The 115,343-nt window shown below is 72.1% G+C and carries 71 protein-coding genes and 2 pseudogenes (1 of these 73 running past the window's edge); 41 read left to right on the top strand and 32 right to left on the bottom strand.

All coding sequences use genetic code 11. From position 1 onward, the window contains the following. Window positions 1-54, bottom strand: the 5' portion of a protein-coding gene (locus ACIBQZ_RS33090) for a cupin domain-containing protein (protein WP_396092765.1). It extends 480 nt beyond the left edge of the window; 54 of the gene's 534 nt are visible here — the first part of the coding sequence; its start codon is at window positions 52-54; its stop codon lies beyond the left edge, outside the window. Window positions 55-202: 148 nt separating this feature from the next. Beyond that, window positions 203-3,004, bottom strand: a complete 2,802-nt coding sequence (locus ACIBQZ_RS33085) for a helix-turn-helix transcriptional regulator (RefSeq protein ID WP_396092785.1) — start codon at window positions 3,002-3,004, stop codon at window positions 203-205. Between the two features lie 459 nt (window positions 3,005-3,463). On the opposite strand from ACIBQZ_RS33085, the gene ACIBQZ_RS33080 reads away from it, so the two are divergent. The 12 genes from ACIBQZ_RS33080 (at window position 3,464) to ACIBQZ_RS33025 (ending at window position 30,822) form a co-directional block, all read left to right on the top strand. Then, window positions 3,464-4,387, top strand: coding sequence for an NAD-dependent epimerase/dehydratase family protein (locus ACIBQZ_RS33080; RefSeq protein ID WP_396092764.1), 924 nt, complete (start codon window positions 3,464-3,466; stop codon window positions 4,385-4,387). Between the two features lie 38 nt (window positions 4,388-4,425). Continuing rightward, the gene (locus tag ACIBQZ_RS33075) at window positions 4,426-4,857 is read left to right on the top strand and encodes a nuclear transport factor 2 family protein (protein ID WP_396092763.1); all 432 of its coding nucleotides are present in this window, start codon (window positions 4,426-4,428) and stop codon (window positions 4,855-4,857) included. A gap of 232 nt (window positions 4,858-5,089) precedes the next feature. Beyond that, window positions 5,090-6,373: an NAD(P)/FAD-dependent oxidoreductase gene (locus ACIBQZ_RS33070; protein ID WP_396092762.1), complete on the top strand. Its 1,284-nt coding sequence runs from the start codon at window positions 5,090-5,092 to the stop codon at window positions 6,371-6,373. A gap of 34 nt (window positions 6,374-6,407) precedes the next feature. Next, a complete protein-coding gene (locus tag ACIBQZ_RS33065; RefSeq protein ID WP_396092761.1) occupies window positions 6,408-7,667 on the top strand; it encodes a cation:proton antiporter in 1,260 nt (419 codons plus the stop codon). 22 nt (window positions 7,668-7,689) lie between these two features. Continuing rightward, window positions 7,690-9,351, top strand: coding sequence for an NAD(P)/FAD-dependent oxidoreductase (locus ACIBQZ_RS33060; RefSeq protein ID WP_396092760.1), 1,662 nt, complete (start codon window positions 7,690-7,692; stop codon window positions 9,349-9,351). A gap of 3 nt (window positions 9,352-9,354) precedes the next feature. Beyond that, window positions 9,355-15,621: an SDR family NAD(P)-dependent oxidoreductase gene (locus ACIBQZ_RS33055; RefSeq protein ID WP_396092759.1), complete on the top strand. Its 6,267-nt coding sequence runs from the start codon at window positions 9,355-9,357 to the stop codon at window positions 15,619-15,621. A 59-nt stretch (window positions 15,622-15,680) separates the two neighbouring features. Continuing rightward, window positions 15,681-24,713, top strand: coding sequence for an SDR family NAD(P)-dependent oxidoreductase (locus tag ACIBQZ_RS33050; protein ID WP_396092758.1), 9,033 nt, complete (start codon window positions 15,681-15,683; stop codon window positions 24,711-24,713). An 8-nt stretch (window positions 24,714-24,721) separates the two neighbouring features. Beyond that, complete coding sequence (locus ACIBQZ_RS33045) at window positions 24,722-27,166, top strand: beta-ketoacyl synthase N-terminal-like domain-containing protein (RefSeq protein WP_396092757.1); 2,445 nt, start codon at window positions 24,722-24,724, stop codon at window positions 27,164-27,166. Further along, a complete protein-coding gene (locus ACIBQZ_RS33040; protein ID WP_396092756.1) occupies window positions 27,163-27,960 on the top strand; it encodes a thioesterase II family protein in 798 nt (265 codons plus the stop codon). Before ACIBQZ_RS33045 ends, ACIBQZ_RS33040 begins: the two co-directional genes overlap by 4 nt. A 1-nt stretch (window position 27,961) precedes the next feature. Next, on the top strand, window positions 27,962-28,501 hold the full coding sequence (locus ACIBQZ_RS33035) for a flavin reductase family protein (RefSeq protein ID WP_396092755.1): 540 nt from the start codon (window positions 27,962-27,964) through the stop codon (window positions 28,499-28,501). 31 nt (window positions 28,502-28,532) lie between these two features. Continuing rightward, window positions 28,533-29,963, top strand: coding sequence for an NAD(P)/FAD-dependent oxidoreductase (locus tag ACIBQZ_RS33030; protein WP_396092754.1), 1,431 nt, complete (start codon window positions 28,533-28,535; stop codon window positions 29,961-29,963). Between the two features lie 97 nt (window positions 29,964-30,060). Continuing rightward, the gene (locus ACIBQZ_RS33025) at window positions 30,061-30,822 is read left to right on the top strand and encodes a DsbA family protein (protein WP_396092753.1); all 762 of its coding nucleotides are present in this window, start codon (window positions 30,061-30,063) and stop codon (window positions 30,820-30,822) included. Between the two features lie 97 nt (window positions 30,823-30,919). Here the strand turns inward: ACIBQZ_RS33025 and ACIBQZ_RS33020 are convergent, their stop codons facing one another. After that, window positions 30,920-31,786: a hypothetical protein gene (locus ACIBQZ_RS33020; RefSeq protein ID WP_396092752.1), complete on the bottom strand. Its 867-nt coding sequence runs from the start codon at window positions 31,784-31,786 to the stop codon at window positions 30,920-30,922. 120 nt (window positions 31,787-31,906) lie between these two features. Continuing rightward, window positions 31,907-33,061 carry a serine hydrolase domain-containing protein gene (locus tag ACIBQZ_RS33015; protein WP_396092751.1) on the bottom strand — a complete coding sequence of 385 codons (1,155 nt, stop codon included), beginning with the start codon at window positions 33,059-33,061 and terminating at the stop codon, window positions 31,907-31,909. Between the two features lie 112 nt (window positions 33,062-33,173). Here ACIBQZ_RS33015 and ACIBQZ_RS33010 point away from each other — a divergent pair, with 112 nt between their 5' ends. The 3 genes from ACIBQZ_RS33010 to ACIBQZ_RS33000 all read left to right on the top strand — a co-directional run bounded on the left by ACIBQZ_RS33010 (window position 33,174) and on the right by ACIBQZ_RS33000 (window position 35,884). Beyond that, the gene (locus ACIBQZ_RS33010) at window positions 33,174-34,280 is read left to right on the top strand and encodes a histidine kinase (RefSeq protein ID WP_396092750.1); all 1,107 of its coding nucleotides are present in this window, start codon (window positions 33,174-33,176) and stop codon (window positions 34,278-34,280) included. A 41-nt stretch (window positions 34,281-34,321) separates the two neighbouring features. Further along, a complete protein-coding gene (locus tag ACIBQZ_RS33005; RefSeq protein WP_396092784.1) occupies window positions 34,322-34,930 on the top strand; it encodes a LuxR C-terminal-related transcriptional regulator in 609 nt (202 codons plus the stop codon). 105 nt (window positions 34,931-35,035) lie between these two features. After that, on the top strand, window positions 35,036-35,884 hold the full coding sequence (locus tag ACIBQZ_RS33000; protein ID WP_396092749.1) for an RCC1 domain-containing protein: 849 nt from the start codon (window positions 35,036-35,038) through the stop codon (window positions 35,882-35,884). 430 nt (window positions 35,885-36,314) lie between these two features. On the opposite strand, the gene ACIBQZ_RS32995 is transcribed toward ACIBQZ_RS33000, so the two are convergent. Then, window positions 36,315-36,632 carry a hypothetical protein gene (locus ACIBQZ_RS32995; RefSeq protein WP_396092748.1) on the bottom strand — a complete coding sequence of 106 codons (318 nt, stop codon included), beginning with the start codon at window positions 36,630-36,632 and terminating at the stop codon, window positions 36,315-36,317. A gap of 461 nt (window positions 36,633-37,093) precedes the next feature. On the opposite strand from ACIBQZ_RS32995, the gene ACIBQZ_RS32990 reads away from it, so the two are divergent. Further along, complete coding sequence (locus ACIBQZ_RS32990) at window positions 37,094-37,228, top strand: hypothetical protein (RefSeq protein WP_393046494.1); 135 nt, start codon at window positions 37,094-37,096, stop codon at window positions 37,226-37,228. A 105-nt stretch (window positions 37,229-37,333) separates the two neighbouring features. On the opposite strand, the gene ACIBQZ_RS32985 is transcribed toward ACIBQZ_RS32990, so the two are convergent. Beyond that, a complete protein-coding gene (locus ACIBQZ_RS32985; protein ID WP_396092747.1) occupies window positions 37,334-38,269 on the bottom strand; it encodes a helix-turn-helix domain-containing protein in 936 nt (311 codons plus the stop codon). A 364-nt stretch (window positions 38,270-38,633) separates the two neighbouring features. Here ACIBQZ_RS32985 and ACIBQZ_RS32980 point away from each other — a divergent pair, with 364 nt between their 5' ends. Beyond that, entirely contained in the window at window positions 38,634-41,345 is a 2,712-nt protein-coding gene (locus ACIBQZ_RS32980; protein ID WP_396092746.1) for a DNRLRE domain-containing protein, read from the top strand. A 76-nt stretch (window positions 41,346-41,421) separates the two neighbouring features. On the opposite strand, the gene ACIBQZ_RS32975 is transcribed toward ACIBQZ_RS32980, so the two are convergent. After that, window positions 41,422-45,570: a WD40 repeat domain-containing protein gene (locus ACIBQZ_RS32975; RefSeq protein ID WP_396092745.1), complete on the bottom strand. Its 4,149-nt coding sequence runs from the start codon at window positions 45,568-45,570 to the stop codon at window positions 41,422-41,424. A gap of 133 nt (window positions 45,571-45,703) precedes the next feature. Between ACIBQZ_RS32975 and ACIBQZ_RS32970 the strand changes: the two genes are divergently transcribed. The 4 genes from ACIBQZ_RS32970 to ACIBQZ_RS32955 all read left to right on the top strand — a co-directional run bounded on the left by ACIBQZ_RS32970 (window position 45,704) and on the right by ACIBQZ_RS32955 (window position 48,425). Further along, on the top strand, window positions 45,704-46,933 hold the full coding sequence (locus ACIBQZ_RS32970; protein WP_396092744.1) for a sensor histidine kinase: 1,230 nt from the start codon (window positions 45,704-45,706) through the stop codon (window positions 46,931-46,933). Beyond that, entirely contained in the window at window positions 46,930-47,547 is a 618-nt protein-coding gene (locus ACIBQZ_RS32965) for a response regulator (RefSeq protein WP_396092743.1), read from the top strand. Before ACIBQZ_RS32970 ends, ACIBQZ_RS32965 begins: the two co-directional genes overlap by 4 nt. A 70-nt stretch (window positions 47,548-47,617) precedes the next feature. Continuing rightward, complete coding sequence (locus ACIBQZ_RS32960) at window positions 47,618-47,938, top strand: sigma factor (RefSeq protein ID WP_396092742.1); 321 nt, start codon at window positions 47,618-47,620, stop codon at window positions 47,936-47,938. A gap of 181 nt (window positions 47,939-48,119) precedes the next feature. Next, entirely contained in the window at window positions 48,120-48,425 is a 306-nt protein-coding gene (locus tag ACIBQZ_RS32955) for a hypothetical protein (protein ID WP_396092741.1), read from the top strand. A gap of 240 nt (window positions 48,426-48,665) precedes the next feature. On the opposite strand, the gene ACIBQZ_RS32950 is transcribed toward ACIBQZ_RS32955, so the two are convergent. Together ACIBQZ_RS32950 and ACIBQZ_RS32945 are read right to left on the bottom strand one after the other, a co-directional pair. After that, complete coding sequence (locus ACIBQZ_RS32950) at window positions 48,666-49,562, bottom strand: hypothetical protein (RefSeq protein ID WP_396092740.1); 897 nt, start codon at window positions 49,560-49,562, stop codon at window positions 48,666-48,668. After that, window positions 49,559-49,912, bottom strand: coding sequence for a hypothetical protein (locus ACIBQZ_RS32945; protein WP_396092739.1), 354 nt, complete (start codon window positions 49,910-49,912; stop codon window positions 49,559-49,561). The genes ACIBQZ_RS32950 and ACIBQZ_RS32945 overlap by 4 nt, the downstream gene beginning before the upstream one ends. 41 nt (window positions 49,913-49,953) lie before the next feature. Between ACIBQZ_RS32945 and ACIBQZ_RS32940 the strand changes: the two genes are divergently transcribed. Both ACIBQZ_RS32940 and ACIBQZ_RS32935 read left to right on the top strand, forming a co-directional pair. After that, the gene (locus ACIBQZ_RS32940; protein ID WP_396092738.1) at window positions 49,954-53,025 is read left to right on the top strand and encodes a CHAT domain-containing protein; all 3,072 of its coding nucleotides are present in this window, start codon (window positions 49,954-49,956) and stop codon (window positions 53,023-53,025) included. A gap of 38 nt (window positions 53,026-53,063) precedes the next feature. After that, window positions 53,064-54,116: a tetratricopeptide repeat protein gene (locus ACIBQZ_RS32935; RefSeq protein WP_396092737.1), complete on the top strand. Its 1,053-nt coding sequence runs from the start codon at window positions 53,064-53,066 to the stop codon at window positions 54,114-54,116. Window positions 54,117-54,476: 360 nt separating this feature from the next. Here the strand turns inward: ACIBQZ_RS32935 and ACIBQZ_RS32930 are convergent, their stop codons facing one another. Beyond that, window positions 54,477-56,429 carry an ABC transporter ATP-binding protein gene (locus ACIBQZ_RS32930; protein WP_396092736.1) on the bottom strand — a complete coding sequence of 651 codons (1,953 nt, stop codon included), beginning with the start codon at window positions 56,427-56,429 and terminating at the stop codon, window positions 54,477-54,479. A 283-nt stretch (window positions 56,430-56,712) separates the two neighbouring features. Continuing rightward, entirely contained in the window at window positions 56,713-57,030 is a 318-nt protein-coding gene (locus tag ACIBQZ_RS32925) for a hypothetical protein (protein WP_396092735.1), read from the bottom strand. Between the two features lie 557 nt (window positions 57,031-57,587). Between ACIBQZ_RS32925 and ACIBQZ_RS32920 the strand changes: the two genes are divergently transcribed. The 3 genes from ACIBQZ_RS32920 to ACIBQZ_RS32910 all read left to right on the top strand — a co-directional run bounded on the left by ACIBQZ_RS32920 (window position 57,588) and on the right by ACIBQZ_RS32910 (window position 60,266). After that, a complete protein-coding gene (locus ACIBQZ_RS32920) occupies window positions 57,588-58,091 on the top strand; it encodes a hypothetical protein (protein ID WP_396092734.1) in 504 nt (167 codons plus the stop codon). Window positions 58,092-58,309: 218 nt separating this feature from the next. Further along, on the top strand, window positions 58,310-58,852 hold the full coding sequence (locus ACIBQZ_RS32915; RefSeq protein ID WP_396092733.1) for a transposase family protein: 543 nt from the start codon (window positions 58,310-58,312) through the stop codon (window positions 58,850-58,852). A gap of 4 nt (window positions 58,853-58,856) precedes the next feature. Continuing rightward, a complete protein-coding gene (locus ACIBQZ_RS32910) occupies window positions 58,857-60,266 on the top strand; it encodes a hypothetical protein (protein WP_396092732.1) in 1,410 nt (469 codons plus the stop codon). On the opposite strand, the gene ACIBQZ_RS32905 is transcribed toward ACIBQZ_RS32910, so the two are convergent. Next, a complete protein-coding gene (locus tag ACIBQZ_RS32905; RefSeq protein ID WP_396092731.1) occupies window positions 60,259-63,039 on the bottom strand; it encodes a tetratricopeptide repeat protein in 2,781 nt (926 codons plus the stop codon). The genes ACIBQZ_RS32910 and ACIBQZ_RS32905 overlap by 8 nt on opposite strands. Window positions 63,040-63,103: 64 nt before the next feature. Here ACIBQZ_RS32905 and ACIBQZ_RS32900 point away from each other — a divergent pair, with 64 nt between their 5' ends. Continuing rightward, the gene (locus ACIBQZ_RS32900; RefSeq protein WP_396092730.1) at window positions 63,104-65,914 is read left to right on the top strand and encodes a TIR domain-containing protein; all 2,811 of its coding nucleotides are present in this window, start codon (window positions 63,104-63,106) and stop codon (window positions 65,912-65,914) included. On the opposite strand, the gene ACIBQZ_RS32895 is transcribed toward ACIBQZ_RS32900, so the two are convergent. Together ACIBQZ_RS32895 and ACIBQZ_RS32890 are read right to left on the bottom strand one after the other, a co-directional pair. Beyond that, complete coding sequence (locus tag ACIBQZ_RS32895) at window positions 65,886-68,810, bottom strand: TIR domain-containing protein (protein ID WP_396092729.1); 2,925 nt, start codon at window positions 68,808-68,810, stop codon at window positions 65,886-65,888. The genes ACIBQZ_RS32900 and ACIBQZ_RS32895 overlap by 29 nt on opposite strands. Next, complete coding sequence (locus ACIBQZ_RS32890) at window positions 68,788-70,350, bottom strand: hypothetical protein (RefSeq protein ID WP_396092728.1); 1,563 nt, start codon at window positions 70,348-70,350, stop codon at window positions 68,788-68,790. The genes ACIBQZ_RS32895 and ACIBQZ_RS32890 overlap by 23 nt, the downstream gene beginning before the upstream one ends. Before the next feature lie 263 nt (window positions 70,351-70,613). Here ACIBQZ_RS32890 and ACIBQZ_RS32885 point away from each other — a divergent pair, with 263 nt between their 5' ends. Together ACIBQZ_RS32885 and ACIBQZ_RS32880 are read left to right on the top strand one after the other, a co-directional pair. Then, complete coding sequence (locus tag ACIBQZ_RS32885) at window positions 70,614-71,027, top strand: permease-like cell division protein FtsX (RefSeq protein ID WP_396092727.1); 414 nt, start codon at window positions 70,614-70,616, stop codon at window positions 71,025-71,027. Window positions 71,028-71,470: 443 nt separating this feature from the next. Then, complete coding sequence (locus ACIBQZ_RS32880; RefSeq protein ID WP_396092726.1) at window positions 71,471-72,295, top strand: lysophospholipase; 825 nt, start codon at window positions 71,471-71,473, stop codon at window positions 72,293-72,295. 16 nt (window positions 72,296-72,311) lie between these two features. On the opposite strand, the gene ACIBQZ_RS32875 is transcribed toward ACIBQZ_RS32880, so the two are convergent. Together ACIBQZ_RS32875 and ACIBQZ_RS32870 are read right to left on the bottom strand one after the other, a co-directional pair. After that, a complete protein-coding gene (locus ACIBQZ_RS32875) occupies window positions 72,312-73,709 on the bottom strand; it encodes a pyridoxal phosphate-dependent decarboxylase family protein (RefSeq protein WP_396092725.1) in 1,398 nt (465 codons plus the stop codon). After that, entirely contained in the window at window positions 73,699-75,273 is a 1,575-nt protein-coding gene (locus ACIBQZ_RS32870) for an FGGY-family carbohydrate kinase (protein ID WP_396092724.1), read from the bottom strand. The genes ACIBQZ_RS32875 and ACIBQZ_RS32870 overlap by 11 nt, the downstream gene beginning before the upstream one ends. 256 nt (window positions 75,274-75,529) lie before the next feature. On the opposite strand from ACIBQZ_RS32870, the gene ppk2 reads away from it, so the two are divergent. Next, window positions 75,530-76,369 carry a polyphosphate kinase 2 gene (ppk2, locus tag ACIBQZ_RS32865; RefSeq protein ID WP_396092723.1) on the top strand — a complete coding sequence of 280 codons (840 nt, stop codon included), beginning with the start codon at window positions 75,530-75,532 and terminating at the stop codon, window positions 76,367-76,369. A gap of 960 nt (window positions 76,370-77,329) precedes the next feature. Here the strand turns inward: ppk2 and ACIBQZ_RS32860 are convergent. The 3 genes from ACIBQZ_RS32860 to ACIBQZ_RS32850 all read right to left on the bottom strand — a co-directional run bounded on the left by ACIBQZ_RS32860 (window position 77,330) and on the right by ACIBQZ_RS32850 (window position 78,376). Beyond that, window positions 77,330-77,494 carry a hypothetical protein gene (locus tag ACIBQZ_RS32860; RefSeq protein WP_396092722.1) on the bottom strand — a complete coding sequence of 55 codons (165 nt, stop codon included), beginning with the start codon at window positions 77,492-77,494 and terminating at the stop codon, window positions 77,330-77,332. Window positions 77,495-77,678: 184 nt separating this feature from the next. Next, window positions 77,679-78,008, bottom strand: a complete 330-nt coding sequence (locus ACIBQZ_RS32855; RefSeq protein ID WP_396092721.1) for a helix-turn-helix domain-containing protein — start codon at window positions 78,006-78,008, stop codon at window positions 77,679-77,681. Then, on the bottom strand, window positions 78,005-78,376 hold the full coding sequence (locus ACIBQZ_RS32850; protein WP_396092720.1) for a type II toxin-antitoxin system RelE/ParE family toxin: 372 nt from the start codon (window positions 78,374-78,376) through the stop codon (window positions 78,005-78,007). Before ACIBQZ_RS32850 ends, ACIBQZ_RS32855 begins: the two co-directional genes overlap by 4 nt. 517 nt (window positions 78,377-78,893) lie before the next feature. On the opposite strand from ACIBQZ_RS32850, the gene ACIBQZ_RS32845 reads away from it, so the two are divergent. Further along, the gene (locus tag ACIBQZ_RS32845) at window positions 78,894-79,604 is read left to right on the top strand and encodes a hypothetical protein (protein WP_396092719.1); all 711 of its coding nucleotides are present in this window, start codon (window positions 78,894-78,896) and stop codon (window positions 79,602-79,604) included. Window positions 79,605-79,692: 88 nt separating this feature from the next. Here ACIBQZ_RS32845 and ACIBQZ_RS32840 read toward each other — a convergent pair whose 3' ends face one another. The 6 genes from ACIBQZ_RS32840 to ACIBQZ_RS32815 all read right to left on the bottom strand — a co-directional run bounded on the left by ACIBQZ_RS32840 (window position 79,693) and on the right by ACIBQZ_RS32815 (window position 95,701). Then, the gene (locus tag ACIBQZ_RS32840; RefSeq protein ID WP_396092718.1) at window positions 79,693-85,317 is read right to left on the bottom strand and encodes a hypothetical protein; all 5,625 of its coding nucleotides are present in this window, start codon (window positions 85,315-85,317) and stop codon (window positions 79,693-79,695) included. Then, window positions 85,314-87,701, bottom strand: coding sequence for a hypothetical protein (locus tag ACIBQZ_RS32835; protein WP_396092717.1), 2,388 nt, complete (start codon window positions 87,699-87,701; stop codon window positions 85,314-85,316). The genes ACIBQZ_RS32840 and ACIBQZ_RS32835 overlap by 4 nt, the downstream gene beginning before the upstream one ends. Then, window positions 87,701-91,744, bottom strand: coding sequence for a fibronectin type III domain-containing protein (locus tag ACIBQZ_RS32830; RefSeq protein ID WP_396092716.1), 4,044 nt, complete (start codon window positions 91,742-91,744; stop codon window positions 87,701-87,703). The genes ACIBQZ_RS32835 and ACIBQZ_RS32830 overlap by 1 nt, the downstream gene beginning before the upstream one ends. A 67-nt stretch (window positions 91,745-91,811) precedes the next feature. Beyond that, the gene (locus ACIBQZ_RS32825) at window positions 91,812-91,970 is read right to left on the bottom strand and encodes a hypothetical protein (protein WP_396092783.1); all 159 of its coding nucleotides are present in this window, start codon (window positions 91,968-91,970) and stop codon (window positions 91,812-91,814) included. After that, window positions 91,967-92,281, bottom strand: a complete 315-nt coding sequence (locus tag ACIBQZ_RS32820; protein ID WP_396092715.1) for a TetR/AcrR family transcriptional regulator C-terminal domain-containing protein — start codon at window positions 92,279-92,281, stop codon at window positions 91,967-91,969. Before ACIBQZ_RS32820 ends, ACIBQZ_RS32825 begins: the two co-directional genes overlap by 4 nt. A 234-nt stretch (window positions 92,282-92,515) precedes the next feature. Continuing rightward, window positions 92,516-95,701, bottom strand: coding sequence for a hypothetical protein (locus ACIBQZ_RS32815; RefSeq protein ID WP_396092714.1), 3,186 nt, complete (start codon window positions 95,699-95,701; stop codon window positions 92,516-92,518). Window positions 95,702-96,320: 619 nt separating this feature from the next. Here ACIBQZ_RS32815 and ACIBQZ_RS32810 point away from each other — a divergent pair. Further along, window positions 96,321-96,812, top strand: a complete 492-nt coding sequence (locus ACIBQZ_RS32810; RefSeq protein ID WP_396092713.1) for an IS3 family transposase — start codon at window positions 96,321-96,323, stop codon at window positions 96,810-96,812. Here ACIBQZ_RS32810 and ACIBQZ_RS32805 read toward each other — a convergent pair. The 3 genes and pseudogenes from ACIBQZ_RS32805 to ACIBQZ_RS32795 all read right to left on the bottom strand — a co-directional run bounded on the left by ACIBQZ_RS32805 (window position 96,793) and on the right by ACIBQZ_RS32795 (window position 98,684). Beyond that, a complete protein-coding gene (locus tag ACIBQZ_RS32805) occupies window positions 96,793-97,377 on the bottom strand; it encodes a hypothetical protein (RefSeq protein WP_396092712.1) in 585 nt (194 codons plus the stop codon). The two genes, ACIBQZ_RS32810 and ACIBQZ_RS32805, sit on opposite strands and share 20 nt — an antisense overlap. Before the next feature lie 189 nt (window positions 97,378-97,566). Then, window positions 97,567-98,275: pseudogene (locus tag ACIBQZ_RS32800) on the bottom strand (transposase family protein). Window positions 98,276-98,477: 202 nt separating this feature from the next. Further along, window positions 98,478-98,684: a hypothetical protein gene (locus ACIBQZ_RS32795; RefSeq protein WP_396092711.1), complete on the bottom strand. Its 207-nt coding sequence runs from the start codon at window positions 98,682-98,684 to the stop codon at window positions 98,478-98,480. Between the two features lie 83 nt (window positions 98,685-98,767). On the opposite strand from ACIBQZ_RS32795, the gene ACIBQZ_RS32790 reads away from it, so the two are divergent. Both ACIBQZ_RS32790 and ACIBQZ_RS32785 read left to right on the top strand, forming a co-directional pair. Then, window positions 98,768-99,199 (top strand): integrase, encoded by a 432-nt coding sequence (locus ACIBQZ_RS32790; RefSeq protein ID WP_396092710.1) that lies wholly within the window; start codon window positions 98,768-98,770, stop codon window positions 99,197-99,199. Continuing rightward, window positions 99,196-99,345, top strand: coding sequence for a DDE-type integrase/transposase/recombinase (locus ACIBQZ_RS32785; protein ID WP_396092709.1), 150 nt, complete (start codon window positions 99,196-99,198; stop codon window positions 99,343-99,345). The genes ACIBQZ_RS32790 and ACIBQZ_RS32785 overlap by 4 nt, the downstream gene beginning before the upstream one ends. 246 nt (window positions 99,346-99,591) lie before the next feature. On the opposite strand, the gene ACIBQZ_RS32780 is transcribed toward ACIBQZ_RS32785, so the two are convergent. Then, window positions 99,592-100,737 (bottom strand): pectate lyase, encoded by a 1,146-nt coding sequence (locus tag ACIBQZ_RS32780; RefSeq protein ID WP_396092708.1) that lies wholly within the window; start codon window positions 100,735-100,737, stop codon window positions 99,592-99,594. Window positions 100,738-100,822: 85 nt separating this feature from the next. Then, window positions 100,823-101,341: a hypothetical protein gene (locus ACIBQZ_RS32775; protein WP_396092707.1), complete on the bottom strand. Its 519-nt coding sequence runs from the start codon at window positions 101,339-101,341 to the stop codon at window positions 100,823-100,825. Between the two features lie 103 nt (window positions 101,342-101,444). Between ACIBQZ_RS32775 and ACIBQZ_RS32770 the strand changes: the two genes are divergently transcribed. Beyond that, window positions 101,445-104,000 carry an ATP-binding protein gene (locus ACIBQZ_RS32770; protein ID WP_396092706.1) on the top strand — a complete coding sequence of 852 codons (2,556 nt, stop codon included), beginning with the start codon at window positions 101,445-101,447 and terminating at the stop codon, window positions 103,998-104,000. Window positions 104,001-104,098: 98 nt separating this feature from the next. Then, window positions 104,099-105,334, top strand: coding sequence for a trypsin-like serine protease (locus ACIBQZ_RS32765; protein ID WP_396092705.1), 1,236 nt, complete (start codon window positions 104,099-104,101; stop codon window positions 105,332-105,334). Window positions 105,335-105,490: 156 nt separating this feature from the next. Here ACIBQZ_RS32765 and ACIBQZ_RS32760 read toward each other — a convergent pair. Continuing rightward, window positions 105,491-105,565: pseudogene (locus ACIBQZ_RS32760) on the bottom strand (NAD(P)-binding protein); the annotation flags it as partial. Window positions 105,566-105,699: 134 nt separating this feature from the next. Here ACIBQZ_RS32760 and ACIBQZ_RS32755 point away from each other — a divergent pair. Further along, a complete protein-coding gene (locus ACIBQZ_RS32755) occupies window positions 105,700-107,115 on the top strand; it encodes an FAD-dependent monooxygenase (RefSeq protein WP_396092704.1) in 1,416 nt (471 codons plus the stop codon). A 1,364-nt stretch (window positions 107,116-108,479) separates the two neighbouring features. After that, window positions 108,480-109,016 carry a hypothetical protein gene (locus ACIBQZ_RS32750; protein WP_396092703.1) on the top strand — a complete coding sequence of 179 codons (537 nt, stop codon included), beginning with the start codon at window positions 108,480-108,482 and terminating at the stop codon, window positions 109,014-109,016. A gap of 171 nt (window positions 109,017-109,187) precedes the next feature. On the opposite strand, the gene ACIBQZ_RS32745 is transcribed toward ACIBQZ_RS32750, so the two are convergent. Next, window positions 109,188-110,225, bottom strand: coding sequence for a LacI family DNA-binding transcriptional regulator (locus ACIBQZ_RS32745; RefSeq protein ID WP_396092702.1), 1,038 nt, complete (start codon window positions 110,223-110,225; stop codon window positions 109,188-109,190). Window positions 110,226-110,372: 147 nt separating this feature from the next. Between ACIBQZ_RS32745 and ACIBQZ_RS32740 the strand changes: the two genes are divergently transcribed. The 3 genes from ACIBQZ_RS32740 (at window position 110,373) to ACIBQZ_RS32730 (ending at window position 115,051) form a co-directional block, all read left to right on the top strand. Then, complete coding sequence (locus ACIBQZ_RS32740; RefSeq protein WP_396092701.1) at window positions 110,373-111,899, top strand: cellulase family glycosylhydrolase; 1,527 nt, start codon at window positions 110,373-110,375, stop codon at window positions 111,897-111,899. A 62-nt stretch (window positions 111,900-111,961) separates the two neighbouring features. Beyond that, window positions 111,962-113,053 (top strand): cellulose binding domain-containing protein, encoded by a 1,092-nt coding sequence (locus ACIBQZ_RS32735; protein WP_396092700.1) that lies wholly within the window; start codon window positions 111,962-111,964, stop codon window positions 113,051-113,053. A 468-nt stretch (window positions 113,054-113,521) separates the two neighbouring features. Further along, window positions 113,522-115,051: a cellulose binding domain-containing protein gene (locus tag ACIBQZ_RS32730; RefSeq protein ID WP_396092699.1), complete on the top strand. Its 1,530-nt coding sequence runs from the start codon at window positions 113,522-113,524 to the stop codon at window positions 115,049-115,051. The last annotated feature ends 292 nt before the right edge of the window (window positions 115,052-115,343 follow it).

Raw genomic sequence — 115,343 nt, 5'->3', positions numbered from 1 at the left:
ATGGCCGATCGGCCGGCCGGCGCCTGGCTTGACAAAGAACCCGTCCGCGGTCATCGCCGTTTCCCCTCGTGTCCGCATCCTCGACACAAGGCAGCATCCATCGGCCGGACACAGCGGCAACATCACGTGTTCGTGGGGTCCTCGGCGGCGGGACCGCACCGGCCACCGCCGCGGCTGGGGGCGGTTGGCCGGAAAGGCGTTCTTACGTGATATCCGCGTTTGCCATGACGATCCGGGTGAGCTCCACCCGGCTGCTGATGCCCAGCTTCGCGAACACCTTGCGAAGATGGCTGTCGACCGTGTGCGGTGACAGGAACAGCTGGCGTGCCACCTCGCGGTTGGTCGCGCCCTGGACGACCAGCTCGACGACCCGCAACTCCGCCTGGGTGAGCCCGGCCAGCGGTGGCTCCACCGGCGCCGATCCGGCCTGCTGACGGACGCCGACGGCCTGCATCCGCCGTTCCACGCGCAGCATGCCCTGCCGGGCCCCGGACTCGTCGTAGACGGCGAGCGCGGCCTTGAGCAGCTTGACGGCCCGCGCCTTACGTCCCGCCGCGAGCTCGGCGACCGCGGTGTCCTCCAGCGCGCTCGCCCGGACCAGCGGCCGCCGCGAACTCTCCAGCAGCGCCACGCTCTCGTTGAGGCGGGCGACATCCATCCGGGCCAGGCCGTCGGCGTGGGCCGCCGCGCCGGCGAGGGTGGTGTTGCCGGGGTTGCGGCGGGCCAGCCCGGCGGCGAGGGCGGCGATCCGGGCCTCCTCGACCGGCCGGCCGGCCTGCTTGTTGATCCGTACCATCGCCGCGAGCGCCCCCGGGTCCTGCACGAACATGAGCACCCGTTCGGGCAGCTGGAAGTTCAGCTCGGTGAGCGCCTGGTGCGCCTCCTTCACCTGCCCACCGGCCTCGTGGATGACCGCGGCGGCCCAGGCGGCGTCCTCGGGTGGCACTGTGATCCCGGTGACCAGCATCCGCTGCGTACGGTGCAGATAGTCACGCGCGAGCGGCATCTGGTCGCGCAACGCCGCGACCCGGCCCAGCAGCGCGGCCAGCGGCACGCTCAGCTGCAACGCGCCGACGTGCTCGGCCACCCGCAGCCCGGCCTCCCCCTCGGCTTCCACGTCGGACAGCCGGCCCTGCGCGAAGTACAGCGACGCGCGGTAGAAGTGCCACAGCGGCAGGGACCACGCGGTCCCCAGCCGTTCCGCCTCCCGCTGGCCGGTGGCGTAGATCTCCTCCGCTTCCTCGAAGCGGTCCTGGGCGACCAGGGCCGCCCCCATCCAGATGTCGGGGTGGTGGTGCTCGGCCACGCCGCCGGCACGCCCGATCTCGGCCACCGCGTCCTTGGCGAACCGCACCGCGTCGTCGAGGTCACCGCGCGCCCGGGCGGCCACGCTGCGCGCGGCGCTGCCGAAGGCCACCGCGGCGGAGACGCCCACCCGCATCCCCAGGTCGACGGCCTGTTCGGCCGCCTGGTCGGCGGCCCGGAGGTCGGTGGCCAGCAGCGCGTGCGCCCGGACCGCGTACAGCTGGGCCCGGATCGCCTGGTCGGCGGAGGGCAGGGCCAGGCCCCGATCGGTCAGGTCCACCACCGCGCCGTTGTGCCCGGCGTGCTTGTAGGACTCGGCCAGGCCGAGCACCAGCTGCCCCTCGGCCTCGGTGTTGACCGGGCCGCTGAGAGCGCGCTCACCCCACGTGCGAGCCTCGGCGAGCCGGCCGGCCGAGGCCAGCATGCGCACCGCGTCGGAGATCAGCATGGGCCGGCTGCGGTCGGCGTCCTCGAGCATCTCGACCGCCCGCAGCAGCAGGTTCGCCGAGGTGCTGGGCGCGCAGGCGGCCATCTGCCCGGCTGCCGCCCGCAGCAGCTCGACGGTCTGCACGTCGCCGCGGTACTCGGCGCGGACCAGATGATCCGCGATCTCGACGACCGGCCGGCCCTCCGCCCTGAACACCAGCGTGGCCTCCCGGTGCAGCATCGAGCGCACCGCGCCGTTCATGTTGTCGTAGACCGCCTCCCGGACCAGGTCGTGCTGGAAGGCGAGCCGGGAGTCGCAGTCGACGAGCGTGCCGCTGGCGACGGCCTCGTCGGCGATCGTCATCACCTCGCTGGTCGGGCGGTGCAGCAGCAGGGCGGCGGTGTGCAGGGAGAACGTTCCGCCCAGGACCGCGCCGATCTGCAGCAGCTGGCGGACCTCCGGCGAGAGGCTGGACAGCCGCTGTTCGACCGCGGACAGGAAGCCGGAGGGCAGTTCGCTGCCGACGACGCTGGCCAGCCCGTCGCAGGTGTTGATGCGCTCGGTCGCGGAGAGATTGGTGAGCACCTCGTGCAGCAGGAAGGGGTTCCCGCCACTGCGTGCGGCGATGGCGGACACGGTGGCGTCCGCCCGCGCGCCGAGCACCCGGCGGCACAGCTCGGCGATCGCGTCGTCGCTCAGCGGCTGCAGGTGCACCTCGCGGACCCCGTCGTCGATCAGCCAGCGAAGGGCGCTCTGGGCGGGCAGCTCGGCCGGCACGGGCGACCGGGCGAACAGCCAGAGGATCGGCAGCAGCGACAGCCTGGGCACCAGGACGCGCAGGGCGAAGGCGCTGAGCTCGTCCGTCCACTGTGCGTCATCGAGGACGATGACCAGCGGCCGCTCGCGGGTCACTTCCTCCAGCCGCTCGGTGACCAGGTCTATCCGCGAGTACTGATTGGCGGCGATCGGGGACAACCGGTCCGGACCGAGAACCGAACGGAGGGTGGTGACGACGGTGGACAGCGGAGCCACCCGGTCCAGCTCGGTGGCGCGACCGCGGGCGACCAGCAGATCACGTTCCATGGCCAGCGAAACGGCGCTGTCCAGCAGCAGGGTCTTCCCGATTCCCGCAACGCCGGTGAGCACGATGCAGGAACCTGTGCCCCGTTCGAGCGCGGTGATCGCGTCCGTCAGGGTCTTCCACTCCCTGTCACGTCCTACCGCCTGCAACGTCACGCCCCCCGACATAGCCGTTCCATACCGTAGTAGCAGGAGCGGGCATCACGGAAAGGTTTATAAGACTTACCATCCGTAATCAGTAATCACCTCATTATCGACATCATTCTCGCAAAAATGCCACCTGCCGTCGCACATGTGTACTCACCGTGACCCCGGGCGCGAACCCCGTTCACATATTAAAAATGTGTTGCTCATCACGATCGGATGTCACAGCGGGTGGTACGAGCAGGCCGCGCCCGTACGGACCGGGCTGCGCGGAAGTCGTTGTGATCCTTTGTGGACTCGCCTAGGGTGGTGTCGAGGTCGCCACCGCCCGCGGGTTTCCCGTTTCCGCGAGGACGTGAAGGACGGGCGGGGCCGGGTCCCCGACGTGGACCGCCTCCGCCGGTTGGTGCCACCGGTTCGGATCACACTCTTTCGGCTCTTCGAGCTCTTCGATTCCTCCAGCAGACAGCGAGAGCCGGAATCGTCCATCGAGGAAGGTGAATGATCATGCGGGTGTTCGTGGCAGGCGGGAGCGGAGTGATCGGGCGGCGGCTGGTGCCACAGCTCGTGGCGCGGGGCCACGAGGTGACGACGACAACAACGAAGGCGGCCAAGCTGGACATGCTGGCGCGACTGGGCGCCGACGCGATCGTGCTGGACGGGCTCGACGCAGAAGCGGTCCAGGAGGCGGTGGCGAAGGCCCGCCCGGATGTGATCGTCCAGCAGATGACCGCGATCGACAACAGCCAGCCCGTGACCAAGGACCCGGACCGCTACTTCGCCACCACCAACCGGCTGCGCACCGAGGGAACGGACAACCTGCTGGCCGCCGCCAGGGCGACCGGCGTGTCCCACGTGGTCGCCCAGGGCCACGCCAGCTGGAACGGCGACCGCACGGGCGGCTGGGTGAAGACCGAGGAGGACCCGCTGACCACGCAGGCGGGGCCGAAGTTCCGCAAGGCGGCGGAGGCTCTGCTCCACCTCGAGGACGTGGTCGTCAAGGCCGGCGGCACGGTGCTGCGCTACGGCGGGTTCTACGGGCCGGGCGCCACCGACGACCAGGTCATGATGGTGCGGGAGAGAAAGTACCCGCTCGTCGGCAAGGGCAGCGGCTACATGTCGTGGGTGCACGTCGACGACGCGGCGAGCGCTACCGTCCTGGCCGTGGAGCAGCAGCCGAAGGGCGTGTTCAACATCGTCGACGACGAGCCCGCCCCGGCCAGCGAGTGGCTGCCGTACCTGGCCGAGTGCGCGGGCGCGGAGCCGCCCCCGGCCATGCCCGAGTCGCAGGCCCGGCTGCTGGCCGGGGATTTCGCGGTGATCCTGATGACCGAGGGACGCGGCTTCTCCAACGCCAAGGCCAAGCGGGAGCTCGGCTGGCAGCCGCATTACCCCTCGTGGCGCCAGGGCTTCAGAGAAGGGCTGGCCTGACCGAGGACCGGGTTGAGCGATCGAATCGGAGGTTCGTGATGACAGGTACGGCAACGGGGCCACTGGCGGGGCCGCGCGAGGCGTTCGAGCTGCACCGGGCGCGACTGCTCGCGGAGGAGAAGGCCGGCGTCGACTACCGGGCGATGCTCGCCGAGGACGTGATCGGCGAGGTGCCCTTCGCGCGGCCGGGTGAGCCGCGCCGCTTCGAGGGCCGGGCGGAGTTCGGCGGCTGGGCCAGAGCACTGTCCGGGCGCGTCCGCTTCACGGATGTGCGTGATGTGGTGGTGCACGAGACGGCGGACCCGGAGGTCGCCGTCGTCGAATACACAGTGGAGGGCGTGCGGGCGGCCGACGGGGTGAAGGCCACGGCGCCCCTCGTCCTGGTGGTGCGGGTCCGTGCCGGGCGCGTCGTGCTGTGGCGCGAATACCAGGACCCGGCGGCCATGGCGGTGCTCGCGGGCGACGCCTGACCGGTGGCCGAGCCGGCGGCACCTGGCCCCCCGGTCACGGACCACCCCGAAGAACCCGCGAACACGTGATGTGATGGCACGGTTGCTCACGGACACTTGAAATGTCCGATGCGGTAGAGACTGAGGCATCCGCCGGGCCCGGTGTGCCGCGCCGGGCCCCGCCGAAGGGGCGCCGCGGACGCGCGCCGAACGTCCGAACGCGACCATCCAGCCCATCAGGGGAGGTCCCAGAATGCCGTCTGCCCTTTTCCGAGTTCCTGACGAGTACGACGTGATCGTGATCGGCGGCGGGCCGGCCGGAGCGACGACCGCCGGGCTGCTGGCTCAGCGCGGTCGTCGCGTCCTCGTCCTCGATCGGGAGCGCTTCCCCCGGTATCACGTCGGGGAGTCGCTCATCCCGGCTTTCATGCGCCCCATGCAGGAAATGGGGATAACCGAACGCCTGGACGCGCGGGGGTTCGAGCGGAAGTACGGCGGCACTCTGGTCTGGGGAAACAACCAGGTGCCGTGGAACTTCTCGTTCGTCGAGGGTGGCGCGTATCCGTACGCCTTCCACACCCGGCGAGCCGACCTGGATGCGCTGATCCTGGACCGGGCCAGGGAGCTCGGCGCCTTCGTGATCGAGGACGCCACCGTCAAGGAGCCCGTCGTGGAGGACGGCCGGGTCCGTGGAGTGCGCTTCGCGCTGCGCGGCCTGGACGGGCTGCACGAGGTGCGGGCTCAGCTGGTCGTCGACGCGTCGGGGCAGGCCCGCGTGCTCGGCCGCCGGTTCACCGAGGTGAGGTGGCACGACGAACTGCGCAACGTCGCGGTGTGGACGTACTTCGACAACTGCGAGCGGCTGCCCGGTGACGAGTACACCAACATCCTCATCGAGGGGCTGGACGACGGCTGGTTCTGGGCCATTCCCATCGACAAGGGCACGGTCAGCGTCGGCTATGTGACGCGCTCGGCCACCGCCGGCGAGGACGGCCATTCGCTGGAGGACCTGTTCCACTCCAGGCGGCAGCGCACGACGAAGCTCGCGAAGATGCTCGCCGGGGCCCGTCAGTCCGCCGGATTCCGTACGGCGCGGGACTGGTCGTACCACAGCAACCGGTTCCACGGCGACGGCTGGGTCCTGGTCGGGGACTCGGCGGCCTTCGTCGACCCGCTGTTCTCCACCGGGGTCGCGCTGGCGACGCTCGCCGGCAGCACCCTGGCCAAGATCCTCGACCGGATCATCGAGCATCCGGCGATCGAGGAGAAGGCGCTGGACCGGTACGCCACCGCGTACTCCGGGTTCTTCGACGAGATCCGCGCGTTCGTGGAGCGCTTCTACGACCAGACGAAATACAAGGAGTTCTACTACAGCCTCGCCCAGGAGCTGGTCGACCCGGAGCGCAAGAACGAGCCGTCCGCGGACTTCGTGACGCTGATCTCCGGGCTCAGTGGCCGCCACCCGCTGTTCCACATCGACCTCGACGACCTGATCGCAGACACGATGGCACCCACCGCCGGGACATCGAACGTCTGATCCCGCCGGGGACTGAGAGCGAGATGGCCTCGACATGACCAGTCATCAGCTGCAACTGCTCTTCGTCGACCTGGCCCTGATCCTGCTGCTGGCCCGCGGTCTCGGGTGGCTCTTCGGCCGGATGGGGCAGCCGCCGGTCGTCGGTGAGATCCTCGCGGGCGTCCTGCTCGGCCCCACCCTGCTGCCCGCGGCGATCAGCGGAACCCTGTTCCCCGCCGACGTCCGGATACCGCTGACCGGCATGGCCGCCGTGGGTGTCGCCCTCTTCATGTTCACCGTGGGAGTGGAGATCGACACCGCGGCGCTGCGGGGGCGGGGCCGGATCACGGCTGTCTCGGCCTTCGGGTCCATGGCCCTGCCCTTCCTGCTGGGAGTCGTGCTGGCCCTGTGGCTGGCCCACGAGCACGATCCCCGGCAGCGGGCGGCATTCATCGTGTTCATCGGTCTCTCGGTGTCGGTGACCGCCTTCCCGGTCCTCGCCCGCATTCTGAGCGACCGCGGCCTGTCCGCCACCGCGCTGGGCGCGATCGCGCTGGCCACGGCCGCCGTTGTGGACGTGGTGGCCTGGGCCGCGCTGGCCGGTGTGCAGGCGACCGTCGGCAGGGGCGACGGACCCCGCTGGCCGGTGGTGCTGATGCTGCCGTACGTGGCGTTGATGCTGCTGGTGGTGCGGCCCCTGCTGCGCCGCATGCTGGTGCGGGGCGGCAAAGCCGTACGGCTGGCCGCCCCGGGCACGGCGGTCGCGTTGATCGGGGCGCTGCTGTCGGCGGCGGCGACCGAGGCGATGGGGATGCACTACATCTTCGGCGCCTTCCTCTTCGGCCTGATGATCCCCCGGCAGCACACCGCCCGCCTGCGCACCGAGCTTCTCGAGCGCACCGGGCGGATCACCGCCCTGCTGCTGCCGGTCTACTTCGTGGTGGCCGGCTCCCAGGTCGACCTCAGCCGGCTGCACGGCGGCGACCTGCTGCAGCTCGGGGCGATCCTGCTGGTGGCCGTGGCGGGGAAGTTCGGCGGCGCCTACCTCGCCGCCCGCTCCCAGGGCCTGCCGGCCCGGCCCGCGGCGGCACTCGGTGCGCTGATGAACACCCGGGGCCTGACGGAGCTGGTCATCCTCGACATCGGGCTCCAGCTGAAGCTGCTCGACAGCGGTCTGTACTCCCTCATGGTCGTGATGGCCGTGGTCACCACCGCCATGACGGGGCCCCTGCTGTCCCGCGTGTACGCCAAACCCGTGGAGCTGAACCGGGCCGACGGCAAGCGTGAGCCGGATCCCGCGCCGGCCCTGCCCTGACCACCGTAGAAAGGCGAGACCCATGCAGAACAGCCATGGCGCACAGAGCCGCACCAACACCTACGACGTGGCAATCCTCGGCAGCGGCATGGCCGGCGGCATGCTGGGCGCGGTGCTCGCCCGCAACGGGGTACGGGTGCTGCTGATCGACGCCGGCACCCACCCACGGTTCGCCGTCGGCGAGTCCACCATCCCGTACACCTCGGGCATGACCAGGCTCATCGCCGACCGGTACGGGGTGCCCGAGCTCAAACCGCTCTCCAGTCACAAGGGCATCAGCCGGCAGGTGTCGCGCTACTGCGGTCAGAAACAGAACTTCGGCTTCGTGTACCACCGTGCGGGGGAACGGCAGGACCCGAAGGAGATCAACCAGCTGGTGGTGCCCTCGGCCATCCGCACCGAGACGCACCTGTTCCGGCAGGACATCGACTCGTACCTGTTCCATGTGGCGGTCAAGTACGGTGCCGAGCCGTTGCTGAACACGCGGATCACGGACGTGGACATCGATCCGGACTCCGGAGTGGTGCTCCGCACGGAGCAGGGCCGGGAGTTCCGGGCCGGCTACGTCGTGGACGGCAGCGGATTCCGGTCACCGCTGGCGGAGAAGTTCGCGCTGCGGGAGACGCCCACCTCGGCCCGTACGCACTCCCGGACCCTGTTCACCCACATGATCGGGGTGCGCCCCTTCGACCGGGCGCCGGCGGCACAGCGGCACGACCAGCCCAACCCCTGGCACCACGGCACGTTGCACCACGTCTTCGACGGCGGCTGGCTGTGGGTGATCCCGTTCGACAACCACGCCGACTCGCTCAACCCGCTGTGCAGCGTGGGGCTGACGCTGGACCCGCGGGTCTTTCCCAAGGACGACGCGCCCGCACAGCTCGAGTTCGACGCGTTCCTGCGCCGTTTCCCGCAGATCGAATGGCAGTTCCACGACGCCCGGGCGGTGCGCCCCTGGGTGTCCACCGGCCGGCTGCAGTACTCGGCCAAGCAGGTGGTCGGCGACCGCTTCTGCCTCACCTCGCACGCGGCCGGGTTCATCGACGCGCTGTACTCGCGCGGCCTGACCAACACCCTGGAGGTGGTCAACGCCCTGGGCTGGCGGCTGATCGCCGCCACCCGCGACGGCGACTGGTCGACCGAGCGCTTCGCCTATCTGGAGACGCTCCAGCAGGGCCTCTTCGGCTTCCACGACGACCTGGTCTTCAGCTCCTTCGTGGGCTTCCGGGACTACGAGTTGTGGAACGCGGTGAACCGCACCTGGATGCTGGGCACGATGCTGGGCAACGTCATGCTGGAGGACGCCTACTACCGGTTCACGCGCAGCGGGAACGCCGAGATCCTCCGGGGGCTGGAGGATTCCGCGCACCCCGGCTCCCCGCTGCCGGTGAGCCCGGGCTTCACCGCGATGAGCGCTCTCACCCGGGACCTGTGCGTCCAGGTCGAGGAGGGCTCGCTCGCCCCGCGGGAGGCGGCCGGGCGCATTCTGTCGGTCATCCGGGAAGCCGATTTCATCGCCCCCTCGTTCCGTCTCGGGCACCGCGATTCCCGCTGTTTCGCCATGTCGCCGGCCAAGATGGCGAAGAACGCGGTGTGGGCCCGCCGGGATGCGCCCCCGGAGATCGGCTCCCGAATGATCAATGCGAGCAAGGGCCTGGTGCGGATGCGCCTGATGGGCGGATAGCACATGACTGCGCATTCAGATCGTGATCCCGCCGACCTCATCGCCGTCGTCGGAATGGCCGGGCGTTTTCCCGGTGCGCCGGACACGGAAAGCCTGTGGCAGCTGCTGATGTCCGGCGGCGATGCGATCGGCCCGGTTCCGGCGGACCGCTGGGACGCCGGCGAACAGCCCGATCCCGAGCTGCGGATCCAGGGGGTCGGCGGCTTCCTGGACTCGGTGGACCGCTTCGACGCCGCCTTCTTCGGCATCTCACCGCGCGAGGCGGCCGCCATCGACCCGCAGCAGCGCCTGCTGCTCGAGGTCGGCTGGCGCGCCTTCGAGGACGCCGGGCAGCGAGCCTCGGACCTGGTCGGCTCCCGGACGGGCGTGTACGTCGGCGCCTCCTGGCACGACTACGAGCTGCTCCGCGCCGACCGGGGCGCCCGCCCCACCCCGCACAGTCTGGTGGGCAACGCCCTGGACGTCATCGCCGCCCGCTTCTCGTACGTCTTCGGCCTGCGCGGTCCCAGCATGACGGTGGAGACCGGCTGTTCGTCCTCGCTCGTCGCCCTGCACCTGGCCGTCCAGGCGCTGCGGCAGGGCGAGATCGACGCCGCCGTGGTCGGGGCGACCAATCTCATGCTGGACCCGCACGTGACGGTGGGCCTGACCCACTTCGGCGCCCTGTCCCCGGACGGCCGCTGCAAGACCTTCTCCGCGGCGGCGAACGGCTTCGTGCGCGGCGAGACGGTCGCCGCGCTGTACGTGAAGACGCTGCGCCGGGCCCTGGCCGACGGCGACCGCATCCACGGCGTCGTGCTCCGTACGGTCGTCAACAACGACGGTGGCGGCGAGAGCCTCGTGACGCCGAGCCCGGCGGGGCAGGAGGACCTGCTGCGCCAGGCCTACGGCGGACCACTGCCACCGGGAGCACCGGCGTACGTCGAGGCGCACGGGACGGGCACCGGCCGCGGCGACCCGATCGAGGTGACCGCGCTCGGGCGGGTCCTGGGCCGGGACCGGGGCGACGAGCCGCTGCTGGTCGGCTCCATCAAGACCAACATCGGCCACCTCGAGGCCGGCGCGGGCATGGCCGGACTGATCAAGCTGCTCCTGGCGCTGCGCCACCGGACGCTGCCGCCGAGCCTGCACGCGGAGGAGCTGAACCCCGACATCCCGTTCGAGGAACTGGGTGTCCGGGTGGTGCGCGAACCGGTGACCCTGCCCGCGTCCGGTCCCCTGTACCTCGGCGTCAACTCCTTCGGCTGGGGCGGAACCAACGCTCACGTGGTGGTGACCGGCCCGCCCGAGCAGCAGCCGGCCGCGCACCCGGCGGACCCGGACCGGGCGAGCCACGCCGAACTGCCGGTGTTCGTCCCGCTGTCGGCCCGGGACCCGGCGGCACTGGCCGAGCGGGCCCGGCAGCTGACCGACTGCGTTCCGCGGACTCCGGCCGGCGTCGGCGCCCTGGCCGGCGCCCTCGCGTGGCGCCGCGACCACTTCCCGCTCCGTGCCGCGTTGACCGTCGCCGAGCCCGACCGGCTGCGCACGGCCTTGTCCGGCGTCGCCGCCGCGGCCGACCGCGGCGCCCGATTCACCGAGGCGGCCGGCGAGCTGCCCGGCGTGGTGGTGGGACGCGCACGCCCGCACCGGCGCACCGCCTTCGTCTTCCCCGGGCAGGGTTCGCAGTGGCTGGGCATGGGCCGCGAACTCTTCCGGGACGTCATGCCGTTCGCGGAGGTGATCCACCGCTGCGCCAAGGCCCTCGAACCGCACGTCGACTGGGACCTCACCGCCGTCTTCGCCGACGGCACCGACGACTTCTGGACGACCCGCATCGACGTCCTGCAGCCCACGCTGTGGGCCATGTCCCTGGGGCTCGCCGAGCTGTGGCGGGCCGCCGGGGTGGAGCCCGACGTCGTGCTCGGCCACAGCCAGGGCGAGATCACCGCGGCCACCTTCGCCGGGATCCTGTCGTACGAGGACGCCGCGCTGGTGACCGCCCGGCGCAGCGCGATCGCCCGGCGCACGTCGGGCCGGGGCCGGATGCTCGCGGTCGACCTGGACCGGGACGCCGCGCAGGCGGCCCTGGAGGGCTTCACGGACAGTGTGGCCCTCGCCGTGCACAACGGGCCCCGGGCATGCGTGCTGTCCGGCGGCGAGGACTCGGTGCTCGTGCTCAAGGAACTGCTGGAGGCGGAGGGCACGTACTGCAGGCTGGTCAACGTCGACTACGCCTCCCACAGCCCGCAGATGGACGAGCTGCGTCCGGACCTGCTGCGGGCTCTGGCGCCCAGCCGGCCCGGGACCGGGACCGTCGCACTGATGTCCACGGTGTACGGCCGCGTGCTCGACGGGCCGGAGATGGACGCCGCGTACTGGGCGGAGAACCTGCGCCGACCCGTGCTGTTCGCCGATGCCATGAACGCCCTCTTCGACGAGGACGTCACCCACGTCGTGGAGATCAGCCCGCACCCGGTGCTGACCCCGGCCATGGAGCAACTGGCCGCACTGCGCCCCGAACCGCCCGCGGTGCTCACCACGATCCGCCGCGACCAGGGCGACCGGGCGGCGCTCACGCTGGCCCTGGCCCGTGGCTACGTCGCCGGGCTCGAGCCGTTCGGTGGGCTGTCCCGGCACGCGCACGCCCGGGTGCCGGGCTACCCGTTGCGGCCGGAAAGCCACTGGGTTCCGCGCCGCTCCCGCCGTTCGGGCGCCGTCCGCGGCCTCGCCGCGCAGCTGTCCCCCGTGCCGGGGGTGGCCGGGACCTGGCACGGGCCGCTGGAGCTGTCGGTGACGGACCAGCCGTGGCTGGGCGACCACCGCGTGCACGACACCTCCGTACTGCCGGCCGCGGCGGTCCTGGCCCTCGCCGTCGGCGCGGCACGCGCCCGGATGCGTTCGGCGGTGCCGCGGCTGACGGACGTCGCGTTCCGCGGGGAGGTCGCACTGTCGGAGCAGCCCACCCGGCTCACCGTCGAGTGGCGCGCGGACCGCGCCGACGGCGGGCGCTTCCGGCTGCTGACGCTGCCCGAGGGCGGTGGCGCGTGGCAGGTTGCCGCGGAGGCGCGGGCGTACGGATGGGCCGACGTGACGGAGACCCCCGCGTTCCCGGAGTGGGCGGCGCAGGCCGAGCCGACGCAGTCCGGGGCGTTCTACCGCCGGTGGAGCGAGCGCGGCCTGAGCTACGGCCCGGCCTTCAGAGGCATCCGGCGGCTGTACCCCGGCCCCGACGGACAGGCCCTGGGCGAGATCGTCCTGCCCGACGCGCTGCGCGAGACCAACCGGCCGGCCGGACTGCACCCGGCCCTGTGGGACTCGGCCCTGCAGGTGGCCCTCACCCTGTGCGAGAACGTGGGCGGGCAGGCCGCCCTGGTGCCCACCGCGCTGCGCGGCCTGCGGCTGCTGGGCGCGACCGGCGAGCCCGTGACGGCCGGGTGGTCGCACGCCGTCCGGCATCACGACGGAAGCCTCGACATCCGCCTCTTCGATGCCGACCGGGCACCGCTGATGGCGCTCGACGGACTGCGGCTCGAACCGCTGCCCGGTGGCGGCGACACGGACGACTCCTCGGACCGGCTGCACCACCTCGCCTGGCTGGATCTGACCGACTCCGCCACCGACGGCTCCCGGGAGAACACCGGCGCGGCCGTGCGGGCGCGATGGGTCGTGTGCGGCACCGGCCCGGATGAGGAGGCGCTGGCCGCGGCGTTGTCGGCGGCCGGGGTCGAGGCCGGCGTGGTCACCGGCACCGACGGTGAGCCGCTGGCCGGTGCCCGGGATGCCGCGGGCGTGGTCTTCCTCGCTCCGCGCGCCGGGGACGGGCCGCGGGCGCAGCAGGACGGTCTGAGCCGGCTCGCCGACGTGGTGCGGGCCTGCGCGGCGCTCGGTGAACCGCCTCGGCTGGCCGTCGTGACCAGAGGTGCCCAGGCGGTGACCGCCTCGGACCTGCCCGATCCCGGTGCGGCCCCGTACTGGGGCTTCGCCCGGGTGCTCCGGCGGGAACACGGGGAACTGACGCCGCGCGTGGTCGACGTGGCCGCCGATGCCGCCGGCTGGGCCGGGCCCTGCGCCACGGAACTGCTCACCGACGACGGCGAGGACCAGGTGGCACTGCGTCAGGGGCGGCGGTTCGGCGCGCGTCTGGCCCGCGGTTCCGTGCCGGAGGAGCGGCTTGCCGCCCTGCCTGTGCCGCGTACCCGGCCGCAGCCGTTCCGCTGGGCCGGCATCGCCCCCGACGGCGGCAGCCGGTATGTGCCGCTGACGCGGCGCGCTCCGCGATCCGGCGAGGTGGAGATCGAAGTGTCCGCCGTGCTGGTCGAGCCCGGCGCGGCGACGGCCACCGGGCGCGGGGGCGAGATGCCGACGCCGGGCCACGCGTGCACGGGCCGGGTCGTGGCCGTCGGCCCGGACGTCACCAGCCCCGCACCGGGGGACCGCGTGGCCGCCCTGGCCACGGGGGCAGTGGCGACGCACGTGACGGTACGCGCCGACCACACCCGGCCGGTGCCCGATGACTGGACGGACCCGGACGCCGCGGCGCTCCCGCTGGCCCTGACCACCGCCTGGTACGCGCTGTCCCACGTGGCCCGCCTCGACGCGTCCGAGACGGTGCTGATCCGCTGCGAGCGCGGGACAGCCGGTCCGGCGGCGGTGCAGGTGGCCCGGGAGCTGGGCGCCCGGGTCTTCGCCACCGCACAGGACGCGGACCAGCTCGAGGCCCTGCGCGAGCTGGGCGTCACGCAGGCGTACGAGGCGCGGGACCCGTCCTGGATCGACGCCGTACGCGCAGCCACCGATGACCGTGGCGTGGACGTGGTCCTGGGCACGGCGACCGGGCCCGATCTCGAGTACGGTCTTGCCGCGCTGGCCGAGGACGGCCGTCTGATCGTGCTCGGGCAGCCGACGGACGACGGCCCGGACACGGCGGACGGTGGCCGGCTCGACGCGGCGCAACTCGCTCGCGGCGTCAGCGTGTCAGGGGTGGACGCAGTGCGGCTGCTGCACCGTGCGCCCGCGCGGATGGCGCAGGCCCTCCGGTCCGGCTGGGACCTGCTGGCCGCGGGGAGGATCAGACCCGTTCCCGTCCGCACCGCCCTCTTCGGCCGGGCCGGAGAGGCGGTCAGCGCTCCACAAGCGTGCGTCCTGACGGACCCGGGAAGCGTCGAGCAGGTGGCGGCGCAGGTGCTGCCCGGCGGCCGGTTCCGCGCCGACGGCACCTACGTGATCAGCGGCGGCCTCGGCGCGCTGGGCCTGTCGCTGGCGGAGTTCCTGGCCGCGCACGGGGCCGGCGCGCTCGTCCTGCTGGGCCGGTCGGCGCCGGCTGCCCGGGCGGCCACCCGGACGGCGGCCCTGCGGGCGGCGGGCACGGTCGTCGAGACGGTGCGCGGCGACGTGACCGACCTGCCGGCGCTCCGGGCCGCCCTCGAGCCCGTACGCGCCGGGCTGCCCCCGATCCGCGGGGTCTTCCACGCGGCCGGGGTGCTGAACGACGCCACCATCGCCACCGTCACGCCGGAGCAGTTCGCGGACGTCCTCGGGCCCAAGGTGGCCGGCGCCCACCACCTCCAGACCGTCACGGCCGACGATCCGCTGGACTGCTTCGTGCTGGTCTCCTCGGCCGCGGCGCTGTTCGGCAACGCGGGGCAGGCGGCGTACGCGGCGGCCAACGCCGGTCTCGACGCCTTCGCGGAGTCCCGCCGGCGGCGTGGCCTGCCCGCGCTGAGCCTGCAGCTGGGCCCGGTCACGGACGTCGGCCTGGCCGCCGAGGACGCCCGGCGGGGAGCGCGCCTCGCCGAGCGCGGCATGGGCGGCGTCACCACCGGGCAGGCCTGGCCCGCGCTGCTGCGGATGCTGCGGCGGGGCGACGTCGTGACCGGCTATGTGCCACTGGAGGTCAGGCAGTGGTTCGACGCCTATCCCGAGACAGCCGCCTGCGGGAGCTGGCAATGGTTGCGCGAAGCGGCCGACCCGGACCGGGCCCCCGGGGCGCACGCCGCGGAGTTCCGTGACCTGCTGGCGCGCACGGTGGCCGGGGAGCGGCCCCGGCTGGTCGAGGGCCGGATCCGGGAACTGGCGGCGCGGGTGCTGGGCATGGAACCCGACGGCGTCGGCCCGGAGACGCCCTTCAGGGCCCTCGGTCTCGACTCGCTGATGAGTCTGGAACTGCGCAACCGGCTGGAGGAGGCGTTCGGGCTGCGGCTCTCACCGACGCTCCTGTGGGCGTACGGCACCCCGGAAACGCTGGCCGGGGCCCTGGCCGGGCAACTGACCACCACAGCGGACACCTGAACCAGGCTGCGCAGTCCCTGACCCCACCCCGTCGGACCCGATCACGAGGGAACCGGTTCATGGCTCAGAACACCACCGGCACGCCCGGCGAGCAGACCCCGCTCACCCGCGCCCTGCGGACCATCAGGACGCTGCGGGAGCAACTGGAGAACCAGCAGGGCCGGCAACCGATCGCCGTGGTCGGTGTCGGGTTGCGGCTGCCCGGCGGCATCAGCACCCTCGGCGCGTACTGGGAGGCGCTGGCGGCGGGCCGCGACCTCGTCGGCTCCTTGCCGGCCGGACGCGAGGGCCCCTTCGCCGACGACTGGGCGGGGCTGCCCCGGCGTGGTGGCTTCCTCGACGGCGACGTGCTGGACTTCGACGCCGAGTTCTTCGGCATCAGTCCCCGCGAGGCCCGCCATCTCGACCCCCAGCACCGGCTGCTGCTCGAGGTGACCTGGGAAGCCCTGGAGAACGCCGGCATCCCCGCGACCACGCTCGGCTCGGCCGGGATGTACCTCGGTGTCATGTGGCAGGACTACCGGGACTGGCTGGAGGCGGAGCCGGACGCGTACGCGACCACGGGCAACGGCCACAGCTTCGCGGCCGGCCGCATCGCCTATGCGCTCGGCCTGCGGGGTCCCGCCGTCGCGGTGGACACCGCCTGCTCCTCCTCCCTCGTCGCGGTGCACCTGGCGGTGCAGGCGCTGAACCGCGGCGAGTGCGACATCGCGTTCGCCGCGGGTGTCAACCTCATCCTGTCCCCCCGGTCGATGCGGCTGGTGCAGCAGACGCGTTCGCTCGCCCCCGACGGCCTGTGCAAGACCTTCGACGCCCGCGCCAACGGCTTCGTCCGCGGGGAAGGCTGCGGCGCCGTCGTCCTCAAGCGCCTGGATCACGCTCTGCGCGACGGTGACCGGGTGCATGCCGTCCTGCACGGCACGGCGGTCAACCAGGACGGCCGCTCCGGCGGGTTCACCGCACCCAACGTGCTGTCTCAGGTCTCGCTGATCGAGACGGCTCTGGACCGGGCCGGCCTGGAGCCGAAGGACATCGGCTATGTGGAGGCCCACGGCACGGGTACCGCGCTGGGCGACCCGATCGAACTGGAGGCGCTGGCCACCGCGCTCGGCCGCCGCAACGGCGGCGCCCCGTTGCCCGTCGGCGCGGTGAAACCGAACCTCGGGCACCTGGAGGGCGCGGCCGGGGTGGCGGGCCTGGTCAAGGCCATGCTGTGCGTGCACCGCCGGCAGGTGCCGCCACTGGTCAACTTCCGCACCCTCAATCCGCGCATCGACCTGTCCGGGACCCGGATCACGGTGCCGGAGCGGCTGCTGGACTGGCCGGCCGGGACCGGCCGGTACGCCGGGGTGAGCTCGTTCGGGATGAGCGGCACCAACGCTCATGTGGTGCTGGGCCCGGCACCGGAGCGGACGGCAACCGCGATCACCCCGGTCACCGGCTTCGACATCTCGGCGCACACCGCCGGCGCGCTGCGCGAGCTGGCCGCCCGGTACGCCGACCACCTCGCAGCCGCCGGCGAGAGGGCCGAGCCGGCCGAGTACGCGGCGTTCGCCCGTACGGCCACCGACGGACGGGCCCCGCTCCCGGTGAGCGCCCGCATCATGGCGCCGGACCCGACCACCGCGCAGGCCGCTCTTCGCGCTCTCGCCGCCGACGAGCCACACCCTGCCGTCGGCCCCGGCCGGACGGAGCCCGCCGACGCCGAAGCGGGGACAACCGCCGCACCTCGTCACGTGGTGGATCTGCCGTCGTATCCGTGGCAGCGCCGGCGGTACGCACCCGCCCGGCCGTCCTCGGCGTCCGCCGATCCGGCCGGCAGCGGCCTGCCCGTGGCGCACGAGGTGGGGTGGGAGACGGCCGAGCCGGGCGACGCGGACCTCGACGCCCGGTTCGTGGTGGCAGGCGACGACGACGAGCTGCGCGGTCTGCTGGTGGCCGAGGCCGCGGCACGCGGGCAGCGGGGCACAGTCCTCGCCCCGGCCCCGGTGGCGGTTCCGACGGGCTGGGTCTGTGGCCCGTTGCCGGCCACCGCCGAGGAGTGGGCGGAGTTCTGGGCCACGGCGGCGGACGCCGCGCCGACCTCCGTGCTGCTGGTGCCGGCCGCCCCCGCTGTGCCGGGAACGCTCGCCGAGGCCGCCGGCATCCCCGAGACCGTCGCCGCCACCGCGCGGCTCTGCGCGGCCGTCACCGGCGCGGTCAGCGCACTGGCGCAAGCGGGCGGGGCGCACCGGGCCTATGTTCTGACCGCCGGCGTGCTGCGCGTCGACACGCCGGAACAGACGGCGCTGACCGGCCACGGACCGCTGCACGGTCTCGCGCCGGTGCTCGGGCTCGAACTCGGCTCGGCCTGGGGCGGCGTCGTCGACCTTCCGGCCGTCCCCGGGCCGCAGGACGCACGGACGGCGCTGGACTTCACCGCGGCGCAGACCCGCTCCGCCGCGCACACCGGGGTGGTCCTCGAGGACACCGCGGCGGTACGCGCGGGCGTGGTGCGCGTGCCCCGGCTCCGTGCCGCGCCCGGCCATCACCCGCGGCTCCCGGTACGCGGCGACGCCACCTATGTGGTCACGGGCGGGCTCGGCGCCGTGGGGCGGGAGCTGACGGCCGAGCTGGCCGACCGCGGAGCGCGGCACCTCCTGCTGGTCGGCCGGCGCGCGGAGGTGGATCTCCCGGCGGAGGGGGCAGCGTTGCTGGCCGGACTGCGCGCCGCCGGTGTGGCGGTCGGCTACCAGGGCGGCGGCGCGGACACGCCGGAGGCGCTCGCGACGATCGACACGGCCCTCGCCGGGATGCCGCCGGTGGCGGGCATCGTGCACGCCGCCGGAAGTCTCCGGCGCAGTCCGGCCCCGGATGTCACGGCCGGGGACTTCGCCGCCGCGCTGAGCGCGAAGGCCGGGGCGGCCTGGTGGCTCCACCTCGCCTTCGCCGACCGGCCCCTGGACTTCTTCGTCATGGTCTCCTCGGTGTCCGCGCTGTGGGGCACCGAGGAGTGTGCGGCCTACTCCGCGGCCAACGGGGCTCTCGACGCGCTCGCGGCCCACCGCGCCGGCCTCGGCCTGCCGGCGGTGAGCCTGGCGTACGGCCCCTGGGCGCTGGCCGGAGCCGGGATGGCCGACGACGCCTCGCGGGAGCGGTTCGCGCGCCTGGGTGTCGCGGCGCTCACTCCCGCGGCCGGCCGGGCCGCGCTGACCGCCGCGACGGACTCACCCGCCGGGCACATCGTGGCCTGCCCGCTCGACCTGCCCCGGCTGGCCGGCGTGCTGTCCGGGCTGCGGCCCCGCGGTCTGCTCGCCGGCGCGGCCGGGTCCCGGGGGCCCGCTCCCGCGGCGAACGGCGCCGCTCAGCCGGCCGCCGAGAGCGAGCCGTCCGTCCGGGCCGAGCTGGCTACGCTGCCGCCGAGCGCTCTCCCGGACGCCGTCCGTTCGCAGGTGCTCCGGCTGGTCGCGGCGCAGCTGGGGCACTCCGATGCCGCGGCGCTGCGTACCGACGTCGGACTCCTCGATCTGGGGCTCGATTCGATCATGGCCGTGGACCTGGCCGCCCGGCTCTCCGGCGCCTTCGGCACCCCCGTGCAGGCGGCGGACGTCTTCGACCTGCCGACCGTGGACGAGCTGAGCGGGCATCTGCTGCGGCGCCTGCGGGAGGAGCGGACCGGTTCCGGCCCGGACGACGGCCGGACCCGTGCGGTGCTCCCTGCCGAGCCGATACCCGTACGCGCGGACGCGGGTCTCGCCCCTGAGGCGGCGGCGCCCGCCGTCCTGACACCGCCGCCCCCGCCCGGCGGTGGCCTGCCCATCGCCATCGTGGGCATGGCGGGCCGTTTCCCGGGTGCCGACTCCGTGGCGGAGCTGTGGGAGCTGCTGAGCGAGGGCCGCGACGGCGTGACGACGGTGCCCGATGGCCGCTGGGACCGGACGGTCTTCACCACCGACCAGGGTGGCTTCCTCAACGGGATCGACCTGTTCGACGCCGCCTTCTTCGACATCCCGGCACGGGAGGCGGAGCACCTCGATCCCCAGCAACGGCTGCTGCTGGAGTCGTCGTGGCACGCGCTGGAGGACGCCCGGATCGATCCGCGGACACTCCACGGCTCCCGTACGGGTGTGTTCACCGGCATCAGCTACGCCGACTACGCCCGGCTCCTGGCGCGCGGCGGACCCGAGCGGGTCGACGCCTACTACAGCACCGGCACCGCACTGAACGCGGCCGTGGGGCGCATCGCCTTCACGCTGGGGCTGCGCGGCCCGGCGATGGCGGTCGACACGGCCTGCTCGTCCTCGCTGGCCGCGCTGCACCTGGCGGTCCGCTCGCTGCGCTCCGGCGAGACCGACCTCGTGCTCGCCGGCGGGGTCAACGCACTGCTCGACCCGCTGTCGTCGGTGGCGGTCAGCCGGGCCCACATGCTCTCCCCGGACGGCCGATGCCGGACCTTCTCCGCCGGTGCCAACGGATTCGTCCGCTCGGAGGCCTGCGGGGTCCTGGTCCTGAAGCGGTGGGAGGACGCCCGCCGGGACGGCGACCGCGTCCTGGCGCTGATCCTCGGCAGCGCCGTCGGCCAGGACGGCGCCTCGTCGGGGCTGACCGCTCCCCACGGCCGGGCCCAGGAGGAGATGCTCGCGGCCGCCCTGGCCGACGCGGGCGTCGACGGCGCACAGGTGTCCTATCTGGAGGCCCACGGCACCGGCACGGCACTGGGCGACCCCGTCGAGCTGCGCGCCGCCTGGCGGGTCCTGGGCCCGGGACGCGACCCCGGGAGACCGCTGCGGGTGGGCTCGATCAAGTCCAACCTCGGTCACTGCGAGTCGGCGGCGGGCGTCGTCGGCGTCATCAAGACCGTGCTGGCGCTGCGGCACGGCGTCATCCCCGCCAATCTGCACTTCGACGCGCCGAACCCGCTGGTGCCCTGGGCCGACATGAACCTCCGGGTGGTGGACACCCCCCTCGCCTGGCCCGCGGGTGACGAACCACGCGTCGCCGGGGTCTCCGGGTTCGGCTTCACCGGCACCAACGCGCACGTCGTCCTCGCCGAGGTCCCCGGCGGCGAACGACCCGTCACGCCCGACGATGACGAGCCGTTGCTGGTGCCGCTGTCCGCGCCGGACGCGACGGGCCTGGAGCGCCTCGGCAATGCCTGGGAGCGCTGGCTCAAGGACGCTCCGGAGGCAGCTGTCGCCCCCGCCGCGGCCACTGCCGGCGCCGGACGCGCGCACATGACGTACCGGCGGGCGTTGCTCGGCCGCGACCGGACGCAGCTGCTGAAGGCGCTGCGCGGCGCACCGGCCCCGGCGCGGCCGGCGGGCCGGCCCCGGATCGCCTTTCTCTTCTCCGGTCAGGGCAGCCAGTACTACGGCATGGGTCGTCAGCTGTACGAGACCGAGCCGGTCTACCGCGAGGTCTTCGACGCCTGCGACCGGGTGCTGGCCCCGGCGCTCGGCGCCTCGCTGGCCGACCTGACGCTGTACGGCACGGACCCCGCGCGGCTCGACGAGACGAGGGTGACCCAGCCCGCCCTGGTGACGCTCGAACTCGCCCTCGCCGCCCTGTGGGAGTCCTGGGGCGTGACGCCGGTGGCGGTCATCGGACACAGCGTGGGTGAGATCGCCGCCGCGGTGTCCGCCGGGGTGCTCGACCGGGCCGCCGGTCTCGAACTGATCGCCCACCGGGCCGGGCTCATGCAGCGCACCGAGCGCGGCGCCATGCTCGCCGTGGCCGCGCCCGAGGAACAGGTGCGGGAGTGGATCGCGGGCCACGAGCTGGATGTCGCGGCGATCAACGGCCCCGGGGCCACTGTGGTGTCGGGCGCACCCGACGAGATCTCCCGGCTGACGAGCGCGCTCAAGGAGCGAGGCGTCCGCGTGAGCCCGCTGCGAGTGTCCCACGCCTTCCACTCCCGGCTGCTCGACCCGGCGCTGCCGGAACTCACCGAACGCCTGCGGCAGCTGGAATTCCGGGCGCCGCAGCTGCCGCTGGTGTCGAACGTGACGGGGCAGTTCGCCGGTGCCGGCACGTACGACGCGGAGTACTGGAGCCGGCATGCCCGCGGTCCGGTGCGGTTCCACGACGGCCTGCGGCAGCTGGCCGGGATCGACATCGACTTCTGCCTGGAGATCGGACCCGACCGGACCCTGGTCAACCTCGCGCGGTCCGGCGGCCGGCTGCCGGCGGAAGGGCTAACGGCCTCGTTGCGGCGGGGCGCGGCCGACCGCCTGTCCCTGCTGACCGCCGCCAAGGCCCTGTACGAGCGCGGGCACGACCTGGCCTGGGACCGGATCTACCCCTGGCACAGCCGGCCACGCGGCGAGGCGCCGCACTACCCCTTCGCCAGGACCCGGCACTGGACGCCGCTCCCCGCGACCCCGGACCCGGCGCCCACGCCGGCACCCGGTTCCTCGCCCGCGGGCCCTGCCTGGGGCACCGAGTTGCGTTCCCCCGCCCTGCGCGGGCGCGTCTTCGCCACCGAGCGGAGCACGGCGTACCCGCCGCACCTGACCGATCACCGGCTCTTCGGCACGGTCTCGGTGCCCGGCGCCTCTCAGACCGCCACCGTGCTGTCCGCGCTGGGCGCCGGGGGCACCCCGGTCACACTGGAGGACCTGCACTTCCCGCGCGCGCTCGTCCTGCACGACGGCGAGCGCTACGAGCTCCAGCTCATCGACGTCCCGGGCGACGACGGTTCCCGCACGGTGAGCGTGCGGAGCCTGGTCGACGCCGAACACGACCGCTGGCAGGAGCACCTGGCGGCCCGGGTCGCCGAGGACCACCCGGCCGGGGACCGGCGCCCGCCCGACCGCGAGACCTTCACCGCGGCCGCGACCCGGCGCCTGAGCGGCCCCGACTTCTACCGGCGCCTGCACTCCCTCGGTTACCACCTGGGCCCGTCCTTCCGGTGGATCGCCGAGGCCTGGATCCACGGCGATGACGCCCTCATCCGGTTCGCGGAGCCGGACCGGATGAACGAGGATCCCGCCGGCTACGAGATCCATCCCGGGCTGCTGGACTCCTGTCTGCAGAGCGCGGTGGTCTTCGCGGTGGGCGAGGGGAACGGGGATACCGAGGCCGGGGAGCTGGCCGTTCCGTTCGCGGCCGCGCGGCTGACCTTCCCGGGACGACCCTGCGGCGACCGTGAGCTCTGGGGGCATGTGCGGGCGGTGCGGCAGCGCGGCAGAGACGACTTCCGGCAGGTCGAGTCCGCGGATCTGCACCTGTTCGACGCGGCCGGTACGACCGTGCTCACTGTGGACGGATTCCGTTTCCGCTCCGCGCCCCGTGCTCTGCTGCAGCGCTCGCTGCGCCGCGGTGTGCCGCACGCCTACGACCTCACCTGGGTGCCGGACCCGTCTGCCGCAAGCGAAGCCGTCGAGCCGGACGGCCCGGCGCGCGGGCTCCAGGTGGCGCTGCTCGGCGGCGAGGAGCACACCGGACGCGCGGTGCGCGCCGCGCTCACCCGGCTCGGACATCGCGTGAGCGCGGCGACCGGGCGGGAACTGGCCGGGCCGGGCACCGATGTCGTCCTCGACGCCCGCTTCTGCGCCCCGCCGGCCGGGGCGGGGTCGCTCCCGGACGCGGCCCTGACGGCGGCCTGGCAACTCACCGAGGCGCTGCGGGCGGCACCGGCGGACGTCCCGTACGCGGTGCTCGGGTCGACGGTGCAGGAGGCCGACTCCGCACCGGTGCGGGACGCGCTGTACGGACTGGTCGCCTCCCTGGCTGCCGAGCAGCCCGGCCGCCGGTTGCTGCGGATCACCCTGGCCGACGGCTGGGACGGCGCCGCGCTCGCCGGCGTACTCACCCGGTCGGTGGTCTCCGAGCAGGCCGCCCCCGTGCTCCGGGTTGGTGCCGGCGGGGTGCACACCGCCCGGCTGGTGCCCCATCGCGCCGCCGACGAACCCACCGAGCCCGGCGCCGGGGCAACGGGCGCGGCGCTGATCACGGGTGGTCTCGGCGCGCTGGGCCTGAGCAGCGCCGCCTTCCTGGCCCGCCGCGGAGTGCGCGCCATCACCCTCATGGCCCGGTCGGCCCCCGATGCCACCGCGCGGGCCGCCATCGCCGGCCTGGCCGCGGACGGGGTGCTCGTGGAGGTGGTGCGGGGCGACGTGACCGATCCCGGCGCCTGCCGTACGGCGGTGGCCACCGCGGCCCGCCACGCTCCCCTGCGGACCGTGCTGCACCTGGCGGGGGCCATCGACGACCACGCCTTCGAACGACAGACCCACGCGTCCTTCGAGACGGTGTTCGCCCCGAAGGCCCGGGGTGCCGTGGAGTTGTACCGGGCGCTGCGCGACCACCGGCTGGACGCCTTTGTGCTCTACTCGTCGGCGTCGGCCGTGCTGGGCTCGCCGGGGCAGACGAACTATGCGGCGGCCAACGGCTTCCTCGCCGGCCTGGCCGAGTGGCTGCGCTCCCGCGGAGTGCCCGCGGTCAGCGTCGCCTGGGGGCCGTGGGTGCCCCGCTCGCAGGGCGGTCTGGCCGCCGACGGCGCCGCCCGGCGAGCCGCCGACCGCCGGGGAATCCGTCCGCTGGCCGACACGGAGGCCGAGGACCTGCTCGGCCTGGTGTTGGGCGGGCGACGGTCCCGGATGGTCGCGGTCGCGCTCGACCCGGGGACGGCCGGCCATCCCGTGACGGCGCTGCTCGCCCCACCGGCAGAACGGCGGACGGCGGCCGGGACCGCACCGGAACGGGGATGGCTGCGCAGTGCCCTCGACGCGCTGGCGTCGCCGGACCGCCGGGCCCTGCTCCTGCGCATCCTTCGGTCGATGACCGGCGAGGTGCTCGGCGAGGACGTGCCGGTCGATCCCGACCTGGGCTTCGGCGACCTGGGCGTCGACTCGATCATGGCCATCGACCTGCGGGACCGGCTGGCCCGGGCGCTGGGCCGCGACCTGCCCGCCACGGTGGCGTTCGACCACCCCAGCGTCTCCGGGCTCGCCGGGCACGTCCTGGGACTGCTCTACCCGGCGCCGGACGATGACCGTGCGGCGCGCCCACGGCCCGAACCGTCCGACGACGCCCTTGGCGAGCTGTCGTTCGACGAGCTCCTGAGCACCGTCCAGGCGGACGTGTCGGCAGATACGGCAGGAGAGAGATGAGGCCGGACATGGACCCCGCACAGATACGCGCCCTGATGGAGGACCAGCTCAGGCTCTCCCGCCGGCTGCGGGCCCGGATCAGCGAACTGGAGCAGGAACGGCACGCGCCGATCGCCGTGGTGGGCATGGGCCTGCGGCTGCCCGGCGGTGCCGGCCATGACCTCGATTCACCCGAGGCCTACTGGGACTTCCTGCGCGGCGGGGGCACCGCGCTGTCCGGGCTGCCCGAGGAACGCCCGGGCCTGCGCGCCGTGTACGACCCGACACCCGGCAGGCCGGGCCGCTCGTACGTCGGCCGGGCGGGTTTTCTCGCCGACATCGCCCACTTCGACGCCGAGTTCTTCGGCATCTCCGCGCGCGAGGCCCGGTTCCTGGACCCGCAGCAGCGGCTGCTGCTGGAGACCTCCTGGGAGGCGCTGGAACGCGCCGGCATCGCCGTGCGGCGCTCCGACCGCCTGAACGTCGGCGTCTACCTCGGGATCATGGCCTCGGAGTACGCCGAACGGCTGGCCGACCGGGCGGACACCACGCGCATCGATCCGTACTACACCACCGGCGGCGGACTGTGTTTCGCGGCCGGTCGGATCGCGTTCGTGATGGGCTTCTCGGGGCCGGTCGTCAGCGTGGACACGGCTTGCTCGTCGTCGCTGTCCGCCCTGCACCTGGCGGTTCGCGGGCTGCGGGCCGGCGAGTGCCGGTACGCCCTGGCGTGCGGGTCCAACCTGCTGCTGTCGGCCAACCTGATGGTGTCGCTGTGCCAGACGGGGGCGCTGTCCCCCGAGGGCCGCTCCAAGTCGTTCCTCGCCGGCGCCGACGGCTACGGACGCGGCGAGGGAGTCGGCGCGCTGGTCCTGATGCGGCTGGACGACGCGCTGCGGGAAGGCCGGCCGGTGCACGCGGTGATCCGCGGCACGGCCATCAACCACGACGGCGCCGCGTCCGGACTGACCGCGCCCCACGGCGCCGCGCAGCGCGAGGTCATCCGGGCCGCGCTGGCCGACGCCCGGATCGGCCCGGAGGAGGTGGGCTGGGTCGAGGCGCACGGCACCGGCACCCTGCTGGGCGATCCGATCGAGATCGGGGCGCTGGCGGACGTCCTGACCGAGGCCGTACGGGACCGGGGCATCCCCCTCGCCCTGGGCAGCGTCAAGTCCCGCCTGGGCCACCTGGAGGCCGCGTCCGGGATCGCCGCGGTCATCAAGACCGTCCTCATGCTGGAGCGCGCGGAGATCCCTGCCGCCCGCCACCCGGACGACGGCGAGCTGAACCCCCACATCCCCTGGCCGGACCTGCCGTTCCAGGTGCCGCTGAGCGGCGGCGCGTGGCCCGCCGGCCTGTCCCGCCGGGTGGCCGGCATCAATTCGTTCGGCATGAGCGGCACCAACGCCCACGTGGTGCTCGAGGCGTATGACCGCCCGGACGCCGACGGCAGCACCGCCGTGGTCCCGCCCGGCGCCGGGGTGGAGCTGCTACCGGTGTCGGCCGGCGACGAGCGGGCCCTGGCGGTGCTGTCCGCACGGATCCGGGACCGTCTGCGGGCGACCCCCGAGGCTGACCTGCCCTCGCTGTGCCACACCCTGCGCACCGGGCGCGCAGCCCTCGCCCGGCGCCTGGCGGTGGTCGGCACGAGCGGGGCGTCCCTCGCCGAGGCGCTGGAGCGGGCCGAGCACGCCGCCCGCGCGACGGCCACGCCGTTCGAGGTCGTCGGGTCGGTCCGGGTCCGCGCGGTGGGCGCCGCCGGGCGTCTGGTTCCGGCGCTCGCCGCGGCCTTCCCGCGGCTCGTCGACGGCGAGACGGACACCCGGGAGGACCCCGGGCCGCTGCTGTGCCGGCTCCTCGGCCGGCTGGGACTGCGAGCCTCGCCCGAGACCGGCGAGCCGCTGCCCGACACCCTGGCCTCGGTGCACTGGGAGGCGGCGGGCGAGGGGGCCGAGCCGCTGCTGGGCGTCGACCCGGCCGGCGCCCCCGCCCGGTTCCTCGAGGCGCTGGCCGTACTCTTCACCGCCGGCGCCGACGTGCGCTTCGACCACCTGCGCGGGCCCTCGGCGCGGCTGCTCGGTGACCTGCCCACGTACCCCTTCCAGCGCCGGCGGTACTGGGTGGACGAACCGGTGCCGGGGGTACGGCACGAGGACGCCGGCGACGGCTCGGTGGCATCCCGGACCGGGCTGCCACAACCGCACGACCGGGCGGCCGTACGGGAGCATCTGCTGACCGTGCTCACCGATGTCCTGCAGGCCCCGGACCCGCTGGACACCCGGCGGTCCTTTCTGGACTCCGGTGGGGACTCCTTCACGGCCACCGTGTTCATCACTCAGGTCGAGGAGAACTTCCCGGTGGGCCTGCCACCCACCGACCTGCCGCTCGACCTGCCGCTCGCGGAGCTGTTCGGCCGGCTGGCCGAGGACATCGCATCGGCCGCGGACGACTCGGCGCGGGTGGTCCGGGCATGACGACGCTCGTGCGGCCCCGGCGGCTGGACGACGCGTCGCTGCGGCTGGCGGTGTTCCACCACGCCGGCGGTTCGGCGACTGCCTACGTCCCGCTCGCCCGCGCCCTCCCGGCAAGCTGGGACACCGTGCTGATCGACCTGCCGGGACGGGGGCCGCGGCAGGCCGCGCCGCCGCCGTGGGACCTCGCCGCCACCGTCGAGCAGCTGGCGCAGGACCTGCTGCCGGAGGCCGATGCCGCACCGCTGGCACTGTTCGGTCACAGTCTGGGCGCGGTGCTGGCCTTCGAGACCGCCCATGCCCTCGACGCGCGAGGCGTCCCGGTCGCCTGGCTGGGTGTGTCAGGACGCGCCGCACCGGGGGAACAGCCGGCGGTGCCCTGGCTCGGCCCCCGGGCCCCCGACGAGGACCTGGCCTCCGCGCTGCGCCGGTTGGGCGGCCTTCCGGCGCGGCTGGACGAGTATCCCGTCATCCGCCGCCGGTTCCTCGACCTCACCCGTATCGATCTGAGGGCGCTGGACGACTACCGCCCCGACCTTCGCCGGCGGCCGCTCGCCGCGCCCCTGACCGCCTTCGGCGGGACGGCCGATCCGCTCACGCCACCCGCGGCGCTCACGGCGTGGGCCCGGCAGACCACGGGACCGTTCGGGGTACGGGCGTTGCGCGGCGGCCACTTCAGCCTGTTCGACGACGGGTTCAGGCGTTTCGCGCCGATGCTCGTCGACGAGATCCGCGCCCACGTGCGGGAGCGGGCCGTCGTCTTGCCGTACCCCTCGGGAGCGCGGGAGAGGATCTGACATGACGACCGAACCGGGCGGCCGGGAGCGTCCCACGGGCGGGCCCGCCGATCTGCGTACGCTCATGGCCGCCTTCCCCACCGGGGTGTCCGTCGTCACGGCGACCGGCCGCGACGGCACCCTCCGGGGGATGACCTGCACCTCGCTGTGCAGCGTCTCGCTCGACCCGCCGGTGTTGCTGGTGTGCCTCAGACGCGGCAGTCCCACGCTGGCGGCCGTGGTCGACAGCGGCCTGTTCGCCGTGAACCTGCTGCACGCGCAGGCTCGGTCGACGGCCGAGCTGTTCGCGTCGGGGGCTCAGGACCGCTTCGAGCGCGTCGTCTGGCAGGCCGGGGAAGGCGCGGCAGGACCACATCTGACGCACTCCTCGCACACCGTCGCGGACTGCCTGGTGATCAACGCGCAGGCGGTCGGTGACCACACCGTGGTGCTGGGCCGGGTGGACACGGTCACGCCGGTCCTGGACCGGCGCCCGCTGCTGTACGGGCTGCGCCGCTACGCCTCCTGGCCGGGGATCGCCCTGTCCCCGGTAGAGAGCTGACCCCGCCCCGCACACGGAGAAGGAGACCGGAATGCCCCCACTGTCCGGCCGGCGTTCAGTCACCACCGGTCAGCACGGCATCGTCCTCGGCGGCGGATTCGCCGGCATGCTGACGGCGCACGTCCTGGCCGAGCACCTGGGCGCGGTCACCGTGGTGGAGCGCGATGACCCGCCGGCAGGCCCCGGGCCGCGTAAGGGCGTGCCCCAGGCTCGCCACTCCCACCTGCTGATGGGAGCCGGCGCCCGGGCGGTCGAGGAGCTCCTGCCGGGCACGATGACGGCCTGGTCCGAGGCGGGCGCGCACGTGCTCGGCGCGCCCGGTGACGTGGCTTTCCTGACCAAGTTCGGCTGGCTGCCCCGCGCCCGGCACCGGGAGTTCGTGGTGTCCTGCGGACGCGATCTGCTCGACTGGGTGGTACGGCGCCGGGTTCTGCGCAACGGACGCATCCGCGTGCTGCCGGACACCGAGGCGGTCGGCCTGCTCGGCGACACCGAGCAGGTGACCGGCGCCCGGGTACGCGCCCGCGGCACCGGCCGGCTGACCGACCTCAAGGGCGACTTCGTGGTGGCCGCCACCGGCCGCTCCTCGCACGTGGGGGCGTGGCTGGAGGACCTCGGCCTGCCGCCGGTAGTGCGGGAGACGGTCGACGCGGGCACCGCGTACGTCACCCGGCTGTACCGCCCGGATCCCGAGACCCACCGGAACACCCCCGCCATCGTCATGATCGCCAACGTCACCGGGGAGGCGACCGGCGGTGTGCTGCTCCCCCTGGAGGACGGCTGCTGGTCGGCGACGGTGATCGGCATGCGGGGAACGGAACCCTCCACGGGCGACGCCGACTTCCTCGACTTCGCCGCGCGCCTGGGCCACCCGGCGCTGGCCGACCTGGTGGCCGGCGCGGTGCCCCTCGGGCCGAGCCGAGGTTTCCACGGTTTGGCGAACCGGCGGCTGCGGTTGGACCGGCTCCCCCGGCACCCGGAACGGTTCGTGGCGCTGGGAGATGCCGTATGCACTCTCAACCCGTCGCACGCGCACGGCATGACGGTGGCGGCGTTCGGCGTCGCGGCGCTGCGCGAGCTGTTGCGGCGCCACGGCACCGCCCCCGGCCTCGCGAGGCGCGTGCAGCGCTCGGTCACGCAGACCGCCGGGACCGCCTGGCAGCTCGCCGCCGGTGACGATCTGCGCCACCCGGCCGTGGTCGGCCCCCGTCCATCGGTGGCGGCCCGGCTGCGGAACGCGTACGCCGACCGGGTGATGCGCGCGGCCGTCGCCGACCCCGCCGTGGCCCGCTCGCTGGTGGACGTCATGGCGCTGGCCCGGCCGACGACATCGCTGGCCCGACCCCGGATCCTGGCCGCGGCGTCGCTCGGCACGGGACGCCGCGCTGTCGTGGGCCCGCCGGCCGACCCGCTGGCACGGCCCCGGGGTCACGCGGTGGCGGACCCCGGGACAGGCCGCTGAGGCGTCCGTCAGTCCGGCGGCAACGCCGTCCTTGGAGTAAGGGCAGTCACGCGTTTCGGCGTCGCGGTGCGGTCGCCGATCGTGGGAAGGTCCCTGCATGACAGACGACATCCAGGCCACCGACTCCGTGCCGCAGACGGACCTCGCCGAGGACGCCGTGGTCAACCCGGAGCCCGGCACGCTCACCTTCTGGTCCGACATCGGCTGCCCCTGGGCCACGCTGGCGTTGCACACCCTGGGCGAGCGGGCCCGGGAACGCGGCGTCGGGCTGCGGATCGACCACCGCGCTTTCCCGCTCGAGCTGTTCAACCGGATACCGACGCCGAAGGTGCTGGTCGACGCCGAGATCGTGGCGATCTCCGGAAAGCTGCCCGAGCTCGGCTGGCGCATGTGGAGCGGCGCGGAGTACGCCTACCCCGCCACCCTGTTGCCCGCCCTGGAAGCGGTCCAGGCGGCCAAGGACCCGGCCGTGGGCGGGCTGGCCGCCAGCGCGGAGCTCGACCTGGCGCTGCGCAAGGCGTACTTCGTGGACAGCCGGTGCATCAGCGTGCACCCGATCATCCTGGAGATCGCCGAGGACTGCCCGCAGGTGGACGCGGCAGCGCTGGGCGAGGCGCTCGCGGCGGGTCGCGGCCGGGCCGAGGTGTACCAGCAGTGGCACGTCGCCGAGGGGCCGCGGATCCAGGGCAGCCCGCACCTGTTCACGGCGGACGGCTACGCCGAGCACAACCCAGGCGCGTCGCACCGCTGGACCGACCGGCCGCCGTTGGACTTCCCGGTGCAGTCGCACGGCTTCCCGGTACTCGACAGCTACCAACCGAAGTGGGCGGACGAACTGCTCGACCGGCTGGCCGGGTGATACGGGCATCACGTATTCACGGGATTTCTCATAGCGAGAGGGTCATTCACAACTTGGTGCGGTGGTTCTGAAGATCTCCAAGGCGGCGAGCCTACGCTCAGCGGACGGGGGCGGGCGGGTTGCCCGCCGCACAGATGAGGTGACCTGTGACCGACCACCGGTCGGCATAGCCGTCCTCGTCCTCGATCGCGCCGATCAGCACCTGGGTCTGGACGCCGAACTGCGGGATCATGGCGTCGAGCCGGACCTGTCCCGCACCCCGGGTGATCTCCGCGCCCATGCTGTGCACCTCCGTGCCGGCCGGGCAGCTCATGGTGAGCTCCTTGTGCTCGGCCGAATCGACCGGGCTGGTCGTGGTCATCAACTGGAGGCCGGGCAGCGCCAGTGCGCACACCGCCCTGGCGGTGACCGCCCAATCGCCGGCGAACCCGTCCTGATCCTCGATGCCGGTGACGGTGACGCTGCGCAGGTCGGCGGCGGGACGGAGATCATCGAGGACGACCTGCCCGAAGCCGCCGGTGACGCCGCCGAAGGCGCCCAGCACGCGCTTGCCGGCCGGGCAGGACACCGTCATCGACCGCGCGTTCACCGAGGCCGGCACCGACGTCGCGGCGACGACCTGCCGGCCGGGCACCTCGTAGGAGCAGAGCACGGTCGCCGGGGCGTTCCACTGGCCGGCGAAGCCGCTGCCGTCCTCGCGGGCGGTGACGAAGAAATCCCGGCCATCCAGGGTGGGGCTCAGGAAGGTCATCCCGGCCTGGCCGTCGGCGCTGTTGATCCGGCCGCCGCCGCCGACCACCCAGGCGTCGGATCCGCAGTACGCCGTGGTGGTCTTGTTCTGGCTGTTGGTCACCCCGGCCGTCGTCATCGTCGAGTTGATCGCCGCCGCAGCCGGCGGAGTGCCCAGCGACCCCCATCCGAGGAGGACGATGGCCGTGCAGGTGGCTGCGATCCTGCGTCTCATGGGCACCGCCGGGGTCGAAGCGTCGATCGGACGACCTGAGCGTAGAACGGCACATTGCCCGCGTACGGGAAACCGCAAATCCCCTGGGAAGCCGGTCCGGGTGGCCCTCCGCGAGCACCATCAAGCGTCGCGTGGCCCGCACAGGGCGTTCTCGACGACCGCATCGGTGGCTTGCTGGTGCCGCAGGGCGAGGTCCGGCCGGGTACCTGACACCGACACCGACACGCTGCGACGGCCGTCGCGGGTGACGCCGTTGTCGCTTGTGTAGCCGCTGCCACCGCCCGGATGACTCCAGTAGGTGCCGCCGCACGGCAGCGGCCGCTCGAACAAGCCGAGCCCGTATCTGGCCCCCGGCAGCAGCTGCTCGAACTCATGCCCGAGTGGCCTCGTACGGGTCATCTCGGCGAGCTGCGCCGGGCGCAGCAGCCGGCCGCCGAGCAGCGCTCGGAAGAAGCGGTTGACGTCTGCGGTGGTCGAGACGAACGCGGCGCCACCGTCGACGATGACCTGCTCGGTGACGTCGGTCAGCTCGCCGGCGTCGAACTCGTGGTAGCCGCGTGCATGCGGGTCGGCCAAGGTCGGCAGGTTGCCCGGCCACGTCGTGTCCCGCATACCGGCCCGGTCGACAACGCGCCGCCGCACTTCCTCGTGCCACGGGCGTCCGGTGACCTTGTCGATCACCATCTCGGCCACGATGTAGCCGACGTTCGAGTACCGCCACGCCGTGCCCGGCGCGAAGTCAGGCGGGTATCGCAGGGTCCGCGCGAGCAGTTGGGCCGGCGTGTACACGTCGTACCGGTGCTCGTAGTAGTCGGCGGCGGTGGCGAAGTCGGGCACGTCGTCGTGCAGGCCGCTGGTGTGCTGGAGCAGGTGCCGGACCGTGATGGCGCGGCCGTCGTTGCCGTTGCCGCGGATCGCGCCCGGCAGCCACTTCTCCACCGGGTCATCGAGGCCGACCCGTCCCTCACCCACCAGCTGCAACACCACCGTCGCGATGAAGGCCTTGCCGGTGCTGGCGATGCGGGCCCGGCCGTTCGGCGGCACCGGGCGACCGGTCCGCAGGTCGGCGACGCCAGCGGTCGCGAGGACCGCGCGCCCGTTCGGGGTCACCAGACGCGCCTGCACGCCCGGCAGGCCCAGGGCGTGCACGGCTGCGGTGTCACGACGGAGCCGGTCGAGGTCGGTCAGCCGCCCGGAGCCGGCGTGCGCGTCAACGGTGACGCCGGCTCCCGCGACCAGCGCGACCGCTGTCACTGCGATCCGTAGAAGTTTCATGCCTGGAAACCTAGGAATCCGCGGCGCCGCACCCCATACCGCTGGCTACCGTACCGAGTGCTACAGCTGGCTGTAGTGCGGGCCGATGATGGGTTCAGGTACAGATGTGGTCATGACGCGTCGACGGGCCACTGCCTACCTCCTGGCAATCCTCGGCACGGCGGTCGTGTCGCTGCCCGGCCTGCCGGTGCTGTGCCTGCCGGGCGTGCGCGAGCGGTGGGCCCGGTGGCACCTGCGGCTGGCCGGCGACCGGCGGTGGCACCCCGTGCGGTTCCGCCGGCACCTGCTGTGGCTGACTGTCCACCTCACGACCGGACTACCTCTGGGACTGTTCGCCCTGCTGGTCGCCGGCAACCTCGTGACCGCCGTGATCGCCATGACGCTCTGGTGGGCGTTCCCGGCCGAGGAGCCGGTCACGCTGTTCGTCGAGGTGCCGGTCGCCGGGTGGGCGACCGCGATCGGGCTCGGCACCGTGCAGTTCGCGGTGCTCGCGGCGGTGATCTACGGGACGTTCCCGGCGCTGGCCGGAGCCCACGCCCGGGTCACTCGCTGGGCGTTGACGCCGTCGGAGGCGGAACGGCTGGCCGGCCGGGTCGCCGATCTCACCCGCACCCGGGCCGACGTGCTCGACGCACACGGCGCCGAACTGCGTCGTATCGAACGTGACCTGCACGACGGCGCGCAGGCCCGGCTCGTCGCGGTGGCGATGCGCCTCGCGGTGGCCCGGCAGGCGGCCGGCGACCCCGACCTGGTGAACCGGCTGGTCGCCGAGGCGCACCAGGGCACCGAGGAGGCGATGGCCGAGCTGCGTACGGTGATCCGCACCACCTACCCACCGATCCTGGCCGACCGGGGCCTGGCCGGCGCGCTCGTCGCTGTGGCCGCCCGCAGCGGCCTACCGACCACTGTCGACGTCAGTGACCTCGGCCGGGTACCCGCAGCGGTGGAGACGGTGGCTTACTTCGCGGTCACCGAAGCGCTGAGCAACGTTACCCGGCACAGCCGCGCAACTCGTGCGGGCGTCCGTGCTTCCCGTAACGGCGATCTGTTGACCGTTACGGTGACCGACGACGGCGCCGGCGGGACGGACGAAGCGCGCGGAACCGGCCTCGCCGGCATCCGTCGGCGGGCCGGCGCGCTCGACGGAACGCTTACCGTGTGCAGCCCGATGGGCGGGCCGACCGAGATCACACTGGAGGTGCCGTGCTCCGAGCGGTGATCGCCGAGGACAACGAGTTCCTGTCCGGCGGCTTGGAACTGATGCTCAGCGTCAACGGCTTCACGGTGGTCGCGACCGTCACTGACGCCGACTCGTTCCTCGACGCGGTCGACGAGCACCGCCCCGACGTGGCCGTCGTTGACGTCCGGCTACCACCGACGTTCCGCGACGAGGGCATCCGGGCCGCCATCGAGGCCCGGCGTCGCCACCCGGGCCTCCCGGTGATGGTGTTCTCCCAATACGTCGAGCGGGAGTACGCCACCCAACTGCTCGCCGGCGCCCCGCGCGGCATCGGCTACCTGCTCAAGGACCGGGTCAGCCGCATCGACGAGTTCATCGAGGCGCTACGCCGGGTGGCCGGCGGCGGCACCGCCTTCGACCCCGAGGTCATCGCCCAGCTGCTGACCCGGGCCAGCGACGACCCCGTCTCCGCCCTGACCCCACGGGAGCGGGAGGTGCTCGGGCTGATGGCCGAAGGCCGCGACAACACCGAGATCGCCGGCCGACTGTTCATCACCACGAACGCCGTGCACAAACACATCAACGCCATCTTCGGCAAGCTGGGCCTGGCCACGACCGATCGCGGCCACCGTCGCGTGCTCGCCGTCCTGACATACCTCGCAGCCCCGGCCCGCAGTCGCCTGGACTGAGGAACGCAGCGACCGGAGCGGTGAGAATTCCTGGTGCGGGCCGGAATACCGTCAGCGAGACAGTCCGGAATCTTGTCCGCTGCCAAAACTTGTCATGCTGTGCGGATGAGGAGTGCTGTCATCGCCGCCGGAAGACGACACTCGGTAGGGCTGCGCGCCGACGGAACCGTGATTGCGGCCGGCGCGGGCGCATCCGGCGAGTGTCGGGTCAAGGACTGGGCCCACGTGGTCGCCGTGGCGGCGGGCAACGTGCACACGGCGTCGAACACCGGGCGGTCCCACAGCGTCGGACTACGCGCTGACGGCACGGTGATCGCGACGGGCTGGAACGGTGATGGGCAGTGCGACGTTGCTTCCTGGCGCGACGTGACTTTCGTCGCCGCGGGGTGGCGCCGCACCCTCGGGCTGACCAGCAACGGCACTGTGCTGGCTGCAGGACGGCTTCGCGAGGGCGCATGCGAGGTGAGCCAGTGGCGTGAGGCTGTCGAGCTGGCGTGTGGCGACTGGCATTCCGTGGGCCTGCGAGCCGACGGGACCGCCGTCGCGGTGGGAAACGATCGCCGTGGGCAGTGCACGGTCAGCACGTGGCGCAACATCACCAGCATTGCCGCCGGTTACCTTCACACGGTCGGCCTCACCGCTGACGGACACGTGGTCGCGGTGGGTGATCGATCGACGGGCGCCTTGAACGTGAGCACCTGGCGGGACGTCGTGGCAGTGGCGGCCGGGAGTTACCACACGGTTGGCGTCACCGCCGCCGGCCGAGTCGTAGCCGTGGGAAGCTCGGATTTCGGCCAGTGCGACGTGGCCGACTGGCGCGAGGTCGTCGCTGTGGCGGCCGGATCCACCCACACTCTCGGGCTACGCGCGGACGGCACAGTTCTCGCCGCCGGCAACAATCAGCACGGTCAGTGTGACATCACCGGCTGGAACACGATCCGGTTGCCTCACTGATATCGCGGTCAGCGCCTCCGCCTGCCCCGTCATCCGGCACGCCCGCGCGCTGGCGGCCGAGCGGCTGCCGGCCGGCACCACACTGTCGGTCGGGTACGACCATCCGCAGCCAGGCCAGCGCGTCGAGCGCGACCACGGTCAGAATGAACGCGGCGAGGCCACGCGCGGGCAGCCTGCTGTCCGGCGCCAGGAGCGGCCGGGGGTCGAGCAGCGCGCCGACCAGTGACCAGGGCGAACATGGTGAGCGCAGTGCCGCGCGCGGAGCCGTTCATCACCGGCGTCCCGTTTGAGGACCCCCTCCACGAAGAACGTGGGAACGGCCGCGACCACCACCGGCGCGGCCACCACGGCGCAGAGGCGCCGGGTAAGACCCTGCTCCCGCGCCTCATCGCACCTTCTCCCCTGCCATCGAGCCGGAACGTGCCGACGGCTAATAGCCCGCCGAAGCGTCAAGGCCCAGGGCTGCAACAACGCTCGTTATCCCGATCGCGATGATCATTGCCGAAACGACGAGCGCGGCGACGAGCAGCACCACCAGCAACATGCTCCGGGCGATGCCGCCGAGTCCGCCGGCGACCGCCCGGCCCAGGCTCGGGGTTGACCGCGTGATCGGCGGGTAGGAGCGCGGGTTGGCGGATACGGTCGGCAGAGCGACGCGGCGCTGACTGGAACGGGTATTGCTCCGCTCTTGACGGACAGGAACACCGTGTCCCTGACGCCCGACAGGCTGGCTACCTTGCAGCACCATGACGTCGCCCCCTTTGACTTCAACACGTCCCGCTACAGACATCATCGGGAAACGGGGACGCTCAGAGAAGGGCCACAAGGCCTACTTTTGCCCTTACTCAAGGACATATCCGTATATGCACCCTCGGGAACCGCGATGAATCAGCTGCCCGCCACCCCGTGGTCGGGTGGCACCCACCGCCGGCACTGCCTACCCGTTCGTGCTGAAAGTCGGCGACCGCGCCGCCGCCCGGGCGCAAGCCGGCCCAGAGACTGCATGCCGTCGTCAAGCCCGGACCTGCCTGTTGGCGCACGCACCCGGCCGGCGATGCACTTTCCCACCGTCGGCAAGAGCACAAACAGCGTAGGGTCAGCGTGCAGCGCAAGATTCTGCGTCTGCCGCACGGGTCCTCCGTCACTGCACGCTGCGATCAGCCGAGTACCACGCTGCACGTTCACCGACCTGCTCCAGGAGGTTCGATCATGTCCAAGGACTCGACGACCAAGGCGAACGTGAAGAAGAAGGGTAAGACGATCAAGGAGAAGCAGACTGCGAAGCGCCTGAAGCGTGACGAGCAGAACGGACGCTCCTCGAACGTCGTGTCCACCGGGCGCTGACGCGGCGCCGCCGAAGATCATCTGCGCGTGCTCGGCGACCTGGGCTACGAAGGCGTAGCAGACCACGATCACCGTCGCGATCGGTGAACGGACCGCTCTCGCCGGCTATCGGATCGCCCACAGGTGCTGCCAATCCTTGGAGTAGATGACGAGGTTCCCGTCGGACTGGATCGCCAGCTGACCCTTGGCTGCCCGGGTCGGCCGGTGCGACACCCACAGCTCGGTGTCCGTGGCGTCGTAGGTGCTCAGCCGGCTGTCCGCCGTGAACACCGCCCGATCGGTCTTCGCCCCCCTGCGGCTGAACCAGCCTGACTTCCACTCCACGTCCCGGTGGCCGACGATGCGGACGGTCAAGCCGTCCTCCTCCACCGTCACGTAAGCCTTGCCGATCTGACAGACCTCGCCCCGCTTCAGGGTGCCGCCGGGGTCGATGACGAAGGCTTCCAGCCACTGGGCCTTTCCTAGTCTGCTGTGGCTGAACTGGCACTTCGGTGACTCGGACACAGGAGGTACGAACGCCGCGTCGGTGCGCTCCCGGGCGAAGCGCTCCTCCATCGACGTGATGGTCAGCTGGCGCACCACGATTCCGGTCGCCGCCATCAACGTGACCACCCCGAATACCGCTGCTGCTGTCCAGATCGATCGCCGCCGCAACACGCCGGGTTTGTCGGAAGGTGTCACAGCCACCGACACGGCACGGTCCGGATGCCCCGAAGGCTGCGGCGATGGTCCGCCGGCCGATCGCTGGGTAGACCCCTGGCTCTGCAGCTTGTCCAGGATCCGGACGCTGCGTGCCTGGTTCCACAGCGCCTCCACCGTCGCGGGATCCTCGCCAGCGGCGTCGCACAGCGCCTCCACAGTGCGCCATGGCGGCACGACCTGCCCGGTCAGGTAACGGGAGAGGGACGAGTCGCTGCTGTGCGTGCAGACAGCCAGCTCTCGTAGGCTCTTTCCGGATCGGACACGCAGCAGCTGCAGCTTTTCAGCCAGTTCCTGCCTCGCGTCTGCACGGAGAGCTCCGCCGCTGGGTTCGTCGGTCATGTGCGGCGGCTACCCCCTCTCCGACGAGTGCAGGTACGACTCAGCAGCGTACCGATCCACCCGGATCGCGGAGCTGCTGTTAGCAGTTAGCCGACACTCGTCGCCTGACAACGCTTGCCCCGAATCCGCCCCGCAACCGTCCCACCTGGTCCAGCGGCCTTTTGCGGTGCCCGGCGCAACGGCCAGACTCCGCACAGCGGCACTCCAGCGGCTGGCCTTCCGAGACACCAGCCCTGAATTCATCCATGGGGGAGAGATGTCCGTCAGATGGCGTTCGCGCGTGTTCACCCGGCCCGGCTCAGGGCGCGGTAGAAATCTCTCGAAAGGGATCGCGGCCGCCGGTGCGGCCGTCCTGCTGTTCACGATGACCGACCAGGTCGTGCTGCCGCCGGCCGCGGCCGCGCCGGCCTGCCCGGGGTCCCGGGCCGACGAGCTGTCGGCAACGCTGGCCGCCCGGGCCTGCGGCGGTCGCGTCGAAGTGCTGTCGCAGCGCAGCGAGACCACCCAGGTGTGGGCGCGCCCCGGGGGCGGCTTCAGCACCGAGATCTACGCCGGGCCGGTCCGATTCCGGCAGGGCGGCGCCTGGAAGGACGTCGACCTGACCCTGCGCCCGACCCGCGACGGCGCGATCGAGCCGGTCGGCCACCCTCGCGGCCTGCGTTTCGCGGGCGCCGCCACCGGCGCCGGCGAGCGGGTGCTGGCCCGTGTGGAGACGGCCGGTGACTCGATCGGCATGCTGTGGGACGGGCCGCTGCCCGCGCCCGTGCTGGCCGCCAACACGGCCACCTACCGCGAGGTGCGGCCCGGCGTCGACCTGCTGCTCACCGCCACGCGGCTCGGCTTCGAGCAGTCGCTGGTGGTCAAGGACCGTGCGGCGGCCGCCCGGGTGGCGAGCATGACCGTGCCGCTGCGCAGCGACAACCTGCGGTTCGTCGCCGACAGCCCGGCGTCGTTCGCGATCCGCGACGCCGCGGGCCGGACGGTCGGGCGGGTGCCCACGCCGACGGCCTGGGACTCCTCGGTCGGTGCCAGCGGTGAGCGGGTGCGGGAGACCGCGTTGACCGTACGGATCGGAGCGTCGGCGCCGCGCAAGGGCGCCGACGTGTCCCGCGGCACCGGCGACGTCGATCTGCGGCTCGCCGCCGACACCGCCTGGCTGCAGGACCCGAAGACCAGGTACCCGGTGACGCTCGACCCGCAGCTCGAGCTCGACCCGGCGGGGGACACGCTGGTCCGCAGCGACGAGCTGTCCACCAGCGGCAAGGCCGACCACTCCGGCGCCGACTACCTGGCGTACGGCAAGGCCACCAGCTATCTTGCGCGGTCCTTCATGCAGTGGCCGTCGGCGCGGTTCGCCGGCGCCCGCATCACCAACGCGACGCTGAGCCTGTGGAACTGGTACTCCGGCAGCTGCGCCCAGACCGGCTGGCTGGCGTGGGACACCGCGCCGTTCACCAACCCGATCTGGTGGGACACCGCGCCGGCGCTGCTGACCAACGACGGCTACTCGACCCAGACGGCCGGCTTCAACACCTCCTGCAACGACGCGTGGGTCAGTGCCGGCGTGACCCCGATGTTCCAGCGCGCGGCCGACGCCGGTAAGCCCACCGTCTACATGGGCCTGACCTCGTACAACGAGACCAACCCGAGCCTGAGCTGGAAGCAGGTGCGCTCGCTGCAGGCACCGGTCACCGCACAGATCCCGGTGGTGCGGGTCGACTACGAATATCCGCCGCAGACGAGCCTCTACCGCTACGGCATCAACTACCCGTACGGCGTCGGCGCCGTCGACTGGGTCTACGGCGACGACGGCCTGTGGAAGGACTTGACCGGCCTGCATTACGGGCTCAACCGCTATCGGGAGTTCTTCATCCCGAATCGGGTCGAGCTGCCGGACAATGACCCGGCCCTGCGGCCGCCGCACAACGTCGACGAGAAACAGCTGGAGAAGGACGTGGCGGCCAACAAGCAGACGGCCCTGGACGTCAACAAGCACCTGCTCTTCGACGCCAACCATGATCTCAACCTCGACCCGGGCGCCGGCGGGAACGCCTTCTTCGAGCACAACGGCACGGGCAAGGACGGTGTGCAGGGGCCACCGCCGTACCAGATGTTCTGGTTCGACGACAACTGGCTGGCCCGGCACATGGCCCAGGCGTACGAGCGGCCCCGGCCCAACGGCCTGAGCGAACCCGGCAACCAGATCCGCTACCGGATCCTGTCCGGCGACCAGAACTGGACGTCGTACACCAAGAACGATCTCGCCAAGGATCACGTGGACCGGCTGGCGCTGGACGGGCTCTACTACCTGTCCGCGGGACCGCAGTCGACGGCGACCGAGATCTGGCAGAAGATCCTGACAGTGGCCCAGGCCGCCCTCGGCTCCGACGGGCTCTACTCCTATCCGGGGCTGACCGAGAACTATCACCTCGGGCTGACCAAGCTGCTCGCCGATCAGATGCTGGTGCACCACACCGGCCTGACGGAAGCCGACCAGCGGGTGTTGCTGCTGCACTCAGTGTCGCTGCGGGCGTTGATCATCCAGAACCAGCAACGGCGCGGAGGCACCGGTCAACTGCTCGGGTGGACGACGGCTGTGCAGAAGCCAGGGACCCTGATGAACATCGAAACCCTGGCGGTGAACGCGCTGGCGCTCGGCGCGGGCGCCAGGACGGTCTACAGCGCCGGCCAGGCGCCGTTGCAGACCCACGCGGCCGGCAATTACGAGCGGACACCGACCGGCCTGCTGCGCGCGGTCCCGGGCACCAGCTCGCCGGGCCACATGACCTTCGGGCCCAACATCACCCTGGCGCCCGGCACCTACACCGCCGACTTCGTGATGCGCTCGACCAGCCCGGTGGCCGGCACCGAGGTGGCCAACGTCGAGGTCTTCAACGCGCGGACCAACGAGCCGGTGGTGCCGATCCAGCCGGTCAAGGCCAACCAGTTCGACGGCGACCGGTTCGTCCGGATCTCGGTGCCGTTCACCGTCTCGTCAACCGACAACAGCCTGGAGTACCGCGTCTGGTGGTACGGCGGCAGCCCGCTCGACGTCGCGGAGATCCGGATCCGCTGACAACGGGACCTGGACTGATCCGGCCTCGGTCCGTACGGACCGGGGCCGGCGGCGTTTGCCGGGGTTGCCTGGTCGCTCAGATCTGGACGCACCGCCGGGGCGGCTCCTCTCCTCGCGCCCGCGCCGCCGGGGCGACCACGGCGCACAGGCGCCGGACGGCGTCCTGCGGGTCGAGGTGGAACAGTGCGACCGTCCAGTCGCCGGAGGCCGCGGCCAGGGTGGTGCCGTCCGGCGAGAACTCCAGGTCCTGGATCGCGTTGCTTTGCGCGCGCAGGTCCGCGAGCAGCCGGCCGTCGGCGATGTCCCAGAGCTTGATCGGATCGTTGTCGGCGTTGCTGGCCGTGGCCAGTGTGCGACCGTCCGGCGACCAGGCCAGGTGGTCGAGCTCGTAGGCGTGTTCGCCGACAGTGCGCAGCGGGGTCAGGTCGCGCGTGCCGAACAACGCCGCAGTCCCCGCGCTGGTGGTCACCGCGACGGTGCCGCTGTCCGGGCTGACGTCCGCATCGGCGGCGGCCTGGCCGTCCGGCAGCGAACGTCGGCCGGCCGGACTCCAGTCCGGAACCCGCCAGTGCCACACCGCGCCCGTCTGCGCGGCGGTATCCGCCTTGTTGGTGTTGCCCGAGGCCAGCAGAGATCGTCCGTCGGGGGTGAATACCACGTCGACAGCGAGGTGGTGCGGCATGTCGAGCGCGGCCAGACGTTGCCCACTTCGCCGGTCGTAGACGAGGACTTCCGGCCCGGGGCGTTCCTGCCGTTCGACGGCAGCGAATTCATCACGGTCCCGGGCGTCTCCGTCGATCGTCACGGCCAGGAGCGTGCCGTCCGGGGATATCGCCGGGCTGCCGGCGACCCGCTGGGGGGTACGCAACGTCTGCCGCAGCCGGCCATCGGCCCCGAACACTACGATGCGGCCGTCGCCCAGCGTCGCGGTGATCGAGTCGTCGGGGCCCCAGGCCAGCCCGAGCGGGCCGTCCACGGCATCCGGTATCTCGATGGTGGCGGCGAGAGCGCTGGTGCGGGTGTCCCAGATCCTGATCCGGGGGTCGTGCGACCCGGTGGCCAGCAGCCGCCCCCCGCGCTGATGCGCTACGTAGCCGACGAGCTGCGGATGCGGCAGCCGGTCGACGTCCAGCCGGATCAGCGTCGGCGCCGATCCGTCTCCGGCCGCGGCGAGCAGGTGCCCGTCACCGGAAAGGCTCAGTGCAAAGGCCGCACCCGGGAAGGCGGTCAGCGGTAGTCGAGGGCCGCCGCCGTCGGACTTGAGGCGCTGGATCTCGTTCTCGCCGTCGCGCTGCACCAGCACCGTGCCGTCCGCGGCGATCGCCAGGCGACCGGGCCCGGGTGGGTCGGCCGGGTCGCTGAGGGTCGCGAGACGGCGGCCGGTGGCGGCGTCCCAGGCGGCCACCTCCCGGTCCTGAGGTCTGCTCGTGATCGTGATCAGCTTGTCGTCGGGGGTGAAGCCGATGTCGAACAACTGCCGGCCGGTCAGCGACAGCGTCACCCGGCCGTCGCGACGGCGGACCAGCTCGGTGCTCCCCCGGGCATCGGTCACGGCCAGGTAGCTGCCGTCCCGGCTCACCGCCATGGCGAACGCGCCCCGCGTGCCGACCCGCAGTGTGCGCACCAGACGACCGTCAGCGGCATCCCACTCCCCGGCCATGTGCCCGGCCGCCTCACCCTCGGCGCGGACAGCCAGCAGCCTCGACGTGCCGGGCAGCCAGGCGAAAGCGCCGAAGGCCTTGATCCGGCGCAGCTCCCGGCCGGTGACCGCGTCCCGGATCACCACCCCGGCGGGCACGGTGAACGAGGACGACGCGAGATAGCGCCCGTCCGGCGAGTAGGCCAGGCCGCTCAGGGGCTCGTCGGGGTTCTCGAGATCGGCGCCGACTTGACGAAGGGTGGCGGCGTCCCAGATCTGCACCCGTCCGTCGAGGTACCCGATCGCGACCCGGCGCCCGTCCGGACTGACCGCCGTGAACCGCGCGCCCTGCTCGTTTCCGAGCCGGCCGAGAGTGACCGCCTGCTGGCTCGAGATCAGCGCCCCCCGCGCCTCCGGCGTGGGATAGGCCTCCCAGGAGTTGATCGCCTCCCGCATGGCGACGTAGTCGTCGAGCTGCAAGTTCACCCGCGCGTCGGTGGCCGCGCGCCGAGACTCCGCGATCCGCTCCTTCTCTTGGGCCCGCCCCCGCTGGTCCAGCGCCACCAGGCCGCCCGCTACCACCAGGAGCAACGCCACCGCGAGTCCGGCCACCATGCGGCGCAGGCGGTTGGTGGAGGCGCGGCGGGCCAGCTCGCGTTTCCGGGCCGCCGACTCAGCGGTGGCGAGGAAGCGCCGCTGCGTCGGCGGTACGTCACGGCGGCCGGCTGCCCATTCCCGGGCCGCCGCCAACCGGGCGCCGCGGTAGAGCGCATCCGGGTCCTCCCCCGATGCGGCCCAGTCCGCCGCCGCCGCGGCCAGCCGTTGCCGGAGCAGGATGGTCTGCCGCTGCTCGACCAGCCACCCGGCCAGCCTGGGCCAGCCGGTCAGCAGCGCCTCGTGGCTCACCTCCACCGACTGCTCCCCCACCGTCACCAACCGGGCCTCGATCATCGGCCGGAGGACGGTCAGATCGGTCTCCGATCGCACCGCGCGGCGCCGGACCGGTACGTCGTCCACGATGCTCACCAGGCTCAGCACCGCCTCCCGCAGCGCCACCCGGCCGCCCTCGTCGCGTTCGAGGAAGATGTGTTCGGCGGTCTCCGCGACAGCACGTCGGATGCCACCTGTGGCGCGGTAGCCCTCGACCGTCATCGTGTCGCCGTCACGCCGTTCCCACGTGGCCCGCAACGCGTGTGCGAGCAACGGCAGCGCGCCCGGGTGATGCAGTTCGCCGATGTCAGCCAGCAGCAGCTCGGTGAGCCCCGCCTCGAGGGTGAGCCCGGCGATGCCGGCCGGCTCGCGTACCGCTCGGCGCAGCCCGGCCGGGCTCAGCGAGCCGACAACGACCTGGCCCGCGGCGAGCATGCCCGTCAGCTCGGGAAGCTCTGTGCACTGCGGGTAGAAGTCCGCCCGGACGGCGATGATCAGCAGTGCGGGCGCGGCGGCGGCGAGTGCGGCGGCGAACGCCGAGCGTTCCGCCGCGTCGGTGCACTGCGTGAACAGCTCCTCGAACTGGTCGACGAGAATGACCAGTCGCTTGTCGCGACCGGCCCGGGCCGCCAGCGCCCCGAACGTCGACGGCTGGGTGCGGATCGCCGCGAGGGCAGCCGCCGCATCCGTCCCGGCCAGCGCCGCGGTGCGCCCGGTCAGCTCGGCCAGCGGCGCCGCACCGGGTGTCATCACCAGCCATGGCCAGGTCCCGCTGCCCGGGCCCAGGCCGTCCGACGCGATGGCCGGCAGGACACCGGCTCGCAGCAGTGACGATTTACCCGCCCCGGAGGCACCGACCACAACCAGCGGTGGACCCCCGACGAGTTGCTCGGAGAGCCTAGCCACGAGTTCGGCGACCAGTCTCTCGCGACCGCGGAAGAAGCGGGCATCGAGCGCCTCGAAGCTGGTCATGCCGGGGTACGGTGCGGGCCCGCCCGGGTCGGCGCCCGGAGTCGCCGGGGGTGGACCGGCGGTGCGGCGGGCGAGCACCTGCTGGCGCAGCTGGGCGGTCGCGACCAGGGATTGTTGGATCAAGGCGGTCTGCTGGCGCTGAGCGAACCGCTGCTCGGCGAGGTGCTGATGCATGGCCGACAGGGAACGCGCCGCCTCCTCGGCGAGCACCTGGAGCCGGCCCACATCGGTGCCCATCGCCGCGAAGGCGTCGACCAGCTCCTGCCGCAGCGCGTCGCCGGCCGCCCGCAGCGCCACCTCGACCGCACCCACCGCGCTCAGCACCTCGGCGAGATCGTTCCGCAGGCCCTCGGCCTGCTCGCCGCCCGCCTCCAAGCGGCTGATCAACTCGGCCGCGAGGACCTCGCGCAACGCCTCGGGCGGCGCATCGTCCTGAACCCGGCCGGCGGCACTGACCAGGGCGTCAGCCAGGTAGTTGCTGCCCATGCCGCCGAGCTGACCGAGCGCCGCGTGCAACTCGGCGGTGGCGCCGAACGCGGCACCGGCCACCGGAGCCACCGCCGAGGCGGCCAGGAACGCCACGACGCCGTACGGCGAGGCCTTGCGCAGCCCGGTGCCGGCGGATCGGACCCAGGAGCGCACCCCTTCGCGGGCGCGCCGCACCGATGGCGATTGCTCAGTCAATATCCACCCTCAGGTGATCTCTCGTGGCTCCGGCGTTGTCCACCATCGACGATTGTTCAAGGGCGAGTGGAGGCGGTCAATGCCGCAACGTGTGGCATGGACCGCGGGTCCGGCCGCGTGAAATGGTGTGGGCGTGGACAGCGAGACCCACGCTGACGTGGCCCTGCCGCAGCGGGTCGACCTGCATCAGCGGATTCGGGCGATCACCACCGGCGTGATACTGCTGTCCCGGATCGGCTCCCTCGCCATGGTTCTCCTGAGCATCTTGGCGCTGGCCCGTGCCGACGGATACGCCGACAAGCCACTGGCCGCTGTCACCTACCTGGTGGTCGCCGGGTGGAGCGCGGTGATCCTGCCCGTTGTCGCGATGCACGACCCGATCCCGCTCCCGGCCCTGGCCGCGGACGTCACGGTCACCGCTGCCGCCGTGGCCGTCCTGCCCTGGGCGCTCGATGACCATGCGTTCTCGACCGTGGCGGTGCCCGACTTCGAGCCGATCGCCGTCTCGGTCGCCGTGACGGTGGCCCTGGCCACCGCGTCGTGGCCGGCCACCGCCGCCGCCTGCCTCACCCTGGCGGCGGCGTTCACCATCGCCCAGTTCGCGTCGCCCGAGTACACCGACGTCGCCTCCACAGCCAACATCGTCGGCTGGCAGGCGGTCACCGCCGCGTGCTGCTGCCTGTTCATCCGCCGCCTGCGGGCGGTCGCCCATGCCGTGGACACGGCCACCGACCAGGTGATCGTGGCCCGGGAGCGCCTTGCCGCCCGGCGCAGCCAGACCGAGGAACGCATCCGTCATTTCCACGAGCAGCTGCGCCGCCACCGGGCCCTGCACGACGGACCTCTGCGACTGCTGACCGCGATCGCCGGTCAGGGCCCTGCCGGGCATCCCGACCCACGGGTACGGCGCCAGGCCGCGATCAGCGCCAACGTGCTGCGTGGCGCCACCCCGGACCATCCCGACGGCACCCTGACCGAACTGTCCCTGGCTCTGATCGAGGCAGGCAACGACAGTGCCGCCGAGGGACTGCGGGTGGAGTACCACTTCGCCGGCCTTCCCGAGACGTTGCCCGCGGACGTCCTGGACGCCTTCCGGCACGCGGCCGGTGAGGCGCTCGCGAACGTCGCCCGGCACGCCGGCAGCAGCCGGGTACGGTTGACCGGCCTGACCCTCCGCGAGCCCGGCCCGGTCGTCACGGTGGCCATCGTCGACCAGGGCAAGGGCTTCGATCCGGACACGACGCCGCCGGGCTACGGCATCCGGCACTCCATCACCGCGCGCATGCACGAGATCGGCGGCACGGCCGGCGTGGACAGCCATCCCGGCCAGGGCACCCGCGTCGAACTGCGGTGGCCGGCATGATCCGGGTCGCGATCATCGACAACGACAAGATGGTGCCCGCCGGCCTGCGCGCCCTGCTCGCCGGCACCGGCGACATCCAGCTGGTCCACTCCGCCACCACCGTCGACGAGCACCTCGCCGCCGCGCCCGGCGCCGACGTCGTGCTGCTCGACCTCCGGCTGGAGGACGGCAGCGACCCGGCCGGCAACGTGGCCAAGCTGCGCGGCCACGGCGAACGGGTGCTGGTCTTCTCCGTGCACGGGGACCGGCGCCAGGTCCGCGCCACCGTCCGGGCCGGGGCCGGCGGATACCTCATCAAGGACGACGACGCCGCCAAGATCGTCGATGCCGTCAGGAGCGTTCACCGCGGGCAACTCGCGCTGACGGCCGAGCTGATGAGCATCATCAACGACGACCCGCCCGAACTGTCACCGCAGGAAGCGCGCGCTCTCTACTTGTACGGGACCGGCAGCACCCTCGCCGCCACTGCCCACCGCATGGGAGTCACGTTGTCCACCGTCCGCTCCTACCTCACCCGCGTCCGCACCAAATGGGCCGCCATCGAGGAACCGGTCGACGACGTCCGCACCCTGGTGCACGAATACCAGCCCCGCCCCGACTTCCGCACTCCGTAACTCGACGCGGCAGGCAACCTCGAACACCGGTGTTTCCGTCGTGCCCGCAGAGCCGTGTGGGAGGAGAACCGTGAAACGGTCCGAGGAGGACGAGTTCCGGGAGTTCGTCGGCGTCCGGATGGAACGCTGGCGGCGGGCGGCGTTCCTGCTGTGCCACGACTGGCACCTGGCCGACGACCTGGTCGGGACAGTCGTGGGCAAGCTCTACGAGAACTGGCGACGGGTGTCGGCCGCCGACAACCCCGAGGCGTACGCGCAGCGCGTCCTGACCCGGTCCTGGATCGACGAGCGCCGCCGGCCGTGGCGGTGTTCGACAGCGCCACGATCGCCGCACCGGACCGGCTGGAGGCCTGGCGGAACGTCGCGTCCGCCGCGCTGGAGCCGACGGTGATCAACGGTCCGGACCCGGAGGCGTTCATCGCGCGCCTGCGCGCCATGCCGCTCGGGGCCGCGCAGATCACGTCGCTGGCACCGAAGGCATCGGCGGCATCCTCGCCGCCTTCCTGGCCTCCCTGGCCGACGGGCGCACCCTCTGCACCGACCACGACGCGCAGCGCCTGCAGAACGTTGCGGTGGACCTGACAACCGCCGTGCTCGCCCACCACCTGGACCGGGCGAACGCGCCGCTGCGCTCGCCCACGCACACCCTCTACCTGCGCCTCGCCGCTTTCATCGAGGACAATCTGCGCCATCCGGATTTGCATCCGGCCACGATCGCCGCGGCGCATTGCATCTCCCTGCGCTACCTGCACCGCATCGTCCAGGAGCATCATCCCGTGGGCGTCGCCACCCACATCCGCACCCGCCGCCTGGACCGGGCCCGGCACGACCTGGCCGACCGCCGCCGCGGGACCCGTAACCCAGTTGTCGAGCGGTAGAACCGCCCGAGCCGCTCTACCGACCGCGCAGAGTCCACCGCTTCATCGGTCGTCGAGCGTGACAGCTGACAACGCGCCAGCGCGGAAGGACGGCGGAAGACCCGGCCGGGGTGAACCTCGCACATTCGACGGCGACGTCGGTCGCCAACCGGTTCATGATCTCGGCGTGCTCGGCACGCCTTCCTCGATCGACCCGCACGGCCGCAGCCGGCCGAGAAGGCCTGGTGGCGCCGAGATGGCTCAGGTCTGCCCGCGCAGCAGGACGGTCATCCGCGCGCCCAGCTCCGGCGTCATCGCCCCCTCGACGCTCAGGCCCAGCGTCTCGGCCAGCTGGCGGCAGTGCAGGTCCAGAGTGGAGGCGACCAGGTCGGCCAGCACGGCGGCGGCGGTGCGGGCCTGGCGCCACGAGACCACGGCCACGACCAGGCCGGCCACGGCCGCGGGCCACCACAGCAGGCCCACGACGAGGTAGCCGGCCGCCCATGCCGCCTGGCGGGCCGCCGACGAGAGACGGACGCGGGCCTGCTCCAGCTCGGTGCGGGTCTCGGCCGGCAGAATCAGCCACAGGCGTGGCCACACGACATTCAGGTCCATCGCGTACGCCGATTCGGCGCGCACCGCCGGCGCCGCCAGCCGGTCACCCACCCCGAAGGCGCAGGCTGGAACCGTCGCGCCGAGCCGGTCGCTCGTCAGGGCACGGCGGCGGGCCTCGGCAGCCAGCGCGGGTGCCCGCGGATCGTCGCCCTGTTGGGCGTGCGCGGCCGCGAGCAGGGCTTCCGATGCGACCGCCCGCGCGTACTGCCAGCGGCGGGCTCGCCGGGCGGCGAGCCACCAGGGACGCGTCGACTGCCACAGCAGTTCCACGCCGGTGCCGGCGGCCTGCACGGCGAAGCCCAGGCCCAGTGCGGCGAGCAGCAGCCCGGCCAGCACCAGCACCAGTGTGCCGGTGCTGCGCCAGGCGGGCTCGGCGGCCAGGCGGTTCAGCGCCTCGGTGAGACGGGCAGCGTCGTGCCAGCGTGCGTGCCCGAGGGTGTGTGCCACCCCGGCGGTGGCCAGCAGCAGCAGGCCGGGCAGCACAAGCAGGGCGAGCCAGCGTTCGGCCAGTTTGCCGCCGAGCGCTTCGAGGAACGCGGTCACGAGCCGAGCCGGGTGCGGGTCATCGGCGCGGCGACGATGGCGCACTTCGCTTCGCTGCCGGGCAGTTCGACCCGCGGGCACCGACCGGCGGGACAGGCCAGGAACTCCAGCATCGAGCGGCCGGCGCCGGGCAGCGGGCGGTAGACACGGGTCGAGCTGAGCCCCGCGGCGTACGCGGCACGGAACAGCCGGTCCTCGATCTCGTCGAGGTCGTCGGAGAGCCGGTCGAGGTCGCCGGCGTGCAGCCGCGCCACGACATCGTCGACGAACGAACGCAGCGACGGATCGGCGCGCACCGGATCGGAGTCGTCGCCCAGCCGGACGCACAACGTGGCGAGCCGAGGGTCCATCGATCACCTTCCCTGGGGGCCATTCAGGATAGCCTCGGACCGTGACCGAGGGGACACCCTACGACGGTGACGTCGCCGCCTTGCGCCGCACGGCCGGGCTCGGTCGCCTCGACGCGATCGTCGACCTTGCCGTCGTGCTGCGCGAACGCTTCCACCACGCAGGCGACGAGGGCGATCTCGTCGAGGCGCACAGGCAGCTGGTGAACGCGGCCGATCAGTTGCCCAGGGACCACCCGGCGCTGGCCGTGGTGCTCAACGCCCTCGCGCCGGTCCTGCGCGACCGCTACCAGCTGACCGGTGACCCCGGTTTTCTGCGGGGCGCCCTGTCCTGCACTCCCCCGCCCGGCCCGGCGGATCCGCCGCAGATAGCGATGAACCGGTCGGAGACGCTGCGGCTGATCGCCGAACGCGACCACGACCTTGCGCCGCTGCGGGAGGCCGAGACGTTGCAACGGGCCGTGCTGGCCCGGACCGCGCCGGGCGATCCGATGGCCGCCGATGTGCGGGAGAGCCTGGGTGAACTGCTGCGGCTGCGCTACTCCGTCACCCGGGATCTGACCGCTCTGGACGAGGGCGCCGAGCTGCTGCGGCTCAGCCTGGGCCGGACGCCGGCGGACCATGCACGGCACGCCGACCGGGTCGCGGCGCTGGGCAGCGTCCTTCAGCTGATCGCGCTGCATACCGGCGACGAGGAGGTCCGCGAGGCGGCGATCCGGCAGTTGCGTCGGGCGCTCGAGCTGACCCCGGTGGGGGTGCCCAACCGGCCGTACCGGATGACCGACCTCGCCGCCGCGCTCACCGACCGGGGCCGGCACACCGACGACCTGGCCGCGCTGCGTGAGGGCGCCGCTCTGGTGCACGCGGCGCTGGAGGCCACCCCGCCGGAACACAGCGCGTGGGGCAACCGGGCGCAGAGCTTCCTGGACGCCACGCTGAGCCTGGCCGAGCGCACCGGTGAGATCGCCGTGCTCGACGAGGCGATCACGGCGGGCGATCGGGCCCGCTCCCGCGGCGCGCGGCCGACCACCGTGGACCTGCTGCAGGCGGCCCTGCGCCGGCGCCGCTTCCTGTGCACCGGCCGGATCGCCGACCTGCACGCGGCATCGGCCGCCCTGGACACGGCCGCCGAGCGAGCACCCTACGGCGACCCCGACCACTTCGCCGTGCTCGGCAATCAAGGTCAAATTCAACTTTCCCTGTACGAGGCCACAGCCGCCCCTGACCACCTGACCCGTGCCGTGTCGGCGCTGGGTGCGGCCGTGCGCGCCACCGCACCGGACGACCCGCAGCGCGCCGACTGCCTGGTGGCCTACGGCGACGCTCTCGGCCTGCGATTCGACGCGTCGGGCGACCCGGCCGTGCTGCGCGCCGCGGCCGCCGCCTACCGGGAAGCCGCCGGCACACCGGGCCTACGCCCGATGACCCGGGTGCTGGCCGCACGCGCGTGGGGCCACGCCGAGGCGGACGCCCGCCGGTGGGCGCAGGCCTGCGAGGGCTTCTCGACCGCGGTCCGGCTGCTGCCGCTGGCCGTGTCGCGCCGGCTGGACCGCAGCGACCAGGAGCACGGCCTGGCCCGGCTGGACGGCCTGGCCGCCGACGCGGCGGCGTGCGCGCTTCGGGCCGGCCGCCCCGAGGAGGCCCTGCAGCTGCTGGAACTGGCCCGCGGCGTGCTGCTGAGCCAGGCCACCCAGGGCCGCGACGACCTGACCCGGCTCGCCGGCCAGCACCCGGCTCTGGCGTCGGAAATCGCCACGCTGCTCGACCGGTTGCGCCCCGGCGCGCCACCGGCCGTCGACCAGCCGGAAGGGGGGCCCGGCGACGGCGAGCCGATCACCTCGCACACCGTCGGCGAACGCCATCGTGGACCGTTCAGCGGGCCCGCAGCCGACGAACGGCACGCCCTGGACCTGCGGCTGCGGGCGCTGCTGGGTGAGGCCCGGGCCCTGCCCGGCTTCGCGGATCTGCTCGGGCCACCCGCACCGGCCGACCTCTACGCCTGCGCCGCCGACGGGCCCGTCGTGCTGATCAACGCCGGTGCCTACGGCAGTGACGCCCTCATCGTGCGCCCGTCCGGCGTCGAGGTGGTGCCGCTGCCAGGGCTGACGCCGCGGGAGGCCGAGGAACGGTCGGCAGCGCTGGCCCTCGCGGTCGACCGGGCCGGTGCGCCGGGGCCGGACGAGCGCGCTGCTCAGGAGACGGTGGCCGGTGTGCTGCGGTGGCTGGCGGAGACGGTTGTCGACCCGGTCCTGGCTGGGCTGACCGGGCAGGACGGGGTGGGCGATGACGGCGGGCCGCAGCAGATCGGCGCGGCCGGGCGAGATGCCGAACCGGCGCCGGGCGCCGGCAGCGGGACGGACGGGGGGAGCCTCGGGCCTGGGCCAGGTGGCGACGAGGCACGCATGCGGGTGTGGTGGTCGCCGGTCGGGGTGCTGGCGCTGCTGCCGGTGCATGCGGCGGCCGGGGGTCGGGTGGTGTCGTCCTACACGCCGACGTTGCGTGCGCTGCGCCGGGCCCGGGCGCGGGCGATCTCGGCCGGGCCCACGCTGGTTGTAACGATGGCCGAGACGCCGGGGGCGCCACCGCTGCCGCAGGCCGGGCGGGAGGCGCAGGCGGTGGCCGCGCTGACCGGGGCCACGGTGCTGAGCGGGGCCGAGGCCACGGCCGCGGCCGTAGCCTCGGCGCTGACCGTTCACCCGGGGGTGCACTTCGCCTGCCACGCGGTGGCCGAGCCGGCCGATCCGTCGGCCGGGCGGCTGCTACTGCACGATCATCGGGAACGGGCGATGACCGTACGGGAAATTGCGGATCTTGATTTGCCGGAGGCCCGCCTGGCGGTGCTGTCCGCTTGTGATACCTCGCGCACCACGCCGCACCTGCCGGACGAGGCGCTGCATCTGGCGTCGGCGTTCCAGCTGGCCGGCTACCCCGAGGTGGTCGGTGCGCTGTGGCCGGTCAACGACCGGGTGGCCCGCACCGTCGCCGAGGAGCTGCACCGCCGGCTGAGCGAGGGTTCCGGGGCCGCCGCCGCGCTGCACGCCACAGTGGAGCGGTTGCGTGCCGCCTACCCCGGCACGCCGACCTTGTGGGCCGCCTTCGTCCACAGCGGCCGGTAGCGCCCCGATCTTGGCGTTCGTCTGGAATGGTCGGCGCCATGAGTTTCTCCCGGCGCCGACCTGAGGCCGAGACCACCACCTCCGGCGAGATCCCGCATGTCACGGTGACCGAGTCGGAGCTGCTCGCGCTCGGCGAGCAGCTGAAGAACGCGCTGGCCCAACGGGGCCACGGCGACCCCGAGGCCAGGCGGATCGGCCATCGCTATGCGGTGCTGCTGGCCACCGATACCAAGCATCGCGAGACCAGCGTCAAACTGCTCGAGTGGCTGGTCGGCGCATGGGCAGCCGAGCCGGAGAAACGGGTGCTCGCGCTCAACGACCTGAGCCGGGTGCTCGACGAGGCCGGTCAGCCGGCCCGCGCCGAGCCCTGTCACCGCGAGGCGCTCGCCGCGTGGGAGCGGCTGCGCGGCCAGAACGACGAGAACACCCTGCGCGCGGCGCACAACCTGGCCGTCACCCTGATCGAGCTGGGCCGGCGCGACGAGGCGGAAGGGCTGCTGCGTGACACGGTCGCCCGCCGCACCCGAGTGCTCGGCGCCACCCACCCCGACACGATAGGCAGCCGCATTGCCCTCGCCGGCACGCTGCGCGGCAGCCCGCAGCGGCTGACCGAGGCGGAACGGCTCTACCGGGCGGTCCTGGCCGACCTCGGCGACACGGGACGGCAAGCGGGTCAGGCCCGGCAGAACCTGGCCGCCGTGTTGTTCGACGCCGGCCGCTCGGACCAGGCCGAGAAGATGTACCGGCGCACGCTGACCGACTTCGGCAGGCTCCTGGGCGCCGAGCATCCGGCAACGCTGACCGTCCGCCACAATCTCGCCGTGCTGCTCAACGCCCGAGGCATGATCGCCGAGGCGGAGCGGGAGGTCGGAGAGGTGCTCGCTGTGCGGCGGCGGGTGCTCGGCCGGCATCATCCGGAAACCCTGGACAGTCAGGTCAGCCTGTCCGCCATGCGCGCCAACCAGGGCCGGGTGACCGAGGCGCTGCCGCTGCTGGAGGACGCCCTCCAAGGCCTGCGAGCAACTCATGGGCCGGACCATCCGCTGGTCCGCGAGCTGCAACGGGTGCGCACCGAGCTGCGCGGGGCGTAGTGCGGATGAGCCAGACCGAACAGTGACCGGGCGTGTGTGGTGCCACCTCGGGGTTCCGTGGGTCTGGGGCTTGGGGTAGGCCTACCGGGGCGGGATCGGCCGCGGCACGGCGGTACTCGTGGATCAGTCCGCTCAGCCCCTGACCGACCGCCAGCCATGGTCAGCAGGGCGGCAAGGGCGGCGGTCTGCACCGCCGGGATGCTCGCGTAGCGATCTGTCGACAGATCGGGCGCCTCGATCCGCACGGCCAGGGCCGGCCAGCCCAGGCCGCGTTCCTCCGTCAGCCGCAGGGAGCGCGGTGGCGGCCAGTCTCCCGTCAGGCACCGGGTCCGTGGTGAAGGTGTATGGCTTTTGACGGGACTACGCCGGCTTCTGCTCGCTGCGGTAGCCGGAGGCCTGCAGGGTGAACAGCTCGGCGTACCGGCCGCCGGCGCTGATGAGTTCGTCGTGGGTGCCGGCTTCGGTCAGCCTCCCGTGGTGCAGCACGAAGATCCGATCGGCGTGGCGAACATTGGCCAGGCGATGGGTGATCAGGATGGTGGTGGCCACGCCCTGCCGGTCGCGGATGGCCTGGAACAGGGCGTCCTCGGCACGTGGATCGAGAGCCGACGACGGCTCGTCCATGATCAGCAGGTCGTCGGTGCGGTAGAACCCGCGGGCGGCGGTGATGCGCTGCCACTGCCCGCCGGAGAGGTCCTGACCGTTGGCGAAGGTCCGGTCGAGCAGGGTTTCGTAACCGTGCGGCAGCTCGGTGATCATGTCGTGCGCCACGGCGCGGCGAGCGGCCGCCTCGATGCGACCGGTGTCGGTGTCGCTGTCGGCGTCGCCGAGGGCGATGTTGGTGGCGGCGGTGAACGGCCACTTGTGGTATTCCTGCGTGACCACCGCGATCCTGCGGCGCAGCGTGTCAGCGTCGTACTCGGCCAGGGGCCTGCCGTTCCAGGTGACCACGCCGCTGTCGGGGGTGCGGAGCCCGGCGATCACCGCGGCGAGGGTGGACTTGCCGGAGCCGTTCTCACCGACGAACGCCACGGTCTGCCCGGCCTCGATCGTCATGGTGACCTCAGCGACGGCCGGGGTGTCCCGGTCGGGGTAGGACAGGGTGACGCGCTCGACGTGCAACCCGACCAGGACACCCGGTGCGGCACCGGCCCCGCCGGTGGCCGGCAGGTAGTCCTTCGCCCGGCTCATGAAACCGGTGTAGTCACCGAAATGCTGACCCTCGGTGTACACCCGGTCGACGTGCAACGTGACAGTCATCAGGGCCCGCTGGGCGGCTTGGACGGCGATGACGCAGGTCGCCGCCGCGGCCAGCGGGATCCGCCCGTCCAGCAGCAGGACCCCGAGCAGCACGTATACGGCGCCGGTGGCCAGCCCACTGATCACCGATCCGACACTCATGGTGGTGGTGACCCTGCGCGCGAGGGCGAGCTGGACATCGGTCTCGGCGCCCATGACCCGGTCGTACTGGTCGAGCAGGAACCGGCGCAGCCCGTAGGAACGCAGCTCCGGAGCCGAGACCCGTTCGGCCATCAGCCGGTGCAGCAACCACATCCGCCGCCGGCGCACCGACCCGGCCAAAAACGTCTGATACCGCTGGTGCCCGGCCCGCAACGAGGCCCACCCGTTGGGCAGCGTGGCGACCAACAACGCGACCAGCAGCAACGGATGAATCACCACGACGGCCACCGCCACCGCGATCAACCCCACCAGACCGGCGAGCAGGTTCATCACAGCCTGCACCAGCCCGCTGACCGACTCCGCCCCCCGGGAAGCGCGTTCCATGTCGTCGGCGAACGCGTCCTCATCGAACGCGTCCAACCGCACCGCAGTGGTCACCTCGAACAGAGCCCGTTCCACCGTACGGTTCACCCGCGGCGTCAACCCGTTCTGGGCATACCCGGTCACGATGCCCAGCCCGGCACGCACACCCGTCGCCACGGCAAGAACCGCCAGGGCAGGCAACGCCGCCGACACCCGCTGCGGTGTCGGCCCCCCGGTGAACAACTCCACCAGCACCCGCTGGGTCGCCAGCAACCCGAACGCGGCCATCACCCCGGCCACCACGGTCGCGACAGCGACGATCACCGTACGGACACGGTCGGCACGCCAACTGATCACCACCGCCCTACCGGCAAGCCGGGGAAGCTCGGCGAACACGGCGAACAGGCCCGCGTCAGCACGGGCCCGCATCCCGCTCTCCCACCACATCACCCGCAGCTCCGGCAACACCGACTCCGCTCGGGGCCCGCCGGCCTGCCGGGGAACGCCACTGCCGCTGTCCTGAAGGCTGGAGTCCTCATTCTCGGTCATCGGGTACGTCCCTTCGTACGACGTCACGGATCATGCCGAGTTCGTCCTTCCCAGCCGGAGCCGGACCGGGTCAGCGATACCCCCGGCCCGATCCGGCGCTCCCCTTCATCAAACCGCCGCCAGTGCCTGGCAAGCCCCCGTCGGGGGCGTCTTCATCGCGGCGAATGCCTTCACCTGCATTGCAGTCCGGTGTCTCCCCGGATGTCGATCTGGTCGGCGACCGTCAGCCTGGAGACCAGGCGGACTGGTCCGCGGCACACTTCGCCCGCAGATGGCCGAATGGCTACGGTCGCCGGCACCACCACTCGGTCGCGGGTTCGAGCACCATGATCGGGATGTCGAGCCGTCCGGCGGTCGTGAGAACCAGCACCACACCGGGGCCATCCCCCCTCGCCGCGCAGTTCAGCGTTCCGCTCAGCGGTGGCGTCGGTTCTGACGACAACGGACGCCGGTGCGGGCGGATGATGCCGACCGCGCCGAGGTCTACCGACAACTCCGGCTCAAGCTCACCTACCACCCAGACGAACAAAAGTCCGCGTTCAGGCTCAGCCTGACGCGGACTCATATGGGGAAAAAGGTTGTGTCCGAGGGTCGACACCAACCAATAACCCACTGCCGTCGATTCTTGAAATCGACGTGATACCAGGCTAATCGCAGCGCGACTCCCATGCGATAGCCCATGCGAGTGACAACAGGTCCGGAGGAAGGGCCGGTCGTCTCAGCCAAGAGGTCGCGACGATGACCGGCCCCACCCGCACGCGCTCACGTACCGCACCCAGGCCGTGCGGACCTCTACAACCACAGCCAGCGAGGCGCGTTTGAGGATTGTCCAGGGTGAAGTCGTTCTTGGTGTCTGTCAGACCCGGTCGGCATGTACCTCGCCGTCCGCACCGCCACCGAACTCGCCACCGCGGTGAAGAACCGTCTCAAACCGACGCAGTACCGCACCCTTCTGATCGACGGCTACCTCACCGGAACAGGTCTAGCTCCACCGTCCCCGACCAGACCTTGATCGCAAAGGTGTCCAGCGCTACCCGGGGCGCCGGAACAGTCCACTCCGGAACGGCCGGCGCCCGGTCAGTGCGGGATACGCGCGGCCGGTAACGCAGGTGCCCCCTGCCCGGCGGCGGTAGACGGTATAAACCGAGGGTGAACCACATGACCAGCACCGAGCTCCGGATGAGCGCGTCCGTGACCCTGGCCATCGAGTACGGCCACTTCACGGTGGCCGACCAACAGCTCGACGATCCCGCCGCCGGCTCCAGGGCACTCGACAAGGCCCTGGAGTCGCCCGCCCGCGTGGGCGCGGTGCGCAACGTAGTTGCCGTGCTCACGCCCGCCTGCGACACCTACGAGACGCCGATTGCTCTCGAGGTCTGGTCGGCCCGCCCGCCGACCGATGCCATCAAGTGGGACCACGAGGTCGAGGTCGACCTCCTGGTGCCCTCCGGGCGGCTCGCGGTGTGCACGGCGACCTCCGACCCCGACATCGTGGAGGGCGTCGCGCCCGGCTCCTACCGCCTGCTGGTCTCCGGCGGCCGGTTCGATCCGATGCCCGCCATGGCCGATTCCGAGCAGCACTTCCGTCTGCGCCTGTGGCCCCGCCCGAGCCCCGCACCACTGCTCGTGGTGCGCTCCTGGCCCGGCTGGGCCGACTTCTGATCCCGGCTGTCCGACACCGACTACCTGTCCCGGCACCTCGATCCGCTGGCCGACCTGCACCGCATCTCGCGGATGGCGGACGCGTACGGATCGAAGCCGAGCCGCCCGGCCCGATCGCACCAGGGGCAGGGCCGACGTCCCGCGCGGAAGTGGTGACGTTCATTCTGGTCAACCCCCACTGCCACGCCGTGACGGTTTGTTGCAGGTGCTGTCGGCGGGTGCCGGATCCGCGCGGGTTGCGCTACCCCCTGGCTGCGTTGCTATCGGTTGCGGTGTGCGCGGTCATGACCGGTGCGTCGGCGGTCACCGCGATCAGTGGTTGGCTGCATGACCTGGGCGACATCGCCCGGGCCCGGCTCGGCTTCGTGCGTGGGGTGCCGGCCACGACCACGATGTGGCGGCTGCTGATCCGACTGGACGCCGATCTGCTCGCCACCGTTCTGGCCGGTTGGTTACGCAGCCCCGCCGTGCCGGCCGCACCCCGCCGGGCGCGAAATCGGCAGTTCATCGCGGTTGACGGCAAGACCGTGCGGGGTACCCGCCGGCCTGATGGCAGTCAGATCCATCTGTTGGTCCGCGCTGGACACCAGCACCGGTGTCGTTTTGGCCCACGTCACCGTGAATGCGAAATCCTCGGTGGGGTCACTGCGCCTCGCGCGGTGACCCCACCGACTCTTAGCCAGGCGCGCCCGGAGGCCAACGACTTTCAACGGTCAACGATTGCAGTGGCGAGCCCAGCACGTGATCGGCGTCTACGGTGAGGTGATGGTTGACCGGCACGTGCTGTCCTTCGCGCCGGGCGGCGCGGTCGGTGGGTTCGATCATCGTGTCTTCACCCTTTCGGTCGCTGCGGGCGACCCGTGGCGCAACACCCTGGTCGCCCTGCACGAAGCGGCCCACCAGGGCCTCAACGGCAGCACCTCCTGGGGACACCTGCTGCAGACCTTTGCGATCCTTCCCGACGGCGGAAGCGCGTTGGAGGGCCTGTCCCAGCGATGCGCGCAGACCCACGAGGCGTACGCGACGCTGACCAGCGTGACTGGCTTGCTCGGGACGCGCGACGCGCCGCCCTTGTCCGAGATCATCGACGCCTATCCCGCCTATCGTTCCTACCTCGGCGGGCCGGCGGAACCGGGGTGGCGTCGAGTGGCTATGGCCGCCGCGCTCCAGGTCTGCATGCAGTCCGATGTGCTGGGCGTGACGCCGGCCGGGTTCGTGGCGGCGGCGTTGAGCGAGCGGCACAGCCCGGACGCCCGCCGGGCGTTGCTGCTCCGGCGGCGCGACCGCTTCTTCGCCGAGGTCGAGCGGCGGGCGGCCGGCGACCTCGGCGACGACTGGGCGGCGACGTCCGGGGTCGCGTCGGTGGGCCGCGAGACCGCGGCGGACATGCTGGCCGCCCTCGGCCGGGCGTCGGTCGACGCGGCGCAGGTCAGGGCCGCGCGGCGGGCGCTGGTGACGGCCCTCGCCGAGGTCGTCGGCCCGATCGAGATCGACGAGAACGTCACGAACCTGTTCGACATCGAGCACCTCCGGCTACGGTCGCCCCGGCGTGCGTCGGTCCGCCCGGCGGGCGCGATGCCGCCGGGCGGAGCTGACCGCCTGCTCGCGGTCCGCACGGCGGCCACCGTACGCCGCCAGTTCGCGTTGGGCGACGATCCGTGGCCGGTGACCGGTGACGCGCCGGTCGCGGTGATTCGGGCGCGCCGCGGCGAGGATGTGGACCTCTACCCCGTGGCTGAGCCCGGTCAGGTGTCGGTGTGGCGGCCCGAGAGGCAACCGCTGCTGGTCAGCATCGCGCTCGGTTGTGCCCTCGACCAGCGGTGGGCACGGGACTGGTCGGCGGCGTTCACCGAGGCCGACGTCGTCACGATCCTGATCGACAAGCCGTTCGGCCAGTTCGTCGACGCCCTGCTCGACGGCCCCGAGCGGCTGCGCCACACGCTGATGCCCTGTGGGGACAACAAGGCGCTGCTCGCTCTTTCCGTTCCCGGCCTGCCGCCCTACCTGCGCATCTGCAGCCTCGTGGCGGCCACCGGCGCGCGGATTCGCCTGGCGCGCGATCCCCGTGCTGTCGACGTCGAGGATCCCGCGGCGTTCAGCACGCGCCATCGGGAGCTGGCGATGATCGGGCGGCGGATCGTCGAGGACGAGTCGACGGTCGAGCTCGTCAGGTGAGGTCGTCCAGCTCCGACCTGACCTTGTCGGCGGCGGTGGCGCCGAGCCGTTGCAGGATCGCCAGCGCCTCCTCCAGGCGGGTGCGGGCCAGGCGCTTGTCCCCGGACAGGGCCGCGGCCCGCCCGAGGCCACGCAGGGCGTGGGCGCGTTCGTAGTCGCTCCCGGCGCTCCGGCTGCGGTTCACGGCCTGCTCGGCGGTAGCCCGGGCCGCGTCGACGTCGCCGCCGGCCAGGTGGATGCGGGTGAGCGTGTTGAGGGTCTGTGCCATGTCGAGTTCCAGGCCCAGCTCGGCGAAGCCGGCGAGCGCCTCGCGGGCGTGCCGTGCCGCGTCGGCCAGCCGGCCCATCTCCACCTCGGCACGGGCGATGCTGCGCAGGGTGATCCCGACCTTGCGGGGAACCTGCGTCCGGCGGTAGAAGGCCAGACCGTCGTTGAGGTGGCCCAGCGCCTCCTCGTACGCGCCGCGTCGGCGCAGGATCGACGCGATGTTGACCTGCGCGTCGACGGCACCCTGGTCGTCCCCGGCCGCACGCAGGAGATCACGCGCCCGCCGGTATTGCTCCTCGGCCTCGGCCGCCCGCCCGGACTCCAGCAGCGCCCGGCCGAGATTGTTGCGGGTGATGCCCTCCGCGCGCCGGTCCGCGAGGCGCGTCGCGGACTCGGCGGCCACGGTGTGACTGTGGACCCAGCTGTCGACGTGCTTGGTCAGATAGAAGAAGTCGCGCAGCACATAGGCGAGCTGCCACCGCTGACGGTCGGTCCCGGCCGATTCGAGCGTGAACATCTCGACGAGGTTGCGGCGCTCACGTTCGTACCAGTCGAGCGCCGCCGCGCGTTCGGCGAAGGCCGGCTCGGCGATGGCCCGCCCGGCGAGCGACAGCCGGTAACGGTGTGGCATGACCAGTCGTCCGGCCCGGTCCGCGGTGTGCAGGTATTGATCCACCATGCGGCCCGTGGTGGCGGCGCGGTCGGCGGGTCCGTCCAGCCGGAGACCAAGGTCGCGAGCGTACGCCCGCAGCAGGTCGTGCATCGCGAAGCGGCCGGGTTCCGGTTCCGTGATCAGGTGCGCGTCGGCCAGTCGGCGCAGGGTGCGCCGCGCGCCGGTGATCGTCGTGTCCAGCATCGCCGCCGTGACCGGCAGCGAGACCGCGTTGCCCGGGTGCAGACCCAGGCGGCGGAAGGCGGTCGCCGACGATTCGCTCAGCGCCACGTACGACCAGGAGAAGACGCTGCGCACCGCGGCGTACGGATCGTCGCCGAGGTCGAGGAAGTCCAACGTCGACTCGTTCTGCTCCAGCTCGGCCAGGAGCGTGGCGACGCTGTCCTGGGAGCGGGTCGCCGCCATCTCGGCCGCGATCCGCAGGGCGAGCGGCAGCCCCGCGCAGTGCTCCACGAGCCGCGCGACCGCCTCCGGGTCGGCGCCGGCGCGCGCGCCGAGCACGTCGCTCAGCAGGGCCACCGACTCGTCCCGGGGCAGACGGTCGAGCTCGACGGTGGTCACGGGGTGGTGCACGGCGAGCCCGTGCAGGCGTTCCCGGCTGGTGATCAACACGGCGCTGTCGCCGGTGCCCGGCAGCAAGGCCCTGATCTGCGCGGGCTCGCGGACGTTGTCCAGCACCAGCAGCATCCGCCGGCCGTTGACCGCGGTGCGGAAGCGCGCCGCCCTCTCGTCCAGTTCTCCCTGCTCGGCGGCGCGGGACTGGCCGAGTGCGCGCAGGAAACCGGCGAGGATCTCGCGCGTCGGCAACGGCGTGTCCGGCCCGAAGCCTCGCACGTCGACATGGAGCTGACCATCCGGAAAGGCCCCGGCCGCCGTGTGCGCCCATTCCAGCGCGAGCGCGGTCTTGCCGGCTCCGGCCATGCCGGTGATCACCGCGATGCGCGGGCTCCCCCGGTCGGCGCCGAGCAGGATCGTGTCCAGTTCGGCGAGTTCGGCGGCGCGGCCGTGCAGCACGCCGGCCCGTGCCGGGAGCTGCCGCGGCACGACGGCCTCGACCGGCGGTCGGTGTCGCGGCGCCGTGTCGTCCGCCTCGGCCAGTTCGGCGACCACCGCCAGGGCGAACGCGGCCGCGTTGGCCGCCGCCACCGGCTGCCACCCGTGCCCGTCGGCCTCGTGTTTGTGCCCGTCCGCCTTGTCGCTGATCCCGCGCACGGTCAGCACGGGCAGCGCGTCGTTGAGGTGCGCGGCGTGCGCCACGCCGGCGCTCTCCATCTCGATCGCCACCGCGTCGCTGTAGTGGTGCCGAAGCTGCGCCGACAACGGATCGTCGCGGGAGTTGAGCACCACCTCGCCGGCGGCGATCGGCCGGAGGTGGACCGCCGGCGTCTCGGCGACCGGGTCCGACCACGTGCCGTCGGCGGCGACGCGGCGCGCGAGCTGATCGATGCGGTGCGAGAGCTCCCAGCTCCGTGGCCTGGCCTCGAAGCCGCCGGGCTGCACCCTGCCGCCGTGGTAGGCGTAGATCTTGGTGGCCACGACCACGTCGCCGAACGCCAGGTCCTCGCGCAGTGCCCCGGCGACGCCGACGAAGACGATCGCCGCGGGCCGGAAGAGCGCGATCGCCCGCTCGGCCAGCACGGCGGCGGCGGTGTTCCCCTCGCCGGTCTCGGCCAGCGCGACGCGGCACCGCCCCCGGGGCGGGTAGCCGACGTCGAAGATGGTCCCCGACGGATGGTCGACACGCCTCCGCCCGGTCAGCAGGCTCCGGACCGCGGCGTGCTCCAGACCGAGTGCGGTCAGCACGACGATCACCGGGTCGCCGTCCAGCTCCATCAACCACCATCCTCAGCCCAGCGTGAGACGTGCGCAACTCTGCGCAAGGACTACCGTGGACGCGGTGTACGACGTGTTCCTCAGCTTCACCCGCAAGAGCCATCAGGCGGTGGCCGACAGCAGCTTCAAGAGCCTGACCGGTGCGGGCTTCCGCGTCTATCGGGACACGGCCAACCAGCCAGGCGACAGCATCTCCGATGAGATCATCGCTGCGCTGCGGGATTGCAGGCTGGTCGTCGTCGTGTATTCCGCGGCGTACGAGCGGCGGTGGGCCTGCCAGTGGGAGTTCATCCAGGCCTACCTGGCCGGTGAGGCCGAGGGCGACGCGACCCGGCGGCTTCTGATCATCAACCCCGAGCCGGACGACCATCACATCGCGCCGTACGCGGCCTCGGACATGATGATGCTCCCGGCGGCCGACCTCGTGCGGCTGCCCGGCCTCGTCCGGGACAAGCTCGACCGCCTCGGGACGACCACGATGCCGGGGGTCCGCCGGTTCCCGAAGACCCGGTGGCTGCCGCCCACGATCCCGGGCTCGTTCGGGCACCTCGGGCGGTTCCGCGACCTGTGGCGGGTGCACAACGCGCTCACCGGCGTCGAGCGGCCGTTGAAGGTGAAGACCCGGTCGGGTCCGGCCGCCCTGGTCAGCGGGATGGCCGGCATCGGGAAGACGTCGCTCGTGCGGGCGTTCGCGTGGACGTTCGAGGCGGCGCACCGCGGCGGCGTCCATTGGACGAGCGTCGGCGGCGACGGCGGTGTGGACGGCGCCGTCGCGCGATTCCACCTGCAACTGCGCCAGCTGGCCGACGCCATGGGAGTGCCGAGCGCCGGCGAGTCCGACGGCCGTGTCGCGGTGCTCGTCGCCGACCACCTCGACAAGGGCGGGCAGCCCCATCTTTGGGTGGTCGACGATCTTCCCGAGGATCTCGGGCAAGCCGACCTCGACCGGTTCGTCGTGCCGGGGTCACTGTCCCGGCACGTCTTCGTCACCCGCCGGGCCGGTCCCGGAGCCGGTCTGGCGACCGTGCCGCTGTTCGGTCTCGGCGAGACAGCAGGCCTCGCTCTGCTGCACGAGGCCCGGCCCATCACCGACGCCGACCGCCGAGCAGCGACTTCGATCGTCGGGCGTCTCGACGGGCATCCGTTGGCGCTGCGCGCCGTCGCCGAACGGCTGCGGCGGACCACGGGTCTTCTGTCGTACGCCGAACTGGACGCCCGCCTCGACAGCGTCGGCGCGGGTGATGCCGTGGGCGCGGCGATCCGCGAGTCGGTCCGAGCGCTGCCCCCGATCGAACGGATCGTCATCGGCGTGGCCGCCGTGCTCGCCCCCGCGCCCGCACCGGCCCGGCTCCTGGCAGACGTCATCGCCTCCCTGGGGCCCGCGCGGGACCTGGCCGTCGCGGACGGCCTCGACGGTTTACGCCGGCACGGCTTCGTGAGCGGCGACGACGACCGGTGGCAGGTCCATCCGTTCGTCGTGGAGGCGGCCGCCGCCCTCGGCCCGCCGCCGGTGCCGCCCGCCCGGATCGGCGCCGCCGCCGCGACGGTCCTGATCGACCGGCTGGCCGACGCGGAACCCCACGCCGCGGAGACGCCGCTGCTGGTCCGGCACGCCGAGGCCCTGGCCGCCCGGCCCGAGCTCACCGGGACCGGCCTGGCCGAGGGACTGCGCCGACCGGTCGCCCGGCACCACGACCGCGGCGGCGACCCGGCCCGGGCGGCCGCGTTGTGGCGCTCGGTCGCGGCCGCCGAACCGGACTCGGCCGCGGATCACGCCGACGCCGCGCTCGCGTGCGTGGCCAACGGCGAGTTCGCGGCCGCCGCCGCGCTGGCGGACCGGGCGATCGCGCTCGGCGGCCCGGCCGACGTGAGCGGGCGGGCGCGGTGGGCGCTGGCGGCCGCCCTCGACGGCCTCGGCCGTTACACCGACGCCGAGCCCGTCTGGACCGGCCTCGACGCGAGCGGTTGGCAGCCCGAGCTCGGCCGGCGGGTCGTGTTCGCCGTGTCCCGTGCCCGGTCGCTGGCCGCCAGTGGCCGGCTGCGTTCGGCCCTTGACCTGCTGGAACCCTTCGCCCGGCCGGACCAGGAAGCGTCCGGGGCCGACCCCGACCAGGTCAATGCGGCCCGGATCGAAACCGCCCGGCTGCTCCTGCTGACCAGCTCCGAACGGCAGGCCCGGGAAATGGTCGAGACGGTGGTCGCCTACTACCGCGACCGCGGCGCCACCGCGCACATCCGCTGCCTGGAGGCCGAACTCCTCTGGGCCGAGGCGGCGGTCGCGCTGGCACTCTTCGAGCTGCGTCCCGACACCAGCCGCTGGCGCGAGGCCGAACTGCTGCTGGCCGACGCCGAACAGCGATTCCGCGATGTCGCCGGACACGACAGCGTCTTCGGGCCGGCCGCCGCCGTGCAACGCGGGCTCGTCCTGACCCGCCTCGGCAAGCAGTCCGACGCCCGCGCGATCCTCACGCCGGCGCTGGAGGAGATCGCCGCCTTGCTGTCCGACCGCCACCCGCTGCACCTGCGGGGACGGTATGCCCTCGCCCTGACGTACCTCCAGCTCAACGAGTATCGCGCCGCCGCCGAGCAGCTCGCCGAGGTGTGGCGGGTCCAGTGCGAGGTTGTCGGACCGGGGCATCCCGACACCCTCAACACCCAGCTGGAATACGCCGTCGCCGCCAGGTACGCCGGCTCACCGGAGTGGAAGTCGCTGCTCGACGGCGTGTGGAGCCGATTGCCGGGCGAGATCGGCCGCAAGAACGATCTCTACGGCCGCACGCTGGTGGCCAAAGGCCTGCTGCCGGTCATCCCGGCGGCGGCGGTCAGGTTCCTCAGCAAGGTCGAGATCAAGCGGAAGAACGTGTGGGGCGAATGACGACCGTCGTGCCGGTCCCCAGCGTGATCGACTCCGGCGCCCGCTCGATCGCGGCGACGAGATCGTCGAAGTCCAGTGGGTTGACGGTGTCGGCGAGCGCGGCGGGAATCTCCGGCTCGGGCACGCGGGTCAGCACGAAGCGCAGCCCGGCTGCGGTCGTCTCCACGGTGACCGGGTCGACGACGGCGGACAGGAGGGGCACGAGCCAGACGATGCGCTCGGGTCGGTCGAGCGCCTCGATGAGCACGCCCGCGACCACGACGGCGCGAAGGTGTTCCCGGTTGCCCTGCTCGTGCAGGCCGACCGACCAGTCCTCGTCGTGCAGTTCGAGGTAGTCGGGTGGCCGGATGCCGCCCTTGCTCCACCGCACCGCGGGTGCGGCCGCGTACGCCGGGAAGAACTCGTCGGCCGGAAGACCGCTGACCGCGCGGGTCACCGCCTCGAGCTGGGCGTGGTGCAGCTCGTCGCCGGTGATGCCGGCCGCGTCGAGGATCGGCTGGAGCTGGTCGTCCGTTGCGTCGCCACCCGCGCGGATCACCGCGAGCGTGTGGAGCGTGGCCGCGAGCTGCGGGCGATAGGCGTCGGGCCGCGCAGCGGCCAGGCTGCGCCGCAGCGCCAGCGCCCGCCGGGCGGCGGCTTCCGCGGCCGACCTGTCGTCGGTCTTCGCCAGGACCTGGGCGAGGTTGTCCAGCACATCGGCGTAGAGCGACCGGAACGCCGTCGGCCGGTCGCCTGCCAGGGCGGCGGTTCGCCACTCGGCCTCCCGGGCGTGGTCGAGCGCGCGGGCCAGGTCGCCCGTGCCGGCGCCGGCGACACCGAGCCGGACCGACTGGTTGTGCAGCGCGTGGGCCAGCGCGCCGGCGAACCGGACACCGCTCGGGGCGAGCGCGCGGAACAGTGTCACGGCCCGATCGCCGGCGTCCTGCGCTTCGGGGCCTTCACCCAGGGCGAGAGCCAGTGCGTCGTACGCCTCGGCACGCTCGTCATCCGCGCGCAGCACGGACACCGCGTCCCGGGCCAGCGTAACCGCCTCCTCGGCGCGTTCGCCGAGATGGACGAGCCGGACGGCGAGGTGGGCGGACAGCCGGGCACGCTCCTGTTCGTCGGTCGCCGCGGCCAAGGCGGCCTCGGTCGCGGCGACGGCGAAGTGGGCCAGGACCCGGCTGCGCTGCGGCAGAGCGTCGACGACCGAGGAGGGACCGCCCTCGGGCAGGTCGTCGAGCGCGGTGGTCATCACCTCGACGAGCGGCCCGGGATCGGGGACGGCCGTCAGCGCGGTCATGGCGACGGTGAGGAAACGGACGGGATCGGCGGTGGCGAACGCGCGGGCGCGCTCGGCAAGGCCGGGATCGGCGGCGAGGCATCGCCCGAGCAGCACGACCGCCCGGGCGATCTGCGCGCCGGAGACGGCTGCGACCGCGGCCGCCGGCGCCCTCCCGGCGCGGAGGCAGTCGGCGACGACCTCGACGGCGAGCAGATCGGGCTGCAGGGCGTTCAGGGCGGCCGGGCCGGGCAGGAGGGTGCGGACCAGGTCGAGGCCGGCGTCGACGTCACGCGGTCTCCCCTGGAAGGTGATCAGGGAGCGCAGCAGGTCCTCGGCCTCCTGATCGGTGTCCGCGCCGAAGAGCGTGACCGCGGCCATGATCTCGCCGAGGTCGCGGGGCCGCAGGTCGCCGAGGCCCTGCGCCTGCGCGGCTCGTTGCCAGTGCTCCTTTTCCACCTCGGCGAGGCGGCGCATCGGCGACGTGACCGGGCCGTCCCCCGGCAGCAGGCGCACCAGCGCCTCGGCCTGCACCTCCATCAGCGTGGCGGGCGGCTGCCGGTCGGACGGTGTCGGGGCGCCGAACCCGAAGTCCGCTCCTCGCTCGGCCAGCGTGGTCAGCGCAAGGTCGAGGTCGGCGGCGGTGGGCCGGAGCGGTTCGAGGGTCCGTACCGCGATCTTCTCGGCGGTTGCGGCCACCGCGTCGTCCGCGTCGGCGCGCAGATCGTCGAGCCAGGCGCCGGCGGTGCGCGCCAGCAGCAGCACCCGCACGGTCGCCGCCGGCGCGCCGACCAGGGACTGCAGGGCGGCGCGGACAACCGCCGGGCGGGTCTCGGCGTCGTCCACGACGACCAGCGTGTCGTGCACGGACTCGTGCAGCCGGTCGAGCGAATGCGGGCCCGCGGTCGGCGACAGGCGGCCGGCGGCCCATCCGTCGCCGTGTCGCTGCTGCGCGAGGCGTAGTCCGACGCGGGTCTTGCCGGCGCCGCTGGGGCCGGTCACCAGCCGCACCGGGTGGGCCTCCGGGTCGCGGCACCACTCGTCGAGTTCGTCGAGCTCCGGCCGGTGCCGGAACGGGAAGACCGCGTGCTCGGCCCGGAGCAGGTCGGCGGGGCGGGCCGGGGCGGGCGGCGCCGGGTCGGTCAGTCCGGCGAGGACCAGTTCGGGAGCGAGCCGTTCGACCTCACCGACGAGGCGGGCGAGGTCGGCGTCGGCTGTCCGGGACCGCATCCGCAGCACGATCTTCCGGGGCAGGTCGGCGATGTCCTCCGGGAGGTCGCCGGCCCGGGGCACCTCGGCCCCGTCGAGCAGCACCGGGAGGATCCGGCGCCGGTGCCGCAACGCGTGGGCGATCTCCCTCCGCACCCAGTCCTTCTCGCGGAACAGCTGCTCCCGGTCCTTCACCCAGGCCGGATCGATCAGCGGGATCAGCAGCGAGCAGCGGGCGACGCTGTCCAGGATGGCGTCCGGGATGTCCGTACCCGGGGTGTTGGAGCGACCGGCCTCGAAGACGTGCTCGCGCCCGAACCGGCGGGTCAGTTCACGATCGATGAGCATCGGCGCGTACGAGCGGTCGATGCCGCGGTAGCAGAGGAACACCAGGGGCACGGATTCACCGCCGGTCACGTACGTCATGGCCGAACACCACTTCCTCCCCGGCCAGATGGGCCAGGCTCCACTCCAGCAGCTCTTGCCGTGCCTCGAGGAAGCCGTCGTCCTGCGCCGGGTCGGGCAGCAGCTCGTCGAACGCCGCCTGGTGCACCCGGACGCCGGCATGCGAGAGCGGCCGCACGATCAACGGCCACGCGGCGCTGCCACCGAACTCGACCGTGGCGACCAGGAACGGCACGACGCGGCCGAAGGACTCGATACGCAGGAAGACGTGCCGGAACCGGCAGTCCGGCCGGCTCAGCCACGACGACAGGTACGGGCCCAGCGGCACGTCCACCAGCAGCACCGCACGCTGCAGCACCGCGCCGCTCGTCCAGCCGGCCCAGCCGGGGTCGGCCAGCAGCGACATCGGCAGGACGGTCACCAGCGGCGTGTCGAGGGCGAGGAAGCGAGGGGCCGCCTCCGGGGCGACGGGCAGCAGTTCCACCTCGCGGCGGCCGTCGTCGAGAGCGATGCTGCGGCGGGCGAACGCGGCGACGGGCTTCCCTGGGATGTCGCCGTCCCGGATGGTGTAGTTCGCGAGCAGCGCCGCGGTGCGCCGGACGGTGACGAACAGGTGCGGCCGTACCCGGTCGGCGATCATCGCCTCGGGCGGGGTGTCGGGGGGCAGGATCCTGGCGACCAGTGGCGGGGCGACGGTGAACGTCTCCGACTCGATGTTGCCCAGCACGACGCCGACGGCCTCCTCCGGCCGGCGGGCGTGGCCGGGCTCGATGCCGAGTTCGGCCCGGACCTCCTTCGCCGCGGCGACGAGGGCGGGCGTGCGCCGTAGATGCCCGTCCAGGTCGAGCGTCACCGAACCCCGCTCGTTCAGGGCCTCGGCCACCCGGTCGTACATGAGCTGGTTGACCCGCTGCCATGTGTCGTGAAGGCCCGGGTCGAACAGGTCGGCGGTCAGGGTCGCGGCGCCGAGGAGCGTACGAAGGGGATCGTTCTTCTCGGCCTCCGCCGCCAGGGCGGCGACGGCCGGGCGCCAGTCCGGTGGGTGCCGGCGCAGCCGCGTGAGCCTGGCGTCGGGAAGGTCACGGTCCCGCAGGTGCGCCAGCGTGAACTTCTCCAGGCCCACGTCGAGCACGACGTCGATCGCGGTCGTCTGCATGCAGGCGCGAGACACCGCGTGCGCGGCGTGAAACCGCAGGTAGGGGCCGGTCACCGGCGACACGAGCGAGTCGAGCGCGTCGTAGAACTGAGCGTAGACCGGGTAGCCGGCGACCAGCTGGTCCCGGCTCCAGCCCAGCGCGGCCGCGGGCAGCCAGGAGGCGAACGCCTCCTGCACGAACCGGCTCGCGGCCGTCAGGCCCTGCGCCAGCGCGGCGTATCGGCCGTCGCCGGTGGCGGCGCCGAGCTCGTGACAGATCCGCGCGACGGCGCCGAAGCTGGTCGAGTCCTGCAGCTGCTTGTGGTGCGACTCGTGGGCCGAGGCGAACTGCGTCGACCGGACGTCCTCGTGCGGCTGCCGCAGATGCCAGCCGTCGTGATGGAACTCGCCCGAGGCCGACGTCACCGGTTCAACTTAGACCACCACGATGAACGGCCGGTCGCACACCTGGTGAGCCGGCCGTGACCTCGTCGCCCCCGCCGGCCGGCGCTGTTCGCGCCGGCGTCTTACGCACTGGGAGCCCTACCAACAGTGGATGATCGTTCGGCTCCCGCTCGCCCTTCCCACATGGAGCCGTAGGTCGGTTCCGCCACTTCGTGCTCGGACGTTCGTGGTAGAACTCCGCCCATGACGAACCCCGACACCGACGGCGCTGGATCGTGGCCGCCGTGGCAATCGTGGTCACCCTGGCCGGCGCCGGCGCCGCCTACGCCGCCGGCACGAGGTCGGATCCGCAGAATCACCGTCACTCGATCACGATCATGTTGGATCCCGAGATCACGGCAGAACAGCAAGCCGCCGTGGAGGAGCAACTGCGAGGCTGGAATCCGACCGTAGGGCCGGAGTTCCGGGATGCCGGCGCTGTCGCGTCCATGGCCGCCGAGATGTACCAGGACAATCCCGAGGCGCTGGAACGCGCTGCGGACGTGGCGCTGCCCGCCATCGGCGTCGTGATCGTCGAGAGTCCCGCCTTCGACTGCGAGCCAGTGCCCGCATTGCGGCGGCTACCCGGCGTGCAGAGCATCATGATCGACGGCGTCGCGAAGCCCGGCGGCCGGTTCGGCCGCATCGAATGTCCGTAGTTCACGCGCCGACGCAACCCTGCACAGCAAGTACGCGATCCCATCTCAAGAGGTCACCCGGGGGACGGTCCCGGCCCGGACGACTCCGGCGCACACCCGGGGCAAGCGCCGAACAATCTGATCGGTCCGCACTACAGCGTGCGAGTGTCCAAGGTCAACGCTCTGCCACTGCTGTCCCTCGACCCCGCAACACACGCCGCCCTCCGGTGCTCTCACCCGCCGCGACACCGGTGGGCTGCGCTCCGCGCGGCAAGGCGTGGCGGTGACGCCCCACCCGGGTCAAACACTCTGAGTCAGAGACCTAAGCCCCTGGGGTCCTTGCCGATGTGCCTGCCGCGCGCCCGGTACGGCAACCTTCTGATCATCGAGCCCTGACAGCGGTTCGCCGGCGAGGGCTTACGATGCCAGCGCAGGCGCGCGCCCATCTATCCCCTGGAGCCGGCATGACCGAGCGGCACGCCGAGGGCCGGCTGGCCTCCGGACAGTATTGGCAGAGCTGGAGCGGCCAGACGCCCGCCGGGCTGATCATCGTTGTGCACGGGGTGCACGAGCACAGCGGCCGGTACCAGTGGGTCGCCGAGCGACTGGTCGCTGCCGGCTACGACATCTACGCCGTGGACCATCCGGGGCACGGCCGGTCGCCGGGCCGGCGGGGCAACATCACGAGCATGGCCGCGGCGGTGGACGGGGTGGACGTGTTGACGCGGATGGCCGCTGAGCGGGTCCCGGTGGTGCCGGTGTTCGTCTACGGGCACAGCTTCGGCGGGCTGATCGCGTTGCAGTACCTGACGGAAAAGCCGGACGACCGGGTTCGCGGCGGCATCATCTCCGCGCCGGCCCTGGACACCAGCGCCGCAACCGGGATGCAGAGACGCCTGGCGCCGCTGGTGTCGGCGCTGGTGCCCAACCTCGGCATGCTGGCGCTCGACCTGGACGCGATCAGCCGTGACCCCGAGGTGGTCCGGGCCTACCGCGCCGATCCGCTGAACTACCTCGGCAAGATGACCGCCCGCACCGGCACCGAGCTCATGGTGACCGCCGCCGCGATGCCGGCCCGGCTTCCGGGGCTCACGCTGCCGCTGTTCGTCCTGCACGGCGGGGCGGACCGGCTCGTGCCACCGGCGGCCAGCGCCCTCGTCCGCGAGCACGCCGGCTCCCAGGACCTCACCGTCAAGATCTACGAGGGCCTTTACCACGAACCCCACAATGAGCCGGAGCGTGACCAGGTGCTCGCCGACATCGTGAGCTGGCTCGACGCCCACCGATGACAGCCGCGAGCGCGGGTCACACCCGGTACAACACGTCGCAGTAGGTCCGCAGCACGTCCCCGGCCTCGCCCTCGGTCTCCGGGACCGCGGCCAGCCCGTACACCGGCGCCATCAGGCCGGTCCCGGGTTCCCGGGCCGACGCTTCGACGCTGTCGCAGAGGTCGTCGAGGAAGCGGTCGACGACGCCCGGCGCCACGTGCCGGAGGGTGACGCAGAAGTGCACGGCGGCCGGGCGCTGGAGTCCGTTGAGGCTCCAGCCCTTGCGGGCCATGCGGTCTAGCACGTCGTAGATGTCCACCTCTTCCCTCGATGAGGCGAACGCGATCACCCAGAGCGGGTCGCCGAGCACCCGTAGCCCGGGAACGGCCGCGATGCCGGCGCGCATCCGGGCGGCGGCCTCCAGCACCTGGCGCGTGGCGTCGAGGTACCCGTCCTCGCCGAGGGTGACCAGCGCCGCCCACGCCTGCGCGGACAGCGCGCCGGGCCGGCTGCCGGCGAAGGTCGGCGAGAAGTACAGGCCGCCCGGCCAGTCCGTGGTCGTGTAGTACTGGCGCTCGCGCAGCGCCGGATCGCGCCACAGCAGCACCGAGGTGCCCTTGGCGGCGAACCCGAACTTGTGGGTGTCGCAGGACATCGACGTCACCCCGGGCACCCGGAAGTCGAACGGCGCCACCGGGTAGCCGAGCCGCTCGGCCCACGGCAGGACGAAGCCCCCCAGGCAGGCATCGGTGTGCATGCCGACGCCGTGTTCCGCGGCGATGGCGGCCATCTCCTCGATGGGGTCGGCGACGCCGTGCGGAAAGGACACCGCCGAGCCGACAACCGCGACGGTCCGGTCGCTGATCGCCGAGCGGACCGCGGCGACGTCGGCGCGCATGTCCTCGCCGACGTCCACCCGCACCAGGCGGATGCCGAAGTACTGGCCGGCCTTGTCGAAGGCGGCATGCGCGGTCGTCGGCAGCACGATCTCCGGCTCGGTCACGCCGCGCAGGGCGCGAGTCTGGTCCCGGTACGTCCGCATGGCGAGCAGGATCGACTCGGTGCCGCCGGAGGTGACCGTGCCGTACGCCGGCTTGCCGTGCAGCATGCCGGCGGTCATCGCGACCACCTCGGCCTCGAACTTCGCGATGCTGGGCCACAGGTCGGCGTGCAACGGGTTGCCCTGGCTGTAGAGCGCGTACACCTGGTTGAGGAAGTCGATGTGCTCGCGCCCGCCGTGGTAGACCGCGCCCGAGGCGTAGCCGCCCTCCCAGCGGGCGCGCTCCTCGTCGGCGAGGTGCGTGAGCTCGGCGAGCACCCCGGCGCGGTCGCGGCCGTGCTCGGGCAGCCGCCGGTGGGTGCGATACCGCTCCCGGTACGGCTTGAGGCCGGGCTCGAGCATCGCGGCGATCATGTCACGCTGTTCACGGTCCATCGGTGACTCCTGCGGTGAGACGGCGGTTGAGGTGGCCGTACCACCTTCTGGTCCGGCGATACACCTCGATGAATGCGGCGTACTTGTCGTCGTGAAGCGCCCGGCTGCGCGGATCGGGCCGGAACTCGGCGGCGATCGGCACGAGCGCGGCGAGCTCGCCCGGATCGGCCAGTCCGAGCGCCACGAACCCGATGAAGGCGGCGCCCCGGACGTTGGCCCGGATCGGGTCGGCCACCTGCCGGATCGTCCGGTCGAGCACGTCGGCGTGGATCTGCGCCCAGATCGCCGACCGGGCGCCCCCGCCGATGAACACCAGCGCGGGCAGCGGGCGCCGGACGAACCGCTCGACCGCCCCGAGAAGCCAGCGTGAGTTGTACGCGGTGCCCTCGAACACCGAACGGATGAGGTCGGCCCGGTCGGTGGTGAGCGAGAGGTTGTGGAAGCCGCCGCGGATCGTCGCGTCGTCGACCGGCGCCCGCTCGCCGTTGAGCCACGGAGTGAACAGCACGCCGTGGGCGCCCGGCGGCGTGCGCCCGGCCACTTCGTCGAAGCCGCGATAGACGTCCGGGCCGTCGCCGCCGAGCCCGAGCCGGTCGGCGAGGAAGGTGAGGCACGCCCCGGCCGCCTCGTGCTCGTTGGCCACGAAGTACCGGCCGGGCAGGGCCGAGGGCAGAGTGGTCTGGTTGTGGAACAGGTCGGTCCGCTTCCACGGCACGTGGCAGGACAGCCACGAGGACGTTCCGATGTAGAGGTGACCGGCGTAGTCGGCGATCGCGCCCGACCCGACCACGGCCGAGCACACATCACCACTCGCGGTCACCACCGGCGTGGTCGCGCGCAGGCCCCATTCGCCGGCCACGGCCGGCCGCAGCGTCCCCACCACGGTCGCCGAGGGCACCAGCTCGGGCAGCCGGTCGCGCTCGAGACCGGAGAGGCGCAGCAGGTCCTCGTCGTAACGCACGGCGGTCACGTCACGGTTGTCGGTGACCCAATGCAGAGCAATGCAATCGTACGAGGAGCAGACCCGCCCGGTCAGGCGCAGGTTGAGATAGTCCGCCGGTTCCAGGAACACGCGGGTGGCGGCGTACACCTCGGGGCGCTCGTGGCGGATCCAATGGATGTGCGCGGTGGGGTCCTTGCCGCTGTGCCCCGGCAGCCCACCGGCCCGGGACACGAACAACCGCAGTTTCCGCACGCCGTACCCGGCCACCCGCGGCCACCCCCCGGTGACCTCGCCGATGTACCGGGCGCCGCGCGAGTCCATCCACATCACGGCGTTCATCAGGTGCCTCCCGTGCGCGTCCACCGGCACGGTGCCCGACCAGTGCGAGGTGACGGCGACGGCGACGATCGCGTCCCGGCGTACCGGACCGCCGGACACCAGCCGGCGGACCGCGCCGGTGATCGTCCGCCACCAGTCCTCGGGATCCTGCTCAGCCGCGCCGCCGTCGTCCAGCAGCAGCCGGGCCGGGCCTTCCGCGCAGCCCGCGATCGACCCGTCCCGCCCGACGAGCGCCACTTTGGGGCCGCCGGTGCCGAGGTCCACCGCGAGGACGTACTCCATCCCTCACCCCAACAGCCCCGGCCAGGGCCGGGCCAGGGCTGAAAGTCCTGTGATCCCGGAGGCCAAGAGTTTCACGGCCGGCCCGGGCACGCGCGGCGCCGTTCCCAGGCAGGATCATCGACCGCGGAGACCCGGTCGCCGTACGGCAGGGCCGCGGTGAGGGGCGCGGAACGGCAGGGTAAGGACCGAGAATCGGGCGGTGATACGCGAAAACTTCCGGGAGTACCTGGAGAAGCTGCTGCGGGACGGCTACTCGGTGCAGCACGACGACCATCTCGCCGATCCCGATCTGATCGATCCCGGCGGCAACCCGGTGGAGACCTGGCGGCAGGACTATCCCTACGACGAGCGGCTCGACCGGGACACCTACGAGCAGGAGAAATACCAGCTGCAGATCGAGCTGCTGAAGTTTCAGAACTGGGCGCAGGAAAACGGCACCAAGCACGTGATCTTGTTCGAGGGTCGCGACGCCGCCGGCAAGGGCGGCACCATCAAGCGCTTCATCGAACACCTCAACCCCCGCGCCGCGCGCGTCGTCGCCCTCACGAAGCCCACCGAGACCGAGCTCGGTCAGTGGTACTTCCAGCGATACGTCACGCAATTGCCGACCGCCGGCGAGATCGTGCTGTTCGACCGGTCCTGGTACAACCGGGCAGGCGTGGAACGGGTGATGGGCTTCGTCACCGAACCCGACTACGACCTGTTCCTGCGGCAGGCCCCGCTGTTCGAGCAGATGCTGGTCGAAAGCGGCTTCTCGCTGACCAAGCTGTGGTTCTCCGTCACCCGGTCCGAGCAGCGCACCCGATTCGCGATCCGGCAGATCGACCCGGTCCGCCGGTGGAAACTCTCCGCCATGGATCTCGAGTCCCTCGACCGCTGGGACGACTACACCACCGCCAAGGAAGCCATGATCGAACATACGGACACCGAGTACGCCCCATGGACGTCGATCAAAAGCAACGACAAGAAACGCGCCCGCCTCAACGCCATGCGGTTCTTCCTCGACCAGTTCGACTACGAAGACAAAGATCCGTCGGTGGTGTACCCCGCAGACCCCCACCTCGTCCAACGCGGCCGAGACTCGATCAAGGACTGACGCCGTTCATGGACGGCCGGTCGGCGACCTCCGGGGCCACGACCCGGCGCCCTCGACCAGCAGGAGCTACAGCCACAACTCCGGCCCGCAGGCCAGTACCCGCACCTGGGGCATCCGCCGTGTGAAGGCGGCGCACGCGGGGTGATCCAATGATCTGGGCCGAGTTCACGTCGAGAAACTGCTGCTCCCCGCGCACGCGGGGATGATCCCTCGGTCACGATGCCGACGTTGCGCGTCGGCATCTGCTGCACAGGCACGCGGGGGTGATCCCGCGCTACGCAGCATGGCGGAGGCTGAGGAGAACTGTTCCCCGCGCGCCGGGGTGATCCCTACTGGACCGTCCGGCGCCACCTCGGATTCGGCTGCTCCCCCACGCATACGAGGGAGGCCCGGGGAGATCCGATGCCTCTGGTTGACGGATCGCCACATGGGCCGGCCCTAAGGTGCATCCGCCGGGCTCGGCAGTCGGCCGAACGCCGGCTCGGGTGTCGAGGGGACGCCCCCGCCTCGGTGAGGCGTCGGCGACGCCGGCAGCGGCACGGTCTCCATTTCGCGGCGGTGTGCTCGCGGGGGGCACGTACCTCAAGTGGGATTGCCGGGTGGGGGGTTTCGGCCATCCAGCCTGCACGGTCTTCATTTGGTAGATGTCGTCAGGGACGAAGATCCGGCGACCCTACCTGGGCGGCCCGCGCATCGACTCGGCCACATACACCCACCACATGAGCACGGTGAGCCTCGACGGCCGCGAGAGCAACAACAAATCCACGGCAACGCCCAGAACGACAACCACCTGGGGACGGGTCGCGGCACCAAGGAAACGACCCGTGCCGCACCCCGCCTGCGCCGATAGTAAGGGGCAACATACGAATAGCCCGTTACCGGTTGTTCGGTAACGGGCCGCTGACCTGCGGAAACGAGGGTAGACCAGACGTGGCAGAATAAGAACCGCGTTTTCCCAGTTCAGGGACTCGATGTGCCAGTCGCGGCGGTACGTCGACGGGCATCGTCATGATCATCTGCCGTGGCGGTCTCCGGTGCGTCATCGTCTCGGCCGTGTTCCAGCCACCACTGCGCGATCATGGCCGAGATCGCGTGGATCGCCTGCTGCTCGTCTTCCTTGCTCATCGGCACCACATCAGGCGAGAGGACCCGAATCCTCGCCGCTGCCCGCCGACGAGTCGCCACGACCGACCTCCCCATCACGAGAACGCCCGTCATCACACCGTGCTCGACGACGACCGCTTCAGCAATCCCACGCCCGAGTGACCCGACGAGGGTGTTGCCCGCATGTGGTGAACCCCCAAACGGATCAGGCGACCCGCAAGGTCAGTGGCCCGCGGGAGACGACGATGGAAACCTCGCCGCCCAGCGCCTCGGCGTACGCGCGCAGCGTGTCCAGGCTGTCGACCTGACCGTGCTCGATCTGCGAGATCCGGGCCTGGCTCACCCCGAGGATCGCTGCCACCTCGGCCTGGGTGAGCCCGGCCGACTTACGCATCTCGGCCAGCTCATGCCCCCGGATACGGCCGAGGTTCTCGGCACGGATTTCCGCTCGCTGCTCGCGCGCCTCGTCACTGGCCAGCCACGGCTGCTGGGCCACCGCTTCGGCCTTCACTTCGCTCCACCGGCGCCCGGTCATGGCCCCTCCTTGTTCTTGCGCTCGACCGTGTACTGCTCGTATCGCTCCTCCGCGACCGGGATGTTCTCCCGGTACCAGCGGTTCCATTGGCCCGCTTTGTCCCCAGCAACGAGGATCACCGCTTCCCGCTCGACGTCGAAGACGAAAAGCAGGCGGATCTCCGACCGCCCGGCGGAGCCAGGCCGCAGCTCCTTGAGGTTGTGCAGCCGACTGCCGTGGATGCGGTCGACCAGCGGCCTGCCAAGGCCCGGACCTGCCTCTGCCAGGTGGTCGATCGCCTCCATGACCCGGTTGGCGGTGGTCGGGTCCGACTCGCACACCGCCAGGAACCACTCCTCGACCGGGGCGAGCAGCACAACGTCCCACATAGGCACACTATAAACCACACCTTATGTCGGCGGCCCGTCAGATCCACGCCTCTCTGCCAATACATGCCCCCGTTCCGGCCCAGTTCGCGTGTCCTAGAAACGCGGCTGAACCGGAGGTCCCGTCGAGCCCGAACCGGCAGCCGAGCCGGCGCCGGACCCGCAGCCAAAGCGAGGTCGGCCCGCGAAGCCGACGGTCGGCACGCCCCCAAGGCGACCAAATCCGCTCCGGCCGCGAAGCCGGCAGAGGGAGCCCCGGGCCGCCGGGCGACCGGCCGAGCGGTGAACAGTTCCGCGCGGCAACAGTCCTGGCCAGACCCGCCGAACACCATCACTGTCGCCTACCTCACTGCGACCGGCGCGGCCAAGCGCACCGGCCTCAGCGTCTTCGCCGCGAACAGGCGTTCCGAGCCCTCGATCAGGCCGGACTCGCCCTACCGTCGAGTGAAAACCCGCAGCGCAACGGCTGGCGGCTCAACACCGACGCCTTCGCCCAAGCGGCCTCCGGCATGATGAACCAGTGAACGACGACGTCCTCACCCAGATCATCGCCCTGCGGGAACGCGGCAGCACACCCAAGCAGATCGCCAAGGCACTCGGGCTACGTCCCGCGGTCGTCGCCCCGCTGATCCGCCAAGCTGCCGAGGCCCACCAGACCGGTGTCGACCCGGCCGAGCGGACCCTGCTGGGGTGCTGGATCAGCCCCGGCTGGAGCGCAGGTCTCGGCCTCGACGACGTACCGGAGTGGGCCGCAGCCGATCCGATCGGAGCCACCGACCCGGGCACCGGAGGCCTCGCGAAGATCCTCATCGCCCGCCAGGAACGCGCCAGCCGCGTCACGCTCTGCGGCTACCTCGTCGACGTGTACTGCCTGGGCGTCAAAGACACCACCGGGCCGCACCCCATGGGCTCAGGCTCCATCGACACCTACCGCCACGACTTCTTCCAAGCCTTCACCGCCCCGGCCCTGCCCGCACCCCTGGACCTGGCCCAACATCTCATCCACGGTGCCGTCGCCTACGCCCGCGACCTCGGCTTCGAGCCCGCAGCCAACTTCACCGTGACCGCCCCCTACCTCGGCACACCAACCGGTCCCACTCCGATCCGCTTCGGCCGTGACGGCAAGCCGTTCTACATCTCCGGCCCGTACGACAACCCCCGCGCCGTCATCGAAACCCTCGAAACCACCGCCGGCCCCGGCAACTACCACTACCTCACGCACCTGCAGTAATACGAAGACCCGACCTGGCCAAAGCCGCGCGCCACCCGACCCCGCTGGCTATATAACGGCAGTGCAAAACCATGTGCGAAGTCCAGGGCTAGAGCGAGAACCGAAGGCTCCCGGCCTCGGGGAGGCTGCTGCCGCCCCGGCGCCACTTCGCCTGCGCGGGCCCGACATCCAGGTGCAGCGCGAGCCGCAGCGTCCAGGCACCGGCGGCGAAGGGCGCGGCGCCGGCGCGCACCAGGATCGCTCGCGCGCCGTCGGCGCTCCAGGCCAGCACGACGTCGGCCGGCGACCCCGGGCCCTCCAGCGACCACGTCATCCGCTCCCACGGCAGCGGCTCCGGCAGGTCCAGCAGCAGCGCCACCTCGCCGACCGACGACAGCTCGACGATCGGCGGGACCGGCCGCCACGGCGTGCCCAGCGCCGCGACCAGCGAATCGTGCGACGCGGCGCTCGCCCCGTGCAGCGCGGCCACGGCGGCGCGGGCGGCCTCGGCCAGACCGGCCAGCTCGACCGGGTCCGCGGCGGCCACCTCGGTGCGGGCCGCGGCCACGGCGCCCTGTGCGGCCGTCAGCGCAGTCGACGCCGCGGTGGCCGCCGCAGCCAACGAGCCCACGGACGACGGCAGCGGCCACACCGTGCCGGCGAACGTGTCGAGCATGTCGGGCAGGCCCAGGTAGCGGGACGTGGTCAGGTTCCAGTGGTGCACCGGCACCCGCGGCGCCGAGCGCACCACCAGGTCGGTGAACGCGCAGCCCTTGCCCACGACGCCGGAGAGCAGGCCGAATCGCCCGGCGCCGGTCGACACGGTGCGGGTGACCTCCACGCCGTCCACGCCGACCGTGATCTGGGTGCCCTCGCAGCGCAGCGACAGCGCGTACGTGGCGCCGGTCACCACCTTGGTGCTGTCGATCCACAGCACCCGCCCGAGCCCGGACTGGTACGACACCAGCGACCGCCCGCCGCCGGCCGTCAACTGCAGTGCCACGTGCCGGCCCCGGCCGTCGTGCCGCACCACCAGGCCGAACATGCCGTCCGCGTCGGCGCGCGCGGTGCACTCCACCACGTAGTCCGCCGCGGCCGGGTCGCCGGCCAGCGCCACCACGGTCTCGCCGCGCGGGGCCGCGATGGTGGCCGTGCCCCGGGACGCCGAGCACGTGTCGACCGGTTGGCCGTCGCCCAGGGTGACCGGGTCGAACGCCGCCAGGTCGCTGAACGCGTCGGTGAAGACGGGCCGGCTGGCCAGCAGTTCGGCGGTACAGGCGCTCGCCGGTTCGAGCGCGGTGCCCGGCCACGGCCGCGCGCGCACCTCGTCGAAGGCCGCGTCGGTGCTGCTCGCCGCGTAGAGGCCGACGCTTCCGGCGATGCCGGCGACGTCCTCGAGGATGTCGCAGATCAGCTGCTCGCCGACCTGACAGCGGATCGCGCCGCCCTGTGCCTGCACGGCGAGCGGCGTCGGCACCCCGGGCTCGTAGGCACCCGCGGCCGACCACAGTTCGGTCTCGACGGCGCCGTCCACCCGGACCAGGCGCTGCCGCCGCGTGCCCAGCGTGAAGCGGTAGTAATCGCCGCTCCCCCGCCACCGGAACACCAGGCCGAAGACGCCCGTCGACGCCCAGGCCACCGTCTCGACAGCCACGTCCGAGGCGGACACCCCGCCGGCCACGTACGACGTGCCGACCGCGACGTCCTGCCGGAGCACCCCGGAGTCCAGGTGCCAGTTGGCGGCGCGGGTCTCCGCCGGGTCGAGCACGACGGCCTGCCAGACCGTGCCGAGCGTGCCCGAGAAGTCGTCGTAGAGCAGGCCGGGCACCTGCGCACGGACGTGGTCGTCGCCGGCCAGGCCGGTCCATTCCACCGCGCCGGTGCAGGCGTCCAACCGGGACAGCCAGGTGGCCTCCGAGGTCGTCAGCGTCGTCGCCGGGCCTTCCTCCCAGGCGTTCGCGAAGGTGCCGCCGGGCAGCCGGATCAGCAGGTCGGCCCCGTACATCTGCTGCACTGTGGTGGTCGCGAACTCGCAGCCGAGGTCGTACGCCCGGAACACCGGCACCGCACCGGGATCGGGGATGCTGCGCGCAACGTACGGCGTCAGGTCCCGCAGCACGCCCTCGCGCGGGAAGCCGGACATCGGCGGCACCCACGAAGGGACGATGCCAGGCGGCCCGCCGGTCTGGAACTGCACCGCGTGCACGCCGTCGACCCGGTCCACCTCGCGGCCGCCCTCGGTGAGCACCGCCCGCGTGGTGACCTCGATGCGGTAGTGGCTCTCCGGGTCGAGGACAAGCTCGACGGAGGCCCACCGCTCGGCCGCCGTCTCCAGCGACTCCTGGCCGGCGCTCCATGTGTCGATCGCGTCGGATGCCGCCTTCGGCACCCAGCACAGGCGCAGCAGTTGCGGCTCCACGTTGAAGCCCCAGCCGATCGTGGCCGCGTCGATGCTGTCGCCCGCCACGCGCAACAGCACGGTGCCCGGCAGCGCCCAGTCGACGCCGACCTGTTCGCTGCCCGACCAGCCGCGCAGCGCCACCCAGTCGCCGAGCGACACCTCCACCTCAGCGGTCACCTCGACGGCGGGCTCAGGTAGCCCGATCCACAGGATGCCGGGTTGCGGCGTCCCATCCGGCGCAGGCGCCCAGCGCAGCGCTATCGCCCGGGTGCCGTCCCCGCGGTCGTCGACGATCAGGTCGCCCTCGCTGCTCAGCGTGGCGCCCCCCTGCTCCCAGATCCGCGGCAGGCTGGCGTTGGGCTTCCAGTCGTTCCAGTCGATGCACGTCCGCACCGCGGGCGGCGGCATCGAGCACGGCCAGGTGACCTGCCCCTCCAGGAACGAGTCGACCCAGCGCCGCGACGTGGAGCGGGTGAAGGCGAACGGCGAGCGCGCCAGCAGTTGCAGCCGGGTGCTGGCGTCGGGCGTCCAGGTGGCCACCACGGTGTCGGTGAGGTCCTCCCAGCCTGCCGCCGGGTGAGTGCGGCGCCAGCGATGCAGGCGCAGATCAACCAGGGTGTACGCGGCCACGTGCGCGCCGATCGCGACGGTGGGCGCGCCGGCCGGCGGGTTGTCGGCCACCCGCGCCTCGTCGCCCATCGGCTGCGCGAAGGTCAGCAGCACCCCGGCGTCGAGCGGCACCACGGGCGCGTCGCCGTCCGGCGGCGCGGCCAGGTCGGCGCCGGCCACCGGCGTCCAGCTCTCGGTGCAGCGTTCGTGCTCCACGACCGCGCCCACCCACGGGTCGGCGATGACGGGCTGTTCCGGCTGGCTCCACTCCAGCGTGATGTCGACGTCGAGGTCCTTGAGCGGGGTGGGCAGCCCGACGCTGACCGAGAGCGTGCCGGCCACCCGGAACGGCGCGAAGGAGTCGCCCTCCAGCCCGGCGCCCACCGACAGGCCCAGCCCGAACGGCCCGGCCGCGATCTCGCACTCGCCGCCCAGGTCCAGCGCGCCGGTGAGCTGGGCGGGCCGGGTCGCGATGCCCGCGGTGGCGCCGATCCAGGCGCCCAGCGTGAGCCGCACCGGCCCGAACCGCCAGGTGTCGCCGAAGCTCACGCTGAGCCCGGTGCCGACGCCCTTGGCGTCCAGCATCAGCCAGGAGTCGGCGTGGAACAGCGACAGGATGTCGGCGCGGATCCGCATGCTCTCCGGCTCTTCGCGGCCGAGCCACACGTGCCAGGCGTCCATCCGGTCGAAGTCGAAGAACGCTTCGGTGCTGGCCGCGATCTCCAGCAGGCGCGGCACGGTCCACTCGGCGTCGATCCCGAGCTGCAGCGTGCCGGCCCGCCCGTCGATCGCCGCGAGCAGCCGGAACGTGCCCTCCTCCGCGTTGCCCTCGCCGAACGCGGCCGGCACCTTGAACAGGTCGGCGGTGCCCTGCAGCAGGATCACCGGCCCGGGCAGCAGCACCACGAGCAGCGCCTTGGTGTTGACCGAGAAGCCGGCGTCGGGCAGCGTGCCGAGGCTGAGCCCGGCGCCGAAGGCCCAGCCGCCCAGCTCCGGTGTCCACTTGCTCGGGTCGGTGACGCTGAACCGCTCGTCGACCGCCTTGTACCAGCCGTACCAGTCGCCCCGCTCGATCGTGGTGTCCGCGTCGACCACCACGTCGCCGGTGCTGACCAGCGGCGCCATGTTCATCGCGAAGAGGCCCTCGAGCCCGTAGAGCGCGGTGCCGGTGGCGGCCACCGGGATCGGCACGGACACGCCGAGGTGGAGGAAGACGTAGGTGGCGCCCCGGTCGCGGCCGACCGTGATGCCCGCGTCGATGCCGATGTCCAGCGCGTCGAGCCCGAGCGACAGCTCGCCGGTGAACAGCTTGAGCCCGGTGGCCGGGTCGTCGGCCAGGGCGACCTCGCCCTCGAACGCGAACGTGTCGGGGATGCCGAAGAAGACGCCGACGCCCTCCAGCGCCAGCGCGGGCGGATCGGAGGGCCGGTCGGGATGCCAGAGCACGCGCAGCCCGCGGGCCGAGGCGCCGGCCGGAAGCAGGTCGGTGAGGCGCAGCGCGCCGTCCACGCCGAACCAGCGCCGGCCGTCGTCCTCGGTGCCGAAGCCGATGCGGGTGATCTCGAGGCCGAACCCGTACAGGTCGAGCGCGAGCGGCTGCTGCAGGGTGAGCCAGCCGCCCGGCACCTCGACCGTGCCGTCCGCGTTGACCCGCAGGTCCTCCACGGTGACCGTGGGCCAGGACAGCGCCGGCGCGCCGATCTCGGGCTGCAGGTCGCCGGAGAGCAGCAGGGCGTCGCCGTCCAGCCCGACCGCGGCCACGGTGAGCGAGCCGAGAGCCGGTATGTCCAGCGTGAGCAGGCCGTCGTCGGCGCGCACGGCCAGCGACACCGTGCCGTCGACGGACACGGCCACGTCGACGTCGAGCACGGCGTCGAAGAACGGCACCGCGAGCCGGCCCGCGATCGCGGCGCCGATCACGGAGTTCTGGGCGAGTTCGAGGGAGAGCGAGTCCAGCGCGAACGGCAGGCCGGCGAGCGTCCCGGCGCCGTCCCCGCTCGGCGTGGTGCCCGACCAGGACGGCTGCCAGGTGCCGGTGAGCACCCCGCTGACCCCGCCGGTGCCGATCACCAGGCCGGTGGCGCTGATCGCGTCGGGGGCCAGGTCGAGGGCGAAGGCCGGGGGTAGGTGGACCGTGGCGATGGCGATCGTGACGCCGCGGAAGCCGGTCGCCTGGCCGGCGGGCGGCGGGTCGGCGTCGCTGAGGACCAGCCCGATGCCGCTCGCCTCGACCACGATGCCGGTCTCGCCGATCATGAACGGGGTCAGCGTCAGCGCGGGCGGCGGCTCCAGCACCACCCGCCCGTCGCCGTCCGCCATCGCGACGTCCACGTCGAAGGTGGCGGTCAGCGAGCCGGGCACGGGCTCCCACGGCGCCGAGGGGCCGGCGCGGGTCACCGGCACCAACAGCCCGCCCGGCAGCCGCAGCGAGGCCCGCAGGTCGCGCAGCGTCACGCTCAGGTCGGCGCCCAGCATCGCCTCGGCCGTGACGCGGGTGTCGTCACCGTCGGAGAGCAGCAGCAGCTCGAGGTCGTCGACGCCGGGCAGGCCGAACGACAGGTCGGTGGCGAACGACAGCGTGCAGGTCACCCGCAGGGCGCCCGCGGACAGGCCGATGGCGAAGTCGACCACCGCGACGTCGTCGAGCGACGGCCCGTCGAACTGGCCCGCCGGGAGGAACGGCACCCAACGGGACAGCGGGATCCAGGTGCGCGCGGCGGTCATGGCGCCATGTCCCACGGCTTGAGGTAGCCGGTCTCCAGCGTCGACCAGCGCGACGGCCCCAGGGTCTGCTCGGTCTCGACCAGCAGGTCGTCGGTGCCCGGCAGCGAGATCGCATCGTCCTGGAGGCGCTTGACCGGACGCCAGAGGCCGTCGATGAAGTCGGCGGCGGCGCCCGTGATGGTGGTGTTGGGGAGCGGCCCCAGCACGCCGGCCAGGTGCGGGTCCGGGTGGTCGGTGTCCGTGCACGGTTCGAGCCCGCCGTTGGTGTGCAGCCAGTTCCAGAAGGCGCCGGCGAAGCAGCCCTCGATGCGCATGCCCATCAGCGGCACGTTGGCGAACGGCACCCATGTGTTGCTGGCGTCGACCACCTGCGCGGGCGGCGTCGCCGGCACGGCCGTGAAGCCGCCGCCGCCCAGCGTGTTGGCGATGAGGTCGCTCCAGCCCTCCACCAGCGCCGAGAACTCGCTCAGCTCGGTCCACAGCGAGTGGTTGCTGTAGTTGCCGGTGAGGAAGGCACACAGGAAGTCGCCGAGGCCGATCGGCGCCAGCGACCACATCACGCCGTGCGAGAACTCGTGGATGCTCGTGTCCCGGTCCCACTTGTTGTGGGCGCGCAGCAGCAGGCCCGCCGACGGCGGGTTCATGCTCGGCAGCGCCTGGCCCAGCCACGTCGCGATGTAGTCGATGATGTCGGTGACCACCGTCTCGCTGATGTGCACCCAGGCACCCTCGATGCCGCGCCAGTCGCCCTGGGTGATCGCGCGCAGCCAGACGTGCGTCTCGCGTACGCACTTGAGCAGGAAGAGGACGGCGGCCTGGTCGTCGGTGGGTCGCAGCGAGACCCGCAGCGCCAGCGGGCCGGCCGCGTCGCCGATGGCCGGGGCGTCGAAGGCGGCCCAGTGCGCCGCCGTCGGGTCGCGGTCGAGCCCGCTCCACGGCGGCGGGTTGAACAGCGTCACCACCCGGGGCAGACTGGCCGAGCCGATGAAGTCGGCGGCGGCGTCCTCGGCGATGGCCAGCGGCACATGGATCTCGAGGTCGTTGCCGTACGCCACGTCGAACGCCGTGCCCCAGACCTCGCCGTCGGAGTCGGCGTAGAACGTCTCCAGCACCTCGAATCCGAGGCCGCTGAGCGGGTCCGCGGGCACGGCGAGCTGGATCTCGGTGCCGCGGGCGAACGGCCGCCACGGCGCCACCAGTTTCGCGGAACCGTCGGCCTCGTACTGCGCCGCCAGGATCACCGGTGTCCCGAGGTTGAACTCCAGCGGACTGCTGGCCGTGCCGATGGCCCAGCCGGTGTAGTCCGGGTAATAGCCCGGCTGCCCGGAAGTCGACAACACCGTGCCGTCGCGCAGGTCCGGCTCGATCGCCATCCGGTACGTGCTCCACGTGCCGAACCACAGCGACCGGCGGCCGTGCTGCCGCCGCACCGCGTTGGTGTTGGGCACGGTCACCTTGAAGTAGATGTCGGCCGTCGCGCCCCAGGTCCAGTCCCAGTTGTCGACGAAGAAGGCGACCCGCCCGTCCGCGTCAGTGACCCCGGTGTCGATGACGTTGCCGGGCGCCAGGTTGATCACCTCGACGGTGACGCCCACGAGCGGCTCGAAGGACGCCTTGGCCGACGCGCTCGGCGAGTTGTCGACCTTCAGGTGCTGGAACCGCAGGAAGATCTGCACGTCCACGTCGAGCGCCTGGAACGCCGCGATCAGCGGGTGCCGGACCAGGTCGGTGTTCAGGTCGTCGAAGTCGGGCAGCACCAGCCCGGGATGGGCGAGGTCGCCGGCGACGTCGTAGATCCGCAGGCCGAGCCGGTTCCCGTCGACGTCGCCGATCGGCACGCCGGCCTCCAGCGGCACGTCGAACGCCCCGGTGAGCACCTGGGTGCGGAAGTTCGCCCGGCCCTCCTCGGTCGTCGCGGGCGATCCGTCCGGCCACGCCGCGTCCAGTTGCGCCTCGCTGGCCGCGTCGCTCCACACCTGCACGAGCGCCTCGAAACTGGCCTGGCCGACGCCGGTCAGCGCCCAGTAGGCCGGCGTCGGCCGGCCCGGCAGCCGCATCAGGTACTCGTTGACGCTGTCCGGGTACGCGCAGAGCACGACGGTGTCCACAATGGCCGGCGAGCCGTCGGGCAGCGTCCCGACACCGGCCGGCGCGAAGGTCAGCGTGCACGGCTGCGGCGTCACCACCGTGATCGTCTCGGGCAGCCCGCCCGGGTCCAGGCACTCGATCTCCACGCCGCCGTCGCCCGGGTCGTGCACGGCGAACGCCTCGTCGTAGCCTTCGTAGCGGTTGTCGGGTGCCTCGTCGCCGGAATCGCCGCCGGTGTCGCTCGTGTCGCCGCCGGGCAGCGCAGGCGGCAGCAGCAGGGGCAGGAAAATGTCCATCAGTCCACCGTCTCCACCAGGCGTTCCACCATGCCGGTCGCCACGTTCCCGGCGGCGTCGCGGGCGCGCACCCGGTAGATCCAGCGGCTTGCCGGATCGGCGCTGCCGTCCGCGTACCGGAAGCGGCGGTCCTCCACGCCAGGCCGCAGCCACCCGGTCAGCCGCGTCCAGGTGTGCCCGCGATCGGCGCGCCGCTCCACCTGGCAGGTCAGCCCGGTCTCGTCGCCCACCCAGACCAGCACCACGACGGCCCCGCTCCACTCCGCGCTCACCCACGCCGGCGCGTTGGGCGGGATCGTGTCGACCGGGCGGGCGCGCAGCACCGGCGTCGGCGCCGAGACGTTGCCGCTCGCATCCACCGCGGCCAGCCGGTAACAGCGGTCGGCGCGATCCGCGAGGCCGTCGTCGGTCCAGGTCTGGACGGCGACACCGGCGGTCGGGCTGATTTCCGCGTACGCCGGCAGGCGCCGGACGTCGGCCAGGTCGCCGGCCCGCTCGGCACACCAGATCCGGTACGCCGTGAGGTCCGGCTCCCGGTTCGCCCGCCAGGTCAGCACCACCGCGCCCTCGCCACCCAGCGCGGACCGCACCGACGGCGTCCCCGGCGGGGTCACGTCCGCGACCTCGACCAGCGGGAACGCGTCGCTCCACGGACCCGCGTTGCCGGACGCGTCGACCGGCCGCACCCGGTACACGAAGCGGCCCAGCCCGCGCCCGTCGAGGTCGTCCACGAACGGCGACCCGTCCACCGTGCCCTCGTGCGCCGGCTGCAGCGCGGCCTCGTTGCACGGCAGCTCGGCCAGCGCCATCACGTCGCGGTTGAGCTTCGCGGCGTAGAACCAGGCGGCCCAACCCCGCCAAGCGGCCCGCACCTCCAGCCCAGCGCCGGAGGGGCCCGGGTTCTCCGCGCCGTCCCTAGGACCAGGCGCCGGTGGCAGCTCAGTCAGGTCGGCCACCGAGACGTCCGGGTGGTGCTCGGCGAGCCACGCCTCGGACGCGCCGCCGTCGTCGAAGGGGCCGGCCGCGTACGGCGCGAGGCCGGTCTGCCGGGACACCCGGTCGTTCTCGAAGAGGGCCGCCACGCTGGCCCGGCCCACCCGGTAGCCGGTGGCGCTCGGCACCGCGGCGAAGCTCAGCACGTAGCGGGCGCGACCGTACCAGTCGGCCGGCTCGGCGCGGTCCGCCGGGATGTCGCCGTCCATCTCGGGCGGCAGCGCGACCGGCACGGCCGGCGGCGCCTGCCGGTGCGGCACGCTCACCCGCGCCACCCGGGACAGCGGCCCCTCCAGTCCGGGACCGGCGCCGTCGCGGGCGCGGCGCGGCCCGGGCGGCACCGGCTCGTGCAGCACGATCGCGTCGAGGTCGGCGGTGCTCACCGCGACCAGGGTCTCGGCGAGCCGCTCGGCCGCCTCCGGCCGGTGTCCGGCGCCGGGCAGCCAGGCCGCGTACCGCCGGCCGGGCCAGACCGTGCACCGCTGGCCGGTCACGGGCCACGCGACCGCGCCGTCGACGGCGGTCGTCGCCCGCAGCTCCAGCTCGCGGGAGCCGGGCCGCTGGGCCACCACCCGGAACGCCACCCCGCCGGACACCAGCCGCCCGGCCACGATGTCCGCCGGCCAGGGCGGCAGCGGGCGGTCGAGCGTCACGATGGCCGTGTCGCCGGCGGGAACCACCGCGCCGATCACGGCCGCGTGGGTCGGCAACGCCCCGACCGGCTCGGCGCGGACGAGTTGCCCGAAGCCGCGCGAAATCGTCAGTTCGGTGTACGCAGTGCCGCCCTCGGCCAGCCGCACGCTGCACGGCCCGGCACCCGGCCGCACCGTCGGCGCGGTCAGGTGGGCAACCTCGATCACCCCGCCGGCGCGGCCGGTGAGGATGGGGAAGCTCGCGCCGCCGACCCGCAGCTTCTCGCCCGCGATCGCGTCCGGCGGCTCGGGCAGCGCGCAGTCGGTGCGCAGCCGGCTGCGGTCGCCCAGGTCCGTGACGGCCAGGACGTTGCCCACGATCAGGTTGGGGTCGCCGCGGCGCGCGTAGACCCGGAACTCGCCGTTCGGCTCCACTCCGGGCGTGGCGACCCGCCGCTCGGCCGGCCAGGTCCAGCCCACCAGCAGGCCGGGGCCGTCCCGGTCGGCCAGGGCGCGCTGCTCGTCGGTGAGCAGCGAGTCGGCCGGGTCCAGGTAGGCGGCCGTCACGGCCTCGGGCGGCGGCGGCACGGTGCCGGCCGGCATGCCGGCGAGCTCCTGCTCGCTCCACTCGCTCAGCCGGCCGAACGCGTCGACCCCGCGCACGGCCACCGCGTACGTCCCGGGCGGCAGGCCGCGCTCCACCCAGCGGCGCGGCACGTCCGGCCCGGTCCAATGGCTCGTCGCGGGCGCCGGCCCGAAGGCGGGTGCCGGCCGGTCCGCGTTGACCACCCGCAGCGGCTGCTCGGCGGGCGACCGGCCGACGTGCGCGCGGACCGGCCGCTGCTCGTCCTCGACCGCGCTGGTCTCGGCCCAGTCCACGCCGAGCGCGCCGGTGTGCGCCGCCACCGTGCCGTCCGGCTCCAGCCGCGCCGGCTCGGCCGCCGCGCCGGCCTCGATCACCCGCAGTGGCTGCACGGGCGGCGGGGGCACCGGGGAGAGATTCCACGCGTACGCCGTGCGGTCGCCGACCGTGCCGGCCCGCTCGAACAGCTCTACCGACCGTACGGTCACCGGCCCGGCCGACCACGTCACGGTGTCGATGCCGGTGGGCTCCTCCAGGGTGGCCACGCCCAGCGCCGCGACGCCCGAGGCCACCTGCAGTCCGCCGCGCCACCCGACCAGCGGGAGCAGCAGCGGGCCGGACACCCGCAGGGTCACCCGCGGCGTGAGCTCGCCGAGCCGCACCCCGGCCGCGGTGCCCAGGACCGGCTCCTCGACCCGCAGCACCCGCTGGTCGCCGCCGTCGACCACGGTGAGGCCGGCGTTGCCGACGAACGTGAGGCCGTCCACGGTGACCGTCGGCGTGCCGGCGGCACCCAGCGGCAACCCGTCGACGGTGACGAGCCGGCTCGGGAAGCGGGCGTCGCCGTGGTGGGCCACGACCCGGTAGTCCCAGGAGCCGTCGGCGACCGGGTCGTGCCAGTAGAGGCCCAGCATGCGCGAGACGTCGGGGTCGAGCGCGGCGAGCGCCACGAACTGCGCGATCGGCAGCGTGAGCAGGGGCGGCGTGCGGGAGGTGGCGGACGCGGTGGCCTCGGCCGGCACGAGCGCCCCGCGCCCGTCCCGAACCAGGGTCTCCAGCAGTGGCCCCACCTCGCCGGCGAACGCCGTGGCCAGCCGCTCCCGCACCGCTTCGTCGAGACCGGCCGCGAGCCGGCCGTACGCGACGGCCTCCGTGGCGTTCCGGTCCTGCAAATTTTGGGGCAGGTTGCCGGTGTCCGGCTCGACCACCGGCAGCAGGATCCGCTCGTCGTGCAGCCGCTGCCACCCGCTGGTCTCGTCGGCGATGCCCCAGCACACCGTGCAGACCGTCAGGTCGTCGCCGGTCAGCCGGCAGGACGCGACGCCCTCGGCCCAGACCTCGACGAACCAGCTGTCCGCGCCGCGCCGGGCCGCCCGCCGCCGCGCGACCAGGCGTTCCTCACCGCCGACGTCAGCGAAGACCTCGACCGTCGGCCGGTTGCCCTCGCCCGCGGCCCGCAGCGCGACGAACTCGCGGTCGGCCCGGATGGTCAGCGACCGGTCCGCACCCGGGTAACGCGCGGCGCCGACCGGCACGCAGCCGTCCGGGTCAAGCGTCGCCCCGCCCGGGTCGCACTCCAGCGTGAAGACCTCGCCGTTGTCCCACTCGGTCACGCCGCCGGGCGGCGGCAGCAGGCCGAAGGAGGCGTCGAGACAGACCCACTCGGGCGGGCGGTGCCGGCGCCGGGAGACGTGGTAGCCGTCGACCGGGAAGCCGAGCTCCGGGCGCAGCGTCCAGAGCAGGTGCACGCCGCGGGCCAGCGTGTCGCCGTCGGAGAGTGGCTGCCCGCCGTCGGTGCCAAGGCCGAGCACGGCGTGCCACCGGTCGCTGCTCATGTCGACCGGACGCTACTGGTCTCCGCGCGTGTGGGATCTCGTTATGTCAGCAAGCCGATACGTAGCGTCAACGCAGCGCGCCGGCCAGGAAGACCTCCACGGCATTCGTGATGCCGGCCTCGATCTCGCGGGCCGTCGGCGCCGAGGCGTTGGTCAGCAGGCGCATCAGCGAGCCACCGAGCATGGCGTGGTAGAGCTGCGCGCTGGCGAGCGCCGGGCCGGTCAGGGTGAGCGCGCCGGGGGTGAAGGCGGGTCAGGTATTCGCCCATCAGAGCGCTGCCGAAATGGGGACAGTTTGGCAAGGAACGCGCGGCCGATCCCGGGCACCCGCCCGGCCTCCGCGATGATCAGCCGATGCAGCGCTATGGGCTCCGGCGCGAGCGCGGTCTCGGCGAAATACCGACCGAAGTCCGTCACTTCACCCTGGCCGGCTCTACACCGCCGTCCCGGCGGGCCGGGCAGCCTGCGCGACGCGATCGGCGGGAGCCTGTTCGTTCGTCCTCGCCGACAGGTCGTGATCACCGTGACCAACCTCATGACCGGGTTCTCGCACCTGCCCAGCGCCGTCGTCCGGGCCTACGGGACGGAGACCCTGATCCCCGGGGGCGCCGGGCGCGGCGACCGGCCTGGCGCAGTACCGGGTGGAACTGGCCGACGGTCAGGTGCTCGACGGGATGACCGTCGTGCCGTATCGCTTCGACCGGGTGGACGCCACGGTCACCCACGCGGTGTCGGTTTCGCGCTCATCGCGTCGCTCAGCACTCCGGCTGCCTACGGGCGCGTGGTCGGCTCCGACTCTCGCGAGCCGGTCAAGTCCCCACTCGTGTCTGGTCCACCCGCCTCGTCCTGCGGTGGCCGCCCATCCGAACCCGACGGCGACTTCCGGCCGCCCTGTCGAGGAATGAGGGCGGTACTGGCGCCCGACTCCGCAGAGTTACTCTCCTCGATGCCACCCACCGATGGGACACCGTCGGTGGTGGCCGCGGTGTCCGCCTTAGATCCGGCAGCGCTCGGCGACTCCTGGACATCACCGCGCTTACCCAGCCGTGATTCTCTGCCAGTCGGATCCGGTCCGCCGGATGGCACGGCATCGGAAACGCGCTCTGTGATGTCCGAACCGTCCGCGTCAACGGTCGAGCCATCGGCGTCGGCGGTCCGGTCATCCTCCGACTTGTCCACGGCCACCACGTGGTAGGGCCGGAACCCGGCCTGCCGCTTCCACTGCAGCAGGCTGGCGCCGCCGTTCTCGCGCCCGCCGTACATGAGGAAGCGCAGGTCGGCGGTCGGCCCTTCCTGGTTCTCGCCGACCCAGCGGACGATCTCGTGGTGGAGCAGGACCAGGACGCCGTTCGCCAGGTGGTCGCCATGGCCGAGGATCATGGAGTACAGCGCGACGTCGCCCCTGCGTGACAGCGCGACGTAGGCAACCAGCCGCTCGTCGGTGACCACGTCACCCTGACGGTGACCAGGTTCGGGCAGGAACGCCCCGAACCGCAGGTCCCAGTGGTGGACGCACGCGGGTGCGATCGGCGCGGACGGCGCCTTCGGAGCGCCACCCATCTCCTCGATCGTCCGGCGGAACGACGCGCGCATGGGACCGCCCGAGCGAACCTCCTTGGAGGTGTTGATGTCGTAGATGTCGGGCACGTGCTGCGCCCAGGCGAACTCATGCACGACGTACCCGAGCCGCTCGGCCTTGCGCTTCTGCCGCAGGCGCGAGCCCTTCCCGAAGGACTTGATGTGCTGCTCCCACGAGGCGTAGTCGAGGACCTCCTCCACCGGGAGCAGCATGGGCGTCCACCGCTTGTCCGCGAGTTGGTCGTCCTCCTTGAGGGTGAAGTACTCGCGGTAGCTAGCGTGTGCGCGCTCCACCTTGGCGGCGCACGCGGGGAGGCAGTCGGCCGAGCCGAGCCCGAACCCGATCGTGGCGGTCGCCACCGGCTCGGGCGCCGTGACGGTCGCCGCCGGCTCGGGCGCCGTGACGGTCGCCGCCGGCTCGGGCGCCGGGGCGGGAGGCACGGCGACCACGGCGGTGGCCCGTGGCGGCGGCGCTGCGGCCGGGGCGCCCAGTCCGAGCCGCCGACGGACCTTGCGGACTGCACGACGAGGCGCCCCCGGTGCCAGCGCCCGCGCGCGCAGGCGGGCTGCGCGTCTCTTGGCCGACCTCGCCGCCCTGCGGGCCGCCCGCACCCGCACGCGCAGGGCGCGTCCGGCCGGTGTGCGCTTGAACCGCTCGATCGCGCTCAATGGGACCGGGCGCGACCTCCCCGCCGCAGCCACCTCCTCCCGGGCAGTGGGCGAGCCGTCGAAGTGGTCGGCGAGTCCCCGCTGCCAGGCCGACACGACCATGCGGCGATACGTCGGACCGGTGAAGTGGAGCGTCTGCCCCGGACCGCTGGAGTCCATGTCGTCGGGTTCCAGGCTTGAGATGTCGAGCGGGTCGGCGTAGTAGACGCCGTGGCGCTCGAGCGCGACCCGCTCACCCATGCGGTAGAAGCCCCGCCGGCCCTCGAGCTTCGAGTAGTACTCGACGGGCTGGTTGAGAAACAGGACGGGCACGCCGGGGTTCCGTTTGCGGACCGCGTCGATCACGCGCACGGCGTCGAGGACCGCGTCCTCGAGCGTGGCTCGGCCGAGCGGAGTCAGGCCCGCCGCGAGGTCGCTCTCGCGCCGCACCATCTTGGGGTGGACCCAGACCTTGGCGCCGCGGCCAGGGAGCGACCAGAGTTCGAAGTTCATGTCCGAGTAGGTGTCCATGACGAGCAGGTCCATGTCGTCCATCGCGACGACTGACCGGTCGTTCTGGCCGAGGTAGTAGGTCCGCAGGCTGGCCGACATGGCGTCGACGTCGCTCAGCCGACGCAGCTCGTCGTCGCTGACCACACGGCCGCGGAGGGTATCGGCGTACGCCGCGTTCGTGCACTTCTCGTTGACCAGCATGTCGTAGCCGTCAGGGAACATGGCCTTGTTCATGTGGACCATCCGCCGGCAGCAGCAGTCGCCGCGGACGCCGATCCGCACCGGTTTGCCGTCGGTACGCCGGAACACCGGATCGGACGTGACCACAGGCAGCGCCGCACGGCGAGGGCTCACCGAGCTGCTCCGCGTCCGGGGCACCCGCTCGGTCCACCACTCCGGATGCAAGAGCACCACCGCGCGGGTCCGATCGGCGAGCAGCGGCCGCACCTTCGACATGATCACCGGGGACGGTGCGCCGCGGTCCCACGACTGACGCATTGCACCACGCAGGACCACGAACCGGCCGCCGGAATCCGAGACGTAGCAGTCGCGCGGGACCTCGTACGCCTCGTACCGCAGGCCCACCTCGGTGTAGGAGAACTGCTGCAGCCGGAGCTCCTCCCCGCCTTCGATCTGCACGCATCGCGGCGGCTTGCCTTGCCTGGCCGCCTCCGTGAACAGCTCGTAGTTCACGAACCCGTGCTCCCGGGCGAACCGCGACCCGTGCGACGCCGTGCCCAGGACGTCGATCCCCTGCTCCGCGAACCAGGCGATCTCCTCGGCGAGCAGCTCCCTCGGAGTCCGGCCGGTGTGCACGGACAGCTGGAGAAAGTCGTTGTGGATTCCCACCTCGTGGCCGAGGCCGCGCAGCTCCCGCATCCCCTCGAGGAACGAATCGGAGTGCACGATCCGGCCGTCGACGACGGTGCCGTAGTAGTTCGACAGCGACCCGTAGTCCCCCGGAGGCAGGAAGAAGTACGTCGAGCGCAGGCCAAGATCAGCCTCCACCCGAGCCAGCGGGAGCGCGCCGTCGAAGCGCCAGTCGACATCGTGGCGGAGCAAGAGCGCCTTGCCCTCCGGGGAGCCGGCCGTGAGGTCCTCCCCGTGCGTCCGCGAGACGAAGCCTTCGTCAACGAACATCTCGAGCAGTTCGCGCAGGGACGCGATGCCGGGCCGGCCGTCCTTGTTGGCCGGCTTCCAGAGGTCGAGCGGCAGCATGACTGATCTCCTCGGCTGGGATGGCGCGGCATCCACCGGCGTCACTGTAATAGGTCGCAGAACACCGGGGAAGACAAGCGGATCACTCAGGGTTCGGGATTTTGCCCCAGCGAGAGCACCATGGCTCCCTCCCACGGCCCGGCGCGAACGGCCCCGCGCCCCGCTCGGCAGGAACGGGACACCAGGACGACATGGAGCCGGCGGCCAACGAACCACCGAGCGGCAAACAACCAATCGAACGGAACACAGGGAGGAACCGCAAAGGCGCTTGTGGACGTCGCGCTTGCGGACGTCGCCGACGACAACCTCAAGACACGCAAATCGGAAGTGTCACACATGACACCGACACCAGCTGGTGCCGACCTTGAACCGGGCGCAGCCCCATCTGATCTTGGCGACGCGCGAAGCGTCGTCGCCCCACCGCAACCGCCCTGTACCGTGCCAGAACTTGTCGCACATACGGTGAGCTGGGATTTCCCGGTGACGGTGACGATCATCGGTGTGTTGACTCGACTCGTGTACCTGATGATGATCCAGCTGAAGGCTCGGCCCCCGTTGTCCTGGCCCGACCGGGCCATCTTGTCCGCCCTGGCCCGGCTGGTCACCCCCGGCGACGCTGTTGGCCGGGCATCGGCGGCTGCTCCGCCATCATTGGACCCACCCGCGCAAGGCCGGTCGGCCACCGGCCAACGACGAGATCCGGGACCTGATACGACGCCTTGCGCGAGAGAACCCGCGGTGGGGGCACCGGCGCATCCAGGGCGAGTTGCAGCGCCTGGGCCACCACGTCGGCGCGGGCACCATCCGGCGCGTCCTCGCCACCCGGCGGCTCGCCCCGGCACCGCGAGCGATGGACACCAACTGGCGAACGTTTCTGCGCGCACAAGCCCACGGCCTGCTGGCGATCGACTTCTTCCACATCGACACAATCCTGCTCGCGCCGGTCGAACCGACCGATCCAGGCCGCGGGCAGCCGCTGCGGCCACGGGTGGATGCCGGTCGCGGCCACCGCGACAGCACTGGAGCCCCTACCGACGGACGATCACCAGCCTGGCGTTCAAGGGGGAATCCGATCCGGCGGGAACGACCGTCTACGCCGAACCGACCTTGATCATGTGCATCGGCGAGTCCCACAGGTCCCGTTGGTGCCGCGCGGCCAGATCGATTTCAACCGCATACCCGCCCAGGTCCCGATACGTGAATGACAACTCAACCCCGTATCCCGTCGTGTACGAGTCGTCCGGCTCGCCCAGCACCTCCACGACGTTCGCCGCCGTCATGTCCCAGGACAGGTCGCCTGGGAGAGCACCCTGATATGCGCTGAAGGTGTTCTCCGGCCCGAATCCCAGGCTGCTCTCGTCGTTGACCAGTGCCACCATGTAAACCTTCATGGCAGAGTCGAAGTGCAGCTGGAAGCCCTCCGATTGGACGCTGGCGGCGTCACCCCTCATGTCGAGGGTGTATGGCCGCAGCGCGGGATCGTCAACGTCCCTGCCCAACGCCCACTGCCAAATTTCTCCTCGCTGCCCCTCCGGTTCGCTCTGCGTCTCAGATTCAGAATATCCGGAGTCGGAGGAGGCGCCAGGAGATTCGTACTCCCGCGTGCCGCAGGAGACCGCAGTAAAGGCGAGGGCCGCCGCCATCGCGATCGGAACCAGCCGCCGGAGCCGTTTCATGGAGCACCCCCACGCGGTTCTCTATAAGGTCGGGATACCCGGCCACGCTTTCTCTCATCGTGTGATGTGGCAGCGGGACGGCCCCAGAGGCGACTGGCCGCATCTGAACGGTCTTCCGCCCTTATTCCATTCGCGTACCGCAGTGAGGCTTTCCGAGTAACGGCCGTTGACGGTGGGTGGCGGGTTTGTTCAGGTGGTCCGGCCGTGTTCGATGTGAAGGATCACGAGGGCTGCTGCGGTGATCCGCCCGATGGCCCACGGGCGGAGGCTGACGTTGCGCAGGGCTTTGAAGGTGGTCTTGAGCAGCGAGTTCCGCGTTCACCGATGGCGCGGACGGCGTTGTGAGCGCGGTTGAACTGCTGTTCGATGAGGGTGCAGGACCGGTTCTTCGGCTTCTTGAACGCGACGGTGATGGTGGCCTGCTCGCCTTCGTAGCCCAGATCGCCGAGCACTCGTAGGTGGTCGTCGGTCCACGCGGTCAGTAGCGGCAGGATGTCATGGTGACGCAGGGCGGTGGTGTCGTGTTCACGGCCGGGCCGCATGGGCGAGGTCCAGAGCGGCCAGCCGTCCGGGGCGGTGATGACCTGCACGTTCCCGCCGTGGTTGTCGTGCTTTCCCGACCACCAGAGATCCACTCCGAGAGTCGGTCCGGGTGTGCGGCACCGGTCGGTCTCGATCTCGTGCAGATAGCTGTAGCCGGTCGAACGGCTGATCGTGTTGTCAGCGGCCAGCTGGGCCATCCGGGTGCCGTCGAGCAGCCGGCGCAAGACCAGGACCGCCTGGCTGAAACAGCCCAGCGAACGGGTTCCAGCCCTGGTCGCGAGGCGTGCAGCAGAGCGGACACGAACAATACGGTGTCCTCGGATACGGGCAGGGTGGCGGTGTATGTGACACTCATGGCGGCGCAGGACCCCTGGTGTGAAGTGTTCCGTGAGAAGTCCACTTCCTACCGGGGTTCTGCGCTCTTTCGTTGCACCACAACAGGTCCGGGCGTGTCCACATACGACAGCACAGGCGAACACCTTGAGCACCCAAGTCGTTACTCAGAAGCCTCACTGGCCTACCTGGGTATCACTGACGCGTTCACGCTGCTGCGGCTACTACCAGGCGCCGACCGCGACAAGGACGCGGAAATCCTCGCCCTGCGCCACCAGCTCACCGTCCTGCACCGCCAACTCGACGGGCAACGGGTTCGGTTCGAACCCGCCGACCGTGCATGGCTGGCCGCACTGCTTCACCAACTCCCCCGACCCAGCCTGCCCCGCCTCCGGCTGCTGGTGCGTCCCGACACCATCCTTCGACGGCACCGCGACCTGCTCGCACGGCGCCACGCAGCAGCGTCACGGCCTCGACGGCGGGGCCGGCCACGCACCATCCGTTCGATCGCACCTTGGTACTGCGCCTGGTCCGGAAGAACCCGTCCTGGGGGTACCGACGGGTGCATGGAGAACTGCTCACCCTCGGGGTTAAGGTTGCCGCGTCGACGGTCTGGGAGATCCTGCGCGAGACGGGGATCGATCCGGCCCGGACCGGCCCGCCACGACCTGGTCGCAGTTCCTGCGTTCGCAGGCAGAGGTACTTGCTGGCCGCGGACTTCATCGAGACGATCACGCTGACCGGCACGAGGCCATGCGTCCTCGCGGTCATCGAGCACGCCAGCCGCCGAGCCCGGGTCCTCGGTGCAACCGCGCATCTCGCCAACGCCCGGCCACTGGCGCCGCTGCCCGAACCGATCACCGACCCGCACCGGCTCACCCACCTGGACATCCATCGACGTGACCGCCTCGGCGGCATCCTCCACGAGTACGGGCATGCCGCTTGACCTGTTCGGATGGCATTTCCGGCAAGTACAACGTCTACCGGGCGATCGACCAGCACGGCCAGGTCATCGATGTGCTGGTCTCGACCCGCCGGGACACTGCGGCGACCGCCGGTTCTTCACCCGAGCGCTGCGCACGCTCAAGGTGATCCCGAGGGAAGGCGTCACCGACGCCGTGCCGGCCTGTCCCGGCGTACTGAATGAGCTGTCGGCGGCCTGGCACCTACCTGCAAGCCCGCGCTATCGCCGCCTGGTGGCCCGCCGCAGCAAGACGCGGAGCGACGACGGGTCGCACGTCTTCTACTCACGCCGTAGTGCAGCGCCCGCGCCCGCGTCCGCGTCCGGGTTGGAGGGCGCCCGCCTCGCGGAGAGCGCCCTCCAGACGTACCCTCGGCCTATCTGTAGGTGATGTCGCTCTTGTTCACCTTGCAGTTGCTCGTGTTCCAGCCTTCGCCGAGGTAGCTCGGTTCGCTGCCCTTGGCGACACCCTTGTACATGCCGCAGACCACCGCGCCGGAGTTGACGGTGACGCGGGTGATGGTGGCGGTGTCGCCCCAGTTGGTGTTGATGCCGACGACATAGTCGACGCCGGTCAGCAACACGTTGTTGACCACGACGTGGCGCTGGTAGGAGTTGGTGCAGTTGCCGCAGCCGCGGTACAGCTTGCCGGCGCCGTTGAGGTAGAAGCCGGAGATGTTGACGGTGCCGTTGCCGTTGTGCTGGAACGTCTTGTCGCTGCCGTTCCGCGCGCCGCCGCCGATGACGTAGCTGGTGCCGCCGCCGGTGCCCAGGAAGGTCGCGGCATCTTCGCCGATGTCGTTCCACCACACGTTGCGGATGGTGCAGGTTCCCAGGCAGTGCACGCCGTCGCCGGCGGGCGAGCCGAGGATGACGTTCTGCAGGGTGCCACCGTTGGCGATCTCGAACATCGGGTCCTGGGATTCGCTCTGTGAGCCGTCACCGATGCAGCAGTAGGTCTTCATGCCACCGTCGAAGGTGCCCGAGACGTTGACCGTGCCGGAGATGCTCACCGATCCGGCGGAGGACGGCCAGGATCCGGTCGGAGTGCCGCCGCTCGGGGGCGGGCTGCTGGTGGGACTGGTGGTGGGACTGGTGGTGGGGCTGGTGGTCGGGGTTGTGCCGCCGCCGGTGGCGTAGGTCTCGAACTCGGCGATCCGCGGTGCGCTGGCTGCGCTGGTGATGTCGAGGGTGATCTTCTTCAGTGAGGTCGAGGCAAAGGAGATGGTGCTCGGGTTGCCGCTGCCGCTGGTCAGGACGGCCCCGTTGTCGGCGTTGAGCAGTCGCCAGGAGTTGATCGAACCGCCGCCGGAGGCGTGCTTGATGATGGCCGAGGACACCGTTGTGGCGCTGCTCCATTTGACCGAGACGTAGCCGGTGGAGCTGCTCGGCGACCAGTAGGTGCTGGTGCTGCCGTCCTTGACGTTGCCGTAGCTGGTGCCGCTGGCCTTGCTGGAGCCGTCGGCGCCGCCGCCGAGGCTCAGGTTGTCGGCCGCCATAGCCTGGGATACCGGCAGCGTCATCAAAATTACGGCGCTCGTGACTGCGGTGGCTCCCCCCGCTAACCATCGCAGGGCGACTGATCGTTTCATCCGTGCCTCACCTTCATCATCGAGAGTGCGTCGCACCGCCACCTAGGACAGGAAAGCGCTTACCTGACGACGATAGATACGCTTCGATGCAATAACAAGGAGTTGCAGGAGTTGCAGTGTGCTGAGTTTGAGCAGGGGCACCAGGCTCTCGGGAACACTGATGCTGCGAATCCTCGACATACCTGCCCACCAAGCGTTGCCGATGAGGCTTGGTCACCAGCACGGCGAGCTGGTGATGGTCGTCGCCGACGACCGACAGTTCCTCGGGGATGCACAGGCCCAGCTCGCGGGCGGCCCGGTAGGCGGCGAAGGCCAGCGAGATGTATAGGTCAACCGTCCATGGGAAGGAGGCGAAGACTTCGGCCCGGGCCTCGCGGATCTCCTTGGGTTCGGGATTTGAGTTCAGCCGTCCGGTCAGGTAGGCGCTGACCTGGGCGTGCAACTCTTGGTCGGAGACCGCCTCCGCGATGCGCTGACGCGCGCCAGCGGCCGCCGCCGCCGGCGGCGGCGGCGGAGAAAGGAAACGCGGTCGCACACCGCGGCACACCCGAAAACACGTTTCCGTCTTTGCGATACTGCCATCGATGGCCTTCGTTGCGACCTGATTGCGGGAGGTGGCGCCGATAGGAAGGCTGAGGATGCCTGCGGTGCCGGACGGGCCGGTCCGGCGGTTCTACGAGCGGCTGCACGACCTCCACGCGTCGGCGGGCCGGCCGAGCATGCGCGAGCTGCAGCGTGCCACTCGCGGGGAGCGGCGCCCGCGGGGGATCAACCCGACCACCATCCACGACGCGTTCAGCCTGCCCCGCCTCGCCCGCTGGGAGGTGGTGGAGGAGATCGTGACCCGGCTCGGGGGTGACGCCGAGGAGTTCGGGCAGCTGTGGCGGCAGGCCCGCGAGGTGCAGGCCCGCGACGCCGACCTCGCGGCCGTGGCGGCCGGCGGCACCCCCGTCGCCGCCTCGGTGCCGCGGCAGCTGCCACCGGACGTGTGGGGCTTCACCGGCCGCCAGGAGCAGCTCAAGGCGCTCGACGAGCTGCTCGCCGGCGACCGCACGGCGGTGGTGATCACGGCGATCGCCGGCATGGCCGGGGTGGGCAAGACCGCACTCGCCGTGCACTGGGCCCACCAGGTCGCCGGCCGCTTCCCCGACGGCCAGCTCTACGTCAACCTGCGCGGCTGGGCGCAGGGCGAACCGGTGCGGCCGATCGACGCGCTGGTGCTGCTGCTGCGCGGCCTCGGCGTGCCGGCCGGCGAGATCCCGACCGAGGAAGACGTCGCCGCCGCGCGGTACCGCTCGCTGTTGGCCGACCGCCGGGCGCTGGTGCTGCTCGACAACGCGGCCGACGCGGCGCAGGTCCGGCCGCTGCTGCCGGCCAGCGCGGCGGGCCTGGTGCTGGTCACCAGCCGGGACCGGCTCTCCGGCCTGGTGGCGCGCGACGGCGCGCGACGGCTGACCCTGGACGTGCTCGGCGCGGACGAGGCACATCTGCTGCTGGCCCACATCCTCGGCGCCGACCGGGTGGCCGTCGAGGCGGAGGCCACCGCCGAGCTGACGCGGGCCTGCTCGTACCTGCCGCTGGCGCTGCGCATCGCCGCCGCCCGCATGATCGACCATCCTGGGCGCCGCATCGCCGACGACGTCACCGAGCTGCGCCACGACACCCTCGCGAGCCTGGAGATCGACGAGGAGCAGTCGGGGGTACGGGCAACGTTCGGCCTCTCGTACAGGTCACTGGACGCCGAGGCGCGACGGCTGTTCCGCTTCTCCGGGCTCGTACCCGGGCCCGAGCTCTCCCCCGACGGCGCCGCCGCGATGGTCGGGACGACGGGCGCGGTGGCCGGGCGGCTGCTGGAGCGGCTCGCGGGCGCGCACCTGCTCACCCGCCAGCCGGACGGCCGCTACACGAGCCACGACCTGCTGCGCCAGTACGCCGCCGAGCGGTGCGAGGCCGAGGAGCCCGCCGAGGTGCGGCGGGCCGTGCTAGGAAGGCTCTTCGACTGGTACCTGGCCGGGGCCGACACCGCGGCCAAGCTCGTCTACCCCGACCGGATGCGCCTGCCGGTGCCCGCGCCTCCGGTCCCGGCGCCCGCCTTCCACGACGGGGCGGCCGCCCTCGCCTGGCTCGACGCCGAGCGGGCGAACCTCGTCGCCGCCATCGCGTACGCCGCGCGGCACGGACCGCGGCCGACCGCCTGGCTGCTGGCTGACACCCTGCGCAGCTACTTCTGGCTGCGCATGCACACCGTCGACCTGGCCCGCGCCACGGCGGACGCGCTGCGCGCCGCGCAGGAGGAGGGCGACCGTCGCGCGCAGGCGATGACACTGCTGAGCCTCAGCAACATCGACCACCGCCAGCGGCGCTACGCCGAGGCGATCGGGCACTGCACCCAGGCGCTCGCCCTCGCCGAGAACACCGGCTGGAACAAGGGGCGGGCGGCGGCCCTCGGCATCCTCGCCACCGTCCACCGCGACGCCGGCAACCTCGAGGAGGCGGCCGAGGTGTACGGGCGAGCGCTGGCGCTGTACCGCCAGGTGAGCTCGCCGGACGGCGAGGCGCTCACGCTCAACCACCTGGCCCGCACGTACTGGTACCTCACCCGGTACCCGGAGGCGCTGGACTCGGCCGCCCGGGCGGTAACGCTGCGGCGGCTGGCCGGATCACGCCAGGGTGAGGCTTTCGCGCTGGACACGCTCGGCGAGATCTGCCACGCGGCGGGACGGTTCGACGAGGCGCTGCACCACCTCAGCCTCGCCCTCACGCTGAGCCGCGAGGTGGGCGACCGCGGCGCGGAGGCGTACACGCTGCGCGACCTCGCGGAGGTGTACCGCGACCACGGCGAGCCGCGGCAGGCGCTGGACCTGGCGCGTGCCGCCGTCGCCCAGGCCCGCCTGCTCGGCGACATCCGGATCGAGGCGGACGCGCTCAACACGCTCGCCGCCGTCCACAACCGCCTCGGCCAGAACCGCGACGCGATCGAGCAGCACGAGCTGGCGCTCGACCTGACCGGCGCGAGCGGCGACCCGTACCCGCGGATCGAGGCGTCGATCGGGCTCGCCGCCGCCTGCCACGGCCTGGGCCAGGAGCGGCGGGCCCGCGAGCACGCCCACCGCGCCCTCGCCGAGGCCGCCCGCACCGGGTTCCGCAACCTCGAGGAGCGGGCCCGAACCGTCGTGGCGCTGCTGCCCGGCTGACTGTCAGCGACACTCCTGACAGCCGCGAACGGTTCCCGTCCGGCCGCCCGCGGCCCCACGCTGAGTCCCGCCATCGAAGGAACTCGAGGGAGGGCTCGATGAGACTGAAAAGAGTGGGCGCCGGCGTGGCCGTGCTGGCCGTGGCGATGCTCATGGCGACGCCGGCACGGGCGAGCGCGCCACTGCCGGACCGCGCCGTCGATCCGGGTACCGCCAGCGGCGCGGCGGAGGCCGTCGCCAGCGCGTACCGTGCCGCGTACCCGGCGATGTCGGTCGCCGCCGCGCGCACCGCCGCCGCACAGCAGGCGCAACGGCGGCTGCTGCACGACACGGTCGAAGGGGACCCGAAGACGTTCGGCGGGTCGTGGTTCGACGCGCCGTCGGGCGTCTTACACGTGGCGGTGACCACCGCGGGGGCCGAGGCGACCGCCACGACGCTCGGGCACAAGCTCGGCATCCGGGTGCAGACGCACCGCGTCGCCCGCACCTTCGCCGACCTGGAGCGCCAGGCTGCGGCGATCCGCCGCGGCACCGGTGCGCTGAGCGCGGCCGCGGCCGGCAACGTCGGCCTGGACCTGGTCACCAACCAGGTCGTCGTCGCCGTGCCCGCGCTGCGCATGGCCGCGCTGGCCGCCGACGCGGTGCCCGCGGGGGTACGGGTGGCTCCGCGCAAGGCGACCCCGGTGGAGCCGGACGTCTGCACCGCCCGCAACAACTGCGCCGACAGCCTGCGCGCCGGCCTGATGCTGAGCCCGCAGTGCTCGCTCGGCTTCACCTTCCGGGACAAGTTCACGCCCAACACGCGGTGGGTCATCACCGCCGGCCACTGCTCGACCGGGGTCGGCGTGACCTGGTCGACAGGCGGCACCACGATCGGGACGCTGACCGGCGCCACCGACCGGGACAACCTCGACATCGCCTCGATCAGCACCACCAACGCGACCTACCTCGCGGACACGGTGGGGCGGATCTACATGCACGGCGCGGCCAACCGGTTCGTACGGGTCAACGGCGCGCCCACCCGCACATCATCCATGGTGGCCGGTGACGTCGTGTGCCTGTCCGCGAACATCACCACGCCCACCGGCGCCAACAACTGCGCCGTCATCGAGCTGGTCAGCGACCCGCAGGTGCGCGGCATGGTGAAGACGACGGGGTACGACGCCTGCGGCGGCGACAGCGGCGGCGGCTGGTACCAACTGACGTCGGACAACCGGCGCAACGCGTACGGCATCCACAGCCGCAGCACCACCGGCTGCAACGCCACGCCGGCCGAGTCGTGGTTCACCCCGGTGCCCGGCTTCACCGGCGGCATGACCATCGAAACCGGCTGACCGTTCCACCCGCCCGGGGAGGGTGCGGGAGGGCCGGGCCACTGCGGCCCGCCCTCCTGCCGGCTTCCGCCACCGGCGGTGGTCTGGCAGCTCGCGCTCGGCGTCGTCGCTTGCCTCGGTAGCGCGGCGCAAGGTCTCCAGGCCCTTCGCGGTCAGCTCGAGTACCCGGACCCGGGCGCCGCCGTCGGTCAGCGCCCGCGCGCACGACAGTCCGGCGATCCCGGCACCCACCACGACCACGTCCACGATCGAGACCCTACAAGGGTGTCGGGCACCCGCTCGATCGGACTTTGGACACAGCGGCCGGCTGCCGCGGATGAGCGCACACGATGGGGCTTTGCTCGACTATCGGAAGGGAAGCAGAAGTGAGTGAACGTCCAGCCGAGGTGTTCGCGAGGCTGAGCAGCACGCGGCCACCGGTCGTCCGGTCCCAGCGGCTGCGGCGCGCGGTCGTGCTCGGGGGCAGCGTCGCCGGGCTGCTCGCGGCCCGGGTGCTCGCCGACCACGCCGACGAGGTGGTCGTGGTGGAGCGCGACGATGTCGAGGAGAGCGCCGGAGGGCGGCGCGGCGTGCCGCAGCAGTTCCAGGTGCACACATTGCTGCCCGGCGGGCGCGCGCAGATCGAGCGCCTGTTCCCCGGCTTCACCCGGGAGGCCGTCGAGCTCGGCGCGGTGCTGTCCCAGGGCCACCAGGTGCAGGCGTGGGCTGACGACGTCGCCGCGGTGCGGACCCCGAACGCGGTGCTACTCAGCGAGAGTCGCACCTTCCTGGAGACGCTACTGCGCCACCGCACGCTGGCGCTCGGCAACGTCCGGTCGCTCACCGCCGCCGCCACCGGCCTGCGGTACCGCGACGCCCAGGTCACCGCGGTCCGGGTCGGCGACCAGGACCTGGCCGCCGACTTCGTGGTGGACGCCATGGGCCGGGCCAGCAGGCTGTCCGACTGGCTGGCCGCCGACGGCTGGGAACGGCCGGAACTCGACCGGATGCGCATCGACGTCAACTACGCCACGGCGTACTTCCGGCGTACCGAACCAGACCCGCCGATCGGCGCCGCGATCTCCCGCTTCTCCCCCGGCTATCCGAAGAAAACGCAGGCGGCGACCACCGCCATCGAGGACATGCAGTGGATGCTGATGCTGACCACCTACGGCGACGACCGCCCGGCGCCGGACCTGGCCGACTTCCTCGCCCGCTGCGCCGACCTGCCGCCGCTGTTCCAGGAGATCGCCGCCCAGGAGCCCACCAGCGACGTCCGCACCTACCATCAGAGCGACGCGCGCCGCCGCCGCTTCGACCGGCTCACCCGCCTGCCGGCCCGCCTGGTCAGCGTCGGCGACGCCGTCGCCTCGTTCAACCCGGTCTACGGCCAAGGTATGTCCTCCGCCGCGCTGCACGCCTCCTGCCTGTCCGAACACCTGTGCGGCGACCCAGACCTCAACCGGCCGGCGACCGGCTTCTTCCAGCTGCAGAAAGTCGTGGTGGACGCCGCGTGGGACCTTTCGACGTCCGGTGACGCTCAGCGCATGGAGACCACCCCACCCCGTCTTCCGGTACGCGTGCAGCGCGCACTGGTCAACCAGGTGATCGCGGCGTCTACGGTGGACGTGCGGATCGGCACCCTGTTCGGCGACGTCGCCTACATGCTCACCCACCCGAGCACCCTGGCCACGCCGTCGGTGCTGCTCAGGTCGCTCGTGGTGAACCTGCGCCACCGCTTCCGCCCCCGGCCGGCCGCCGTGCCGGAGTCACGTCCGCAGCCCCACCGGGTGGGAGACTGATGGCCTTCTAGGACTTGACGCAGCACGGCCTCGCGATCCTCTCGACGTTCCTGGCGGCGGTCGCCAGCGGACTTCAAGCCCGGCGAGCCTGAGAGAAATCCCAGGCCACCGGCAAGTGGCGGTACCGCGACGCCATCCGCGAGGCCGTCAAGCCGGTGCGGCTCAGGAACGCCGATATGTCCGCCGCGCGGCACTATCACCGCATCAGCGTGCTGTGGGTTTGCTCCGCCAAGCCGAGCGGGTCGAGGAAGTTCACCGGATCGTGGGCGCAGTACGCGTAGTCGCCGCCGGGGCGCAGGTTCAAGCGGGCAGTTCCGCCGACGGCCTGGCCGGATAGCCCAGGCCGGAGCTCGACGGGACCACGCGAGACTGATACCCGAACGGGCCTTGCGGCCTCGCGTGAGTGACGGTCGTCGCCCGCTGCGAGGATCCGGTCCTGAGCATGCGTCATGGCTGCCGACGGCGGGTGTCTCACAGGTATCGACGTTCTCTTCGGATCGAGGTGACGTCCATGCCACCATCCCTCACCGCCGCCGAGCCGCCGGACGACCTGTTCACCGCCTGGCTCCAGCAGACACCGGCCCGGGCCCGCACCCGCGGACGGCCGACCCGACCGACACCCGGCCCGATCCGCTTTGCTTTCTACGGGCGTATGTCCATCACCGGCTACCAAGACCCACCTCGTCCCGGCAATGGCAGTACGACAACGCCACCCGGCTCATCGCCGGATACGGCACGATCACCGTCGAGTTCTTCGACGCCGGCTACTCCCGCAGCCTGCCCTGGCACCAACGCCCCGCCGCCACCGAACTCCTCGCAGAAGCCGCACGAGCTGACCGGCGCTTCGACGCCGTGGCGATCGGCGAGTATGAACGCGCCTTCACCGCAGGACAAGCTCAACAGACCATCCCCCTCCTGCAGGCCTACGGGGTCACGGTGTGGCTACCCGAAGCCGACGGCCCCATCCACCTCGACCAGCCCGCCCACCAGGCGCTGCTCATGCTGCTCGGCCACCAGTCCGAACGTGAAGTCCTGCGCCGGGAACCAGGTCGGCGAACTTGGTCTCAGCCGGCGCTTGAGTCGGCTGCGATGGGCCTCGATCGGACTATCGGCGTACTTCTCGACGAGGTGCCAGGCCGAGGGAAGCGTTTCGTCGAGCGCGGCCGGGTAGAACGGTGCGGCGTCGGTCGCGACCTCGCTCGGGATACCTTCAGGGTGCGCAGGGCGAGTTCAGCCGGTCGTAGGATGCCCAAGACCTTGATCGCGGCGACCGCGTCCTGTTCGGCCTGGTCCTGGCGGGGACCGCGCTCCCCGCCGAGACGGTCCTCGTCGCGTCCGCACCTCAGGGCGCCGACGTACGGCTGGTGACCGGGGACCCAGGCCACCTGCAGTCGCTGGACCTACGTACCGGCAAACGCCGCACCGGCCCGCCCGCGATGTATGCCGACTTCCCCTCGTATCTTGGCGGCACCAGCAGCGGGTCACCCGGGTACGCCCAGCTCCGAGCGGGCAACCAGAAATACTCCACCACAGTCTTCCAATGGGAAGCCGTCCGCAAACCCTGGGCTGACGGCGTGGGCTACGCTCCGCGCGGCAAGGCGTGGCTCACCGTCGATGTCGCGTTCGCGACCCAGCGGGAGACGACCGGCAGCGATGAACTCTCCCTGGCTCTGAACCCGGCCACCGCCTTCCGGGTAGGCACCGCCAAGCCTGTTCCCGGCTCCGTCAAATACGCGACCGAGGAGGATCAGTACAGCTTCGTCGTCGCCGTTGATGACGACCTCAGCAAAGGCACACTGCACATCTCCCTGGACGGCGCGAAGCTCACGGTCGACGGCAAACCGCGACAGTTCAGCGTCGTCGAGACCAAGGGCCTATCCGCGCCCTTCACCCTGCGGTGACGCCCCACCCGGGTCACCCCGTGAGCTTATCGCGCACCACCTACACGCCGTACGACATCGGATTCGTTCGCTGCGTGCGCTGACGGTCGCCGGTGAATGTTCCGGCGGTCGATGGTCAGCCGCCGCATAGCCCCTTTGGGCCGCCACTGGTGGTCGAGTGTCAGGTGCGGGTCAGGGCGGTGGTGGGCCGGTGCTGGCGCGAACAGCGAGGCGGGTCGGGTTCTCCGACTGGGATCCGGGGCTGCGGCCGTCGATCACGTCGAGCATCACCTGGGCGGTATGCCGGCCGTACCCCTGGATGTCGCGGGCCAGTGCGGTGAGCGCGGGCCGGACCAGTACGCAGAGTTGAGAGTCGTCGCCGGCCAGGATGGACAGTTCTTGGGGTACGGCGATGCCCATCTCCTGGGCGACGTTGAGCGCGGCGGCTGCCATGACGTCGTTGTCGAACATGATCGCGGTGGGCCGGTCCCGCCGTGACAGCAGAGTCCGGGTCGCCTGCGCGCCCTCCTCCCAGGTGTAGTCGGTCGCGACCACCCGGGGGTTGCCGAGCCCGTGGGCGAACATCGCAGCCCGGAATGCCGCGATGCGGACCTGGGTGTGGTCGAGCGCGGGCAGCCCGGCGACCCGGGTGATGTCGCGGTGCCCGAGGGCGACGAGATAGTCCACGCCGGTGGTCACGGCCGCCGTGTCGTCGGTCCAGACGGCCGGCAGGGCGGTGTCGTTGCGGTGCCTGCCGACCAGGACGGCGGGGATGCCCAGGTTGTCGAGGACGGGGATCCGGGTGTCGTCGGTCCACAGGTCGGTGATGACCATGCCGTCGACGCGGCGCTCGGCCCAGCACAGCCGCATCGCGTCGATGGCGGCGCGGTGGTCGTCGACGAACTGCAGCAGCAGGGCGATGTTCTGGCGGGCGAGCTGGCCCTCGAGCCCGGCGATGAACCGCATGAAGAACGGCTCGACGCCGAGGGTGTCGGGCGACCGGGCGATGATCAGACCGACGCTGTGGGCCCGGGACCCGGACAGCGAACGGGCGGCCACGCTGGGCCGCCAGCCGATCTCGTCGGCGATCGCCAGGATGTGCTTGCGGGTTGTGGCGGACACCCCGGGACGGCCGTTGAGCGCGTAGGACACGGCGCCTGTCGAGACGCCGGCCCGCGCCGCTATCTCGGCGATGGTCGGCCGCTTCAACCGCGCCCCCTCAGCACCCATGCATGAGTATCGATGAGAAATTAAACGCTTAAGCCACCGCTTCCGCAACCACGGAAGGCAGCGAACGGAATCCTTGACTTAAGGGTTTAAGTCCTCAACCGTATGGGAGCGCTCCCATCGATCTATACCTATGAAAGGAGAGCCGCGATGAACAACCGCGTTGCCCTGGTGTCAGCGGCGGCGACCAGCCTGCTCGTCGTAGGCGGATGGGCGGCCGTGTCCACCGCATCGGCCGCCGCCGCCGGCTGTTCAGCAACCTATGCCGTCGTCAGCCAATGGCAGGGCGGATTCCAGGGTGGTGTCTCGTTCACCAACCTGGGCGACCCGGTGACCACCTGGAAGCTGGAGTTCGACTTCCCCGCCGCCGGTCAAACCGTCAGCCAGGGCTGGAACGCCACCTGGTCGCAGTCCGGCAGCCATGTCACCGCTTCGAACGCCGCCTGGAACGGTGCCGTCGCCACCGGCGGATCCGTCGCGCTCGGCTTCATCGGCACGATCACCGGCAGCAACCCGCCGCCCACCTCCTTCAGCGTCAACGGCATCCGATGCACCGGCACGACCACACCGCCGAGCACTCCGCCCAGCACCCCGCCGTCAACCCCGCCGTCAACCCCGCCCTCGACACCACCGTCCACACCACCGGCCGGAGGCCCCGCACCGGCGCTGCATGTGTCCGGCAACAAGCTGGTCACCGCGGCCGGGGCGACCTACCGGCTGCTCGGCGTCAACCGATCCAGCGGGGAGTTCGCCTGCGTACAGGGCAAGGGCATGTGGGACGGCGCCCCGGCCGACCAGGCCGGCATCGACGCGATGAAGACCTGGAACGTCCATGCCGTCCGGATCCCGCTGAACGAGGACTGCTGGCTCGGGCTGTCCGGCTCACCCAGCGGCCCGCAGTATCAGCAGGAGGTCAAGAAATTCGCCGACGCGCTGGTGGCCAACGGCATCACCCCGATCCTGGACCTGCACTGGACCCACGGGCTGTACACCGGCAACATCTCGGCCTGCGCCGACGTCAACGCGACCTGCCAGAAGCCGATGCCCAGCATGCAGTACACGCCGCAGTTCTGGACCGGCGTGGCAACCATGTTCAAGGGCAACAACGCGGTCGTCTTCGACCTGTTCAACGAGCCCTACCCGGACGCGTCCAACAACTGGTCGGACATGACCGCCGCGTGGAAGTGCCTACGCGACGGCGGGACCTGCACCGGCATCACCTACGAGGTGGCCGGCATGCAGGACCTGCTCGACGCGGTCCGGGCGACCGGCGCCACCAACGTGGTCATGACCGCCGGGCTGACCTGGACCAACGACCTGAGCCAATGGCTGACCTACAAGCCGACGGACCCCACCGGCAACCTGATGGCGTCATGGCACACCTACAACTTCAACGCCTGTGTCACCACGTCCTGCTGGGACACCCAGATCGGCGCAGTGGCCGCCCAGGTGCCGGTGCAGGCCGGCGAGATCGGCCAGGACACCTGCGCCCACGACTACATCGACCAGGTAATGGCCTGGGCCGACGCGCACGGCGTCGGATACACCGCCTGGACCTGGAACCCCTGGGGCATCTGCGGCAGCAGCGGCAACGTCCTCATCGAAGACTGGAACGGCACCCCGACCAAGACCTACGGCGAGGGCTTCAAGGCCCACCTGCTCACCGTCCAGCCCTGATCCGTCCCGCCGGCCTGCCCCGACACCCATCGCGGCAGGCCGGCCCCCTCGGAGGTATGACCATGCTGCGCAATCCCCGTACCCTCCTGCTGGCCTTTGCCTTGGCTCTTCTCGCCGCGATGCCGGCGCTCGCGGCGGCCGAGCCGGCGCTCTCGGCCGCCGCACCGGTACGGATCATGCCGCTCGGCGACTCGATCACCGCCGGGACCGGATGCTGGCGGGCCAAGCTGTGGCATCAGCTGCAGGCGTCCGGCCACATGGCGATCGACTTCGTCGGCGGCGTCTCCGACGGCGGCGGCTGCAACCCCGGATACTCCTACGACTTCGACCACGAGGGCCACGGCGGCTTCTCGGCCACCGGCATCGCCGACAACAACCAGCTACCAGCGTGGCTGGCCGCCGCCCGGCCCGACATCGTCATGATGCACCTGGGCACCAACGACATGTGGGGCGGCTACATCCCGCTGGCCACCAAGCTCGCCGCGTTCACCAAGCTGGTCGGCCAGATGCGGACGGCCAACCCGACCATGAAGATCATCGTCGCGCAGATCATCCCGATGAGCGCCGCCGCCTGCGCCACCTGCCCCGCCGACGTGGTCGCGCTCAACACCGCGATCCCCGGCTGGGCCGCCGGCCTCACCACGGCGCAGTCCCCCATCGTCGTCGCGGACCTGTGGACCGGGTACGACGCGGTGGCCGACAACGTCGACGGCGTGCACCCCAACGACACCGGATACCAGAAGATGGCCGCCGGTTGGTATCCCGTCCTCACCGGCGTGCTCGGCGGCACGACCCCGCCCACGACCCCGCCGACGACTGTGCCGACAACTCCGCCAACGACGCCGCCGGCCGGCGCCTGCGCCGCGACCTACCGGATGATCTCTCAATGGGGCGGCGGTTTCCAGGGCGAGGTGACTGTCCGCAACGACTCAGCGGCGCCCACCACGGCGTGGACGGCCACGGCGACCTTCCCTGATGCTCAGCAGATCACTCAGACCTGGAACGCGACCGCGACGCAGAACGGTTCGGTGGTCACCGCCCGCAACGCCGACTACAACGGCAGTTTGGCCTCCGGCGGCTCGACCACCTTCGGCTTCGTGGCCTCGTGGAACGGCAGCAACCGAGCGCCCGCGGTCGCCTGCACGCTGCGCTGAGGTCCGCACCCCTTGCCCTAACCGACGCCAGCAAATCCGGGCACTACAGGCCGCGAACCCGGCTGGAACGCCGGCGCACGGGCAGTCGCTCGGATCTTGGCAGAGGCGCTGTGGGACTCACGCCTGCACGTGATCCTTCGCAACACCGCCGGGCGGTGAGTACGTGGAGGGGTGCGCGCAGTACTGACGCGCAGGTCGCACCCCAGCCATGAAATTGCGTCCATCAATGTCAATCGAGATAGTTTAAGTCCGCAACTTAATCAGCTACTCCATCCGTGAAGGTCAACTCCCGACCGACCGCCTTCACCCGATCTGCGCCTTCAACCAGACACAGAAAGCGGCATCCTCAACGGCCGCTACGGCGGCTTCCTCTCCTGACCGATATCGGCGAGCGGCAGGATCGACAGCCTTATCGCTCGCCCGTCTCCCGCCACCCCGACGTCTATCGACATTCACCAAGGAGCACAGATGCGACCGCCTCCTCTCCGGTCCCGTCCGATCATCGCCATCGTCGCCACCCTCGCCGTCGCCGGGGGTGCCGTCCTGACGAGCGCCCTCGCCGCGCACGCCGCAGCCGGCTGCCGGGTCACCTATACGGTGCAGAGCCAGTGGACCGGCGGTTTCGTCGCCGATGTGAACGTCGCCAACCTAGGCGCGCCCGTCACCAGTTGGCAATTGGCCTGGTCGTTCACCGCCGGGCAGACGGTCACGCAACTGTGGAACGGCACGGTGAACCAGTCCGGGGCGCACGTCACGGTGGCGAACGCCAGCTGGAACGGCACGATCGACACCGGCGCGTCCACCTCATTCGGCTTCGGTGGTTCGCTGACCGGCGCGGCGAACCCGGTACCCACGACGTTCACGCTCAACGGCGTCACCTGCACCGGCAGCGTGGAACCCACTGCCAGCACCAGCGCCGGCCCCACCCCCAGCGCGTCGGCGAGCCCGAGCCCGGCACCGGCATCCAACGTCCTGAACCAGGTCAGCACGGTCGGCCGGGTCAAGACGACCAATGCCGGCGTGCAGTACACCTGGCCCGGCACCTACTTCGAGGGTCGCTTCCGCGGCACGGGCGTGGGCGTCGTCATCAACGACTCAAACAACGACTACGTCATCACGGTAGACGGCAACACCGTCGCCACCCTCGTCACTCCAGGGCAGATCACCCACTGGGTCAAGGATCTGCCGGACGCCAACCACACCGTACGGCTGGCGAAGCGCACCGAAAGTCCGTGGGCCGCGGGTGAGTTCGGCGGGCTCGTCCCCGCCGCCGGAGGTGCGATCCTGACCAAGCCCGCCGCACGCAGCCGGCAGATCGAGTTCATCGGCGACTCGTGGACCGCGGGTTACGGCAACATGTCCACCTCGCGTGACTGCGCCGGCACCGGTGGCGTCAACCGCAACTCCAACGCCGACGCCACGTTCGGCGCGCTCACCGCTCGCGGCCTGAATGCCGATTACCAGATCAACGCCTGGTCCGGCATGGGCATGGTGCGCAACTACAACGGCCAGACCCCCGAAACCACCTTCCGCACCTACTACGAGACGGACCTGCAGGCCCTCTGGAACAGCACGGCCTGGCAGGTCCCGAGCACCTGGAAGCCGCAGGTCGTCGTCATCGGCCTCGGCATCAACGACTTCTCCACCGCACTCAACGCCGGCGAGAAATGGGCGACGATCGACGCGCTGGCCACCGAATACCGGACCGCCTACCTGGCATTCATCGACAAGCTGCGGACCCGGTACGGCGCTGGCACCCAGATCGTGCTCACCTACCCGGACCTGTCCTACCTCACCACCGCATTCGCCGATTCGATCCATCAGATCGTCAAGACGCGCAATGACGCCGGTGATGCGCGGGTGTCGTCGCTGTACTACGACAACAACACCCTCGGGCTCGACCTTCTCGGCTGCGACTGGCACCCGTCGCAGCACGACCACCAAATTCTCGCCACCACGCTGACCCAGCACATCTCGACCCTGCCGGTTGTTTGGTAGGCCACATCCGCGCAGCTCAGCGACTCGTTACCCGGTACGGGTAACGAGTCCGCAGCCGGACCTGCGCGCCGCCCTTCGACAACGGTCTGGCTCCCGGAGCACATGACTTCGATTCAACGGAAATCACGCGTGCGAACGGCTCGAATGAGATCGAACGCGCCTCTTTGCCGGAGGCGATACTCCGGCGTCCGGACGCCCACTAGGCCGTGTTTAGGAAGTGGTGGTGGCCTGGTCAGGTCACAGGCGGCGTGTCGGTGATCGAAAAGTAGGGAGGTCTCCGGTAGATCGTTCA

The sequence above is a fragment of the Actinoplanes sp. NPDC049599 genome (genome assembly GCF_044465625.1).
Lineage (GTDB): Bacteria > Actinomycetota > Actinomycetes > Mycobacteriales > Micromonosporaceae > Actinoplanes.
The sequence above is the reverse complement of the archived record's forward strand: the minus strand, read 5'-3'. Positions and strand labels throughout refer to the sequence as shown.

What these genes read in the sequence shown, in the direction of transcription:
- ACIBQZ_RS32930 (WP_396092736.1), bottom strand. Translation starts at nt 56,429, where the DNA reads ATGACCGAGAATGAGGACTCCAGCCTTCAGGACAGCGGCAGTGGCGTT.
- ACIBQZ_RS32830 (WP_396092716.1), bottom strand. Translation starts at nt 91,744, where the DNA reads ATGAGCAGCGACCGGTGGCACGCCGTGCTCGGCCTTGGCACCGACGGC.
- ACIBQZ_RS33075 (WP_396092763.1), top strand. Translation starts at nt 4,426, where the DNA reads ATGACAGGTACGGCAACGGGGCCACTGGCGGGGCCGCGCGAGGCGTTC.
- ACIBQZ_RS33070 (WP_396092762.1), top strand. Translation starts at nt 5,090, where the DNA reads ATGCCGTCTGCCCTTTTCCGAGTTCCTGACGAGTACGACGTGATCGTG.
- ACIBQZ_RS33000 (WP_396092749.1), top strand. Translation starts at nt 35,036, where the DNA reads ATGAGGAGTGCTGTCATCGCCGCCGGAAGACGACACTCGGTAGGGCTG.
- ACIBQZ_RS32730 (WP_396092699.1), top strand. Translation starts at nt 113,522, where the DNA reads ATGCGACCGCCTCCTCTCCGGTCCCGTCCGATCATCGCCATCGTCGCC.
- ACIBQZ_RS33035 (WP_396092755.1), top strand. Translation starts at nt 27,962, where the DNA reads ATGACGACCGAACCGGGCGGCCGGGAGCGTCCCACGGGCGGGCCCGCC.
- ACIBQZ_RS32935 (WP_396092737.1), top strand. Translation starts at nt 53,064, where the DNA reads ATGAGTTTCTCCCGGCGCCGACCTGAGGCCGAGACCACCACCTCCGGC.
- ACIBQZ_RS32920 (WP_396092734.1), top strand. Translation starts at nt 57,588, where the DNA reads ATGACCAGCACCGAGCTCCGGATGAGCGCGTCCGTGACCCTGGCCATC.
- ACIBQZ_RS32910 (WP_396092732.1), top strand. Translation starts at nt 58,857, where the DNA reads ATGGTTGACCGGCACGTGCTGTCCTTCGCGCCGGGCGGCGCGGTCGGT.
- ACIBQZ_RS32770 (WP_396092706.1), top strand. Translation starts at nt 101,445, where the DNA reads ATGCCTGCGGTGCCGGACGGGCCGGTCCGGCGGTTCTACGAGCGGCTG.
- ACIBQZ_RS33050 (WP_396092758.1), top strand. Translation starts at nt 15,681, where the DNA reads ATGGCTCAGAACACCACCGGCACGCCCGGCGAGCAGACCCCGCTCACC.
- ACIBQZ_RS32895 (WP_396092729.1), bottom strand. Translation starts at nt 68,810, where the DNA reads ATGACGTACGTGACCGGCGGTGAATCCGTGCCCCTGGTGTTCCTCTGC.
- ACIBQZ_RS32870 (WP_396092724.1), bottom strand. Translation starts at nt 75,273, where the DNA reads ATGGAGTACGTCCTCGCGGTGGACCTCGGCACCGGCGGCCCCAAAGTG.
- ACIBQZ_RS32805 (WP_396092712.1), bottom strand. Translation starts at nt 97,377, where the DNA reads ATGAAACGGCTCCGGCGGCTGGTTCCGATCGCGATGGCGGCGGCCCTC.
- ACIBQZ_RS32855 (WP_396092721.1), bottom strand. Translation starts at nt 78,008, where the DNA reads ATGACCGGGCGCCGGTGGAGCGAAGTGAAGGCCGAAGCGGTGGCCCAG.
- ACIBQZ_RS33010 (WP_396092750.1), top strand. Translation starts at nt 33,174, where the DNA reads ATGACGCGTCGACGGGCCACTGCCTACCTCCTGGCAATCCTCGGCACG.
- ACIBQZ_RS33060 (WP_396092760.1), top strand. Translation starts at nt 7,690, where the DNA reads ATGCAGAACAGCCATGGCGCACAGAGCCGCACCAACACCTACGACGTG.
- ACIBQZ_RS32980 (WP_396092746.1), top strand. Translation starts at nt 38,634, where the DNA reads ATGACCGACCAGGTCGTGCTGCCGCCGGCCGCGGCCGCGCCGGCCTGC.
- ACIBQZ_RS33040 (WP_396092756.1), top strand. Translation starts at nt 27,163, where the DNA reads ATGACGACGCTCGTGCGGCCCCGGCGGCTGGACGACGCGTCGCTGCGG.
- ACIBQZ_RS33020 (WP_396092752.1), bottom strand. Translation starts at nt 31,786, where the DNA reads ATGAGACGCAGGATCGCAGCCACCTGCACGGCCATCGTCCTCCTCGGA.
- ACIBQZ_RS33030 (WP_396092754.1), top strand. Translation starts at nt 28,533, where the DNA reads ATGCCCCCACTGTCCGGCCGGCGTTCAGTCACCACCGGTCAGCACGGC.
- ACIBQZ_RS32820 (WP_396092715.1), bottom strand. Translation starts at nt 92,281, where the DNA reads ATGAGGTTGGTCACGGTGATCACGACCTGTCGGCGAGGACGAACGAAC.
- ACIBQZ_RS32945 (WP_396092739.1), bottom strand. Translation starts at nt 49,912, where the DNA reads ATGGACCCTCGGCTCGCCACGTTGTGCGTCCGGCTGGGCGACGACTCC.
- ACIBQZ_RS33080 (WP_396092764.1), top strand. Translation starts at nt 3,464, where the DNA reads ATGCGGGTGTTCGTGGCAGGCGGGAGCGGAGTGATCGGGCGGCGGCTG.
- ACIBQZ_RS32815 (WP_396092714.1), bottom strand. Translation starts at nt 95,701, where the DNA reads ATGCTGCCGCTCGACCTCTGGAAGCCGGCCAACAAGGACGGCCGGCCC.
- ACIBQZ_RS32745 (WP_396092702.1), bottom strand. Translation starts at nt 110,225, where the DNA reads ATGGGTGCTGAGGGGGCGCGGTTGAAGCGGCCGACCATCGCCGAGATA.
- ACIBQZ_RS33025 (WP_396092753.1), top strand. Translation starts at nt 30,061, where the DNA reads ATGACAGACGACATCCAGGCCACCGACTCCGTGCCGCAGACGGACCTC.
- ACIBQZ_RS33065 (WP_396092761.1), top strand. Translation starts at nt 6,408, where the DNA reads ATGACCAGTCATCAGCTGCAACTGCTCTTCGTCGACCTGGCCCTGATC.
- ACIBQZ_RS32780 (WP_396092708.1), bottom strand. Translation starts at nt 100,737, where the DNA reads ATGACGCTGCCGGTATCCCAGGCTATGGCGGCCGACAACCTGAGCCTC.
- ACIBQZ_RS32765 (WP_396092705.1), top strand. Translation starts at nt 104,099, where the DNA reads ATGAGACTGAAAAGAGTGGGCGCCGGCGTGGCCGTGCTGGCCGTGGCG.
- ACIBQZ_RS33015 (WP_396092751.1), bottom strand. Translation starts at nt 33,061, where the DNA reads ATGAAACTTCTACGGATCGCAGTGACAGCGGTCGCGCTGGTCGCGGGA.
- ACIBQZ_RS32905 (WP_396092731.1), bottom strand. Translation starts at nt 63,039, where the DNA reads ATGGAGCTGGACGGCGACCCGGTGATCGTCGTGCTGACCGCACTCGGT.
- ACIBQZ_RS33055 (WP_396092759.1), top strand. Translation starts at nt 9,355, where the DNA reads ATGACTGCGCATTCAGATCGTGATCCCGCCGACCTCATCGCCGTCGTC.
- ACIBQZ_RS32985 (WP_396092747.1), bottom strand. Translation starts at nt 38,269, where the DNA reads ATGACCGACGAACCCAGCGGCGGAGCTCTCCGTGCAGACGCGAGGCAG.
- ACIBQZ_RS32880 (WP_396092726.1), top strand. Translation starts at nt 71,471, where the DNA reads ATGACCGAGCGGCACGCCGAGGGCCGGCTGGCCTCCGGACAGTATTGG.
- ACIBQZ_RS32835 (WP_396092717.1), bottom strand. Translation starts at nt 87,701, where the DNA reads ATGGACATTTTCCTGCCCCTGCTGCTGCCGCCTGCGCTGCCCGGCGGC.
- ACIBQZ_RS32990 (WP_393046494.1), top strand. Translation starts at nt 37,094, where the DNA reads ATGTCCAAGGACTCGACGACCAAGGCGAACGTGAAGAAGAAGGGTAAG.
- ACIBQZ_RS32860 (WP_396092722.1), bottom strand. Translation starts at nt 77,494, where the DNA reads ATGAGCAAGGAAGACGAGCAGCAGGCGATCCACGCGATCTCGGCCATG.
- ACIBQZ_RS32740 (WP_396092701.1), top strand. Translation starts at nt 110,373, where the DNA reads ATGAACAACCGCGTTGCCCTGGTGTCAGCGGCGGCGACCAGCCTGCTC.
- ACIBQZ_RS32995 (WP_396092748.1), bottom strand. Translation starts at nt 36,632, where the DNA reads ATGGTGCTGCAAGGTAGCCAGCCTGTCGGGCGTCAGGGACACGGTGTT.
- ACIBQZ_RS32850 (WP_396092720.1), bottom strand. Translation starts at nt 78,376, where the DNA reads ATGTGGGACGTTGTGCTGCTCGCCCCGGTCGAGGAGTGGTTCCTGGCG.
- ACIBQZ_RS32840 (WP_396092718.1), bottom strand. Translation starts at nt 85,317, where the DNA reads ATGACCGCCGCGCGCACCTGGATCCCGCTGTCCCGTTGGGTGCCGTTC.
- ACIBQZ_RS32875 (WP_396092725.1), bottom strand. Translation starts at nt 73,709, where the DNA reads ATGGACCGTGAACAGCGTGACATGATCGCCGCGATGCTCGAGCCCGGC.
- ACIBQZ_RS33005 (WP_396092784.1), top strand. Translation starts at nt 34,322, where the DNA reads ATGCTCAGCGTCAACGGCTTCACGGTGGTCGCGACCGTCACTGACGCC.
- ACIBQZ_RS32965 (WP_396092743.1), top strand. Translation starts at nt 46,930, where the DNA reads ATGATCCGGGTCGCGATCATCGACAACGACAAGATGGTGCCCGCCGGC.
- ACIBQZ_RS32735 (WP_396092700.1), top strand. Translation starts at nt 111,962, where the DNA reads ATGCTGCGCAATCCCCGTACCCTCCTGCTGGCCTTTGCCTTGGCTCTT.
- ACIBQZ_RS33045 (WP_396092757.1), top strand. Translation starts at nt 24,722, where the DNA reads ATGGACCCCGCACAGATACGCGCCCTGATGGAGGACCAGCTCAGGCTC.